Raw genomic sequence first — 112917 nt, 5'->3', positions numbered from 1 at the left:
ACGCGAATCGACCACATCGGGATCGCCTGTTTCGACCTCGACAGGACTGTCGAGTTCTACCGTGCGACGTACGGCTTCGAAGTCTTCCACTCCGAGGTGAACGAAGAGCAGGGCGTGCGCGAGGCCATGCTCAAGATCAACGAGACGTCCGACGGCGGCGCCTCCTACCTCCAGCTGCTCGAACCCACCCGCGAGGACTCCGCCGTGGGCAAGTGGCTGGCCAAGAACGGCGAGGGCGTGCACCACATCGCCTTCGGCACGGCGGACGTCGACGCCGACGCGGCGGACATCAGGGACAAGGGCGTGCGGGTCCTCTACGACGAGCCCCGGATCGGGTCCATGGGCTCCCGGATCACCTTCCTCCACCCCAAGGATTGCCATGGCGTGCTGACAGAACTGGTCACTTCGGCGGCTGTTGAGTCACCTGAGCACTGACCTCCGTATATCTGGGCCGGTAGGGTTGGGGACGGCCGCCGCCACTTCGGGGCGGCCCGGGGCCTGTCGTTGGGCCGGCCCCGGGGTTCTGTCTGCGACAGGACCGAGGGCCGGGGTCCAGGTTTCGGGGGGCGAGCGTCGGGGCAGCAGCCCATGCTCCGCCGTTGATCTGACACCATTCCCCGGGGGCCCCGTTCGGCGGACGGACGGAGCTCGTTCGGAAAGACTTGCGACCAGGGGACGGATGGGACCGCGCAGTGCGGGGCTACGAACGCCAGGAGCGAGAGCCGGCGGCTGACGTCGACCACCTCTCTCGGTTCGAGGCCGAGATGGAGCGGCTGAAGACCGAGCGGGAGAAGGCCGTCCAGCACGCCGAGGACCTCGGCTATCAGGTCGAGGTGCTGCGCGCCAAGCTGCACGAGGCGCGCCGCAGTCTGGCGACCCGTCCTGCCTACGACGGCGCGGACATCGGCTACCAGGCCGAGCAGCTGCTCCGCAACGCCCAGATCCAGGCCGACCAGCTGCGCTCGGACGCCGAGCGGGAGCTGAGCCAGGCCCGCGCGCAGACGCAGCGCATCCTGCAGGAGCACGCCGAGCAGGCCGCCCGTCTCCAGGCGGAACTGCACCAGGAGGCGGTCACCCGCCGCCAGCAGCTCGACCAGGAGCTGGCCGAGCGCCGGCAGACCGTCGAGTCGCACGTCAACGAGAACGTGGCCTGGGCCGAGCAGTTGCGGGCCCGCACCGAGCAGCAGGCCCGCCGGCTCCTGGAGGAGTCGCGTGCGGAGGCCGACCAGGCGCTGGCCGCGGCCCGTGCCGAGGCCGAGCGGATCGCCGCCGAGGCCCGCCAGCGGCTCACGAACGACGCCGAGGCGGCCCGCGCGGAGGCCGAGCAGCTGCTGCGCCGGGCCCGTACGGACGCCGAGCGCCTGCTGAACGCCGCGTCGACGCAGGCGCAGGAGGCCACCGAGCACGCCGAGCAGCTCCGCAGTTCCACGGCGACGGAGTCGGACGCCGCCCGCCGCCAGGCCACCGAGCTGAGCCGGACCGCCGAGCAGCGCATGGCGGAGGCCGAGACGGCGCTGCGCGAGGCGCGCGCCGAGGCGGACAAGCTCGTCGCCGAGGCGAAGGAGGCCGCCGCCAAGGCGCTGTCCAGCGCGGAGTCGGCGAACGAGCAGCGCACGCGGACCGCGAAGGAGCAGGTCGCCCGGCTGGTCAGCGAGGCCACCAAGGAGGCCGAGACCACCAAGGCGGACGCCGAGCAGCTCGTCGCGGACGCCAAGGCGGCGGCCGAGAAGATCGTCGCGGAGGCCGAGGAGAACGCGCGCAGCCTCACCGCCGAGGAGACCGCCTCGCAGCTCGCCAAGGCGGCGCGGACGGCCGAGGAGGTCCTCGACAAGGCTTCCGAGGACGCCAAGAAGACCACCAGGGCGGCGACCGAGGAGGCCGAGCGGATCCGCTCCGAGGCGGAGGCCGAGGCGGACCGGCTCCGGGCGCAGGCGCACGACATCGCCGAGGAGCTCAAGGGCGCGGCGAAGGACGACACCAAGGAGTACCGCGCCAAGACGGTCGAGCTGCAGGAGGAGGCGCGCAGGCTGCGCGGCGACGCCGAGCAGCTGCGTGCCGACGCGGTCTCCGAGGGCGAGCGGATCCGCAGCGAGGCCCGGCGCGAGGCCGTCCAGCAGATCGAGGAGGCGGCGAGGACCGCCGAGGAGCTGCTCGCCAAGGCGAAGGCGGACGCGGACGAGCTGCGGACGACCGCCACGGCGGACAGCGAGCGGGTGCGCACCGAGGCCATCGAGCGGGCGACGACGCTGCGCCGGCAGGCCGAGGAGACGCTGGAGCGCACGCGCGCCGAGGCGGAGCGGTACCGGGCGGAGGCCGTCGAGCGGTCCGAGGGCATCACGGCGGATGCCGAGCGGGCCGCGCAGGAGCTGCGCGAGGAGACCGAGCGGGCCGTGACGGCCCGGCGGGCCGACGCCGCCGAGGAGCTGAACCGGCTGCGCACGGAGGCCGAGGAGCGGCTCACCGCGGCCGAGCAGGCCCTGACGGACGCGCGCGCGGAGGCCGAGCGGATCCGCCGCGAGGCCGCCGACGAGGCGGAGCGGCTGCGCACCGAGGCCGCCGAGCGGATCCGTACGCTGCAGGCGCAGGCCGAGGCGGAGGCGGAGCGGCTGCGCACCGAGGCGGCGGCGGACGCGTCCGCGTCGCGGGCCGAGGCGGAGAACATCGCCGTACGGCTGCGTTCGGAGGCCGCGGCGGAGGCCGAGCGGCTGAAGGCGGAGGCCCAGGACACCGCCGATCGGGTACGGGCGGAGGCGCAGGCCGCCGCGGAGCGGCTGGCGAGCGAGGGCGCCGAAACGCTGGCCGCCGCGCAGGAGGAGGCCGCCCGGCGCCGTCGCGAGGCCGAGGAACTCCTCGGCTCGGCGCGTCAGGAGGCCGACCAGGAGCGCGAGCGGGCCCGCGAGCAGAGCGAGGAGCTGCTGGCGTCGGCGCGCACCCGGGTGGACGAGGCCCAGGCCGAGGCCGTCCGGCTGGTCGAGGAGGCCGACCGGCGTGCGACCGAGATGGTCACGAGCGCCGAGCAGACCGCGCAGCAGGTCCGCGACTCCGTGGCCGGGCTGCACGAGCAGGCGCAGGACGAGATCGCCGGGCTGCGGTCGGCGGCCGAGCACGTGGCGGACCGTACGCGGAGCGAGGCGCAGGAGGAGGCGGACCGGGTCCGCGCCGACGCGTACGCCGAGCGGGAGCGCGCGTCCGAGGACGCGACGCGCATCCGGCGGGAGGCGTCCGAGGAGTCGGAGGCCGCCAAGTCCCTTGCGGAGCGCACCGTTGCGGAGGCGATCGCCGAGTCCGAGCGGCTGCGCTCGGATGCCGCGGAGCACGCCCAGCGGGTCCGCACGGAGGCGTCCGACACGATCGCGAACGCCGATCAGGACGCGTCGCGGACCCGTGCGGAGGCGCGTGAGGACGCGAACCGGATCCGTTCGGACGCGGCGACGCAGGCGGACACCCTCATCGGCGAGGCGCGGTCCGAGGCGGAGCGGCTGGCGGCGGAGACGGCCGCGGAGGCCGAGCGGGTGCGGACGGAGTCCGTCTCGAAGGCCGAGAAGCTCATCTCGGACGCGACCGGTGACGCGGAGCGGCTGCGCGCCGAGGCCGCCGAGACGGTCGGCTCCGCGCAGCAGCACGCGGAGCGGATCCGCTCCGAGGCGGAGCGGGTCAAGGCGGAGGCGGCTGCGGAGGCCGAGCGGGTCACGACGGTCGCGCGCGAGAAGGCGGAGCGGACGCTGGACGAGGCCCGCAAGGAGGCCAACAAGCGGCGTTCGGAGGCGGCCGAGCAGGTCGACACGCTGATCTCGGAGACGGCCGCGGAGGCGGACAAGCTCCTGGCGGAGGCGCAGCAGACCGCGCAGAAGACCACGGCGGACGCCGAGGGCCAGGCCGACACGATGGTGGGCGCGGCCCGCAACGAGGCCGAGCGGCTGGTGTCCGAGGCGACGGTCGAGGGCAACTCGCTGGTGGAGCGGGCCCGTACGGACGCCGACGAGCTGCTGGTCGGCGCGCGCCGGGACGCCACGGCCATAAGGGAGCGCGCGGAGGAGCTGCGGGACCGCATCACCTCCGAGATCGAGGAGCTGCACGACCGGGCGCGCCGGGAGTCGGCGGAGACGATGAAGACGGCGGGCGAGCGCTGCGACGCGCTGGTGAAGGCCGCCGAGGACCAGCTCTCCGAGGCCGAGGCGAAGGCGAAGGACCTGGTCGCGGAGGCCAACTCCGAGGCGAGCAAGGTGCGGATCGCCGCCGTGAAGAAGGCGGAGGGGCTCCTCAAGGAGGCCGAGCAGAAGAAGAACTCGCTCGTCGCCGAGGCCACGAAGATCAAGGCCGATGCCGAGCTGGAGGCGCGGCGGATGGTCGAGGAGGGCAAGCGCGAGCTCGACGTGCTGGTCCGTCGGCGCGAGGACATCAACGCCGAGATCTCCCGTGTCCAGGACGTCCTGGAGGCGTTGGAATCCTTCGAGGCCCCGTCCGCCGGCAAGGACGGCGGGGTCAAGGCGGGCGCCGCCGTCGGGGCGCCCAGATCGGGTGGCAAGACGTCAGAGGGCTAGCGGACGGCAGCCGTTCCGCGCTTGGCCAGGACCTTTGGGACGGCGGCTGGCAAGCTCTCCGACGGTCAGCCACCCGAAAGGAGTGTCATTCTCCAGATCAAACACGTATCCGCTCGATGACTCACCGCTTTGGCCCCTAGGATTCCCTCTATCACCTCACCGGTCTCATTCGACAGGAACCCCATGAGCGACACTTCCCCCTACGGCTTCGAGCTTGTGCGGCGTGGGTACGACCGCGCTCAGGTGGACGAACGCATTTCGAAGCTCGTCTCCGACCGTGACAGCGCTCTGGCCCGTATCACTGCTCTCGAAAAGCGCATCGAGGAACTCCACCTCGAGACGCAGAACGCCCAGGCCCAGGTCAGCGACGCGGAGCCGTCGTACGCGGGTCTCGGCGCGCGCGTCGAGAAGATCCTCCGTCTCGCCGAGGAGGAGGCGAAGGACCTGCGCGAGGAGGCCCGTCGCGCGTCCGAGCAGCACCGCGAGCTCGCCGAGTCGGCGGCCCAGCAGGTGCGCAACGACGCAGAATCGTTCGCTGCGGACCGCAAGGCCAAGGCGGAGGACGAGGGCGTCCGGATCGTCGAGAAGGCCAAGAGCGACGCCTCCCAGCTGCGTTCCGAGGCGCAGAAGGACGCGCAGTCGAAGCGTGAGGAGGCGGACGCCCTCTTCGAGGAGACCCGTGCCAAGGCCGCGCAGGCGGCGGCGGACTTCGAGACGAACCTGGCGAAGCGCCGCGAGCAGTCGGAGCGCGACCTCGCGTCCCGTCAGGCGAAGGCCGAGAAGCGTCTCGCGGAGATCGAGCACCGCGCCGAGCAGCTGCGCCTGGAGGCCGAGAAGCTGCGGACGGACGCGGAGCGCCGTGCCCGCCAGACGGTGGAGACCGCTCAGCGCCAGGCCGAGGACATCGTGGCGGACGCGAACGCGAAGGCGGACCGGATCCGTTCGGAGTCCGAGCGCGAGCTGGCGGCGCTCACCAACCGCCGCGACTCCATCAACGCGCAGCTCACGAACGTCCGCGAGATGCTCGCGACGCTCACGGGTGCCGCGGTGGCCGCGGCCGGCACGCCCGCCGAGGACGAGCCGATCTCGCGTGGGGTTCCCGCGCAGCAGTCCCGCTAGCCGGTAGCGGAGCACAGCGACAGCACGGGCCCGTGCCTCCTTTCGGGGGCGCGGGCCTTCGTCGTACCGGCTTCTCGCTGCGGTGGCAGGGCCCTGGGGCCCGTTCTAACGTGGCCGCATGATCGAGCTCGAGGGGCTGACCAAGCGGTACGGCGAGAAGGTGGCGGTCAACAACCTGACGTTCGCCGTCAGACCGGGCATCGTCACCGGTTTCCTCGGGCCCAACGGGGCGGGGAAGTCGACCACGATGCGGATGATGCTCGGGCTCGACCGTCCGACGTCGGGCGATGTCCGGATCGACGGTCAGCATTACGACCGGCTCAAGGATCCGCTGCGGTACATCGGGGCGCTGCTGGACGCCAAGGCGATGCACGGCGGCCGCAGCGCCTTCAACCACCTGCTGTGTCTGGCGCAGAGCAACGGCATTCCGCGGGCGCGGGTCGACGAGGTCCTCGACACGGTGGGGCTCACCTCGGTCGCCCGGAAGAAGGCGAAGGGGTTCTCCCTCGGCATGGGCCAGCGGCTGGGGATCGCGGGCGCGCTGCTGGGCGATCCGCGGATCCTGATGTTCGACGAGCCGGTCAACGGGCTCGACCCCGAGGGCATCCACTGGATCCGCACGCTGATGAAGTCCCTTGCCGCGCAGGGCCGTACGGTCTTCGTCTCGTCGCACCTGATGAGCGAGATGGCGCTCACCGCCGATCACCTCGTCGTCATCGGCCGGGGCCGACTGCTCGCGGACACGTCCATGGCGGACTTCATCGCGCAGAACTCGCGCTCGTACGTGCGGGTGCGCTCGCCCCAGCGCGAGGCGCTGCTCGACGTGCTGCACCGGGCGGGGGTCACGGTTCTGGAGGTGGGCGACGGGACGCTGGAGGCGGACGGGGTGGGGCCGGAGGAGATCGGTGAGCTGGCCGCGCGGCACCAACTCGTGCTGCACGAGCTGAGCCCGCAGCGGGCGTCACTGGAGGAGGCCTTCATGCAGCTGACGGCGGAGACGGTGGAGTACCACGCGCACACCGGGCCCCCGCTCGCCGGGAGCGAGGAGCCGCCGCAGGCCGTGCCGTCGGGACGGCAGCAGTGGGGCAGCGACTGGAAGAGGGGCTGACGATGGCGGCGACGCAGGTCATCAGGTCCGAGTGGACCAAGATCCGTTCGGTGGCGTCCACGGTCTGGACGCTGAGTCTCGCCCTGGTCGTCACGGTCGCGCTCGGCATCCTGATCTCGCTGCTGTCCAAGAACGAGTTCGACGACATGAGCGAGCGGGACCGGCTGTCCTTCGACCCGACGTTCATCAGCTTCGCCGGGATGAGCCTCGGTCAGCTGGCGATGATCGTGTTCGGGGTGCTGGTCGTCTCGAACGAGTACAGCACCGGCATGATCCGCACCTCGCTCGCGGCGGTGCCGCAGCGCGGCTCGTTCCTCTTCAGCAAGATCGCCGTGGCGACCGGTCTCGCCCTGGTGGTCGGCCTCGTCACCAGTTTCGTCGCGTTCTCCCTCGGCCAGGCGGTGCTGGGTTCGCACCGGGCGTCGATCGGCGACCCGGGCGTCCTGCGGGCAGTGATCGGCGGGGGCCTCTACATGACGCTCATCGCCGTGTTCTCGATGGGCGTCGCGACGATGCTCCGCAGCCCGATGCTCTCCCTGGGCATCCTGATGCCGTTCTTCTTCCTGATCTCGGCGATCCTCGGCAACGTCTCCGCCACCAAGAAGGTCGGCCGCTGGCTCCCGGACCAGGCGGGGAGCCGGATCCTGCAGGTGGTGACGCCGCTGGACGACGACACCCCGTACGGCCCGTGGGGCGGCCTGGGCATCATGGTGCTGTGGGTGGCGGCGGCGCTGATCGGCGGGTACGTGCTGCTGAGGAAGCGGGACGCGTAGGGGTGTGGTGACGGCGACGAAGCGGACGCTCCTATTCCGTATCTCGTCTGACCAGCCGCGACACGTACCTGACAAAGAAGGCCACGCAGCGCCCACCTGAACCCTCGTGACCTGCGCGGTTTTACTCAGTCTTGAGTGGAACCGTCAGCGCCCGGATATCCTCCTAACCCTTACGGGGGCGTGTGCCCCGTCGTCCTGAACCTTTCGATGGGTGCGGAGCATGATCGAGGCAGTCGGCCTGACGAAGCGCTATGGCGCCAAGACGGCCGTGTACAACCTTTCCTTCCAGGTGCGGCCGGGTGCCGTCACCGGCTTCCTCGGGCCCAACGGCTCGGGCAAGTCGACGACGATGCGCATGATCCTCGGCCTGGACAACCCCACCTCGGGGCAGGTGACGATCGGCGGCTTCCCGTACCGCAAGCTGCCCAACGCCCCCCGCCAGGTCGGTGCGCTGCTGGACGCCAAGGCGGTGCACGGCGGCCGGCACGCCCGCAACCACCTGCTCTGCCTCGCGCAGCTGTCGGGCATCCCCGCCCGCCGCGTGGACGAGGTCCTCGGCGTGGTCGGCCTGCAGGACGTCGCCAAGAAGCGCTCCAAGGGCTTCTCCCTCGGCATGGGCCAGCGGCTCGGCATCGCCGCCGCCCTCCTCGGCGATCCCCAGGTGCTGCTCTTCGACGAGCCGGTCAACGGCCTCGATCCCGAGGGCATCCTCTGGGTGCGCAACCTGATGAAGTCGCTCGCCGCCGAGGGGCGCACGGTCTTCGTCTCGTCCCACCTGATGAGCGAGATGGCGCTCACCGCCGACCACCTCATCGTGATCGGCCGGGGCCAGCTGCTCGCCGACTCCAACATCCGCGACTTCATCTCGCACAACTCGGCCGACTTCGCCCGGGTCCGCACCCCGGACACCGAGCCGCAGCTGCGGGAGAAGCTGACGGCCGCGCTGACCGAGGCCGGCGGCCAGGTGCTGCCCGAACAGGACGGCGCGCTGCGCGTGATGGGCCTGCCGCTTCCCCGCATCAGCGACCTCGCCCACTCCGCGGACGTACGCCTGTGGGAGCTGTCGCCGCACCAGGCGTCGCTGGAGGAGGCGTACATGCGGATGACGCAGGGCGCCGTCGACTACCGCTCGACCATCGACCAGAAGGCCGGGCTCCAGCAGGAGCTGCCGCCGGGTGCGATGCCCCCGGGTGTCATGGCGCCGCAGATGCCGGTACCGGGCCAGGGCCAGCCGGGCTGGTACGCCCCGCCGCCGCCCCAGCAGGGCGGCCAGCCGTTCGCGATGCCGCAGGGCCAGCCTGCGGCGGGCCCGTACGGCGCCCCCGCGGCCCCCGCCGCCGGTCAGCCCAACCCCTATGCCCAGGCCGCGCCCCAGGCCCCCGCAGGGCCCTCCGCGGCGCCCGCCGCGCCCTCTGCCGCTCCCGACCTGAACAAGCGCGACAGCGAGGACCCCCGATGAGCACGCCCCAGCCCCCGATGCCGCAGCAGACCGCGCCCGCTCCCCACTGGCAGGCGCCCGGCGGTTCGTACACCTCGCCGATCCCGGTCACCCGTACCCACCTCGGGCACGCGCTGGCCTCCGAGTGGACGAAGATCAAGTCGGTGCGCTCCACGATGTGGACGCTCGGCGTGTTCCTGCTCCTGGTGGTCGGCATCGGCTTCCTGGTCGCCGTCCAGACGGAGGACGTGGACTACTCCGACGTCCCGTACACGATCCCGGCGTTCTTCGGCCTGATCCTCGGGCAGATCTGCCTGATCACCTTGGGCGTCCTGGTGGTCTCCTCGGAGTACGGCACGGGCATGATCCGTACGACGTTCACGGCCTCGCCGCAGCGTCACCGGGTGCTCGCCGCGAAGCTCCTGATCTTCTTCGCGGTCGCGTTCGCCGTGTCCGCCTTCGCCATCGGCCTGGTCGGCCTGATGACGTCGGGCCTGCACGGCGGTTCCTCGGACAACGAGTGGGGCGGCACGGTGCTCAAGGGCGCCCTGTACGTCTCGCTGCTCGGGGTGCTGGCCCTCGCCGTCGGCTCGATGCTGCGGCACTCGGCCGGTGCGATCACCACGATGCTGGGTGTCGTGCTGGTGCCCGCGATCATGCCCGCGTTCCTGATGATGTCCGAGAGCATGCGCAGCATCGGCGAGAAGATGATGGACTACAACGCGCCCAACTCCCTCGCCAAGATCTTCGAGTTGGACAACGAGAGCGGTGGCGGCACCGCTCAACTCGGCCTGCTGGCCGGGGTGACGGCCGCGGCGATCGCCGGCGCCTTCGTCCTGCTGGAGCGACGGGACGTCTGAGACGCCCGGCCGCCGCCCGCGCCCGTGACCGCCGGTGGGCGGTACGGGGTTCAGAATCTCGGCGCGTTACGGGACCGCTGCACCCGCGAGGTGCGGCGGTCCTTCGCGTTCCAGCAGGCCTTGTGCCAGTGGCGCCGCTCGTCCACCCCGGAGTGCTCGGGCCACGCCACGACATGCGGGACACCCGAGGGAATCAGCTGGTCGCAGCCCGGGCAGCGGTACGTCTTGCCCTGGGCGCTCGCGCCCGCCACGTGGCGCACGCTCCACTCCTCGCCCCGCCAGCTCTCCGTGGACTGCCAGCCCCCGTAGCGCCCGGAGCGCTCGTCCTGGTCCGCGGACCCGCTCGGGCCGGACGAGCCGGCGCCCTTCGGACGGTTGCGACGCGGGGACACAGGACACCTCACGGAGCTATACAGGGAGCAGGAGCCGCGTCCAGCCTACGCGGCGGCCACCCGGGTACGCGTACTCCACCAACCCCCTCCGACCCCCACCGACCGGCTCATTCTGCAGACAATCCGGAAATCTCCCCGGCAACCCGTGTCCTCGGCACGTGTCAGGGGGTTATGCCGGTGGGGAAGCTCCGCGTCGGTGCCAAGGAGGCAGGAGTGCGATGCGCGTAGGAAGTTTTGTACTGGCGGCCCAGTTCCCGGGCCAGGGCCAGGGGGAGGCCCTGCACCGTGCGGTGCGGTCGGCCGAAGTGGCGGAGGAGGCGGGGCTCGACTCGGTGTGGCTGGCCGAGCACCACTTCGTGCCGTACGGCACGTGCCCGTCGGCCGTCACCCTGGCCGCGCTGCTGCTGGGCCGCACGCGGCGGATCCGGGTCGGTACGGCGGTGAGCGTACTGCCGACCGTCCATCCCGTGGCACTCGGCGAACAGGCCGCCCTGCTGCACGTGACATCCGGCGGGCGGTTCTCGCTGGGCGTGGGCCGCGGCGGCCCCTGGGTGGACCTGGAGGTCTTCGGCTCGGGTCTGGAGGCATACGAGAAGGGCTTCCCGGAATCACTCGATCTGCTGGTGCGCTGGCTGCGCGAACCGTCCGTCGCGGGCACCGGGGAGCGGTTCGCCTTCCGGGAAGTCCCGGTCGTGCCGCGGCCGTCGGAGGCGCTGGACTGTGTGGCGGGCCCCGAGGTGGTCGTCGCCTGCACCTCGCCCGCCAGTGTCCGGCTGGCCGCCGAGCGCGGGCTGCCGATGCTCCTGGGGATGCACGTCGGCGACGAGGAGAAGGCCGAAATGGTGGCGTTCTGGCGGCGGCACGCCCGTGCCGCGGGCCGGCCGGGCGACGAGATCCTGACCGCCGGTCATGTCTCGGCGGGTGTCTGCCAGATCGCCGACCGCCGCACGGACGCGGCGGAGACCCTGCTGAAGGCGATGCCCGGCTGGCTGAAGCAGGGGCTGGACGCCCATGTGACCGTGGACGGCCGCGCCCGCAGCATGCGGGACCCCTGGGCGTACACCGAACTGCTCTGCGGGCTGCACCCCGTGGGGACTCCGAGGCTGTGCGCCGACCGCCTCGCGGCGACGTCGGAGCGCACCGGCATCTCCCGCTTCGCCCTGCTGGTCGAGGGCTCGGGGGATCTCGCGACGACCGAGGAGAACGTACGCCGGCTCGGCGCCGAGGTGCTCCCCCACCTCGGCTGAGCCCACCGGCCCTCGCTCGGCGGCCGGCCCCTCGCGGGGCCCGCCGGTTCGCCGAGCCGACCGGCCCTTCGGGGAGCTTGCCGCCCCAGTACAGATGCACCTCCCGCGTACGGAGCGGCAAGCAGTGCGGCTCGGTGCGTCAGCAGTCCCGGAACTCCGGCGACTGGTTCAGCAACTGGCTGCGGACCGACGTGAAGCGTGCCAGCGTGTCGTCCACCGTGGCGTCCAACGGGAACACCGCGACCCGGTGGCAGTTCTGGAAGGCCAGCCGCACTCCGAAGTGCCGCTGCAGCGCGCCGCGTATCGCGTCACTCGCGAGCGCACGCAGCAGCTGGCCACGTGCCTGCTCGTCCGGCGGCGGCGTCTGGTTGTCGGCGAAGTTGCCGCCGTCCACCTTCAGCTGGGCCGCCAGGGAGCTGATCATCTCCCACGCATAGGGCAGGGAGGTCCGGACGCAGTCGACGAAGTCAGCTTCGTCGACCTCGCCTCGCTCGGCCTGTTCGAGTAGGGCCGGTGAGACGTCGAGCGACATGGGTACTCCTCTCGCACCCCCAGAGGAACGGGGGTTGACGGACAGGGCGGAAGACCGCGACATCAGACACGCTGCGTACACGCATCGCGACCTCCCGTTTATACGGTAGGCAACGGACGATGGCGGCACCAGGAGAATGCCCACACAGCGAACAACCGGTAGGCACACAATCGGCCAGTACCGAACACGGGTGATCCAGGGCAAAGGGACGTGTTCGAAAGGCCTCGCGGTGCGTGCGGGGCCGGGGAGACGCGGGCGAATCGCGTGCAGAGGTGGGCTTCGAGTAGCGTTGCCGACCATGCGTCTCGTCATCGCCCGGTGCTCCGTCGACTACGCGGGCCGGCTCACCGCCCATCTCCCGTCCGCCCCCCGCCTCATCCTCGTGAAGGCGGACGGCAGCGTCTCCATCCATGCGGACGACCGGGCCTACAAGCCCCTCAACTGGATGTCGCCGCCCTGCACGCTGAAGGAGGGGTCCGGCGACGAGGAAGGCGTGTGGACCGTCGTCAACAAGGCCGGCGAGAAGCTCATCATCACGATGGAGGAGGTCCTCCACGACTCCTCGCACGAGCTGGGCGTGGACCCGGGCCTGATCAAGGACGGCGTGGAAGCGCACCTTCAGGAGCTGCTCGCGGACCGCATCGAGACGCTCGGCGAGGGCTACTCGCTCATCCGCCGCGAGTACATGACGGCCATCGGCCCCGTCGACATCCTCTGCCGCGACGCCGAGGGGCAGACCGTGGCCATCGAGATCAAGCGGCGCGGCGAGATCGACGGCGTGGAGCAACTCACGCGCTATCTGGAGCTGTTGAACCGCGACCCGCATCTCGCGCCGGTGCGCGGCATCTTCGCCGCCCAGGAGATCAAGCCGCAGGCCCGCGTCCTCGCCACGGACCGCGGGATCGGCTGCACGGTCCTGGACTACAACGCGCTGCGCGGCATCGAGGACGACAAGCTGCGGCTGTTCTGAGTCCCGGCCGCGCGCCCGTACGGAGGGCGGCGACGGCGGGAGGGCCGGGTCCGTCTTCTCGGACCCGGCCCTCCCGCCGTTCCGCTCACATCACCGGCGTGCCGTCAAAGGACCCGGCCGGGCCGCTGGCGGAGCTGGTCGCCGGCCCGCTGGCGGAGTCCGAGGTGGACGGGGTCGACGGCGTGCCGCTCGGCGAGGTGGACGGCGAGGGCGACGGCGAGTGACTCGTCGGCGGCTTGCTGGTCGGCGGCTTCGGCGACGAGGGCTTCGGTGAGGACGGAGGCTTGGTGGTGGGCGACTTGGAGGGCGACTTCGTCGGATCCGCCCTCTTCGTCCCGCTCGGGTCGTCCGACGGCTCCCCGCCGGCGGACGGCGTCGGGTCGTCCGAGGTCCCGTAGGTGCCGTCCGGACCCGGGTCCGTGGGCTCGGCCGACGCCCCCGCGTCCCCGGTGTCCTTGTCCGTCTCGTCGGCGCCGAGGCCGTCGTCGGTGCCCTGGCTGACCGAGGGATTGACGCCGACCTGCTCGGACGGGTTGTCGTTGTTGTCGGAGGTCATGCCGAGCGTGACCACCGTGCCGAGGACCGCCGCCAGCAGCGCACCGGAGCCCGCGGCGACCAGATTGCGGCGGGTCCCGCCGACCAGGCCCTTGATGCCGCCGGCCCGCGGCGCGGGCGCCGGACCGGTGGGCCGCTGGGTGACGAGCGTCGACGCCTCGGGCGCGGCGGGCAGGGCGAACGCGGCGGGTACGCCGGAGGGCGGCGACGCGGGCTCCTCGCCGCGCGCGTCCGGCACCTCCTCCCCGGACACGGTTCCGGCACCGGGCTGCACGGCCCCGGAGCGGTCCGCGACCAGCGCGAGGGCGCGGCGGCCGGCGACGGTGCCGCGCTTGTCGGCGAGGGCGCCGCGGAGCCCGATGGAGGCCTCCAGCTCGGCGCGGGAGCGGTCCAGCTGGCCGCCGCAGAGCGCGAGGATGCCCAACTCGTGATGGAAGTAGGCCTGATCCGGAACCTCGCCGGCGAGCCGGGACGCCTCCGCACCGGCGCGCAGCGTCCGTTCCCAGGCGCTCCAGTGCAGACCGGCGGCGAGCGCGGGCGCCGCCGTGCGGGCGAGCTGTACGGAGATGCTCTCCTCGTCGTCGAGCGGAGCCGTGGTGAGGGGCACCAGCAGGGTCAGGGCGGCGAGGATCGCGTCCGCCTCCGCGCAGACCCGTTCGGGGGTGACGGAGGGGTGCCCGGCCCACCAGGTGTAGTGGCGGGCGGCGGTGAGCGCGTGCTCCTCGATGTCGTCCGTGTACCCGGCGGCCTCCAGCTGGGCCTGCACGCCGGCCGCGAGGCGGTAGCGCGACCCGACCGGGGAGACCAGGGCGCAGCTCGCGAGTTCGGCGAGGGCGGCGTCGGCGTGGGTGTCGCCCACGAGGGCGGGCAGGTGGGCCTGGTGGGGCACCTCGCCGCCGAGCGCGACCGCGAAGCGCAGGGTGGCGCGCGCCGACTCGCTGAGCCGGGAGGCGAGCAGCGCGGCGGGCGCGGCGCCCTCGGCGAGCGAGGGCAGCGGGACGACGGGGGCGTCCTCGACTGCGGAGGGCGCGTCGGCGGGCTGGTCCTCGTAGTACCCGAACGCGTCGGGGGCCTGCGGGTCGGACAACTGGTCGCGCTGCCGCAGCAGGGCGCCGGCCTGGACGAAGCGCAGGGGCAGGCCCTCTGACTCGAACCAGAGGTCGCCCGCCCAGTTCGACTCGTCCTCGGTCAGGACGCGGCCGACGGCCCGCTCCAGGAGTTCGAGGCCGCCGCTGCGGTCGAGGCCGCCGAGGAACACCTCTTCGAGGAGGGAGTCGGCGGACGGCGCGGGGACGTCGGGCGTCGCGGCGACGACGAAGGCGCACTCGGGGGTGGCGTCGAGCAGTTCGTCGAGGGAGCTGCCGCCGAACTCCAGGTCGTCGAGGACGACGACGGCGCCGATCTCGTGGACGAGCCCGAGCAGCTCCTCCCGTTCGGGCCGGTGCCGGGGCGCGTCGTAGACGGCGGCGAACAGGTCGTGGAGTACGTCGCTCGCGGTGCGCCGGTAGCCGGTGAGGCGCACGACGCCGTCGGGCGCGAGGTCGGCGCAGTCGTCGGCGACGGCGTCCAGGAGTGCGGTGCGGCCGGAGCCCGCGGGGCCGGTGAGGCGTACCGAGCGGCCGCGGGCGAGCAGTCGGACGAGGCGCTCGCGCTCCTCCTGGCGTTCCAGGAGCGGCAGCCGGGCCTGGGCGGGGCCCGCCGGCACCGGCGGCTGGGCGGAGCGGGCCCGTTCGGCGCGCTCGGCGGCGCCGAGTTTCGCCGGCCGGGTGCGGCGCTCGCCCGGCGGGCAGTTCTCTATCTCGCTGCCGTCGACGGGGTTGACGGTGAGCAGGAAGTCGCCGGAGACGACCTGGACGGTGCGGGCGAGTGCCGGTGTGGGCTGGCCGAAGTCCGAGGTGAGTGCCTCGCGCGGCGGACGCTGCCGAGGCGCCCGGCCGTCGTCGTCATGACCGTACTCTGCGGATTCCCGGTGGTTCGGGTCCATGATGTCCTGCCCCCCAAAAGCGTCGGGTGCCGAGCCCCTCCCGGCCTTGCTGCACACCGCGCTGTCGCTTCTGGTCCGGTGCCCGCTCCAGGGGTTCAGACGGCGGGCACGCGAACCCTAAACCTTCGCTCAGTATCAGGGAACAGCCGGGGTACCGCGCCGCCCGAGACGTCACAGCTTCGTGAGGATTGCGCCGGGTACGCCGCGTGCGTGGGGTCAGACCCGGGGCAGGGACTCGACCCCGATACCGCCCTCGATCGCCAGGATGCGGTGCAGTCGGGTGGCCACCAGGAGGCGCTGCATCTGTGGCGGTACGCCGCGCAGCACGAGCCGCCGGCCGCACCGCCCGGCCCGTCGGTGGGCTCCCATGATGACGCCGAGTCCGGTGGCGTCCCAGGAGTCCAGCTCGGACAGGTCGAGCACCAGGTCGCCGACTCCGTCGTCGACGGCCGAGTGCAGGACCGTACGGGCGTCCGCCGCGCTGCGGACGTCGAGGCGGCCCCCGACGACCAGCTCGGCGTGGTCGCCCCTGATGTACATATGCGCTCCCCGAGAGTGCGTTTCGTACTCCGCGTCTGTCTGTCTGCGTATGACTGTGTGCACCGTCTGACTGCCCTGAGGGCGCAGAGGTTGCCGTCTGTAAGCGAACCGATACCGAATTCACCCTGGGGGGTGATGGCCGGAAGGGCCGTACGGATTCAGTGCTTGTAGAAGCCCTGCCCGCTCTTGCGTCCGATGTCACCGGCGTCAACCATCCGGCGCATCAGCTCCGGCGGCGCGAACTTCTCGTCCTGCGACTCCGTGTAGATGTTGCCGGTCGCGTGGAGCAGGATGTCGACGCCCGTGAGGTCGGCCGTGGCCAGGGGTCCCATGGCGTGCCCGAAGCCCAGCTTGCAGGCGAGGTCGATGTCCTCGGCGGTCGCCACGCCCGACTCGTACAGCTTGGCCGCCTCGACGACGAGCGCCGAGATGAGTCGGGTGGTCACGAAGCCGGCGACGTCACGGTTGACGACGATGCAGGTCTTGCCGACGGACTCGGCGAACTCCCGCGTGATGGCGAGGGTTTCGTCGCTCGTCTTGTAGCCGCGCACCAGCTCGCACAGCTGCATCATCGGGACCGGCGAGAAGAAGTGGGCGCCGACCACGCGCTCCGGCCGCTCCGTCACCGCCGCGATCTTGGTGATCGGGATGGCGGACGTGTTGGAGGCGAGGACCGTGTCGTCGCGGACGAGCTTGTCCAGCGTCCGGAAGATCTCGTGCTTGACCTCGAGCTTCTCGAACACGGCCTCCACGACGATGTCGGCGTCGGCGGCCGCGTCGAGGTCGGTGCTGGTGGTGATGCGCCCGAGCGCGGCTTCGGCGTCCTCCGCCGACAGCTTGCCCTTGCTCACGAACTTGTCGTACGACGCCTTGATGCCGTCGGTGCCACGGGTCAGCGCCTCGTCGGTGACGTCACGCAGAACGACGTCCCAGCCCGCCTGTGCGGATACCTGGGCGATACCGGACCCCATGAGTCCGGCTCCGATGACGGCGAGCTTCCGTGCCACTCCGACTCCCCTTAACACGCTGTTTATGTAGCCTCTCCGGCGGACCCTAGCGCTCGTGAGGGCCGCTGTGACCGGTAAGTAATGCGCGTCACGTCTCATCTGACGGACATCACACCGGCATGGGTCATCCGGGTGCACGGACGGCGTAGTTGAGCACCTTCTCGCTCAGCAGGTCCTCCATCTCGTCCAGGAGCACCAGCGTCTCGCGGGACACTTCGCCCGGATCGCGCCCCTGCACCATCTCCCGCCCGATGGACCCCATGACCGTGTGGTGCAGCCAGTTGAGCTGACCCGCCATCAGGGCCGGCAGGGTGTCGTCGGCGTCCGCGCCGGTCTCCTCGCGCAGGGTCGCCTCCAGGCTGTCCTGGACCTCCTGCTGGATGCTCCACAACCGGGACCGCAGCGGCGGCGCCTCCTGGATGACCTTCATGAAGCGGGCGTAGCCCTTCATCAGGCCGACCCGGGGGGAGACCGCCTCGACCTCCCCGCGCAGCTCCCGCAGCACGGCCGCGGCGGCCGACTCCCCGACGTCCCGGCCGCGCACCCAGCGCGAGAGGCGGTCGACCACTCCCTGGCTGCGGTCGAGGAAGAGGTCCTCCTTCGTCGCGAAGTAGTTGTAGACCGTGTTCACGGAGACGTCGGCGGCCTCCGCGACGTCGGCGATCGTGACGGTCAGGAAGCCGCGCTCCAGGAACAGCCCCGTGGCGATGTCCGAGATCCGCTGCTTCGTCTCGCGCTTCTTCCGCTCCCTGAGCCCCTCAGCCATGTCCTGATCGTAGCGCTCACTGGAGTCTCTGTAATTTTGGGGCCATTGCAAAATTGCAGCGACTCTGTTTTTCTGAGGTCATGGCAATCATCAGTACGGCCGGACTGGCCCGTACCTTCCGGACGAAACAGGGCCCCGTGGAGGCTGTGCGCGGGATCGACCTGACCGTCCGGGAGGGCGAGATCCTCGGCTTCCTCGGGCCGAACGGCGCCGGCAAGACGACCACGCTGCGCATGCTCACCACGCTGCTGCGGCCGACCGGCGGCGCCGCCACCGTCGCCGGGCACGACCTGGCCGCCGACCCCGCGGGAGTGCGGCGGGCCTGCGGTTACGTGGCGCAGTCCGGCGGGATCGATCCGCAGATCAGCGTGCGCGAGGAGCTGGTCACCCAGGGCCGCCTCTACCGGCTGCCGAAGAGCCGGGCCATCGCGCGCGCCGAGGAGCTGGCGGACGACCTCGGCCTCACCGGACTGCTCGGCCGCAGGGCGGGTGCGCTCTCCGGCGGGCAGCGGCGCCGCCTGGACATCGCGATGGCGCTCACCCACCGCCCGAAGCTGCTGTTCCTGGACGAGCCGACGACGGGGCTCGACCCGGGCAGCCGGGCCGACCTGTGGAACCTGATCCGCCGGTTGCGCGACGAGCACGGCACGACCGTGTTCCTGACCACGCACTACCTCGACGAGGCCGACGCCCTGTCCGACCGGCTGGTCGTGGTCGACACAGGGGTCGTGGTCGCCGAAGGGACGCCGAGCGCGCTGAAGCTGCGCCACGGCGGATCGGTCGACGCGACCCTCCAGGACACGTTTCTCGCCATCACCGGCCGTGGTCCGGCACCGGCCGACGCCGCCCCCGTAGCCGTTTAGGAACCCTCGAAGATGCTGCTCCACGACACGGCCCTCATCTACGGCCGCTACCTCCGCCAGTCCCTGCGCTCGCGGTTCGCCCTGCTCTTCGGCGTACTGATGCCGCTCCTCTACCTCCTCTTCTTCGGCCCGCTGCTGACGCACCTTCCACTCGGCGGGCCGGGCAGCTCCTGGCAGGTGCTGGTTCCCGGCCTGCTCATGCAACTCGGCCTGTTCGGCGCCCTGTTCGCCGGCTTCGCGATCATCATCGAGAACGGTCAGGGCGTCGTCGAGCGGATGCGGGTGACCCCGGTGAGCCGGCTCGCCCTGCTGCTCGGCCGGGTCCTGCGGGAGGCCACGGTGTTCGTCTTCCAGGCCGTCCTGCTGGTGCTGGCCGCGCTGGTGATGGGCCTGCGCGCGCCGCTCGCCGGCGTCCTGATCGGCTTCGTGTTCGTCGCCCTGCTCACGGTGTCGCTGGCCTCGCTGTCGTACGCGGTGGCGCTGCGGGTCCGCACCCCGCAGGAGTTCGGGCCGCTGATCAACGCCGTGTCCATGCCGTCGATGCTGCTGTCCGGCCTGATGCTGCCGATGACCCTGGCGCCGGGCTGGCTCGACGTGCTCTCCCACTTCATGCCGTTCCGCTACCTGGTGGACGCGATGCGGGACGCGTACGTCGGCTCGTACACGACGGCGCACATGCTGTACGGCGTCCTGACGGCCCTCGGGCTGACCGCGCTCGCCGTGACGGTGGGCACACGTGTCTTCCGGAAGGCCGGAGCGTAACTACGCTGGCCGTATGGTCAATCTGACGCGCATCTACACCAGGACCGGCGACCAGGGCACCACCGCCCTCGGCGACATGAGCCGGGTCGCCAAGACCGATCCGCGGATCTCCGCGTACGCGGACACCAACGAGGCGAACGCGGCGCTGGGCACGGCGATCGCCCTCGGCGGGCTCGACGAGGAGATCGTCGCGGTCCTCACCCGCGTCCAGAACGACCTGTTCGACGTGGGCGCGGACCTGTCGACGCCGGTCGCCGAGAACCCCGAGTTCCCGCCGCTGCGGGTCGAGCAGTTCTACATCGACCGTCTGGAGGCCGACTGCGACCGCTTCAACGAACGGCTGGAGAAGCTGCGCTCCTTCATCCTGCCCGGCGGGACGCCCGGTGCGGCGCTGCTGCACCAGGCGTGCACGGTCGTCCGCCGGGCCGAGCGTTCGACCTGGGCCGCCCTCGACGTGCACGGCGAGGTGATGAACCCGCTGACCGCCACCTACCTCAACCGGCTATCGGACCTGCTGTTCATCCTGGCCCGGACGGCCAACAAGGCGGTCGGGGACGTGCTGTGGGTCCCGGGCGGGGAGCGCTGACGCCGGGCGCCGTTTCGGCCACACCAGGTAGGTGAGCGCGATCAGGCCGTGGATGCCGGCCGCCCGCAGGGCCACCCCCTGGTAATTGCGCAGGGACGCGGCGCCGGCTTCCCCCACGTACACGACCGCGCCCTGCAGGAGGGCGCAGGCGACCGCCGTCCCCAGCAGCGTACGGAGCCAGAGTCCGCCCTCGTGGCGGGCCCGGGCCAGGCCGTACCGGGGCGGTTTCGGCGGGGGCGGCCCGCCGGCGAGGCGGTGGGCCGCGTGAGCGTCGAGCCACCGGACGGTGCGGTGCCCGTAGGCGACGGTGAACCCGATGTAGAGCGCGGCCAGGCCGTGCTCCCAGCCCGGCTCGGCGCCCCGCCTGAGGTCGACGGCCGTCACCGCGAACAGCACCAGTTCCAGCAGCGGCTCGCAGAGCAGCAGGGCCAGGCCGGTGCGGCGCAGGCCCAGCAGGTAGCGGGCCGCGAGACCGGCCGCCAGCAGCACCCAGAAGCCGGCCTCGCAGGCGATGATCAGTCCGACGACCACGGTCGCTCCTCTCTCCGACAGCTCCTCCAGCCTCCCGCCCGCGACCGGCCGGGGCGTCGTCGTCGCTGACGAGACGGGACTGCATCCTTCGATGTAGTCGGGGACCGTCCCCGGGGAGCACGCCTGCGGGGCGCCCGCCGTGTTGGATGGAGTCATGGCCGCCCCGCTCCCCCGCCCGCACCGCTTCGACGTCCACGTCGCGGTGGCCGGGCTGCTCAGCGGCGTCCTCGTCTGGGCGTTCGGCCTGTACGCGAACTCCGGCCGGCCGCTCGCCGGACCCTGGACGCTCGTGCCGCTCACCGTGATGGCGGGGCTGGAGCTGCTGCGCCGCAGCAGGCCCCAGGCCGCCGTGCTGGCCGGCACCCTGGCGCTGGTCGCCGACCAGTTCACCCGGGGCAGCATCGTGACGGTCCTGATGTACACGGATCTCATGTACGCGGCCGCGCTGTACGGCACCCCGGCCGCCGCGCGCCGCCTCCCCGTCACCACCGGGCTGGTCACCGTCGGAATGACGGTCGGCTTCCTGGCCTGGTGGCGGACGCCGGAGGCGTTGCTCGTCGGCTTCCTGACCGGCCTCGTCTCCTTCGGCCCGGCCGTCACCGGTGCGGTGGTCCGCAACCACCGGGACGCCGCCGAGTCGGCCCGGCTGCGGGCCGAACAGACCGCGCTGCTCGCCGAGATGGACCGTGTGCAGGCGGTCACCGCGGAGCGGGCGCGGATGGCACGCGAACTGCACGACATGGTCGCCAACCATCTGTCGGCGATCGCCATCCACTCCACGGCCGCGCTCTCCCTGGACGACCCGCGCACCACGCGGGACGCCCTGGCCGTCATCCGCGAGAACAGCGTCGACGGACTCGCCGAGATGCGGCGGCTCATCGGCATCCTGCGCCACGACAGCGGCGACCGGGGACCGTCCGCGGCGCCGACCCTCGACGGCATCGGCGCACTCGTGACAGGCGCCCGCACCAACGGCCTCGACGTCGTGCTCGACGCGGCACACGACGACGGTCTGCCCGCGCCGGTGGGGCTCGCCGCCTACCGCATCGTCCAGGAGTCCCTGACCAACGCCCTCAAGCACGCCTCCGCCGGCCGGGTCACCGTCGTGCTGGCCCAGCGGGACGGGCTGCTCACCGTGCGGGTGACCAGCCCGTACGGCGACCGGGGCGGGCCGCGGGCGCCCGGCTCCGGTGCCGGTCTGATCGGCATGCGGGAGCGCGCCGCCCTGCTCCGCGGCACCTTCGACGCCGGGCCCGAGGAGTCGCCCGGCTCTCCCACCGGCACGGTCTGGACCGTGCGCGCCACACTGCCGCTCAGCCAGGGAGGAACCGGATGATCCGCGTGCTCGTCGCCGAGGACCAGGCAGCCGTGCGGGCCGGGCTCGTCCTCATCCTGCGCAGCGCGCCCGACATCGAGGTGGTCGGCGAGGCCGCGGACGGCGAGCGGGCGGTGGCACTCGCCCGTGAACTGCGGCCGGATCTCGTCCTGATGGACATCCAGATGCCGCTGCTCGACGGGGTCGCGGCCACCCGCAGGGTCGTCGCCGAGGGCCTGGCCGACGTGCTCGTGCTCACCACCTTCGACCTCGACGAGTACGTCTTCGGGGCGCTGCGCGCGGGTGCCGCCGGGTTCCTGCTGAAGAACACGGACGCCAAGGACCTGCTGTCGGCCGTACGGACGGTGGCGGGCGGGGAGGGGCTGATCGCCCCGGCCGTCACCCGGCGTCTGATCGCCGAGTTCGGAGCCGGAGCGGCGCGCGAGCCGGCGGCCGATCCGTCCGTCCTCGACGTCCTCACCCGCCGGGAGCGCGAGGTCCTGTCCTGCCTCGGTCGGGGACTGTCGAACGCGGAGATCGCCGTCCGTCTCGACATGGCCGAGGCCACCGTGAAGACGCACGTCAGCCGCCTGCTGGGGAAGCTGGAGCTGCGCAGCCGGGTCCAAGCCGCCGTACTGGCGCAGGAGTTGGGCGTCTAGATCGCCCGCAACCTCACTGGTCCAGACCTATTGACCTGTGGTCCAGACCTTTCTATTCTCACCGCACCGCGCTTAGCCATGCCCACGACACCCCCGCCACCGGCTGCAGCGGCCCCGGCGGCGAACAGACGAAGAGGAGAGGCATCATGCGCTTCAGGCAGAGAGCCAGACTCAGAGCCGTCGCAGGTCTCACCACCCTGCTGCTCCCGTTCGCCGCCCTGGTCGGGCTCGCGAGCCCCGCCGCGGCGGCCGGCTCCGCGACCGCCACGTACTCCAAGACCCAGGACTGGGGCTCGGGCTTCGAGGGCAAGTGGACCGTCAAGAACACCGGCACCACCAGCATCAGTTCGTGGACGATCGAGTGGGACTTCCCCTCCGGCACGTCCGTCACCTCGGCCTGGGACGCGGACGTCACCAGCTCCGGCACCCACTGGACCGCGAAGAACAAGGCCTGGAACGGCACGCTCGCCGCCGGCGCCTCCGTCTCCTTCGGCTTCAACGGCTCCGGCTCCGGCTCGCCCTCCAACTGCAAGCTGAACGGCGACAGCTGCGACGGGGCCACGGTTCCCGGTGACGCCGCCCCCTCGGCGCCCGGCACCCCGACCGCGTCCGGCATCACCGACACCTCGGTGAAGATCTCCTGGAGCGCCGCCACCGACGACAAGGGCGTCAAGAACTACGACGTCCTGCGCGACGGCGCCAAGGTCGCCACCGTCACCACCACCTCGTACTCGGACACCGGCCTGAGCGCCGGCACCGACTACTCCTACACCGTCCAGGCCCGTGACACCGCGGACCAGACCGGCCCCGCGAGCGGCGCGGTCAAGGTGCACACCACGGGCGGCGGCACCAACCCGGGCCCGGGCACCGGCAACAAGGTCAAGCTCGGCTACTTCACCGAGTGGGGCATCTACGGCCGCAACTACAACGTCAAGAACCTGGTGACGTCGGGCTCGGCCTCGAAGATCACGCACATCAACTACGCCTTCGGCAACGTCACCGGCGGCAAGTGCGCAATCGGCGACTCCTACGCCGACTACGACAAGGCCTTCACCGCCGACCAGTCGGTCAGCGGCGTCGCCGACACCTGGGACCAGCCGCTGCGCGGCAACTTCAACCAGCTGCGCCAGCTGAAGGCCAAGTACCCGAACATCAAGGTGCTGTGGTCCTTCGGCGGCTGGACCTGGTCCGGCGGCTTCGCCGACGCGGCGAAGAACCCGGCGGCCTTCGCCCAGTCCTGCTACGACCTGGTCGAGGACCCGCGCTGGGCCGACGTCTTCGACGGCATCGACATCGACTGGGAGTACCCGAACGCCTGCGGTCTGACCTGTGACACCAGCGGTGCCGCGGCCTACAAGAACCTGATGCAGGCCCTGCGCGCCAAGTTCGGCACGAACAACCTGGTCACCGCGGCCACCACCGCCGACGGTTCCACCGGCGGCAAGATCGACGCGGCCGACTACGCGGGCGCCGCCCAGTACGTCGACTGGTACAACGTGATGACGTACGACTTCTTCGGCGCCTGGGAGGCCAAGGGCCCGACCGCCCCGCACTCCCCGCTCACCTCGTACAGCGGCATCCCGCAGGCCGGCTTCACCACCGCCGACGCGATGGCCAAGTTCAAGGCGAAGGGCGTGCCCGCGAGCAAGCTGCTGATCGGCATCGGCTTCTACGGCCGCGGCTGGACCGGCGTCACCCAGGACGCGCCGGGCGGCACGGCCACCGGCCCCGCGGCGGGCACCTACGAGCAGGGCATCGAGGACTACAAGGTCCTCAAGTCGTCCTGCCCGGCCACCGGCACCATCGCCGGCACGGCGTACGCGCACTGCGGCACCAACTGGTGGAGCTACGACACCCCGGCCACCATCGGCTCGAAGATGACCTGGGCCAAGAACCAGGGTCTGGGCGGTGCGTTCTTCTGGGAGTTCAGCGGTGACACCAGCAACGGAGAGCTGGTGAGCGCGATCAACAGCGGGCTCAACTGACCCGCGACCCCTCGCCCACCGTCGCGCCGCGGCCGGACCTCCGGGTCCGTCCGCGGCGCACTCCGTTCGCCTCCCGGCCGGCCATCACGCCACGTTCACGCGCTGGCCGGGCGGGGCCGCCTCCAGCCAGGCGAGGAAACCGGTCAGCGCGTCCTCGCTCATGGCGAGCTCCAGCCGCGTGCCCCGGTGCAGACAGGTGAGGATGACCGCGTCGGAGAGCAGCGCCAGCTCCTCCTCGCCCTCGGGGGCGCGGCGGCCCGCCACCTCGATCGCCGAGCGCTCCAGGGTGCGGCGCGGCCGGGGGGCGTAGGAGAAGACGCGGTACCACTCGATGCGGTCGCCGTTGTAGCGGGCGACCCCGTAGCTCCAGCCCTTGCCGTTGGTGTCGCTCTTCTCGGGGACGTCCCAGCGCAGACTGCAGTCGAACGTTCCGCCGGAACGCTGGATCAGCCGGCGGCGGAGACCGAAGACGAACAGCCCCACCACCACGAGCGCCACTACCAACCCGCACACAGTCAGAGCGAGGACCATCGACACCGACCTCCTCGTCTCCTAGGTAAAGCAGGTAACGGAACGGAAAAAAGCACCCGCATCGCCTCAGCCGCGGCCCGGTCTGGATTGCTCCAGTCCCGGCCGCGGCTGAGTCACGTCATTACGTGCGTGCTGGGGTCAGCGAGCCGACACCGCACGCAGTCGGACGTCCGCGCGACGCTCGGCGGACGCGTCCGCGTCCGACTTCGCGCGCTCGAGCGCCCGCTCCGCACGCTGGACATCGATCTCGTCCGACAGCTCGGCGATCTCGGCCAGCAGCGAGAGCTTGTTGTCCGCGAACGAGATGAAACCGCCGTGCACAGCGGCCACGACCGTCGCACCGTCGTTCGTACGGATGGTCACCGGGCCCGACTCCAGCACACCGAGCAGCGGCTGGTGACCGGGCATGACGCCGATGTCGCCGGACGTGGTACGCGCGACGACCAGGGTGGCCTCGCCGGACCAGACACTGCGGTCCGCGGCGACGAGCTCGACGTGCAGCTCAGCAGCCAAGGTGGGCTCCTCGGGTCACCACCCGGCGTTGCTGCCGGGTGTTGGGTCAAAGTCTAGTAGGCGTACGAGAGGGGGCGGGACGCACCCGCCCCCTCTCGCCACGATTGCGGGACCGGCGTCAGGAGACGCCGAGCTCCTTGGCGTTGGCCTTGAGGTCCTCGATGCCACCGCACAGGAAGAACGCCTGCTCCGGGAAGTGGTCGTACTCGCCGTCGATGATCGCGTTGAACGCGGTGATCGACTCGTCCAGCGGAACGTCCGACCCGTCGACGCCGGTGAACTGCTTGGCGACGTGGGTGTTCTGGGACAGGAAGCGCTCCACGCGACGGGCGCGGTGGACGACGAGCTTGTCCTCTTCGCCCAGCTCGTCGATACCGAGGATCGCGATGATGTCCTGAAGGTCCTTGTACTTCTGCAGGACCGTCTTGACGCGCATCGCGGTGTTGTAGTGGTCCGCCGCGATGTAGCGGGGGTCCAGGATGCGGGACGTGGAGTCCAGCGGGTCCACGGCCGGGTAGATGCCCTTCTCGGAGATCGGACGGGAGAGAACCGTCGTCGCGTCGAGGTGGGCGAACGTGGTGGCCGGGGCCGGGTCGGTCAGGTCGTCCGCGGGGACGTAGATCGCCTGCATCGAGGTGATCGAGTGACCACGGGTCGAGGTGATGCGCTCCTGGAGGAGACCCATCTCGTCGGCCAGGTTCGGCTGGTAACCCACCGCGGAGGGCATACGGCCGAGCAGGGTCGAGACCTCGGAACCGGCCTGCGTGAAGCGGAAGATGTTGTCGATGAAGAACAGCACGTCCTGCTTCTGCACATCGCGGAAGTACTCCGCCATGGTCAGACCGGCCAGGGCCACGCGCAGACGGGTGCCCGGGGGCTCGTCCATCTGACCGAAGACCAGCGCGGTCTTGTCGATGACGCCCGACTCCGCCATCTCCTCGATGAGGTCGTTGCCCTCACGCGTGCGCTCGCCGACACCGGCGAACACGGAGACACCGTCGTGGTTGTTGGCGACGCGGTAGATCATCTCCTGGATGAGCACCGTCTTGCCGACGCCGGCACCACCGAACAGACCGATCTTTCCACCCTTGACGTACGGGGTGAGAAGGTCGATGACCTTGACGCCGGTCTCGAACATCTCGGTCTTCGACTCGAGCTCGTCGAAGTTCGGGGCCTTGCGGTGGATGGACCAGCGCTCGCCCGTGTACTGCTCGTCGACGTTCAGCACCTCACCGAGGGTGTTGAACACCTTGCCCTTGGTGAAGTCGCCGACCGGGACGCTGATGCCCGTGCCCGTGTCGGTCACCGGGGCCTGGCGGACCAGACCGTCGGTGGGCTGCATCGAGATGGTGCGGACCAGGCCGTCACCCAGGTGCTGGGCGACCTCCAGGGTCAGCGTCTTGAGCTCGCCCTCCTGCGCCGGGTCGGCGACCTGGACGTGCAGGGCGTTGTAGATCTCCGGCATCGCGTCGACGGGGAACTCCACGTCGACGACCGGGCCGATGACCCGGGCGACGCGGCCCGTGGCAACGGCCGTCTCAACAGTGGTCGTCATTACTTGTCACTCCCCGCGGTCGCGTCGGCGAGGGCTGCGGAGCCACCGACGATCTCGCTGATTTCCTGGGTGATTTCGGCCTGGCGGGCCGCGTTGGCAAGTCGGGAGAGCGTGGTGATCAGGTCTCCCGCGTTGTCGGTGGCCGACTTCATCGCGCGGCGCGTGGCGGCGTGCTTGGAAGCAGCCGACTGGAGCAGCGCGTTGTAGATACGGCTTTCGACGTACCGGGGCAGCAGGGCGTCGAGGACGTCCTCCGCCGACGGCTCGAAGTCGTACAGCGGAAGGATCTCGCCCTTGGTGGACGTCTCCTCCGCGACCTCTTCGAGGCTGAGGGGAAGCAACCGGCTGTCGATCGCCGTCTGCGTCATCATCGAGACGAACTCGGTGTAGACGATGTGGAGTTCGTCCACGCCGCCTTCAGCCGTGTCCTGCTCGATGGCCTCGATCAGCGGACCCGCAACCTTCTTCGCGTCCGCGTACGTGGGCTCGTCGGTGAAACCCGACCACGACTCCGCGACCTTGCGCTCGCGGAAGTTGTAGTGGGCCAGACCGCGGCGGCCGACGATGTACGTGTCGACCTCCTTGCCCTCGGCCTCGAGACGTGCGGTCAGCTGCTCCGCGGCCTTGATGGCGTTGGAGTTGAAGGCGCCGGCCAGTCCGCGGTCGCTCGTGAGGAGCAGCACCGCGGAACGGGTCGCCGTCTCCGCCTCCGTGGTCAGCGGGTGCTTGGTGTTCGACCCGGTACCGACCGCCGTGACCGCGCGGGTGAGCTCGGTCGCGTACGGCGCGGAGGCCGCCACCTTGCGCTGCGCCTTGACGACGCGCGAGGCGGCGATCATCTCCATCGCCTTGGTGATCTTCTTGGTCGCGGTGACGGATCGGATGCGACGCTTGTAGACCCGGAGCTGGGCTCCCATGAGTCAGGTCCCTTCCTTACGTCACTTGGCGGCGGCCGGAGCGTCCTCGCCGAGAAGCTTCCCGTCCGAGGTCTCGAACTGCTTCTTGAACTCCGTGATGGCGTCCGCGACGGCGGTCAGCGTGTCGTCCGACATCTTGCCGCCCTCCTTGATGGAGGTCATGAGGCCCTGCTCCTTGCGGTGCAGGAACTCCAGGAGCTCCTTCTCGAAGCGGCGGATGTCGTCGACCGGGACGTCGTCCATCTTGCCGGTGGTACCGGCCCACACGGAGACGACCTGGTCCTCGGTCGGCATCGGCTGGTACTGGGGCTGCTTGAGCAGCTCCACCAGACGCTGACCGCGCTCCAGCTGGGACTTCGACGCGGCGTCCAGGTCGGAACCGAAGGCGGCGAACGCCTCCAGCTCACGGTACTGGGCGAGGTCCAGACGAAGTCGGCCGGAAACCTGCTTCATCGCCTTGTGCTGCGCGGAACCACCGACTCGGGAGACGGAGATACCGACGTTCAGCGCGGGGCGCTGACCGGCGTTGAACAGGTCCGACTCCAGGAAGCACTGGCCGTCGGTGATGGAGATGACGTTGGTCGGGATGAACGCCGAGACGTCGTTGGCCTTCGTCTCGACGATCGGCAGACCGGTCATCGAGCCCGCGCCCATCTCGTCGGAGAGCTTCGCGCAGCGCTCCAGGAGGCGGGAGTGCAGGTAGAAGACGTCACCCGGGTAGGCCTCGCGCCCCGGCGGGCGACGGAGCAGCAGGGACACGGCGCGGTAGGCGTCGGCCTGCTTCGAGAGGTCGTCGAAGATGATGAGGACGTGCTTGCCCTCGTACATCCACTGCTGGCCGATGGCCGAGCCGGTGTACGGCGCCAGGTACTTGAAGCCGGCCGGGTCGGACGCCGGGGCGGCGACGATGGTCGTGTACTCCAGCGCGCCGGCGTCCTCGAGGGCGCCACGCACGGAGGCGATGGTCGAGCCCTTCTGGCCGATGGCGACGTAGACGCAGCGGACCTGCTTCTTCGGGTCGCCGGTGCGCCAGTTGTCGCGCTGGTTGATGATCGTGTCGACGGCCAGGGCGGTCTTGCCGGTCTGGCGGTCACCGATGATCAGCTGACGCTGGCCACGGCCGATCGGGGTCATCGCGTCGACGGCCTTGTAGCCGGTCTCCATCGGCTCGTGCACCGACTTACGGGCCATGACGCCCGGGGCCTGCAGCTCGAGGGCGCGGCGACCGCTGGTCTCGATCTCGCCGAGGCCGTCGATCGGGTTGCCGAGCGGGTCGACGACGCGGCCGAGGTAGCCCTCGCCCACGGCGACCGACAGCACCTCGCCGGTACGGGTGACCGGCTGGCCCTCCTCGATGCCGCTGAACTCGCCGAGGACGACGCAGCCGATCTCGCGCTCCTCGAGGTTGAGGGCAAGACCGAGGGTGCCGTCCTCGAACTTCAGCAGTTCGTTGGCCATGGCCGAGGGGAGGCCCTCGACCTTCGCGATGCCGTCGCCGGCAAGGGTGACCGTACCGACCTCCTCGCGCGAGGCCGCGTCCGGCTTGTACGACTGGACAAAGTTCTCCAGCGCGTCCCGGATCTCCTCCGGCCGGATCGTGAGCTCCGCCATCTGGGTTCCCTGCTCTCCTTGTTGGGCCCGAAGTTTCACTTTGGGGGTCTGGGGGCGACCCCCAGGAATCCTCTGCAACGGCCCAACGAGGGCCGTAACTGCGTTCTTGCGTATGAAGTTGCTGCTAGCTCGCCATGCGGCGGGCGGCCTCTTCGAGCCGGTCCGCGATGGAGCCGTTGATGACCTCGTCACCGACCTGCACCCGGATCCCGCCGAGGACCTCGGGGTCCACGTCGAGGTTGAGGTGCATCCGGCGCCCGTAGAGCTTCGCCAGAGCGTCGCCGAGGCGCCGCTTCTGTCCGTCACTCAGCGGTACCGCCGAGGTGACGACGGCGACCATGCGGTCCCGGCGCGCGGCGGCGAGCTTGGACAGGGACTCCAGTCCCGCTTCCAGGCTACGTCCACGCGGCACGGTCACGAGGCGCGTCATCAGTCGCTCGGTCACCGGGTTGGCCCGGCCGCCGAGCAGGCTGCGCAGCAGCTCGCCCTTGGCGGCCTTGCCGGCGGCGCGGTTGGTCAGCGCGGCGCGCAGCTCGGTGCTCGAGGAGACGATCCGGCCGAACCGGAACAGCTCGTCCTCGACGTCGTCGAGCGCGCCGGCCCGCTGGGCCACCGTGAGCTCGGCGACATTCGCCAGCTCCTCCAGCGCGTCCACCAGGTCGCGCGGCTGTGACCAGCGGGAACGCACCAGACCGGCCACCAGGTCGGCGGTCACGCCGCTGACCTGGCTGCCGAGGAGGCGCTGGGCCAGTTCGGCCTTGGCCTCGCCGGACTGCGCCGGGTCGGTCAGGACCCGACGCAGCGACACCTCGCGGTCGAGCAGCGCGGTGACGGCGGCCAGCTCGTCGGCGAGCTGCGCCGCGTCCACGGACGTCGAGTCCGTCAGCGCGTCGAGACGCTCACGTGCGGCTGCCAGGGCCTCGCGGCTCGCTCCGTTCATCGCGCGGCCTCGGCCTTCTCCTCGAGCTCGTCGAGGAAGCGGTCGATGGTCCGGCTCTGCCGGGCGTGGTCCTCGAGGGACTCACCGACGAGCTTGCCGGCCAGGTCGGTGGCGAGCTTGCCCACGTCCTGGCGCAGGGCCTGCGCGGCGGACTTGCGGTCGGCCGCGATCTGGGAGTGACCGGCGGCGATGATTTCCTCACGCTGCCGCTGGCCTTCCGCGCGCATCTCCGCGATGAGCGTGGCGCCCTGCTCCTGTGCCTCCTGGCGCAGGCGCGCGGCCTCGTGACGGGCCTCGGCGAGCTGAGCCTTGTACTGCTCAAGAACGCTCTGGGCCTCGGTCTGAGCGGCCTCGGCCTTTTCGATACCGCCCTCGATGGCCTCGCGACGCTGCTCCAGAACCTTGTTGATGTTCGGGAGGAGCTTCCAGGCCAGGAAGCCGAAGACGATGACGAAGGCGATCAGGCCGATGACGAGCTCGGGAATCGGCGGGACGAGGGGGTTTTCCTTCTCCTCGGCCGCCAGAATGAGCAGGTGGCTCATGTCAGTGCCTTTCGTCTAGTGGGCTGTCGCTGATCGGGGGGATCAGGGGCCGTAGACGAACGGCATGACCAGACCGATGAGGGCGAGCGCCTCACAGAAGGCGAAGCCGAGGATCTGGTTGGCGCGGATCAGACCGGCGGCCTCGGGCTGACGGGCCAGGGCCTGGGTGCCGTTACCGAAGATGATGCCGACGCCGACGCCGGGACCGATCGCGGCGAGACCGTAGCCAATGGAACCGAGCGAGCCGGTGACCTCGGCAGCGAGGTTCATCATGTCTGCATTCCTTTGCTGTGAACTGGCCGGTGGGGGTTGGCCACCGAACAACTAGGGGGTCTTGGGGTGGGTCGCTCAGTGGTGCTCGGCGAGCGCGCCCTGGATGAAGGTGCAGGTCAGAAGCACGAAGACGTACGCCTGCAGGGCCTGGATGAACAGCTCGAAGGCCGTCATGACGAGGACCATGATGAACGAGACGCCCGAGTAGACGATCCCGAAGCCGTTGAGCAGGTACCAGCTGGCGATCGTGAACAGCAGCAGCAGGGTGTGACCCGCGAACATGTTCGCGAAGAGTCGCACCGCGTGCGTGAACGGCCGGACGAGCATGTTCGACAGGAGCTCGATGAACATGGCCAGGGGCAGAACCGGGCCCAGCGACTTGTCGTAGCCGGTGATGTTCTTCCACGCACCGACGAATCCGTGCCGCTTGAACGTCAGCGAGACCCAGACGATGTAGACGATCAGTGCGAGAACCGCGGGGTACGCGATGATCGCGGTGACCGGGAACTGGGCGACCGGGATGATCGACCAGAGGTTCATCATCCAGACGAAGAAGAACAGCGAGACGACGAGCGGGACGTACTTCTCGCCTTCCTTCTTGCCGATCGTCTCGTAGACGACACCGCGGCGGATGAAGTCGTATCCCGCCTCGGCGACCATCTGCAGCTTGCCGGGGACGACCTTCGGCTTGCGGAAGGCGGCCCAGAAGAAGGCCACGACGATGACGGAGCCGAGCAGCGCCAGCAGCATCGTCTTGTTGAAGTAGACGTTGCTGTCACCGTCGCCCCAGAGGGGCTCGAACAGGAACGAGTGCAGGCCGGGAGCCGGGAATCCACAGCCGTCGAAGATGTGGCAATCGGTCTCGAAGGCGAGCACCTGCGTCGGGTCAGCACTCACCGCGGGCTCCTTCAGCGTGGCGCATAGGTACGGCAACCTCGTTGTGTCGGCGCGGCGCGCAGCCGCGGTTCGGCACTGGACTGGTGTTACGGATGTGGGGGCGGCTGTGGGGCATCAAGCCTCGCGATTGAGCAGGCGTCAGCTCAGATGCCCGCGCCCGCGATGCCGCAGTTGGCACCGGACGATAGCAGGATCTCCCACGCGCCTTTATCCCGGCCCTACCCCTCACGACGAGTGCCCCGAGTTCTCGGGCTTGTCGTCCTTCGAGGAGTCGGGCTCGACGTAGAGGATCTTGGCCTTCATGTGGGCACGCGCCTGCGCGCCGATCCACGTGAGCGTGGCGGCGACGAGCGTGATCGCGAAGGCCTTGGGGTTGAACAGCGTCGTGTTCTTGAACACGGCGACGAAGATGAAGAGCAGCAGGATCTGCGCCGTGTAGAGCAGCAGGCCCATCGCCTGGAAGAGATGCGGGAGCGATGCGGCGACGCGCTGCAGCACGTAGAGCCCGAGACCCATGAAGAGGATCACCACCAGCGTCGCGACGATCGCCCCGACAGCTCCCTTGCCGCCGGCGACCACACCACTGACGACGGCGGCAATCGCGCCGACGGCAGCTGTGGGCACAGCGGCCTGAAGGAGAATCCGGGCGTCATTGGACGGCATGGCGGCAACTCCGCTTGCTAAGGGGGGCGTGTCGTCATGGACGAGCGTAGTCCCGGGCCGAGTGCGTTCCTCACGCCAAGAGGCCGTCGCATCACGGCCCTTCGGCTCTATCCCGGGTTCTCGTGAACCGTATCACAAACTATTTGATGAGGTCTTTACCTGGTTGGTGTGCTCGCTGTCACACATGAGAGTTAATCCGCGCGTCTGTGCAGAATCGGCGCCAACTTGTCTGGTATCGAGCCGCTTTGCGAGCGCCGCTCTTGCAGGATTCTTACCTGGCGTCAGCGCGAGGACCCGGCCCCGCGCCGGTCCAGCCGGCGCTCCCGGACACCAACTGCGGTGGCCCCGTTGACTCCTGAGACGCCTGTGACGACCGGGGTGCGGGGCTCCTCCTCGTCCTGCGCGTGCGCGGCCGACGGGGCGCCCTCCCCCGCCACGGGGGCGACCGCTCCCCGGCGGCGGTAGCGCGGCGGCACGAAGCGCTCGGCCCAGCGCGGGATGCGCGGGGTGAAGCGCGGCAGCAGGAGCAGCACGAGTCCGACCGCGCTGAACAGCATGACGCCGAGCACGATCCACATCGACGCCGAGTTCACCGAGTACGCGAGGGCGCCGAAGGCGATCACCGCCGACCAGAAGTACATGATCAGGACGGCCCGGCTGTGCGAGTGGCCGACCTCCAGCAGTCGGTGGTGCAGGTGCCCGCGGTCGGCGGCGAAGGGCGACTGGCCCCGCCAGGTGCGCCGCACGATCGCGAGCACCAGGTCGGCGGCCGGCACGGCGATGATCGTCAGCGGCAGCAGCAGCGGGATGTAGACGGGCACCGTCTGATGCACGGTGTTGCGCTCCGAGCCGGAGAACAGGTTCATCGCGTCGGGGTCGATCTGCCCCGTGATGGAGATCGCACCGGCGGCGAGCACCAGCCCGATGAGCATCGACCCGGAGTCGCCCATGAAGATCCGCGCGGGGTGCATGTTGTGCGGCAGGAAGCCCAGGCACATGCCCATGAGGATCGCCGCGAACAGCGTCGCCGGGGCGGCGGCCTCGATGCCGTAGCTGTACCAGATGCGGTACGCGTACAGGAAGAACGCCGCCGAGGCGATGCACACCATGCCGGCGGCGAGCCCGTCGAGGCCGTCCACGAAGTTGACGGCGTTGATGGTGATCACCACCAGGGCGACGGTCAGCAGCGTGCCCTGCCACTGGGTGAGCGCGACGAGACCGACACCCGGGATGGGCAGCCAGAGGATCGTCAGACCCTGCATGACCATGACGCCCGCGGCGATCATCTGGCCGCCCAGCTTGATCAGGGCGTCGATCTCGAACTTGTCGTCCAGGACGCCGATCAGCCAGATCAGCGCGGCGCCCGACAGCAGCGCCCGCGGTTCGTTGGAGCTGGCGAAGACCCCGTTCAGGTTCTCCAGGTGGTCCGCCACCAGCAGCCCGGCGCACAGTCCGAAGAACATCGCGATCCCGCCGAGCCGCGGAGTGGGCTCCCGGTGCACGTCACGTGCCCGGATCTCCGGCATGGCTCCGGCCACGATCGCGAACTTCCGTACCGGCCCTGTCAGCAGATACGTCACCGCGGCCGTGATGCAGAGCGTCAGCAGGTATTCACGCACGGGCTTCCCCACAGGTCTCGCTGGCCATCACAGCCCCACACCCTAGCTTCGCGCGCATATGAGTGAGGACTTCCGGGTAGCGACGATGGTTGCACGAGTGCCTGTGCCCGCAGAGCCGCCCACCCGTCGCTAGCCGGGATACGGGGGAAATCTTCCGGTCAGCTCCCGTACTTCTTCACGTGCGGCTCCGCTCGCGGCGTCCTCCCGCAGCACACTCCCGAACAGTACGGCGATCTGCACCATCTCCGCCTCGCCCATGCCCTGCGTGGTGACCGCCGCGGTGCCGATCCGCAGCCCGCGCGCGTCCCCGTGCGGCAGCGCGCAGGTGTCCAGGACCAGACCCGCCGCGGCGAGCCGGCCGCGCGCGGTGCGCCCCTCGACACCGAGCGGCGCCGGATCGACGGTCAGCAGGTGGGTGTCGGTGCCCCCGGTCGTGATCGCGAGGCCCTGGGCCTCCAGCGCCGCGGCCAGCACGCGCGCGTTCGCGACCACCTGATGGGCGTACGCCGAGAAGCCCGGTGTTGCCGCCTCGCCGAACGCGACGGCCTTGGCGGCGATCGCATTCATCTGCGCACCGCCCTGGGTGAACGGGAACACCGCCCGGTCCAGGCGCTCGGCCAGCTCGCCGCCGCACAGCAGCATCCCGCCGCGCGGACCCCGCAGCACCTTGTGCGTGGTGGCGCACACGACGTCGGCGTACGGCACGGGACTCGGCGCCGCTCCCCCGGCGACGAGCCCCATGGGGTGCGCGGCGTCCGCGATCAGGTAGGCGCCCACCTCGTCGGCGATCTCCCGGAAGGCGGCGTAGTCGATGTGCCGCGGATAGGAGATGGAACCGCACACGATCGCCTTCGGGCGGTGCGTGCGGGCCAGGCCGCGCACCTGCTCGTGATCGATCAGCCCGCTCTCCGCGTCCACGCCGTACCCGACGAAGTCGAACCAGCGGCCGGAGAAGTTCGAGGGCGAACCGTGGGTGAGGTGGCCGCCGAACGGCAGGCCCATCGCCAGCACGGTGTCGCCCGGTCGCAGCAGCGCGGCGTACGCGGCGAGCACCGCCGAGGACCCCGAGTGGGACTGCACGTTGGCGTGCTCGGCACCGAACAGGGCCTTGGCACGGTCGACCGCGAGGCGCTCGGCGAGGTCGACGATCTCGCAGCCGCCGTGGTGGCGGGCGCCGGGATAGCCCTCGGCGTACTTGTTGGCGAGCGGCGACCCGAGCGCGGCCAGCACGGCGGGCGAGGTGAAGTTCTCGGCGGCGATGAGCTGCAGGGTGGCCGACTGCCGGTCGCGCTCCCCGAGCAGGATGTCGGCGAGCTCCGGGTCCTGCCGGCGCAGGACGTCCGCTTCGAGCATGGGTGTGACCGGCATGGTGGACTCCGGACCTCGGCGGGGCGTGGCTACGTCCAATGTAGAACCGGGACCGGTGGCACGCCCGGTGTCAGGTCCGGGCGGGCACACCCGTCAGCGCCGTGACGACCGGATCCAGCGCCTCGTTGATCTCGTCGCCGATCGAGCGGAAGAACGGCAGCGGGGCGCCGTACGGGTCGTACACCTCGTCCGCCTCCGCCGTCGGGGCGAGGAGCCACCCGCGTAGCGCGGCCGCGGCCCTCACCAGAGCGCGGGCGCGGGCGACCACGCCGTCGTCCAGCGGGGGCAGGGTCGCCGGGTCTATGGCGCGCACCAGCCGGGTGAACTCCTTGAGGGTGAAGGTGCGCAGACCCGCCGAGTGGCCCATGGAGATGACCTGGGCGCGGTGGTCGCGGGTGGCCGTCAGCACCAGGTCGGCCCGGATGACGTGGTCGTCGAGGAGTTCACGCCCGACGAAGCCGGAGGCGTCCGCGCCGAAGTCGGCCAGCACGGCCTCGGCGTTGGCCTCCATGGGTGCGCCCTCGTGGCCCCAGGTGCCCGCGCTCTCCACGATCAGACCGCCCCACAGGGGGTCACCGAGGCGGTCCGCCAGGGCATGGCGGGTCAGCCGCTCGGTGATCGGCGAGCGGCACACGTTGCCGGTGCTGACGTGGAGGATGCGGAAGGACCCCTGGGGGGACCCGTTGGCCTCCGTGATCCCCGTGCCTATGCCACGCATGGGGGTGCTCCCTGGTCGAGCGGAGTCGAGAGCCGGGGGGAGTCAGGGGCTGTCAATTCGCCACCTCGAGGTCGGGTACGACCTTGCGCAGCTCTCCGGCGGACAGTGCCCCCTCGCGCAGCAGAACGGGCACCTTGCCGGTCACGTCGACGATCGAGGAGGGGACGATGCCCGGGGTCGGGCCGCCGTCCAGGTAGACCGAGATCGAGTCGCCGAGCATCTCCTGCGCGGCGTCGCAGTCCTCCGGAGAGGGGTGGCCGGTGAGGTTGGCGGAGGAGACGGCCATCGGGCCGACCTCGGTGAGCAGCTCGATGGCGACCGGGTGCAGCGGCATGCGCACGGCGACGGTGCCCCGGGTGTCGCCCAGGTCCCACTGCAGGGACGGCTGGTGCCTGGCGACGAGCGTGAGGGCGCCGGGCCAGAACGCGTCGACGAGCTCCCAGGCCATCTCGGAGAAGTCCGTGACGAGCCCGTGCAGGGTGTTCGGGGAGCCGATGAGGACGGGGGTGGGCATGTTGCGGCCCCGGCCCTTGGCCTCCAGCAGGTCGGCGACGGCCTCGGAGCTGAACGCGTCGGCCCCGACGCCGTACACGGTGTCGGTCGGCAGCACCACGAGCTCGCCACGGCGGACGGCGGACGCGGCCTCGCGCAGCCCGGTCGCGCGGTCGGTCGCGTCGTTGGTGTCGTATCGCCGTGCCATTTAGCGGGCCTCCTCGTACACGTACAGCTGGCTGGGAGAAACGGTGGGCGTGCTCACGGCATCGCCTTGCGGGCGGTCGCGAACCGCGGCCGGTTGTTGAGGTCCGGGTGGTCGGCCGCGTCGGCCCAGCCCCGCTCCTCGGTGAAGATCCACGGGACCTGGCCGCCCTGCGTGTCGGCGTGCTCGATCACGACGACCCCGCCGGGCCGCAGCAGCCGGTGCGCGGTGCGTTCGATGCCGCGGATGAGGTCCAGCCCGTCCTCGCCGGAGAACAGGGCGAGTTCGGGATCGTAGTCGCGGGCCTCCGGGGCGACGTACTCCCATTCCGTGAGAGGGATGTACGGCGGGTTGGAGATGACCAGGTCCACCTGGCCGTCGAGGTCCGGGAAGGCCTCCAGGGCGTCTCCCTGGCGCAGGTCGACCCTGGACCCCTCGACGTTCTTGCGCGTCCACCTCAGGGCGTCCTCGGACAGCTCCACGGCGTGCACGCGCGAGCGCGGGACCTCCTGGGCGAGGGCCAGCGCGATGGCGCCCGAGCCGGTGCACAGGTCGACGATCAGCGGCTCCACGACGTCCATGGCGCGCACCGCGTCTATGGCCCAGCCGACGACCGACTCGGTCTCGGGCCTGGGCACGAAGACGCCGGGACCGACCTGCAGCTCCAGGTAGCGGAAGTAGGCGTGGCCGGTGATGTGCTGGAGCGGCTCGCGCGCCTCGCGGCGCGCGATCACCTCCCAGTAGCGGGCGTCGAAGTCGGTGTTCTTGACGGAGTGCAGCTCGCCCCGCTTCACGCCGTGCACGAAGGCGGCGAGCTCCTCCGCGTCGTTGCGCGGCGAGGGCACGCCGGCGTCGGCCAGCCGCTGGGTGGCCTGGGCCACTTCCGCGAGCAGCAGGTTCACGCTGGTCCTCCGGGACTGAGCTGTTCTCGTGTGCGGGAGCGTGCGGGGGTGGCTCAGGCGGCGGCGAGCTTGGCCGCCGAGTCGGCGTCCACGCACGCCTGGATCACGGCATCGAGGTCACCGTCGAGCACCTGGTCCAAGTTGTACGCCTTGAAGCCGACGCGGTGGTCCGAGATGCGGTTCTCCGGGAAGTTGTACGTGCGGATCTTCTCGGAGCGGTCGACGGTGCGGACCTGGCTGCGGCGGGCGTCCGCGGCCTCCCGCTCCGCTTCCTCCTGGGCCGCCGCGAGGAGCCTGGAGCGCAGGATACGCATCGCCTGCTCCTTGTTCTGCAGCTGGCTCTTCTCGTTCTGGCAGGAGGCGACGACTCCGGTGGGAAGGTGCGTGATGCGCACCGCGGAGTCGGTGGTGTTCACCGACTGCCCGCCGGGTCCGGACGAGCGGTAGACGTCGATCCGCAGGTCGTTCGCGTGGATCTCGACGTCGACCTCCTCGGCCTCGGGCGTGACGAGCACACCGGCGGCGGAGGTGTGGATGCGGCCCTGCGACTCGGTCGAGGGCACCCGCTGCACGCGGTGCACGCCGCCCTCGTACTTCAGGCGGGCCCAGACGCCCTGGCCGGGCTCGGTCGCGCCGTTGCCGCCCTTGGTCTTCACGGCGACCTGGACGTCCTTGTAGCCGCCGAGCTCGGACTCGGTGGCGTCGATGATCTCGGTCTTCCAGCCGACGCGCTCGGCGTAGCGCAGGTACATGCGCAGCAGGTCGCCGGCGAACAGGGCCGACTCGTCGCCGCCCGCGCCCGCCTTGACCTCCAGGATCACGTCCTTGTCGTCGCTGGGGTCGCGCGGGACCAGCAGCAGACGGAGCTTCTCGGTGAGCTCCTCGCGCTGCTTCTCCAGTTCCTTCACCTCGGCGGCGAAGTCGGGGTCGTCGACGGCGAACTCCTTCGCCGTGCCGATGTCGTCCCCGGTCTGCTTCCAGGAGCGGTACGTCGCGACGATCGGGGTCAGCTCGGCGTAGCGCTTGTTGAGCTTGCGCGCGTTGGCCTGGTCGGCGTGGACCGACGGGTCAGCGAGCTTCTTCTCCAGATCGGCGTGCTCGCCGATCAGTTCCTCGACCGCCTCGAACATCTCCGGCTCCAATGGGCTGTCCCCGCTCGGACACGAGCGTGGGGGACGTAGGTACGACGAATGGGGGCTGCACCGCAAAGCGCCGGTCCCGGCGTCCCCTGCGCGGGGACACCGGAGACCGGCGCTGTGGGCTCGCTACTTCTTGGCAGCTGCAGCCTTGCCGAAGCGGGCCTCGAAGCGGGCCACACGGCCACCGGTGTCGAGGATCTTCTGCTTGCCCGTGTAGAACGGGTGGCACTCGGAGCAGACCTCGGCGCGGACGGTGCCGCTGGAGATCGTGCTGCGGGTGGTGAACGACGCGCCACAGGTGCAGCTGACCTGCGTCTCGACGTACTCGGGGTGGATGTCGCGCTTCAAGGGTGTCTCCTAGTTTCGGGAGGGCGCCGGGTCGCCGCCGCGGGATGCGGGTGCGTGAACCGGAGCCGACGTACCAGTCTGCCAGGACTGGGCGCATCCCCCAAAACCGGGGTGGGGGACGTTCTATTCCCCGGGGCCTTCCCGACCCCGTCCCGAGGGTGTCCCGGACGGCCCCGGACGGTCAGCCGGAGCTGACGACGCCCTTGGCCTCGCCGGTCGCCGTGCCCTCGGTGGCCGACTCGGGAATCGCCCGGTCGGCCTTCAGCGCCTTCCAGACCTGCCCGGCCTTGGTCTTCTCGACCAGGACCCGGTTGGCGTCCGCGCTGTCGTACCGGACCGGCATGGTCACCATGGTCATCTTCGAGGCGCTGATGCCCTTGAATCCGCCGGCGAAGGACGCGAGGTCCTTGACGGAGGCCAGGTCCGAGTCCGTGGTCACGGTCTTCGTGGCGGTGTCGGCGACGTCGTAGAGCTTCTTCGGACTGGTCAGGACGCCCAGCTCCTTGACCTGCTCGACCAGTGCCTTGATGAACGCCTGCTGGAGCTGGATGCGGCCGAGGTCGGAGCCGTCGCCGACGCCGTGCCGGGTGCGGACCAGGCCGAGCGCCTGCTCGCCGTCGAGGGTGTGGCTCCCGGCCTTCAGCTTCAGGTGGCTGTCCGGGTCGGAGATGTCCTCGGTGGTGGTGATGTCCACCCCGCCGAGGTCGTCGACGAGCTTCTCGAAGCCGCTGAAGTCGACCTCGACGTAGTGGTCCATGCGGATACCGCTGAGCGACTCGACGGTCTTGACGGCGCAGGCGGCGCCGCCGGTGGAGTACGCGGAGTTGAACATGACCTGCGACGCGGCGTCGTGGGTCACGCCCTTGCCGTCGGTGCAGCTGGGCCGGTCGACGAGGGTGTCGCGGGGTATCGAGACGACGCTGGCCTTCTTGTGGCCCTTGTAGACGTGCACGACCATCGCCGTGTCCGAGCGGGCCGAGCCGTCGTCGGTGCCGCCGCCCAGCTTCTTGTTGGTGCCCGAGCGGGTGTCCGAGCCGAGGACGAGGATGTCCTGCGAGCCGTTGTCGACGTCCAGCGGCCGGTCGCTGCCGAGGGCCTGGTTGATGTCGACGCTCTTGATGTTGCCGTTGAGCTTGAAGTACAGGTACCCGAGCCCGGTGCCGCCCAGGGCGACGATGCCCGCGGCGGCCCAGGCCGTGACGAGCAGGCCCTTGCGGCGGTTGCCGCGGGGGGCGCTGCGGCGGCCCGGGGCGCGGTGGCGGGGGCCGTTCGGGCCGGGTTCCGGAGGTGTGCCGGGTACCGGCGTGCTCTCGGCAGACATGTGCTCCTCAGTCCTTGTTTCGGTCGGTTACCCCCTGGTTTCAGGGCTAGGCCCGGTCTGTCACGACGCGTACCGGTCCATGGTCACTCCGTACGGTCAGACGGGGAAACCCGGGAAAGGGTTGCACAACGCAGTGTGCCCACCGCGTGGAGCGATGGGCACACTGCGTGACCGGCGAGCTGCGGCGGATCCGCGCTCACCTGCGATTTCAGCCGAAGATGTCGTACTGCTGGTAGCCCGTGCCGATCGAGATCCTTGTGGCAAAGATCTCCGACGTGGCCTTGCCCGTGCCCTTGTACAGGTAGAGCGTGCCGCCGGGGGTGCGGGCCAGGAAGTCGGCCCTGCCGTCGCCGGTCACGTCACCGGGGGCGTCGAAGGCGTTGTAGCCGCTCCAGGTGCGCACCTTGATGCGGGAGGAGAACGCTCCGGTGCCGGCCTTGCCGGTGCCCTTGTACAGGTAGACGTACGAGCCGCTCTTGCTGCGGGTGATCAGGTCGGCCTTGCCGTCACCGGTGAAGTCGCCGTGGCCGCGCACCGAGTTGTACTGGTTCCAGCCGGTGCCCACCTGGACGCGGGTCGAGAAGGAGCCGGTGCCCTTGCCGGGGTAGATCCACAGGGCGCCGGCCGAGTCGACCGAGAGCAGGTCGGGCAGGGCGTCCCCGGTGACGTCGCCGGGGGCGACGATGCGGGTGCGGGTCTTCCAGTTGTCGAAGATCTGCTTGGTGCCCCAGGTGCCGGTGGCCGGCACGTAGTGCAGCCAGAAGACGTCGCCGTCGGCGCTGCGGCGGATCACCAGGTCCTGGTAGCCGTCCCGGTCGAGATCGGCCTGCAGGATGACGTTGACGCCGCTCCAGTCGCCCCACGACTCGCGCGCCGCGAACGACGTGCCCTTGGAGTCCTTCTCGAAGCCCTCCTCGGAGGAGTCCTCGCGCAGGAACAGGTCGGCCTTGTCGTCGCCGCTGAGGTTGGTGTCCTCGACGCGCGGATAGGCGGCGCCCGCGTAGGTGCTGACCTTGGAGAAGACGCTGTACGCGCCTTCCTCGACGCAGTCCTTCACGCCCCAGGAGACGACGCCGACGATGCGGCCGTTCACGACGAGCGGGCCGCCGGAGTCACCGTTGCAGGCGGAGGTGGTGCCGGTGTCGCTGCCGGTCGCCGGCTTGCCCGCGCAGACCATGTGGCCCTTGACGAAGTCGCTGCCGTAGTAGCCGGCGCAGGTGCTGTCCGACTGGATCGGCAGCTGCGCCGTCTTCAGCGTCTCGGAGATGTCCTCGGTGGTGGAGGTGGTGCGGCCCCAGCCGTAGAGGGTGGCCTCGGTGCCGGCCGCGTACGACGCGGTGTCACCGGACGTCGTCATCCTGATCGGCTTGGCCGCGATCGGGTTCGGCAGCGTCAGGACCGCGATGTCGTTGTCGATGGTCGCGTCGCTGTACGAGGGGTGGTCCCACTGGCGCCAGACGCCGGAGACGGTGCCGCCGTGCAGGTCGGTGTCGTCCGCCTCGTCCGTCGTCGGCAGCTGCGAGGTGCCGGTGATGACGGCGCCGTTGGCGTGCCAGTCGTAGCCGTCGACGCAGTGCGCGGCGGTGAGGATCTTCGTCGGCGAGATCACGGCGCCGCCGCAGAAGAAGCCGAGGTCGTCGCTCTCGCTCGATGTGCCCTGGTCGTCGTAGTACCAGAGCTGCGCCATCCACGGAGCGGACGTGATGGTGGTCTCGGTGCCACCGATGATCTTCGGGTCGATGCCCGAGGCGGTGGTGCCGGCGCTGAGCGAGGCCTTCTTCGGCGTCTCGCCGGCCGTGTCGTCACCGGCGACCGCGCCGGCCACCCGCTCCGTCAGCTCGGCGAGCGTCGCCGAGCTGGTGGCGGGCTTGACGGTCGGCTTCGGCAGCGCGGTGGCGGCGTCGGCGGACGACATCAGCATCGCTCCGGCGACGACGGCGGCCAGCGAGGCAGCCGCCACGGGCACGGCTATGCGGATCCGGCGTCTGTGACGCCCGGCTCCGGACAGGGTGGTGCTCACTCAAGTCCCCCCACAGAGTCAAGAGTTGAGAGGCCGAAGCGTCGTCGAACAATAATCGAAGACTTCTTCGACTCAAGATGAAGTCGCGATCGTACCCCGGCCCCCGGCACCACAGAGGGCCGCCCCCGTCACTTGCGTGACGGGGGCGGCCCTCGGCGTTCGTGCGGCTGACGTCAGTCGTTGCCGTTGCCCGGCGACGGCGTCGTCTTCTGGATCTGCAGCAGGAACTCGGCGTTCGACTTCGTCTGCTTCATCTTGTCGAGAAGCAGCTCGATCGCCTGCTGCTGGTCGAGCGCGTGCAGCACCCGGCGCAGCTTCCAGGTGATGGCGAGCTCGTCGCTGCCGAGCAGGATCTCTTCCTTACGGGTGCCGGACGCGTCCACGTCCACCGCCGGGAAGATGCGCTTGTCGGCGAGCTTGCGGTCGAGCTTGAGCTCGGCGTTGCCGGTGCCCTTGAACTCCTCGAAGATCACCTCGTCCATGCGCGAGCCGGTGTCGACCAGCGCGGTGGCCAGGATGGTCAGCGAGCCGCCGTCCTCGATGTTGCGCGCCGCACCGAAGAAGCGCTTCGGCGGGTAGAGCGCGGTCGAGTCGACACCACCGGACAGGATGCGGCCGGAGGCGGGCGCCGCGAGGTTGTACGCACGGCCCAGACGCGTGATCGAGTCGAGCAGGACGACGACGTCGTGACCCAGCTCCACCAGGCGCTTGGCACGCTCGATGGCGAGCTCGGCGACCGTGGTGTGGTCCTCGGCCGGACGGTCGAAGGTCGAGGAGATGACCTCGCCCTTGACCGACCGCTGCATGTCGGTGACCTCTTCCGGACGCTCGTCGACCAGGACGACCATCAGGTGGCACTCGGGGTTGTTGTGCGTGATCGCGTTGGCGATCGCCTGCATGATCATGGTCTTGCCGGTCTTCGGCGGGGCCACGATCAGACCGCGCTGGCCCTTGCCGATCGGCGCGACGAGGTCGATGATCCGGGTCGTCAGCACGCCCGGGTCCGTCTCCAGGCGGAGGCGGTCCTGCGGGTACAGCGGCGTCAGCTTGTTGAACTCCGGTCGGCCGCGGCCGTGTTCGGGCGCCATGCCGTTGACGGAGTCGAGGCGGACGAGCGCGTTGAACTTCTCGCGACGCTCCCCCTCCTTCGGCTGACGGACCGCGCCGGTGATGTGGTCACCCTTGCGCAGGCCGTTCTTGCGGACCTGGGCGAGCGAGACGTACACGTCGTTCGGCCCGGGCAGGTAGCCCGAGGTGCGGATGAACGCGTAGTTGTCGAGGATGTCCAGGATGCCCGCGACGGGGATCAGGACGTCGTCGTCGGCGACCTGCGGCTCGTTGGCGCCGAACTCGTCACGGCCACGACGGCCGCGGCGGTCGCGGTAACGCCCCCGGCGGCCGCGGCGGCCACCCTCGAAGTCGTCGTCGTCCTGGGGGCCGTTGTCCCGCTGCTGCCGGTCCTGGCGGCCGCCGCCCTGCTGCTGGCGGTCCTGCCGGTCCTGGCGCTGCTGACCGCCGCCGCCCTGGCCGCCGCCCTGCTGCTGGTCGTCGCCCTTGCCCCGGCCACGGTCGCGGCCACCGCGGTCCCCACGCTCACCGCGGTCGCCCCGGTCCCGGTCGCGATCGCGGCGGTCACGGCGGCCCTGACGGCCCTCGGCGCCCTCGCCGTCGACGGAGGCCTCGGCCTTGGGCTCGCTCTTCGCCTCGGCGGCGACCGTCTCGGGGGCACCCGCCTCGGCGGTGGCCCGGCGCCGGCGGCGCTCGCCCGCGGGGGCCTCGTCTCCCCCGCGCTCGGCTTCGCCCGCACGGGAGGGGCCGCCGGCCGGCTGGCCGGGGATCTCGATCTGCTGCTGGGCCACGGCCTTCTCGGCGGCCTTCTCGGCCTTCTCCGCCGACTTGTCGGCGGTCTTCGCGGCGGGCGCGGACTCGTCACCCGTGCGCGCCTTGGACGTGGCGCGGCGCTTCGGCTTGGTCTCGGCGGTGTCGGCGGTCTTCGCCGCGCCTCCCCCGGCCTGCGCCTCCTTGATGACCTCGATCAGCTGGCTCTTGCGCATACGCGCGGTGCCCCTGATGCCGAGGCCGGATGCGACCTGCTGCAGCTCGGCCAGCACCATGCCGTCGAGGCCGGTGCCACGGCGCCGCCGGGAGCCGGCACCGGTGGCAGGCGCGGAGGCGTCCGTGGCGGGCGCGGCAGCGGTCTCCTCGACACGTGCGCCCATCAGATCGGTGGTGTCGCTCACGAAGGGTCCTTCCCTGGAGCGGACGTCGGCCTGTCTGGCTCGGCGACCGGTTGTGCTGTCCGGCTTTGGTCCTGTCTCTGTGGACCGTGCCGGGGCGGTGGTCCGCCAAAGCGGCGGAAGAGATATCTGGTGATGACGATTCCCGGAGCCGTGGCACTCGGTGCCTGTGTCAGGCGGCTCGGTCACGCCGGTTCCGGAGCGTGCTCGGCAAACCGCTCAGTGTCCTCGTACGAGGTACGAAACACGGTGCGGCTTGGGAGGCTCCCGGAAGAATGGTTGTCCCGAACGGGGACACGAAGCACCTCGCCATGGCTGGGTCGGGTGCAGACTTGAGGTTAACACTACCGGATCCAACAAACATTCCCCCTCTCGAAATCCGGCAACCGTGACTCCTAATGGGCGCCGGTGGGTGCGAGCGGCAGCACGCTCGCCCCCTGTGCGTCGAGGTCCAGCCGGTTCGCGGCCCAGCCCTCGCCCGCCAGATGGGCGACCTTGTCCGCGCTCGCCTCGTCCGCCAGCGCCAGGACCGTGGGCCCCGCGCCGGAGATCACCGCGGGCACGCCGTCGGCCCGCAGCCGCTCCACCAGGGCGGCGCTCTCCGGCATGGCCGGGGCGCGGTACTCCTGGTGCAGCCGGTCCTCGGTGGCGGGCAGCAGCAGCTCCGGGCGCCTGGTCAGCGCCTCGACGAGCAGTGCGGCGCGGCCCGCGTTGGTGGCGGCGTCGACGTGCGGCACGCTGCGCGGCAGCAGTCCGCGCGCGGTCTCGGTGAGGACCGCCTTGCCGGGCACGAAGACCACCGGAACGACGGAAGGGGCGGGATCCATCCTGATCGCCCGGGCGGCGCCGCTCTCCATCCAGGACAGGGTGAAGCCGCCGAGGAGACAGGCCGCGACGTTGTCGGGGTGGCCCTCGATCTCGGTGGCGAGTTCGAGCAGCGCCGTGTCGTCGAGCCGGGTGTCGCCGCCTATGGTCACGGCACGCGCGGCGACGATGCCCGCGCAGATGGCGGCCGACGAGGAGCCGAGGCCGCGGCCGTGCGGAATGCGGTTGGCGCAGACGATCTCAAGGCCGCGGGGCTGCCCGCCCAGCAGGTCGAAGGCGGTGCGCAGGGAGCGTACGAGCAGGTGGTTCTCGTCGCGCGGAAGCGTTTCGCTTCCCTCGCCCGCGATGTCGACGTGCAGCCCGGAGTCGGCCACCCGGACGACCACGTCGTCGTACAGCCCCAGTGACAGGCCGAGGGCGTCGAAGCCCGGGCCGAGGTTGGCACTGGTGGCGGGGACGCGCACCCGGACGGCGGCGGCGCGGAAGGCTGGACCGGCCATCGCTCGATGACTCTCCTTGAGCTGCGTGATGTACGAGATGTCGATGAACTGCGATACGTGCGCAGGACCCCAGGGCCGCGGGCGCGGCGCGGCTCCGCGGCATATGCGGCGGGCGGGTTCGGTACAGCCTATCGAAGGAAGGTTCTGTGGCGACATAGGGCGCACGGGAGGCGCACGATGCGTGTCGTGAGCCCTGCGTGCACCCGCAGTCGGGTGCCCCCGCATCCCGCCCTCCGAGGCCGGTGGGAGACCGGGAGGCGACCGGCGCCGAGGCCGTTGGGAGTACCCGGACGCGACCGGCGCCGAGGCCGGTGGGAGACCCGGAGGCGACCGGCGCCGAGACCATCGGAAAGCCCGGAGGCGATCGGCGCCGACGTGGGTGGGTCGTCCGGCCGGGAGCATCCCCCGTGTACCCGCAGGGGTCCCGCCCGCGCCGGCGCCATACGAGCGGGAGGCGCTTCACCTGCACCGGTGGCAGCACCTCCCGGGGCGGGGGGAGAGTCGGCTTCCGCCGGCCCTCCCCGTCGTCCCGCACATCCGCTCCGGACGGGGCGGCCCGCCCGGACATCGGGGCCGGAGTGCCGGACCCGCGTCCTACGCGAGGCCGAGCCGCTCGGCGGCCGTGACCGCGTCCACCGGAACGGTGACCGGCTGCGGGGCACCCGCGACGGCCCAGTCCGGGTCCTTGAGCCCGTTCCCGGTCACCGTGCAGACGATCCGCTGGCCCGGGTCGACCAGACCCTGCTCGGCTGCCTTCAGCAGACCGGCGACGGACGCGGCGGAGGCGGGCTCGACGAAGACGCCCTCCTGCGCGGCCAACAGCCGGTAGGCGCGCAGGATCTCACGGTCCGTCACCTCGTCGATGAGGCCGCCCGACTCGTCCCGCGCGGCCAGCGCGAACTGCCACGAGGCCGGGTTGCCGATACGGATCGCGGTGGCGATGGTCGACGGGTCCTTGACCACCTCGCCGCGCACGATGGGCGCGGAGCCGGAGGCCTGGAAACCCCACATGCGGGGAGTCCGCGAGGCGATCCCGTCACCGGCGTACTCGCGATAGCCCTTCCAGTACGCCGTGATGTTGCCCGCGTTGCCCACCGGGAGGACGTGGATGTCGGGCGCGTCACCGAGCATGTCGACGATCTCGAACGCGGCGGTCTTCTGACCCTCGATACGCACCGGGTTGACCGAATTGACCAGCGCCACCGGGTAGTTGTCCGAGAGCGAGCGGGCCAGCGTCAGGCAGTCGTCGAAGTTCCCGTCGACCTGGAGGATCTTGGCGCCGTGCACGAGGGCCTGGCCCATCTTGCCGAGCGCGATCTTGCCCTGCGGGACGAGAACGGCGGAGACCATCCCGGCCCGTACGGCATAGGCGGCCGCCGAGGCCGACGTGTTGCCGGTGGAGGCGCAGATGACCGCCTTCGCGCCCTCCTCCTTGGCCCGCGTGATGGCCATGGTCATGCCGCGGTCCTTGAAGGACCCCGTCGGGTTCGCGCCCTCCACCTTGAGGTGGACCTCGCAGCCCGTGCGCTCGGAGAGCACCTGCGCCGGGACGAGCGGCGTACCGCCCTCCCGGAGCGTCACGACCTCAGTGCTGTCGGAAACCGGCAGCCGGTCCCGGTACTCCTCGATGATTCCGCGCCACTGGTGGGTCATTGCTGGTTACTCTCCTTCAACCCGCATGATGCTGGCGACACCCCGCACGGTGTCGAGGCTGCGCAACGCCTCGACGGTCCCGTTCAGGGACGCGTCGGACGCGCGGTGGGTGACCACGACGAGAGAGGCATCGCCGCCTCCGTCTTGTCGGCCCTGCTGGCGCACGGTGTCGATGGAGACCCCGTGCTCGGCGAAGACGGTCGCGACCTGGGCGAGCACGCCCGGTTTGTCCGCCACGTCGAGACTGATGTGGTAGCGCGTGACGACCTCGCCCATCGGCGAGACCGGCAGCTGGGTGTACGCGGAGTCCCCGGGCCCGGTCGCCCCGCCGAGCCTGTTGCGGCACACCGCCACGAGGTCGCCGAGCACGGCGGACGCGGTCGGCGCACCGCCCGCTCCGGGCCCGTAGAACATCAGCTGGCCCGCGGCGTCCGACTCCACGAAGACGGCGTTGTACGCGCCGCGCACCGAGGCCAGCGGGTGGCTCAGGGGGATCATCGCGGGGTGCACTCGCGCCGTGACGGACCCGCCGTCGGCCGCCCGCTCGCAGATGGCGAGCAGTTTGATGGTGCAGCCCATCCGCCGCGCCGAGGCGAAGTCGGCGGCGGTCACCTCGGTCATGCCCTCGCGGTACACGTCGTCGAGGCGCACGCGCGTGTGGAAGGCGATTCCGGCGAGGATCGCGGCCTTGGCGGCGGCGTCGAAGCCCTCGACGTCGGCGGTGGGGTCCGCTTCGGCGTAGCCCAGGGCGGTGGCCTCGTCGAGGGCCTCCTGGTAGCCGGCTCCCGTCGAGTCCATCTTGTCGAGGATGAAGTTGGTGGTGCCGTTGACGATGCCGAGCACCCGGTTGACCTTGTCGCCGGCGAGCGACTCGCGCAGCGGCCGGATCAGCGGGATGGCACCCGCGACGGCTGCCTCGTAGTAGAGGTCCCGGCCGTGCTGCTCGGCAGCGGCGTGCAGGGCGGCGCCGTCCTGGGCGAGCAGGGCCTTGTTGGCCGAGACGACCGACGCGCCGTGCTCGAAGGCGGTGGTGATGAGCGTGCGGGCCGGCTCGATGCCGCCGATGACCTCGACGACGACGTCGATGTCCCCGCGCTTGACCAGTGCGGTGGCGTCGGTGGTGACCAGGGCCGGGTCGATGCCCTCGCGCACCTTGGAGGGCCGCCGCACGGCGACACCGGCCAGCTCCACGGGGGCGCCGATGCGCGCGGTGAGGTCGTCCGCGTGCGTCGTCATGATGCGCGCCACCTCTGAGCCGACAACCCCACAGCCCAGCAGCGCCACCTTCAGCGGACGCGTACGCATCATCCGACCTCGTTTCCTCATACCGTCACGGTGGGACCAGTCTCACTCACCGGACGGGGGTTTCTATCCGTCGTCCGGATCGTGAGATGTCTATTTCATTTTCCTGGGCGGCGGACGCAGGAGATCTTGCGCCCGCCCGCGGGCCTCCCAGGAGGGGTCAGCCGACGTCGAGACGCAGCAGGTCCTCCTCCGTCTCCCGGCGGACGATCACCCGCGCCTCGCCGTCCTGCACCGCCACGACCGGCGGCCGCAGCGCGTGGTTGTAGTTGCTCGCCATCGAACGGCAGTAGGCGCCGGTGGCCGGCACCGCGATGAGATCACCGGGCGCGAGGTCGGCGGGCAGGAACGCGTCGCGGACCACGATGTCGCCACTCTCACAGTGCTTGCCCACGACGCGGACGAGCATCGGCTCGGCGTCACTCGTGCGCGACACGAGCGAGACGCTGTATTCCGCGTCGTAGAGCGCGGTCCTGATGTTGTCGGACATGCCCCCGTCGACGGAGACGTACGTCCGCAGGCCCTCCAGCGGCTTGATGGTGCCGACCTCGTACAGCGTGAAGGCCGTCGGCCCGGCGATGGCGCGGCCCGGCTCGACCGAGATGCGCGGCGTCCGCAGCCCGGCCGCCTCGCACTCCCGCGTGACGATCTCGCCGAGCGCCTTGGCGATCTCGTGCGGCTCGCGGGGGTCGTCGTCGCTGGTGTACGCGATGCCGAGGCCGCCGCCGAGGTCGATCTCGGGCAACTCGATCCCGTGCTCGTCCCGCACGGCGGCCAGCAGGGCGACCACCCTGCGGGCGGCGACCTCGAAGCCGGCCATGTCGAAGATCTGCGAGCCGATGTGCGAGTGGATCCCGACCAGTTCGAGCCCGTCGAGGGTGAGCGCGCGCCGTACGGCCTCGGCGGCCTGCCCGTCCGCGAGCGCGATCCCGAACTTCTGGTCCTCGTGCGCCGTGGCGATGAACTCGTGCGTGTGGGCCTCGACGCCGACGGTCACGCGGATCTGCACCCGCTGCCGCTTGCCGAGGCTGTCGGCGATGTGCGCGACCCGGACGATCTCCTGGAAGGAGTCGAGCACGATGCGCCCGACGCCGCTCTCGATGGCGGCGGTGATCTCGCCGACCGACTTGTTGTTGCCGTGGAAGGCGATCCGGTCGGCGGGCATCCCGGCGGACAGCGCGGTGGCGAGCTCTCCGCCGGAGCAGACGTCGAGGTTCAGCCCCTCCTCGTGCAGCCAGCGGACCACGGCACGCGACAGGAAGGCCTTGCCGGCGTAGAAGACGTCGGCGTCGTGCCCGAAGGCCGACCGCCAGGCACGCGCCCGCGCCCGGAAGTCGGACTCGTCGACGATGTAGGCGGGCGTGCCGAACTCCTCGGCGAGCGTCTTGACGTCGATACCGCCGACGCTGAGGGCACCGTCCGTCGTACGCGTCACGGTCTGCGCCCACACCTTGGGGTCGAGCGCGTTGAGGTCGGTCGGCGGGGCGCTGTAGTGGCCCTCGGGAAGCACATCGGCGTGACGGGGCCCGGCGGGGTGTGCGGAACGGCTCATTCTTCTCTCACAGGTAGTCAGGGGCACTGATGCCGAGCAGGGACAGGCCGCCGGCCAGCACCGACCCGGCGGCTTCGGCGAGCGCGAGCCGGGCACGGTGGGCGGCCGAGGGTTTCTCGTCCCCCAGCGGCAGCACGGTGTGCTGACAACCGAGAACGGCGTCGGCGACGACGACGAGATGCCGGGCGAGCCGGTCGGGCGCGTACTGGACGGCGGCGGCGCGCAGAGCCGGGGGGTGGTCGGCGAGGGCGCGCACGAGCGGGGCGGTGGCGTGCGCCGCCTGCGGGTCACCCGGATCACCGGCAAAGCCCAGGCGGGCGGCGTTGCGGGTGAGCGCCCGGGTGCGGGCGTGGGCGTAGTGGACACGGAAGAGGGGATTGGCCGCGTGCTGCACGAGATGGTCGGCGCTGACCCGGGGCCGGTCGTGCCCGGCCGGATGAAGCAGCGCCCATCGCGCGGCGTCGGCACCGAGGGGGGTGGGGTCCTCGGGGGCGGGAACGGGGCGGAGATCGACCAGGATCGGACCGACGGGGGCGTCGCTGGCGGGGGCTTCGCTGGCGGGGCAGGCGCTGTCTCCGGGGCGGGCGCCGTTGCCGGCGGGGGCGTCGCTGGTGGGGGCTTCGCTGGCGGGGCGGGCTACGTCGCCGGCGGGGGCTTCGTCACCGGTGCGGGGAGCGTCCGGGGCGGGCGCGCGGTGCAGTACCTCGGCACGGCCGCCCTGGGTGGCGACGATCCGGACGAGGGTGTCGGCGACGACCTCCGCACGGATGTCGTACGGGATCCGGAACCGCAGGACCTGCCCGGCGAGGGCGTCCCCGTGGCCGTACTCACCGCTCCGGATCTCCCGTACGAGGGCGGCGACGGGGTCGGCGGCCCGGTCGAGGCGGATGTTCAGGAACCCCGGCCCGGTGATCTCGACGCCGGCGACACCGTCGGTACGGGTGAGGTGGGCCCGCAGGATCTCGGCCACCTGCCGGGGCGGCCGGCCGGCGGGGCGCGCCAGCTGCAAGGCGATGTTGGTGGCGTAGTCCCCGCATCCGCCGGGGCCGGGCACGGTCACGACCGCCCGCGCGGGCACGTCCACCCTCAGCTCCCCCACGTCCACAGCACGACGCACCGCGCGCAGCACGGTACGGGAGAGCTCGACGGGGGTCACGGGACAAGCGTAGGGGAGGAGGGGGGTACGGAAGCGAGCCGGTTTACCGAAGGGTCCGGGATGTGGACGGGGTGGGGTGGGAGGGGGCGGTTGCGCGGGCCCGGGGTGGGGTGCCCGGGCCGGGGGCTTGAACCGGCGAGGTGGTGGCGGCCGGGGACCGGGCCGTCCCGGGCTGTCGGTGTGCGGCCCTCGGCGATCGTCAACGACGGACGGTCGACGGACCACGGACAGCTGACGGCTGACGGCTGACGGCTGACGGCTGACGGCTGACGGCGGGAACCGTGAATCACCCGGCTGAGGTCCCCCACCGCCAGCCGACTGAAGCCCTACGGGCTGCGGGCTGCGGGCTGCGGGCTGCGGGGGGCTACGGGCTACGGGCTACGGGCTACGGCTGACGATCGACGAATAGGAGGGACGGCTCGACGGCTAGGTGCCGGTGCGGCCGGCGCGCTCGGGGTCGCCGGTGCCGCCCTGGGCACTGCCGAAGGGGGCGGAGTGGGGGCCGACGGGGCTGCCGGCCTCGACCGCACGGTCCATCAACTGCCTTACGACCCGAACGAGTTCGGCAGGCTCGAAGGGCTTGGCGAGGAAGGCGTCGACACCGACATCGAGTCCGGTCTCGACCTCGTGGTGAGTGCAGGCGCTGACGATGGCGAGGGGCAGATTGCGGGTCCGGGGATCGGCACGGAGCCGGGCGGCTGTCCGCAACCCGTCGAGGCGGGGCATGACCACGTCGAGGGTGACGACGTCGGGGCGCACTTGGTGCACGACGTCCAGGCATTCGGCACCGTCGGCAGCGGTCACGACCTCGATGCCCTCCAGCTCGAGGTTGACCCTGATCAGCTGCCGGATGACCTTGTTGTCGTCCACGACAAGGACCCGACCGGACGCGCCTGGCACAACTCGAGAGTAGGTCGGCGCCCACCGCCGCGTCCGGGTTTTCCCGACTTCCACCCCCTGAGGGTGGCCGCGCCCAGTTCAGGGCCCCGACTCCCCGCGGAAACCTGTTCATGGCACCCCCTACCGAGCTGGTAGGGTTCTACCCGTCGCCGCACACACCGCGGCCGACACGCCCCCGTAGCTCAGGGGATAGAGCAACGGCCTCCGGAGCCGTGTGCGCAGGTTCGAATCCTGCCGGGGGCACCCCTCATGAGGTGCCCAAAGACCCCGTCACCAGCGGAAACGCTGAGGCCGGGGTCTTCGCGTTTCTACGGCCCTGCGCAGCCGTATGCCGCCCTGAGCGGCCCTATGTCGGCGTCTGTGGACTATTCGTGGACAGGATCTTGGAGCGTTTTCCCTGGTCAGTCCCCACAAACGACGAAGGCCCCCGGAAAGGTCCAGGGGCCCAGCGTAGGAGGCGACGCGCGCATCGTTCAGACGTACTCGTTCAGCAGGTCCTCGATACGGCGGTTGGCCACCTCCTGACGCCCGTCCAGACACTTCGCGTAGCGGCCGAGCAGGACCTCAACACTGTTGCCCGCCCGTTCGGCGACCTCGGTGGGGTCGACTCCGGCGTTGAGCCACGTCGACAGAGCGGAGTGGCGAAGGTCGTACGGCCGCCGTGCCAGAGGGGAGGCCACCGCGGCCGGCGGAAGCGCCAGCGTCCGGGCTTTCTGCCAGGCCCGCCAGTACGTGGAGGAGGCGACCACTCCCCCGCCCTCGCTGTAGAAGAGGCGGCCGTCAGCGGCGATTCCGAAAGCGTCGAGGTGCTCGCGGAGTATCGCGACGAGCTGGGGCGGGAGTGGGACGCGACGCACGTCCTCGGCCGGTCGGTTCTTTAGCCCGCGGTCGTCATGGCTGTCGCCGGAATCCGTCCACTGTTTGCCGACGCTCGGACGCGTGCGGTGTAGGAGGGCAGTCCCCCAGCTCTGCTCAGGCAGCGTGAGGTCAGCTTCGGCTAGACCGACCGCTTCGGCAGGCCGCAGGCCGGCGAAGTACATGCAGGCGAAGAGTCCGACCAGGCGGCGCCCCCGGGCCCTGCGATAGCCGCCGACGTAGGACACGGCGTGGAGCAGTGAGACGGCCTGCTGGGGATTCACCACAACGCGGGGATCCACTTCGCTGGACACCTTGGGTTTCTGCCAACGCACGGCGGTGAGCGGATTCTCCCGGAATTCACCGAGGTCAACTGCGTAGTGCAGGGCGTTGACGAAGGTGCGCCGCTTGCGGCGTACTGTCTCGGCCGCAGCAGATTTCCCATCAAGACGAATCTTGAACGAGTCGAGCACCTCACGCGCCGTCACGGGATCGGCCAAGTCATTCAACGGCCGCGACGCCTTGGCGATCCAATGCAGAGTGTTCGCGACCTCCGTAGGCACCTCCCGCTCAGCCGGCGCGGGGAGGACAAACGCCCAGTTCCGTAGGGCGGCCCTGATCAGAGGGGCACTCGGCCGTCCCGGGCGATCGTCGAGAAGCGCGATCGTCACCGCGGTCAGCGATTCATTGATCCCGTCGCGGGTGTTGGGCGCGGCATGCGGCCATTTCATCGCCAGGTACCTCCGGGCGAAGTCGTACCAGGTCAACTCAGCTTTTGCCTCGGTCATCGAGTCCGGAAGGCCCGTACCGTCGTCGAATTCCTGGCCCTCCCGGGCGGCGTGCATGAGCTTGGTGCGGTAGTGATCCGCCAGCGCCTTGGTCCGGAAGGTCTCCGAGAAAACTGAGCCGCCAACGGACCATCGGACGTTATAGGAAGGCCGTTTCGAGGCGCGCTTGCGGACTCCCCAGATCTTCACGTCGAGAGACTTCACGCGGCTTCCTCCCGCTCGCGCAACCACGCGGTGAAGTCGCTTCGCCAGATCCTCAGTTCACCGTTGGGCAGCTTAAGCGCTTTCGGGGCTTGGCCTAGTTCCCGCCAGCGGTAGAAGGTGCGCCGGGAGACTCTCCCCAACTCGTTGAGGATCTCGGGAACGGTCATCAGTTCGTCCCTCATTGGTGCGCTCCTTCCACGACTAGCTGGTCTTGCAGGGCTTCGCGTGCGGTCTCGCGGTTGAGTTGGATGTCGCGGCGGATGCTGGCGGCGAGCCAGGATTCGCCGGGGGTGTAGCCGTGGCCGGCGTAGGTCCAGTGCGCGAGCACGAGGGTGGTCGCCTCGGGGTTGTCGTCGGGGTCGGGCAGGCCGAGGGCTTGGCGTTGCAGGGCTGCGCGGTAGTCGGCGCGGACCTGGCGGAGGGCGCTGAGGGTGGTGGAGTAGCGGCGGGATTTTGTGGAGAAGTGGCCGCGGAAGCCGAGCATGTGGGCCCACTCCCGCAACTTCCGGTCCGGGTAGAGGGCGTGGAGGTCGAGGCAGGCTTCGATCAGCCGGCGGGGATGCTCGGGCACGTCGAGGAGCACGAGGGCTTCCTTGTTGCCGATCCGGCGGTCTACGGTGCCGGTCGTCTCAGCGGCTTTCGTCGCGTATTTGGCCACGTAGGACGCCACGGCAAGTTCGGTGATCTCTTCGCCCTGGCCGAAGGCGCCGATCGGCTGGACGTCGAGTTGCGTGCCCCAGCGCAGGGTGCGGGCCGGCTCGTCACCGGCGGGAGGTACGTCAACGGCGACGCGGGCAGCAGCGGCATGGATGGCGTCCGTGAGCAGGGCCAGCGTCGCCCAGGCCGGCGGCGGGGTGTCGGGTCCCTCGGGTCCGTCGAAGCGGATCACGGCATGGAAGTGCACGGCGCCACGCTTTTGATATTCGGCGACCTTGCCGAAGGACAGCCTGGACTGTTCCCGGGCATCTTTCTGCGTGAGGCCGGCGCGCTTGGCGATCTCGCGACGGAGGTAGATCGTGAAGTAGCGCCACAGGTCGGAGGCGTGGTTGTTCCACAGCACCGCGCCCGCGTAGTCGTAGCGGTCCGGGTCGAGCGGGGTGCCCAGTTCCGGTGCGTCCTCACCGTGGCGGATACCGCAGCGGCAGGGCCGGGTGCCGGGCCGGTTGTGGACGGGACCGAAGCTCGGGGCGGTGAGGGTGGCGAACACGCGCGGGTGGTCGCGGATGGTATAGGGCGTGCCCTTATCGGGGTCTCCAGTGAGGCCGGCGCGGATCAAGTGGTAGGTGTCGCCGGCGTAGGTCCAGGCACACGAGGGGCAGCGCGAGGCACGACGGTTACCGCACGCGATGCGGAGCATGCCGCCAGGCTCTTCATCGGTGTTGTAGTAGTGCAGGACGGTCTGGGTCGTGGGGTCGATGGTCTTGGTTCCACCGGTCAGGCGAATGGGGTCGGAGCATCCTCCGGTGCGGCGGATCTGTTCCTGCCAGCGGTCGAAGTCGGCGGAGCCGGCCACCCTCAGCACGTCGGCGAGGGTGGCCGTGTCCAGGCCCGCCATGGTGGCGGTGTCGGTCACGCGGGAGCTCCCGTCTGTGCGGGGAGTCCGGCTAGGACGCGGGTGCGCCAGCCCAGGGCGTAGTCGAGGCAGTTAGCACAGTTCTTGTGGGTGTGGCCGGGCAGGGGCGGGCGGCGGCGGGCGTGATAGCTCCAGGCCGCGCTGTCAGAGGAGGCCAGCAGGTGGCCGACCTTGCTTAGACCCAGGGTCTTGAAGCCGAAGCCGTGCAGGTTGTTGAGGCCGTGTGCAGCCACGACGGTGACGATTTCAGCGCCCTCGCGGGTGGACTGGCGGCGGCAGACGGAGCCCAAGCCGACGACCGGTTCGGTGGCAAGGTTGACTCCAGCGCGGTCGTAGAGGGTCAGGCAGTGCTCGTAGTCGGCAACGGTCTTGCCCTGCACGACGGGGGCAATCCGTAGGTCAGGGGCAAGCGAGCGCAGTTCGAGGAAGTTCGCGACCGTGCGCCGCTGGTGTTCACGCACGCTGAGGTGGGTGCCAGCGAAAGTGAGCGGGCCAGCCGTCCCGCCGTGGACGATGAGGTCCTCACACATCCAGTCCTGCGGGGCAGCCCAGTCGTAGGGGCCTACGTGCTCCCAGATGCGCCGCAGGTCCTGCACGTACTGGCGTGGGGTGCGGGTCCAGCGGCCGTAGCGCTGGAGCTCCGTGAAGCCGCCGGAATCGATCGCGTACCGGCCAAGCGCGGGGTGCAGTTTTACGGCGCTGGTGAAGTGCTCGGACTTCAAGAACAGCGGCACCTGCGTGAGCCGGACCCAGTGACGCTTGTGGGTTGTCAGGTAGAACCTCACTGGTCCTCCCCCTTCACCGGGTGCCGGTCGATCCACTCCTCCGCGCACACCTTGTGGACGGGCTTGCCGTTGTCCGAGCGGAGCGGGGTGGGCTTGGTGCAGATCACGCACGGCTGGTCGCCGCTGTGGTCGAAGTGCTCCGGGGAGCGCCAGTCGAGGAGAGCCACGGCGATCACCGCCCCGCTCGGGTGAGGGCAAGGCCGGAGATGGTGTGGCCGGTGCCCTTGCATGTCGGGCAGGCGACGGGAACTGTCTCGCGGGAGTCGTCCGGGTGACGCTGGCCGGTGGTGATGGCCACAACGGGGAAGCCGTCGCAGTCCCGGCAGACGGGCACGTTCGGAGGGTGCTGAGGCATGATGAGAGAGCCCTTTCGGGTCGAAAGATCGGGAAGAGGTCAGGCCGTCCGGGGCGGGCGATACTTGGCGGTTGAGACCGCCCCGGAGGGCTTCATGAACGTTTGCTGCGGCCGAGCGTGTAGCTGAGTCCGCCGGTGGCGGACAGGACCGCGACGGCCGCGCCGGCGACGACGTGGGCGACGAAGGCGATCACCAGCAGGACCGTCACCGTTCCGGCGGTGACCAGCAGGGTGAGCACGATCGGGCCTTTGTAGGAGCGCGGGGCTTCCTGCACGATCACGACCTTGCGCAGGTCCGTACCGGGCGGGATCTGCCGGTAGAGGTCGGCGGGGATGTGACCGGCGCGGAACTGTTCGTCAGGCAGTTGCACGGGTCGGCCCTCCTCAGGTCGCGCAGCGGTGGGTGCGGGCGGCGAGTTCAGCGGCCGAGCGGTCGCCGTGCTCGGTGGAGAAGCCGCAGTTCGGGGCGGTGCACGCGGCCGTGTGCTTGGTCTGGCCGCGTCCGTTGTTGAAGGTGCCGACCTTGACGGGGCCGATGCGGATCACGTCGTAGAAGCGGTTCGGGCGCACGGGATCTACCTCCTTGTCTGTCAGGCGAGTTGGGCGACGATCGCGCCGGCCAAGTCATTCGTGATGCCGAGTCGGGCGCGCAGGGTGGCGGTGTCGATCTCCGTGCCGGTGCGGGCGCGGTGCTCGGCCGCGATCTTCCGGGCGTGATCCACCAGAGCCGGGGGAACAGCCGGAAGGCTCGCTTTCGGCAGCGCGGGCACCGGGGCAGGCTCGGGGATCTCGGGAACCGAGTCGGGCACCTCGGAGCGTTCGACCACAGGACCCGGCACGGGCACCGGCCGGGGATCAGGCTCCGAGACGGGCACTGGACGGGCGGGCGTGTGGGCGAGGAGCGTGCCGCCGAGGAAGGCCAGCGCGGGCCAGCCGGCCACCAGGATGCGCAGCCAGTCCGGCACGTGCTCCAGGTCCAGGAGCCCGGCGGTGGCGATGTTCGCGCCGAGCGAGGCGACCAGCGCGACGAGGAACCACAGCCAGGCCAGGGCGGAGCGTTCGGTGCGTAGCCGGCGCCACACGGCGACGAGCAGCAGGTCTACCGAGATCGGGTAGGCCCAGGCTTTCCAGCCGTCCTGTCCGGCAGCGGCAGCAAGGTCGTGCAGGTGGGCGAAGGACAGCGCACCGGCAATCACGGCCTGAACGAGAACGGCATCGGGGCGGATCGAGCGGAACACGGATCTTCACCTCCTTCGCGGGGATCAGGCCGGGGCGGGGCGGGGAAGCGTGTCCGGCCGCCCGGCCCTGGCGGGTTCAGTCGTCGGCGGGTGCTTCGCCAGAGCCCCAGCACGTGAGGCACACGGCGGCTTGCCGGTGGTCGGTGGCGCGACCCTTGCGGGCACCGACGCGCACGGTTTCGGTGATCTCGCCCTTGCCGTCGCAGTCCGGGCACTTCACCGTCTGCGGCTTGGCGGACTTGCGTGCCATGAGCGGTCTCCCTTTCGGTTTTCGGCATGGGCCGGGTAGGGACCTGGCGCGAGACGGTCACGCCGACCGAGGGTGCGAGAGGGTGCTAGTCCGTGACCGGGCGGGGCCGCACGAGCGGCGGCGCAGCGGGGATCGGCGGGACGATCTGAGCGACCGGGCGGAACGGCGCCAGGAACGGCAGCTCCGGAGTCAGGTGCGCGAACTCACGGCACACAGCCGCCGCCTCATCCGCCGTGATGGCCGGGGTGCGGATGCGGGACCAACCACCGGACGTGTCGCCGGCCACCGCGACACCGGGACGGTTCGCCGGAATCATCGTGGCCGCGAGAACCGCCTCGGGAGAGATGTCGGACAGGCCCATGTCCGCGCTGGCCTTGTCGTTGACGCGGTGCACCACACGGCCCGTGAGCTGGGCCCGCAACGCGGTTGCACCCTTGCCCTGGTCGGAGCCGAAGCGCTGCCCGCACACCTCCAGATAGATGCCGATCGCACGAGCCATCTGCCCCAGCCGCACGAGCTGCATGACCACCCGGTCCCGCTCCGCCTCATCCTTCTTGGAGATCACGAAGAACAGCTCCGCCACCTCATCGATCAGCACCACCAAAGGCACCGGACGAACGTGCTCAGGCAACTCCCACAGGTCCGAGACGCCGTAGAGGGAGAGCAGGTCGAAGCGCTCTTCCATCTCCGTGACCAGGGCGTCGATCAGGCGGCCGGCTGAGACGAGATCAGTGGCCAACGCCGACAGGCGGGGCGCGTAGCGGCCGTGCTCGACACCGCGCTTGCAGTCGATACCGACCAGGCCGACCGGGAGCTGTGCCAGCTCTTTGATCAGGTTGCGCTGATACATGGACTTGCCGGACTGGTTCGCGCCGAGGGTCAGCGCGTGCGGGACCTCGCGGTAGTTCCGCTCGAACACCCCGCCGTCCTCGCGCATCGCTACCGGGACGACCAGGCCGTGAGGCTTGGCCTTACGGGGCATCTGAACCCGGTTGAGGACGTCATAACCCGTCATCCGGAGCTCCACGAAGCCGGGCTTGGTCTCCCTCACCATCACCGAGCGGACTCCCCAGGCGTGGCGAAGACGCTCGGAGGACGCGGCGATATCGGCGGGCTCCAAGCCGGCGGGCAGGCGCAGCGTGACCCGCAGACCCGTGGACGTTCCCCGCACTCGGCGGACCTTGGGCGCCACCGGCCGCACCTCACGGCGAACCACATTGCGGGCGACGAAAGCACGTAACCGGGACGGCTGAACCGTCAGACCGCACACGTCCATCGTGGACCGATAGGTCCAGGTGAACCGACCCCAGGTGACCGGCAGGCCGACCAGCGACCAGTACACCCGCGGAGCGTTGTACTTCGCGTAGCCGAGCCCACCGGCACCAGCAGCGGCGCCGCCCAGTTCGAACCAGGTAGCGATGTCGTTCATGGTCAGGCCGCCGGGGTGATCGCGACCGCGCGGAACGAGATCCCGTGCCGCTTCTGGCCGTTGAACTCGTTCTCCCAGTCCCGCGCCTTCAGGCCGTGCACCTTGACGGGCGTACCCGGCACGAGGTTCTCCGGGTAGCCGTTCTCCGGGACGGTCACCTGATAGAGGTTGCCCTCCCCCTCGTCCGAGACCAGCAGGCCCACCGTGGACAGCCCCAGGCTCGGGTTGTCCCGGTCCATGGCCCGCTCACCAGTCTTCTTGTTCGCCATCTTCGGTTCCGGCGCGGTCGCCACGAACACAATGGCGGTCGAAAGGTCAATCTTGAATGACGGCATGAGCACTCCCTGTTTGCAGCTTTTGGAGCAGCCCAAAGAAGGCCATTCCTTCCAGCTGTCCTAGGACTGCGGTGGGCTTGGTGCGACTCTGGCACGCAGTCCCAGGACTGTCAACAGTCCTGGGACTGTGCTTGACTAGACGGGTTGAAAGGAGTCATGCAATGGCGCCCAAGTGGCGGGAGCTGGCGGACAAGCTGGCTGAACAGATCAAGAGGGGTGAGTACGCCCCCGGCCAGCAGCTCCCGCAGATCAGGGAGCTGGTCGCAGCGGGCGAGGGCAGCAAGTCCACCGTCCATCAGGCCTACAAGGCGCTTGAGGCCGAAGGGCTAGTGACGTCATCTCGCGGTCACGGAACCGTGGTGCGTGAGCGAGTGCCTCTTAAGCGACTCGGCATCGCCAGGTACGACAAGGCCAAGTGGCGGGACGGTGACGAGGTCGCTTTCATCGCGGACCGTGTGGCTTCCGGACGGGCATACCGCCGGAACGAGCAGACCCAGACGGTCAGCCGCGTCGTAGCGCCCCCGGAGGTAGCAGCTGCCCATGGCCTGCCGGAAGGTGCCGAGGTATACGCCCGCGCACGGTTGGTCAAGGAAGGCGATCAGCCGACGCACACGTTGACCAGCTACTACCGGCCTGAGCACGTTGAAGGCACGCGACTGGTGGATCCCACGCCCGGGCCCGCCGGCCGAGGCGGCGGATTTCGTGTGCTGTACGACGCGGGTTACGAGATCGATCACATGAGGGAGCGACTGTTCGCCCGTGCCGCCACGCCGGATGAGGTGAAGCAGCTCCAGCTGCCGCCGGGCGAACCGGTGGTCGAGTTGCATCGGACGACTTTTACGACCGCGGGCATCGTCGTGGAATTCGCCATCGGGGTGCACGCGGCATCACGCTTCGCGTGGGAGTACGACTTCAAGGTGCCCGACTCAGCGAAGGGCAGTGAGGGGTAGCAGTGATCGCGACACAGGATTGGGCAGACGCCCGGCGCGTATGGGACTACCACCAGATGGGTCACTCACCCCGGCCGTGCTCGGTTGCCATCGGGCTCGGCAGCCACGACCTGGGAGTGGCCGACACGGCAGTGGACCTGTACAAGCGCGGCATGGCTCCCCTACTCCTGTTCACCGGTGCCACCAGCCCCACGACACGGGAACGCATGCCCCGCGGTGAAGCGGTCCACTACCGCGAGCGTGCATTGGAACTCGGTGTCCCCAGTACGGCCGTTCTCGTGGAGCCTCGCGCTCGCAACACGGGTGAGAACATCCGCTTCTCGCGAGAGCTCTTGGAAGAGGCCGGCATCGAGGTGTCCTCGGTGCTCATGATCAGCAAGCCGTACGAGGAGCGGCGGGCGTACGCCACCGCACGCAAGCTCTGGCCCGAAGTCGATATCGTCAGCGCTTCCACTCCGATGACGCTCGACCAGTACGTCGACTCCATCGGCGACGCCCGCCTAGTGATCGACATGCTGGTCGGTGCCCTTCAGCGCCTGATGATCTATCCGGAGCAGGGCTTCATGATCAGTCAACCGGTCCCCGCCGACGTGGCTGATGCGTACGAGCGCCTGTGCCGAGCCGGATTCACGAGCCGACTCATGGCCACCGACGCGCCTTCGGCTTGATCCGAGCAAGAGCGAGAGCTGTTACAGGTTTCTCTACCTCATCAAGGCTCGCTGCGCTCGCTGGTCCGGCGACCCTCAGCGCTCGTTGATCATCGCCAACCCGACCGCCGACCCACTGCCCGAGCGCATCAATGGCCGCGCCAGGCCCTCACGCCGCTGCCACCACGATCCGGCCTCACGAGGCGAAAGCCCCAACGGCAACTCGTACCCAAGAGCCCGCTACCGGGACCACCTCGCACCCCTTTCCACCCGGTTGCCTACTTCCTGTAGGTCGGATCAAGACCCGAGGGCCGCCTCACCTGTCTTCGCCACCGGCCGCACGTCGCCGCCCGTCCGTCGCCGCACGCAGCGGCCACATTCCAACACGGGCACGGGGACGGAGGGTGAGCCAGCAGCGGTGCAGGTCAAAGACACCTTGTGTTACTGCAAGAGGCCGGATCGCGGTGACACCGGCATGCGGGCCAGCGCCTGCCAGATGCGCGGGCGTTCGTACGGCCCGCTGATCCCGCACCAGGCCACCGACCATACGGCAGGCGCGGCCCTGAGAGGGGATAACCCTGCCGTGGCTGCACCGCATAGGTCAGCCGTTGGGTTCAAGACGATGCCTCCGGCGGGGGATCGGCCGGCACCGGGATGGAGGGGGCGCCGTTCCCGGCCGCGGGCGTGTAGTGGCGTGCGCGGGGTGCTCCCATCCCGTCCACCGTCGACCCAGGCAGAGCCGAGCAGACGCGGCCCAGGGCGTCCAGGTCGTTCGTACAGTGGCGCGCTCCACCTGGACGCCCTGAACCACGCCCGCTCCACGGTGTGTGGGTCGACGGCGGACGGGATGGGAGCCGGGGAGGGTTGTGGTGCAGCGGACGCGGCTGACGTCGCCGCTTCAGTTCTCAGACGAGTCTGCTTCGGCGTGCTCGGCAAAGACCTCGCGTGCCACGGCGTAGCTGTCAAACGCGCGAGCCACACCCGCGTAGACGGCCATCTGGATGAAGGCTTCGACGATCTCCTCTTTGGTCACGCCATTGTGCAGAGCGATACGCAGCTGGCCCCGGAGCGGCTCGAGGATGCCCAGGCTCGCCGTAATGGTGACCGAGATGAGTGCGCGGGTGCGGAGGTCGAGATGCTCGCTGCGAGTCCATGCGTCATTGAAGGCGTGTTCGGTCGCGATCCGTGTGAAGTCGTAGGCGTTGTCAGGTTCCGTCGGCCTAGGATCGACATACGGCGCCAGGCTGAAACCAAGGATCTTTTCGGCGTTGTTCAGAGCGCGCGTGTAGTCAGCGTCGTGTTCCGTCATGGCGCCATTCTGCGCGCTGCCGACCCAAGGGCATTGGACCGGCACGACGCTCGAATTAGTCCACTATGTTGGATTTGTCAAGAGCGCCCCTTTTCGCTGACACCAGTACCTGACACCAACGAGGCTGGACAGCAACGGACACCGCCGAACCTCGACGGACAGCTAGTCAAGGCGGGAGATGAGTTGGCCGACGTTCAGGGGCGCCATGATCGACCTGATATGGATGAGGCCAGACCTCAACGCCTGCATCCAGCGCGGACGCTGTGCTCACTGGTGGCTGGTGCCCGTCGGCTTAACTCAGCCATTGAGACTCCACCGACCCCATTCCATGCGGGCCCAGCCGGTGATACAAGGGAGCCTCCGTTGTGGCTATCAGCCGTAGGGGTTAGGGGGCAGCATGAAGTGTCAGTGCAGCCAAGGTCATCGAGGTCGCAAAACGCATCGGTGTGAGGGAGACGGCGCCAGCCGCATCGCAGGGAAGTGGTGGTGCCTTTCGTGTCTGAAGGCCGTAAAACCCCAACCGCCTCGCGATCCGACACCGCCGAGTCAGGCCAGGCGTCGAAAGCGCCGGGTACCGATTGGAAAGCCCCCGGTCTCATCGGTCGGCACACTCTGGGCCCACGACGTCACGTCGAAGTCTTCGAGGACTGCGAAGCGCCGGCGCCGCAAGCCGCAGGCGTGAGCAAGCAAAGGACAGGCCGAAGGCGTGGCCGTTGCAGTACAGCAGCGGAGTACAGCAACCACGCCGACCAGCATCGACTATCGGCGCCCCTCACAGGCTTCCCGGCCAGCCCAGGAGACCTCAGCATCCTTCGGCCAAACAGGGGTGTAGGACGAGAAGGGGGACCGCAGTGTGAGAACGGCCTCGCGTAATCTACCTATTCAGACCTCGAAGACCTTCATTACTTCGTCCCCGTAGTCATTAATGACCTTGACGGCAATCTTACCGGTCTCCGGCTTGGCGAATGGGCGAGATACCGTGGAATATAGGGACGCCCATGCATCACCAGCGATTTCAGCCTTGAGTGCGGTCTTGAGCCGCTTGTACGGGTCTCCACCACCGGTGAAGTAGCAGTGCCGTACGAAGAAGCTATCGCCGTTGTAATTACTGTCGATCATCCACAGCGCGATCTGACCTGTGTCGTTGCTGCGCACCTCTCCGGTAGTCGGATCATAAACGTCAACGCCTCTGAGTTCGACCACAACGTCACCAGCCTCGGCGCGTACGTCGATATCTGGCTCTCCGAAGACGGTGAACAGGTTGCCGGCACCGGTCTTCTTCAAGTCCTCCCCCATGAGTAGGTCGACATTCATCCGGACCATCAGCAACTTGATCCTACCGAAGGACCGTTCCACCTCAACCTGCGCGAAGCCCTCAACTGAAGTATCGACAGTCACGCCGTCAGCCTCCGTGACCTCTCCGGTCGAAGCATCGAAAGCGAAACCAAGTAGGCACAGCAAGTCGATGTCGCCAGCCGAGATCGCCTCCTTCACGGCATCACGAGCGAAACGCTGACTCACAGTGCCATATTGAGGACCGATTGCAATTCCGATCCTCGCTTCACCTTCACCGGACAGACTCATCGAAGTGGCGACTGCCTGGATAAACGTACCCGGGTAGGAATCAATCGAGGAAAACTCGATCCGCTCGCCACGACGCCCGTTCTGGACGCCTGCACGGCCGAGGTTTTCAAGAATCGATTGCTCAAAGTTAGGTCCGTCCGGTTGCTCCGAACCAGCCATCTCGCTAATCGACTCGCGGTTGGCAGGATCTGGGCCGCCCGCAAAGGCAAGCGAGCGGTGCGGGCTCAGGGACTCGACCGTGAACGGGCCCGCTACCCGGACCGTGGTCTTATCCTCGTACGGACGGTCATAGAGCAACTCGAAGTCCGCATGCCGCTTGATGACGTCGTCAATTTCGCCTCTCGTCATTCCCTCCCGGATCTCTGGGTTATTGGCGATTGACTTGAGCGTGACGTGTTGGACTCGCTGGTAAACGAACCCGTGTCGAATATCGTTGGCGACCCGGGCCGGCGGAAGAGCCGTACCGCTCGCTCTCCCCTCAGCCGCTCTACCCTTCTCGGAGTCGGTCAACAAGAAGAAGGGGTACTTTGCCCCCATCAGACGCTGACGCGCTAGTGCAAGCGCCACGCGGGATGTGTCAATCGTGATCCAACGACGTCCCCACTGCTCAGCCACGTACGCTGTGGTGCCGCTGCCGCACGTTGGGTCGAGGACCATGTCGCCCGGGTCGCTACACATGAGCATGCAGCGCTCAATCACCTTCGTGTTCGTTTGAACAACGTAAAGCTTGTCCTCCGTGAAGGACCCGGTTCCGGTATCCGTCCACGTATTCGCGACTGCCATGGCTGGGAAGTCGTCAAGATAGCGCACATACTGAATTGAGTTGCCTCGCGTAGGACGCAATCTCCCGGCAAGCGCCAACCTCGCCATGCCTGATGGAGAGGTCTTCCAATACCCCTTGCCCGGGGTGAAGGTTCGACCGTCAACCACGACTGGAAAGCTTCCGGGCGGACGCTGGCTGGTCACGTTATCGGGCCGGAACAGTCGGGCCCCTTCGGGGAGTGGCGTGATGCCGGCGAGCTCTTCCTGAGTCGCACGACGTTCTGACCCATCGGCGAGGCGCAGCTGGCGATATAGATCTGCTCCGGCACCGTTAGCCTTCAGGGTATACAGTTGCCTGTACTTCAGCCTTTCGTGCTCCCGCGCATACCAGAGGATGTAGTCATTTGTGCTCGGCAGATATTGCGCTGTGGCGCTCGAGGTTGTCCGGACGGAGATCTGACTGACAAAATTCTCCGACCCAAAAACCTCGTCCATGAGCGACCGCACAAGGTGCACGTTCTCGTCGCCGATCTGCACGAAGCACGAGCCTGACTCCGTAAGCAGCTCACGCCCCACAAGGAGCCGGTCCCGCAGGTACGTCAGGTAGGAGTGGATACCCAGCTCCCACGTATCCCGAAAAGCCTTGATCTGCTCAGCCTCACGGGCAGCATCCTCAATCTTGCCGTCCTTAACCTCCCGCTTCCGGGCCGATGCCTGCCAATTAGAGCCGAACTTGATGCCGTAAGGCGGGTCGATGTAGATCATCTGGACTTGGCCGCGGAGCTCCTCACGCTCAGCCAACGAGCCCATCACTTGAAGGGAGTCGCCAAGTATCATCCGATTCGACCAATTTGCCTGGTGCCCATAGAAGTCGACCAAGTCGAGTTCATCCAGGCCGTCAAAGGTATCGAAGAGAGTGAGTTCCGGCCGATCCTCGGGCCGGGCCGCTGTGCGCCGCAAATTCTCGACCAGGACTCGCGGATCGATCTTTTCCTGAATGTAGATCGGCGGTGCATCCGAAACTAGCTCTGCAGTTGCTGTAATAGCCTCTGCGGACTCGTCTCCGTACTTTCCCTTCCACACCAACTGCGGGTCGAGACTCGGGTCGCGATCAACGACTATCTTGCGGGCCTCTTCGATACCGGGCGTGATGAATTCCTGAGCATCGGCAGTGGGCAAGTTGGTCCGCTTGTCGCCGTGAGTGATCGACTCGACCGGAGTTGGGCCAGTCTGCATGTTACGGGGCGGCAACAGAGGTCCTCTCGTGGAAGTCGGCTCGATTAGGATCGCCGGTAATCGCGTCTTCGTCGGCATAAAGGCGGCGGATGGCGTCGTCGAGCACCGGCTCGGCAGTAGTTGGGTCGATGATCTCGAGGTACCCCCAGCGGCCGAACCCACCGTGGTTGTTAACAGCTACACACCAGGTGTCGCGTGCCGCCACCACTTTCATGTCGGTTAGTCCAGGAAGATGCAACCGCTTCTGGCCACCAGACACCTCGACGATGAGTGTGCGCTCGACATCGCCAGGCGCCGTCCGTAGCTTAATTAGGAAATCCGGCACATAGTCGTGTCGTGTGCCCTCATGGACGTAGGGGATCTCGAAGCCGAGATGGTCGTTCTTGGCGTAAGCCAACACGTCACGGTGCTTCTCGGCGTAGGCCATCAGAAGCTGTTCCCAGGTGTTACCTACGGATCCATCGAGGACGACGTGACTGATTTCGCAACGGTCTGGATCCGCAACGAGGGCAACCTTACGCGTGTGGAACGCCACCTTTTCGGTCGAGCCGACAGGATCGAAGGGACGCAGGATCGGTCGCAAACGGGCCCTACGGTCATCCTCCTGTCTCATCACCGCGGCGTAGACCGCGTCCGCAGCTCGCGCCTGCCACTGGACGTAGCGAATCAGAAAGCCGAGGTCGAAGCCGTCTTCGACCATCACCGCCCGTTCAATCCAGTCCCTGCACACTCGTGCTAGTTCAGGGAACAACCATGGCCTAGTGTCGCCAGCGTCTCTTTCCGTCCGGAAATGAGTAGTGAGCAGCCGCTTAGCTAGCCAGTACGCAACGGTCTGCGGCCGTTCGGATTTCGGCGCGTCTTCAATTACTTCACTCTCCCCCACTATCGGCGCGGCCTCAGTCCAAGTTGGAATGGTGCCGGGACCAATCACGAACGGCTCGAGATCGTCGGCCAGAGAGAAACCAGCATCAGGAACCTCTAGCCGGTAGCCGCTGAGTTTGGGAAACCTAATGCGCAGATGGGCACGGTCCTCAACTGTGCGGACCAGCGTCGTCGGCCGCGGAGGCTTGGGGGCGGCCTGAGGGCGATCGGTGGGGATGAAAGCGAATGGCACGCCATAGACCGACGCATATTCCGGCTCGAAGAAGCCGTCCTCGTTGGCGTCATAAGAACGACGCCTCAGACCGCGGCCGACGACCTGCTCGCAGAGCAGCTGGCTACGGAACGCGCGAATGCCGAGAATGTGAGTGACCGTGTTGGCGTCCCAGCCCTCAGTGAGCATGGCGACGGACACGACGCATCGCACCTGCTCACCCAGCCGTCCAGGCTTTCCGACGGTGTTCATAACCTCGCGGAGCAGATCTTCATCAGTTACGTCGACATCCGCCCCTGGGTTGCGCAGCCGGAGCTCTGCTTTGAAGGCCTCAATCTCGGGTGCGGCCGCATCCTTGAAGTCTTTCTTCATGGCTTCACCAGACTCCAACTGGGCGGAGTCCACGAGGATGGTACGCGGGCGGGCCAACGGTTGACTGTCGACCACGTTACTGAACAACGGTAGGTTGCCAGGTGTGCGCTCCCAGCCGGCAATCCAGTCATGGACCAATTTGGAGACCGCGGTATTGGGACAGACGACGATGAAGACTGGCGGTGTCTCACCAAGAGGTCGCAGCTCGCTCTCCCAATGCGCGAAAGCCCTTTCATAGGACCCGTAGAGACTATGCAGGGCACCAACCAGCTCATCCGGGGGAACCCAGTCGCCTGGGTCTTGGTTTTTGCGTCCACGCTTGGGCAGTACTTTACCGACCGATTCCCAAAGGTTCAGATAGGTGACCGCTTCGTGAGCCGCATCGTCGTCGACAGGGATCCGCGGCACCTTGACGATACCGCTTTCGATGGCATCCATTAGCGAAAAATCGCTAACCACCCAAGGGAAGATAAAGCCTTCCTTGTATCCGGACCCAGAGAGATAGAAAGGCGTAGCCGATAGATCGTAAATGGCTTTGATGCCGACCTTGCGAGCGATTGCCTGCAACCCTTTGAACCAGACACGGGCATCGGCGTTGCGGTCCTTTGCCTCTGCGTCTAGCTCCTCACCCTCAATGGTGATGGGCTTATCTTGATAGCAGTGGTGCGCTTCGTCATTAATGACGAGAATATCGCTCTGCTTCTTGGCGCTGCCAACGCCCCAGCCGCGCAGGACACGGGAAACCATTGCATCCTCGGTCTCCTTGAACGGGTCCTCTTTTTTCCCAGCAAGCAGGATTTGGCGCGTACTCCTTGAGACGCCTTTGATCTCCCGAGCGTCCTTGCGCAGGAAAGCGTGGTAGTTCGTCACGAGGATCTGCGCCTTACCGAGCTGACCTTTGAGGTCGGCCGGCACCAGGTCGCGCAGGTCGTAGTAGTTGCCCGGGTCGTTGGGCTGCAGCACCCGAAGCCGATCGCGAATGGTAATACCGGGCGTGATGATGAGAAATCGCTTCACGAAGCGCGGATCTCGCGGGCTCGTGACCTTATTGAGGGTATGCCAGGCGATCAACATCGCCATCACAACGGTCTTGCCCGCGCCAGTGGCCATCTTCAGGGCGACCCGAGGAAGGCGAGCGTTGTTTTCTTCGTTGCGCTCCGCCAGCTCGCCGCGCCAGTCGCGGACTGTGCCGTAAGCAGTCTTTCGGCCACTCACCTCTGCTAGGAAGATCGCGGTCTCAGCGGCCTCTCGTTGAGCAAAAAGGACCCGATTATCCCGGTTCGGATCTGCCCAATGCAGGAGCAACTTTCGCGTCGTCGGAGTGACGCCGTCGTAGTTACGGGCCCGCCAAAGCGCGACCTCACTGCGCAACTGGTCGATCAGCGTGTTACGAACGACCTGCTCTTGAGTAAGCGCAAACGCTTCTTGGAATCCGTTGTCGCTGCCCTTCTTGCGCCCCTTACGTACTGGGGCAACTGGGATAAACGACTCACTTGGACGACGGTGCTCCAAGATCGCACCCGTGGGCCCCTTGGGCCCGAGCTCGAAGTGCCTACTCGGAACCTCATATGGTGAGTTGATGATCGGGTTAGCCAGCGCCTCGACAGATCCGCCGGCCATCTCCGTCATCGACTCTCCCCCTCGGTACAGCGCCTGATCCTACTGGGGTCCGATCATAGTGAGGGGGCACACGTCAAAGCTAACGCCCGAGACGTCCGTTCCGTCTCACGTGCCCGGCCAGCACCGAGCCACCAAACCGGCCATCTGCGGGACATCTATCCAGGGCGTTCCTGAGCGGCCGTCCCGCCTGCGCGGTCCGGGGCTGGCGAATCCGGTCTGCGTGGACTATCTGTGGACGCGTGAACCTGCGGCCGGTCGACGCGGAGCTGTGACCTGCGCACGAGCACCAAGCAAAAGCGCCCTCCGGAGCCGTGTGCGCAGGTGCAAAACCTGCCGGGGGCTGCCCCTGGAGCAGGGTGATCAGCTTGTGAGTCAGCCGAAGTGTGCGATACCGGGGGTTGGACTCGGCCCCCCTACCCCCGTTGCCCGTGTACGCAGTGATTGCGACGAGCAGCGCCGGGTCTGCAGTGGCGGGTGGGAGGTGTAGGGTGGGTGTTTCGCTCCACACCTGCCCATGGGAACGTCAGATTGCTTCGGTTTGACGGGCGCTGGCGTTTCGTCAGTCTGGGTCCGGGGTGCCCGCGTTCAAGCACGGGCCCGGAACTGTGGCTTCCGTCATGGCGGGGGTGATCTTGGGCTGATGTGATCAGCGGATGCTCGGTTTCCTTCTCCGTCTCCTGCCCTTCTGGGTTCGTGAGCCGTTGCTCATCGCAGGCGGGTCTGTTCTCGGCGTGCGGCTCGTGTATCTCGCCGTCCGCGATCCCGACCTGGCCACGGCCGGTTTCGGGGCGCTGTTCCTCGTGTTCACCGCCGTACGCGTCCACACGGTGGTCCGCGCCCTGCGCGCACGACGGAACCCGGGTTTGGCAGCCGCCGCGGATGGGGCGGCAGTCGATGCGCCCGCCCAGGCCCAGCCGCAGGGGCAGGGGCAGGTCCAGCCGCAGGTCCAGCCGCCGCCCCAGGCCCCCGTCCCGGCCCCCGCCGCGACGCTTCCCGGTCCGGTCTCGCCTGAGAAGGACCACAACGCGTGGGGCCAGGCCGTCGCCGCCGTGGCCGTGTTCGGGGCTCTCGCGGTCGCCGTGTGGGCCGGCCCGCGCTTCATGCCGGCCAATGACAACACCCCGCAGCCCGCCTCGTGTTCGGACGGGGAAAAGGAGAAGCTCCCGAAGGCCTTCACGCGGACGCCCAAGCCCGTGACCGGTGACGAGCTGTGCGAGGCGCTCAACCGTCCCGGCCTGGCCAAGGCCCTCGGGACGCCCGGAGAGATCGCCACCAGTGCCTCCGGCACCAACAACACCGCTCCCCTGACCGACGGGAAGGTCGCCCTCCCGGAGGCCGAGGTCACGTTCGACACGTACACCGTGAACGTCTCCGCCACGTACAACCATCTGACGATCGACCAATACGTGAAGCTGATGAAGTACGGGTCGGAGACGGACATCAAGTCGCTCGACGTTCTCGGTCGGCCCGCGGTCCTCTCCTCGGACCACACCATGAAGATCGAGATCGATCTCGGGAGTGGCGGGTCCGGCGGACCGGTCGAGCAGGGTCCCCTGGCCAGGACGCTGACGGTCGCTCTGGACCGCAAGGACCGGGGCGGCTACTGCGACATCTCCGTCTACAGCACGTCCGGAGCCCTCCCGGACGACAGCGTCCTGCTCACCCTCGCCGAGAGGGTTCTTCCGAAGATCCCCGAGCCAACTGCCCGACAACACGCCTGAACCCTGCAGCTCGCGCCTCAGGCTGACGCGCGTTTGCGGGGGGCTGCCGTCTTTTTCGGCGCGGCCTTCGCAGTCGTCTTGCCGGTGGTCTTCGCCGTGGTGCCGGAGGACGTCTTCTTGGCGGTCGTCTTCCGGCCGCCCGCCGCCTTCTTCTCGGTCGCCTTCTCCGTCGCCTTCTTCGTGGCGGTCGTCTTCTTGGCCGCGGTCTTCTTCGCGGTGGACGTGGACTTCTTCCCGCCGACGTCCTTCGGGGCGGCGGCCGACTTCCGGGACGGCTGCTTGCGGCCCGTGAGGTGCGTGACCTCCGCCTCCTCCGCGCGCGCGTCCTCGCCGCGCGACTCCTTGGCCGCGCGCACGCTGTTCTCCAGCGCGGCCATCAGGTCGAGCACCTTGCCGCCGGTCCCCTCCTTCGCGGGCGGGCCGGCCACCTCCTCGCCGGAGGCCTTGGTGGCGATGAGTTCCTCCACGGCCTCGCGGTAGTCGTCGTGCAGGTCCTCCAGGTCGACCTCGCCGAGGGTGTCCATCAGGGCGTCGGCCAGGTCCAGTTCCTGGTCGCGGACGGTGACGCCGGTGTCGGGGGCGACGCCCTCGGGTGCGCGGATCTCGTCCGGCCAGAGCAGGCCGTGCATGGCGATGACGTCGTCGACGACGCGGAGCATGCCGAGCCGTTCCCGCCCGCGCAGGGCGAACTTGGCGATGGCGACCTTGTTGCTGCGCTTGAGTGCCTCGCGCAGCAGGGTGTACGGCTTGGCGGCGGGGACGCCGTTCGCGGAGAGGTAGTACGCGGTGTCCATCTGGAGCGGGTCGATCCGGTCGGCCGGCACGAAGGCGACGATCTCGATGGTCCGGGCCGTGGGGATCGGGAGCTGGGCCAGGTCGTCGTCCGTGATCGGGATGATCGTGCCGTCGGCGTCCTGGTAGCCCTTGCCGATCTCCCCCGTGGTGACCTCGCGGTCCTCCAGCTCGCAGACCTTGCGGTAGCGGATACGGCCGCCGTCCTCCAGGTGGATCTGGCGGAAGGAGATCGAGTGGCTCTCCGTGGCGTTCACCAGCTTGATCGGGATGCTGACCAGGCCGAAGGAGATGGCGCCGTTCCAGATGGATCGCACGTGCCGCACCTTTCCGGTCGATATCACCTGGTTTCGTGGGATTCTCATCGTATGACGCCGATTACCGAGGTGGAGGGGCGACGGCTCGCGCTGAGCAACCTGGAGAAGGTCCTGTATCCGGCGACCGGCTTCACCAAGGGCGAGCTGCTGCACTACTACGCGACGAACGCGGACGCCCTGCTGGCACACCTCCACGCGCGGCCCCTGTCCTTCCTGCGCTACCCGGACGGCCCGGACGGTCAGGTCTTCTTCGCCAAGAACGTGCCGCCCGGTACGCCCGACTGGGTCACGACGGCCGAGGTCCCCCGCTCGGAGGGGCCCGCCCGGATGGTCCTCGTCCAGGACCTGGCCAGCCTGATGTGGGCGGCGAATCTCGTGACGGAGTTCCACACGCACCAGTGGCGGATCGAGACGCCGGGCCTCGCCGACCGGATGGTCTTCGACCTCGACCCGGGGGCGCCCGCGACCGTCGTCGAGTGCTGCGAGGTCGCCCTGTGGCTGCGGGAGCGGCTGGCGGCGGACGGCATCGAGGCGTACGCGAAGACGTCCGGGTCCAAGGGCCTGCACCTGTTGGCGGGGATCGAGCCGACGCCCTCCGAGGACGTGTCGGCGTACGCCAAGAAGCTCGCCGTGGAGGCCGAGGGGGCGCTGGCCGGCCGGGTCACCCACCGGATGACGCGCAGCCTGCGGCCGGGGAAGGTGTTCGTCGACTTCAGCCAGAACGCGGCGCGGAAGACCACGGCGACGGCGTACACCTTGCGGGCCCGCGCCGAGCCGAGCGTCTCCGCGCCGGTGACCTGGGACGAGGTCGCCGACTGCACCGACCCCGGCCACCTGGTCTTCCTGGCCGCGGACATCGAGCCCCGTCTCGCGCGGCACGGGGATCTGCTGGCGCCGCTGCTGGATCCGGACCACGCGAGGCCGCTCCCGGGGTGAGGTTCCGGCCCGCTGCTCCGGTGCGCCCGCGGGCAGTCGTGGCCGCCGGTGCCGCTAGCGGCGTGACGCGTGCTTGCTCTGGAGGCGTCCCAGTGGGTGCCCGTCCGCCTCCAGCGCGGAGCTCGCCGTCTGCCAGCCGTCGTCCCCGGGGCACAGGGCCGAACGCAGGTAGGCCGAGGTGAGCCGCTGGATGAGGGCGACGCGTTCGGGGCTCGCGTCGGTCGTCTCCGCGGCGTCGTGGCCGGGGATGCCGCCGAGCGAGTGTTCGGCGCCGAAGAGGGTGAGCAGGCTCTTGTCGCCCGGGCTGAGGTGGTAGGGGTCGGCGAACCAGTCGGGGCCGCGGGTCGTCAGCGCGGACCGGTCCTGGTCGCCGGCGACGACGAGAGCCGGGGTCGCCATCCGGTCGAAGGACGGGTTCATGAACGGGAAGTGCTCGGCCGCGAAGGGGGACAGGTCCTCGCCGCCCCGGCCGGTCAGCGCGAGCAGTACGCCCGCCCCGACCCGGGGGTCGGAGAAGTCCTCACCGGGGACGCCCTCCGCGTCCAGGACGCGTGCGCCCAGCAGTGTGCTCACCGTCTGGGCACCCCACGAGTGGCCGGCGACGGCGATGCGGCCGCGGTCGACGCGTTTCGCCAGTCCGGGTACAGCGGCCGTCAGGACGTCGAGCCCGTCCAGGACGCGCCGGACGTCGTCGATCCGGATACGCCAGATGCGCGGCGTACGCGGGTCGTCGGCAGGAACGGCGAGCGTCCGTGAGTCGAGGTGGGTGGGCTGCAGTACGACGAAGCCGTGGGCGGCCCAGAAGTCCGTGAGCGGCGCATAGCCGTCCATGGACTGACCGTAGCCGTGGGAGAAGACGACGACGGGCAGGCCGGCGCCGGTCGCGGGGGCGGTGACGCGGACCTGGAGGTCCTCGCCGCGGCCGGGGGCCGGCAGGACGACCGGCTTCGCGGACAGGACGGCGGCTGGGGCACCCGTGGCCTGCGGCGGGGTGGCGGTGCTGGTGTCGGACATGGCCGTACTTCCGTTCGTTGACTGAGTCGAGCCGGGCCGGACAGGGCTTGGTCGCACGGCCCGCGCTCTGACATCATGAGCAAGCGGAACCTTGTTCCGGAAACGATACGGAACAGTGTTCCGTTTTAGCAAGAGCGAGGGCACAGGGAGCTGCGCGATGAACGACGTCGACGAGGGTGCGGGGCGGCCGGTCCGGTCCAAGCGGAGGGATGCCCGGCGCAACGAGGGGACGCTGCTCGACGCGGCTGCCGCGGTGTTCGTGCGGTCCGGCGTGGAGGCGCCCGTGCGGGACATCGCGGCCGAGGCGGGGGTGGGGCTGGGCACGATCTATCGCCACTTCCCGACGCGGGCGGATCTGATCATCGCCGTCTACCGGCACCAGGTCGACGCCTGTGCCGAGGCGGGGCCCGCGTTGCTGGCGGGCAGCACGAGCGCGTATGCCGCGCTGGGGCAGTGGATCGACGCCTTCGTGGACTTCCTGGTCACCAAGCACGGGCTCGCCGCGGTGCTGCAGTCGGACAACGCCGGGTTCGAGGCGCTGCACGCCTACTTCCTCGATCGGCTCGTGCCGGTGTGCGGGGAGTTGCTCGCGGCCGCGGGTGAGGCGGGGGAGATCCGGTCGAACGTGGGAGCGCTCGAGTTGATGCGGGGGGTGGGGAATCTCTGTATCGGTGCGGACGGTGATCCTCGCTATGACGCGCGGCGGTTGGTGGGGCTGCTCATCGCGGGTCTGCGGTCGGCGGCTTGACGTTTCCCCGGCGGGGGCGCCTCGGGGGGCCCGCCGCTTCTCGTACTCCCGTACCGGGGCGCGGCGCGAGCCCGGCGGTTACCGGTGCCGCCGGAGGGCTCACTCCCCTACGTACATCAGCACCCTTGGTCCCAGCTTGCACCGGGGTGCGTCGGCGAACTCGGTGCCTCAGAGTGCCGCCCAGGTGGGCCCAATTCCCCTCGTACATCAGCCCCCCTGGTCCCGGCCGGCGCCGGGTGGGGCGGCGAACCCGGCGCCTGCGGGGTGCCGCCTGCGCCCACCCGTGCCGCCCCTTGCGGCACGCCTGCCCGCAGCTGCGGCCGACCGAGCCCCCCCTGCGCCGCATGCCCGCAGCCAGGGCGGCCGACCGGGCGCCGCCCCACTCCCGGCACGCCTCCCCGCAGCCAAGGCCGACTGGGCACCCCCGCGCCGCCTGCCCGCAGCTGAAGCCGCGCGCGCCTGCAGCTAGAGCCGGCCGGGCGCCACGCCACTCCGCTCACGTCTGCCCGCGGTTGGAGCGAACGACCGACCGGCGCCCCACTCCGCGCCCGCCCGCCTACCCGCAGCTGATGACGTGCCGCCTGCACGCCGCGCAACCCGTACGCACCCGCAGCCGCCAGTGCACGGAAGGGGCCGTGCCGGTACATCACATGCCCGTCGAGACGGGGCCACACCCCACCGAGGAACGCTGGTGACGGACCTCAGTGCCCGACCAGCGACGGGCGGATGTACCGGCACGGCCCCGACCCCCACCCCACCGACAGCGACAGCGACAGCGACAGCGCGTCAGACGCGCGTCCACGTCCGGCGGTCTCGGGCCATCGCGTGCAGTGCCTCCACGTCCGCCGGCTTCAGGATGCCGCCCAGCCGGGCCAGCGACGGCAGGTCCGTGTCCCGGAGGATGCGGACCGCCCGCGGCGGCGCGGTGACCGACACACCGGAGGGCCCGGCCAGCACCAGCACGGGATGCACCTCCGCCGTCAGCGCGTACGACGCACGGTCCGCCTCCGCCCGCACCGTCCGTAACAGCGGATACGGCTCCCGGCGCCCCACCGTCACCATCGGATCGGCGACGAGAACGCGCAGCTTGCGGGCGTACAGCGTCCGCACGGAGAACAGCCCGCCGGGACCGATGACGAGGTGGTGGAGCCGGTCGTCGCCGGGGAGCGGCACCGAGTGCAGCGTGTGCCACCCCGCCCCCTCCAGCCCGTCGAGCGCCTCCCCCACCGCCTGCTCGGTGGCCAGCGCCCGCCGCCGCGGATCGGGCCGCAGCCGGTGCGCGGGCCCCGGATCGCGGTCGAGGGCGATCAGCAGCGCCTCCCCCGGCCGGTTGGGGGCCAGGTCGTCGTCGGGGTGCAGGGTGAGTCGGGCGAGTTCGGCGGGCGTCGGAACGGGGGGCGGCCCCACCGTCACCGGCCCGGTGAGGAAGGGCCCGAGCGCGTCCAGCACGTCCTCGCGCCGGTCCTCGCTGAGCAGGCTGACCCGGGCCGCCTCACGGTCGTACCAGGCGACGTTCCTCCCGTCCGTGCGACAGACGTACAGCCGCTCCTGGCCGTGCCGCCAGGTCGGTATGACGCGCAGTCCGTTCATGCACCATCACCCCATGACCATGGGAACAGGAGGGGTGCTCCAGGGGCAAGAACCCGGCTACCTTTGGGAGGAGTTGGCAGGGCCTGACGCCGGTGACGGCCGTAGGGGGAGGCACCGTTGCGGACCCGCGGGAAACAACCCGACGTACCGGTTCCGGACAGCCCGTGGAGCGAGATCGTGCCCGGCCTGTGGATGGGCGGCCACGAGTTCCGGGCGGCTTCGGGACAGCACGAGTTCGCCGTGGTGCACGACGAATTCGACCTGGTCCTGACGCTGCTGCGACTGCCGGGGCACGGCCCGGACCCGGATGTGGAGCACCACGTGTGGCCGATCCCGGACGGCCCTCTGGACGGTACGCAGCTGACGGGCGTGATGCGCCTCGCGCGGGCCGCGGACGACGCGGTCGGCGGAGGACGGAAGGTGCTCGTCCGCTGCTACCACGGCTACAACCGGTCGGGCCTCGTCGTCGCGCACGCCCTCGTCCGCGCGGGCCGCGCCCCCGAGGACGCGATCCGGCTCATCCGGGCCCGCCGCTCGCCGTGGGCCCTGCACAACGAGCTGTTCGTGGACTACCTGCGGGCGGGCCTCGCGACGGCCCGGCTCCTGGAGGAACTCACCGAGTAGCCCGGCCGCGGATCGGGACGGGACGGGACGGGCAACAGTGCTTCCCCGGGAACGCCCCGCACCACGCGGAGGAAGACCTCGCACAACGCGCATATGGTGTGACGGGACGTCGGTGGCAGGAGCCCGCCGTCCGCGTCCCGTCGACCCCGAGGACCTCGCGCGCCCGGCGCCCCCGAGGCCGCCCCGGCCGCAGGAGCCCCGTGACCCCCGACCGCCGCCCCCACCCCGGCCCCGGCCACTCCCGCGACTTCCGCCGTCTCCACGGCCCTCGCCGCCCCGGCGCCACCCTCACCGCACTCACCGCACTCGCCGTGTTCCTCCTGACGGCTGTCACGGCCTGCGGCGACCCCGGGGACCTGCGGCCGGCCGGCTCCACCCCGACGGCCGTGGGCCCGATGCGGCTGTGGCCCGAGGTGCCGCCCGCGTCGACGCCCGCGCTCGACTACGGCGAGGCGGACACCGAGAAGGTCAAGGGCGTCCGGGCGCCCGGCGACGACATCCACCGGGTGGACCCGCTCGACGTGGTGCGCGCCGAGGTGGCCGCCCATCCGGGCGAGTACAGCGGCCCGCACGCGCTGTACGCGCAGACGGCGGAACGGCTGCGGGACTGCGGCGCGAGGGGCGCGCGCGGGCGGAAGTGCCCGGTGCTCCAGGCGTACTACCGGGACCTCACCGGCGACGGGAGGGACGACATGGTGCTCGGCATCCGTTTCCCCGGGAACCAGCTGGCGGTGCGGGTGTACACGTTCATGAGGCACGAACTGATCCAGATCATGGCCACCTCCGACAGCACGGCCGGTGTGGAGCTGGCGGGCCGGGCCGTGATCATCCGCTCGCCCTCGACGCTGCCGGGCTACGAGTACCGGACGGTGTGGACGTGGGACCGGCACCAGCACGCGATGCTGGCGACGCGCGACGAGATCCTGCGGGTGGGCACCCCGTCGCCGAGCGCGTCGCCGGAGCCGTCGAGGAGCCGGCCGCCCGTGCCGGCGCCGAGCCGCACGCCGGTGTTGCCGTCGGAGAGCGGCTCGTGAGTCCGGGCCTGCCGCGGTGGACCGCGACGCTCACCTGGAAGGCAGCGGCCTTCATCACGGTGATGTGCTGTGCGCTGGCCGCGCTGCTCGGTCTGCTCGTGCACGTCTCGGTGACCAACCACACCGTCGGTGAGGCCCGGGAGCAGGCCCTCGACCGGCTCACCGGGGTGACGGAGTCGTACGAGGCCGGGGACCGGCTCCCGCCGGGCGCCGGGGTCGACCTCCCGGGGCTGCCCGCGCCGCTGAGGGCGCTCGCGGCCGGTGGGAAGCGCGGCACGATGGTCGGCCGGCACGATCCGCGCCCGACGATGTGGGCGGCGGGGCCGGCCGACGACGGACACGCGCTGGCCGTGCGGGTCGACTACGCGCAGGGCGCCCACACCATCGACGCGCTCGACCGCGCGATCGTCTGGTCCTCGGCGCTGGCCATCGGCGCGACGCTGCTGGTGGGGGCGTTCGCGGTGACGCGGGTGACCCGGCGGCTGCACGCGACGGCGCAGGTGGCCCGGCGGATCAGCGCGGGCGATCTGGACGCGCGGGTCGAGGACCCCCGCACGCGGAATCCGACGCGCCGGCAGGACGAGGTGGCGGCGGTCGCCGGGGCGTTGGACACCATGGCGGCGACCCTGCAGGGCAAGCTGCTGAGCGAGCAGCGGTTCACCGCTGACGTGGCGCACGAGCTGCGCACCCCGCTGACCGGGCTGCACGCGGCGGCCGAGCTGCTGCCGCCGGGCCGGCCGACGGAGCTGGTCCGCGACCGGGTGGCCGCGCTGCGCACGCTCACCGAGGACCTGCTGGAGATCTCCCGGCTCGACACCGGGGGCGAGCGGCTGGATCTCGACGCGATGTGGCTGGCACCGCTCGCCGAACGAGTGGCGCGGGGGCCGGGGACCGAGGTGGTGGTCGTACGGGACGTGTGGATGGAGACCGACCGCCGCCGGCTCGAACGGGTGCTCGGCAATCTGGTGGCGAACGCGCACAAGCACGGCCGGACGCCGGTGGTGCTGACCGTCGACGGACCGGTGGTGACCGTGCGGGACCACGGCGGCGGTTTTCCGGAGTATCTGGTGGCGCACGGACCGCAGCGGTTCCGCACGGAGGGCGGTGCCCGGGGGCACGGGCTGGGGCTGACCATCGCGCTGGGACAGGCGGAGGCGCTGGGCGCGCGGCTCACCTTCGCCAATGCCCCGGACGGCGGTGCCGTGGCGACGCTGGCCCTCCCCCGGGCCGAGGCGGACCCCCCGGCGCCAGACCCACCGCCGCCGGACCCGCCCCCCGCGCCCCCGGACCGCGCGAGCGGTTAGTCGAGCGAGAGTTCGAGTCGGCCGCCGGCGTCCGCCGCTCGACGACCACCTGCCGGGCGCCCCGGCACCCCGCCGCCCCATCGATCACGGAGCCCGGCCGCTCCCCCGAACGCGGGGCCCCGGCCGCCCGTCGCCCACGGACGCGGCACCCGGGGCACCCGCCGCACCCGCCGCACCCGCCGCACCCGCCGCACCCGCCGCACCCGCCGCACCCGCCGCACCCGCCGCACCCGCCGCACGAACGCGGCCGCCGACCCGCGAACACGGCACCCCGGCCGCCCACCTCCCCACACACGGCCGACACCGCCCTGAAAGCGCCCCTACGCCCCGGACATCCCCGATGGCGCAGTGTGACGGGCGTCCGGCCGCACCCCCTCCTAACGTGGCGAACAGACAGCTTCGCCCCGTTACTGGAGGAGCCACCATGATCCTGAGGTCCACGCTCACCCGCCTCGGTATAGCCGCCGCCGGCGGTGCGCTCGCCACCCTGGCCGCCACGACCTCCCCGGCCGTCGCGGACGAGTGGGACACCGGAGCAGGCGAGAACCAGCTCAGCAGCCAGGACTACAACGGTGCCCAGGGCTCGACCGAGGGCGTCCAGGGCTGGAACAACGCCGGCCGCGACTGGAGCCACGACGCCAACCACACCCCCCGCCTCTACGAGGGCCGGGTCACCGCCCGCGGCGGACTGGTGCTGCGCGACGCCCCGACCCGCGGCAGCGCGGTCATCCGCGTCGAGCCCTACGGCGCGATCGTCCACATCTTCTGCAAGACGAGCGGCGAGTCGGTCGGCAGCAACAACCTCTGGTACCTCCTGACGGACGGCACCTGGGCCTGGGGCTCGGCGAAGTACATCGACAACATCGGCGCGGCCCCCCGCTGGTGCTGACCGTGCACCGGGGCGTCCCCCACCCCGAGGTCCACCACATTGGCCCGATTCTCGCGACATAACGGGACATCAGGCCCCTTGCTTGCTACGTTCCGGTCATGATCGAGGCCGGAACCACCGTGGCAGCGGATCCGCCCACCTCCGCCGTACGCCTGCCCCGGCGCCGTGGCGTCGAGTTCACCCTGATCGTGGTCGCCGTCCTGCTCTCGGTGTACGGCTACTGCGCCGTCGGTCTCGCGCAGCACGGCACCGTCCCGCCCGGCGCCGCCGGTTACGGCGCCGGGCTCGGCGTGCTCGCGCTGCTGGCCCACGTCGCGGTGCGGCTGCGGGCGCCGTACGCCGATCCGGTGCTGCTGCCGATCGCCGTCCTGCTCAACGGTCTGGGCCTGGTGCTGATCTACCGGCTCGATCTGGAGACGCCGCGCGACCAGGCGGCCACCACCCAGCTCGTCTGGTCGACGCTCGGCGTCGCGTTCTTCATCGTGGCGGTGCTGCTGCTCCGCGACCACCGGGTCCTCCAGCGCTACACCTACGTCTGCGTGGTGGCCGCGCTCGCCCTGCTCACCCTGCCGATCTTCTTCCCGTCCGTGAACGGCGCCCGGATCTGGATCAGGATCGCGGGTTTCTCCTTCCAGCCGGGCGAGTTCGCGAAGGTACTGCTGGCCGTCTTCTTCGCCGGGTATCTGGCGGCCAACCGGCACGCGCTCGCGTACTCGGGCCGGCAGATCTGGCGGTTCAGCCGTCTCCAGCTGCCCACGGGACGGGTGCTCGGACCGATCGTCGCGATCTGGCTGCTGAGCGTGGGCGTCCTGGTCCTGGAGCGGGACCTCGGCACGTCGCTGCTCTTCTTCGGCCTCTTCGTGATCCTGCTGTACGTCGCCACGGGCCGCACCGGGTGGATCGCGGTGGGATTGCTGCTCGCGGTGGTCGGCGCGGTCGCGGTCGGACGGCTGGAACCGCACGTGCACAGCAGGGTCGAGGACTGGCTGCACCCCTTCGCCTCGATCGACGCGGGCCTGGGACCCAACCAACTCGCCCAGTCGCTCTTCGCGTTCGCCGCGGGCGGCACGACGGGTACGGGCCTCGGGCTCGGCCACTCGATCCTCATCGGGTTCGCCGCCAAGTCGGACTTCATCCTGGCGACCGCCGGCGAGGAACTGGGCCTGGTCGGTCTTTCGGGGATCTTCCTGCTGTACGCACTGCTGGTGGAGCGCGGCTACCGGGCGGGCCTCGCCCTGCGGGACCCCTTCGGCCGGCTGCTGGCGATCGGGCTGGCCTCCATCCTGGCGCTGCAGGTGTTCGTCATCGCGGGCGGGGTGACGGGGCTGATCCCGCTCACCGGCATGGCGATGCCCTTCCTCGCCCAGGGCGGCTCCTCGGTGGTCACCAATTGGATCATCGTGGCGCTGCTCATCCGGATCAGCGACTCGGCCCGCAGCCAGTACGACGGGACGGAGGCGCCGTGAGCCGCTACATCCGCAGAGCGGCGGCCCTGTGCGCCGTGCTGTTCGTCGCCCTGGTGGTGAACGCCATACGCGTCCAGCTCGTCCAGGCCCCCGCGTACGACGACAACCCCGCCAACCGGCGTCCGACGATCGCCCGTTACGGCCAGCCCCGCGGGGACATCGTGGTCGGCGGCAGGGCGGTCACCGGGTCCAAGGACACCGGCGAGCAGCTCCGCTACGAACGGACGTACCGGGACGGGCCGCTGTACGCGCCGGTGACCGGGTTCGCCTCGCAGCTGTACGGGACCTCGCTGCTGGAGAACACGGAGGACGGTGTCCTGTCGGGCGACGACCCCGTGCTGGCTCCGCTGCCGCTGTGGAACGACTTCACGCGGGCCCGCAGTCCCGGCGGTGAGGTGGTCACCACCATCGACGCGGGGGCGCAGCGGGCGGCGTTCGACGGGCTGGGGGCCCGCCGGGGCGCGGTGGCCGCGATCGAGCCGTCCACGGGGCGGATCCTCGCGCTGGTCTCGGCGCCGTCGTACGACCCGGGGCGGCTGTCCGGCACGGGTGCGGCGGTGAAGCGGGCCTGGGCCCGGCTGAACGGCGACGAGGCCCGGCCGATGCTCAACCGGGCCATCCGGCAGACCTATCCGCCGGGTTCGACGTTCAAGGTGGTGACGGCGGCGGCGGCGCTGGACTCGGGCACGGTGACCGACTTGGACGCGCGGACGAGGTCCCCGGACCCGTACACGCTGCCGGGGACGACGACCCGGCTGACGAACGAGGTGGAGGGCTGCAAGGACGCCTCGCTGCGCTACGCCTTCGAGTGGTCCTGCAACACGGTCTTCGCGAAGCTCGGCGTGGACGTGGGACTGGCCGACATGACGAAGTCGGTGACCGGCTTCGGCTTCAACGACCGGGCGCTGCGGATTCCGTTCCCCGTCGCGCCGAGCAACTTCGACACGGAGCTGGACCGGGCGCAGCTGGCGCTGTCGTCGATCGGCCAGTTCGACACCCGGGCCACTCCCCTGCAGATGGCGATGATCGCGGCGGCGGTGGCGGGGGGCGGCTCGGTCAAGGCGCCGTACCTGGTGGAGCGGACGACGACCGAGGCCGGCACGACGGTGCGGACGAAGGGGACGCGGACGCTGCACCAGGCGATGCGGCCGTCGACCGCCGTGAAGCTGCGGCAGATGATGACGGACGTGGTGAGGAAGGGCACCGGTGCGAACGCCGCCATTCCGGGGGCCACGGTCGGCGGCAAGACCGGTACGGCCCAGCACGGCCTCGGCAACTCCGGTACGCCGTACGCCTGGTTCGTCTCCTGGGCACAGGCGGACGACGCGATGCAGCCCGCGGTGGCGGTCGCGGTGGTGGTGGAGGACGCGGCGGCCCGGCGCGGGGACATCAGCGGCGGCGGGGACGCGGCGCCGATCGCCAAGGCGGTGATGGAGGCCGTGCTCGGCTCGTGAACGCGGCTCCGCCCAGTGCGTGAGACGGGTCTGGAAAGACCCCGGGCCACCGACCTAACGTTCGGTCCATGACCGCATCAGCCGCGTACGACGCCGTGCACGCACCCGCCCACGAACTGGCACAGGTCAACATCGCCCGCCTCAAGGCCCCACTGGACTCACCGCAGTTGAAGGATTTCGTGGACGCCCTCGACCCGGTGAACGCCGCCGCGGACGCGGCGGACGGATTCGTCTGGCGCCTGCAGAGCGACTCGGGCAACGCGACGGACGTCCCTGTCCTCGGCGACGACTGGCTCATCGTCAACCTGACCACGTGGCGTGACGCCGAAGCCCTGACCGCCTTCATGTACGAGGGGCGGCACCGCGAGATGCTGGCCCGCCGGCGCGAGTGGTTCGAGCGGCTGCGGGAGGCGGTCACGGCCCTGTGGTGGGTTCCCGCGGGTCACCGCCCGACCGTGCGGGAGGCGGAGACCCGCCTCCTGCACCTGCGGGAACACGGCCCCACGGCCTACGCGTTCACTCTGCGGACGTCGTTCCCCGCGGGGCCGGCCGAGCCGGCCGGGGTGCGGGCCCCCTCGGCCGTGCCGGCCCCGTGACGGGGAACGGTCCTAGCCGATCGGCTTCCTGATCTCCGAGCGCACCTTCAGCGCCGTCTTGGCGGCCGCCTCCAGGTCCACGTCGGACGGGTCCTTCTTCATGGTCGCGAGGGTGATCTCGGCGACGGAGGCCCCGGTGTTGCCGTCCACCCAGCCGCACATGGGGATGGTCATCGACGTGCCCAGCTGGTCCTTGGTCAGCACCTGGCAGGTGATGGTGGTGTCCGCGCCGGAGGGCTTGAAGTCCTTCGGCGGTACGGCCACCTTGGCGCCGTCGGACTCGGCGGCGCCCTCCATCATCTTGTCGCGGGCGGTGGCGGTGTTCTTGAACCGGCCGTACATGCCGGAGATCACGAGGTTGCCCTTGGTGGTGTCGCCGCCCAGGGTGTACTGGCCGACGACGGCGGTGACGTCCCGGGCGTCCCAGGCGCCGTCCGCCTCGCCCTCGACCTTCGAGCCCTCGGAGTCGGAGAGGTCCTGGGCGAGTTCGTAGCGCTCGTCGAGCAGGGCCTTGGGCAGGGTGAGCTTGTACTCGGCGTCGGGGAAGCCGCTGTCGGTCGTCGTGCCGATCACCGCGAGCCCGACGACGATCACGACGACGAGGGCGACGACTCCGCCCACGATCCCGAGGACGAGTCCGAGCCGGCGCTTCTTGGGCGGCGGCGGGGCCATCGGGGGCGCGCCCCAGCCGAGGGGCTGCCGGCCGGCCTCGCCGGGGCCGGGTTGGCCGTACGGGGCTCCGTAGGGCGCGGCCTGCTGCCCGTACGGGTCCGGAGGCGGCTGTTGACCGTAGCCGGGCTGCTGCTGACCGTAGGCCGGCGGCTGCTGCTGACCGTAAGCCGGCGGCTGCTGCCCGTAAGGGCCCTGGGGCTGCTGCCCGTACGGGTTCTGCGGATGCTGGGGCGGTGGAGGCGTGGACACGCCAGAACCGTACTCCAGACGGGTGAGGCGCACGGCCTCGACCGCCGTCCCGGCCGCGCCCCGCCGTCCCGGCTCCGGAGCGTCAGGCCTCGGCCGCGCCCGCCTCGATCGCCTCCTGCACCTCCGCCACCCGCTCGTGCTCCTCGGCCGCGAACCGCTCCGCGTCCAGCTTCTCCGCGATCTCCTCGTCCTGGGCCATCAGGAGGTCGAGGTTGGAGTTGCCCATCTCGAAGACGCCCATGTCGACATAGGCCTGCTGGAGCCGCTTGCCCCACAGGCCGATGTCCTTGACGCACGGGACGATGCGGCTGAACAGCAACTGCCGGAAGAGGTGCAGGAATTCGGACTGCTCGCTGTACTCCTCGGCCTCGGCCCTGGGGATGCCGAAGTTCTCCAGGACCTCGACCCCGCGCAGCCGGTCGCGCATCAGGTAGCAGCCCTCGATGACGAACTCCTCGCGCTCGCGCAGTTCGGCGTCGGTGAGCTGCTTGTAGTAGTCGCGCAGCGCCATCCGGCCGAAGGCGACGTGCCGGGCCTCGTCCTGCATGACATAGGCGAGGATCTGCTTGGGGAGCGGTTTGTCCGTGGTGTCGCGGATCATGCCGAAGGCGGCGAGCGCGAGGCCCTCGATGAGGACCTGCATCCCGAGGTAGGGCATGTCCCAGCGGGAGTCGCGCAGGGTGTCGCCGAGGAGTGCCTGCAGGTTGTCGTTGATGGGGTAGAGCATCCCGAGCTTCTCGTGCAGGAAGCGCGAGTAGATCTCCGCGTGGCGGGCCTCGTCCATCGTCTGGGTCGCGGAGTAGAGCTTGGCGTCCAGGTCGGGGACGGACTCGACGATCCGGGCCGCGCAGACCATCGCGCCCTGCTCGCCGTGCAGGAACTGGCTGAACTGCCAGGAGGCGTAGTGCTTGCGCAGCTCGCCCTTGTCCCGGTCGGTCATCTTGGCCCAGTACGGCGTCCCGTAGAGGTTCATCGCCTCGTCCGGGGTGCCGAGCGGATCGTGCGGGTCGACCTCCAAGTCCCAGTCGATCCGCTTCTGGCCGTCCCACTGCTTGTCCTTGCCCTTCTGGTAGAGGGCCAGCAGCCGGTCGCGCCCGTCGTCGTACTCCCAGCTGAAGCGTGCCGCTCCACTGGCCGGCACCCCCCACTGGGGGTCTCCCGCGTTCATGGCATAGAGCTCATACGTCGGCATACATCGCAGGCTCACACGAGGTAGACCCGGGGTCAACAAGTCGCGCGCAAGGGATTGACGAGCTTGCTGACAAGCAGTCTCATAAGACGTGACCGCCGGTAACCCTGGTGTGCCCGGCTCCTGTTCATCCGGTACGACGAGGTGGGAACAGTCATGACGACAGTCACGGAAGCCGATGTGCTGCGCGACGCGCTCGGCCTGCTCAAGGACCGGGAGCAGGTGGCCGAGCGCCTGCTCGACTCTTCCGCCAAGCACTCCTTCGACCCGGACAAGGAGCTGGACTGGGACGCTCCGTTCGAGCCGGGCAAGTGGTACTGGCCCCCGGAGCTGGTGTCGCTGTACGACACCCCGCTGTGGAAGCGGATGAGCGAGGAGCAGCGCATCGCGCTCTCGCAGCACGAGGCCGCCGCCCTCGCCTCGCTCGGCATCTGGTTCGAGATCATCCTGATGCAGCTGCTGGTCCGGCACATCTACGACAAGGCGGCGACGAGCGCCCACGTGCGGTACGCGCTCACCGAGATCGAGGACGAGTGCCGCCACTCGAAGATGTTCGCGCGCCTGATCAGCCGCGGCGGCACGCCGTACTACCCGGTGAGCCGGACGCACCAGAACCTGGGCCGGCTCTTCAAGACCGTCTCGACCACGCCCGGCTCCTTCACGGCCACCCTCCTCGGCGAGGAGGTGCTCGACTGGATGCAGCGCCTCACGTTCCCGGACGAGCGCGTCCAGAGCCTGATCCGCGGCGTCACGCGCATCCACGTCGTGGAGGAGGCCCGCCACGTCCGGTACGCCCGCGAGGAGCTGCGCCGCCAGATGATGACGGCGCCGCGCTGGTCCCAGGAGTTCACCCGGGTCACCTCCGGCGAGTTCGCCCGCGTCTTCTCGCAGGCCTTCATCAACCCCGAGGTCTACACGAACGTGGGCCTCGACCGGCGTGAGGCCGTCGCCCAGGTGCAGGCCAGCGGCCACCGCCGCGAGGTCATGCAGACCGGCTCCAAGCGCCTGACCGACTTCCTGGACGACATAGGCGTGCTGCGCGGAGTCGGACGGCGGCTGTGGAAGTCCTCGGGGCTACTGGCCTAGGGGCGGCCTTCGGATCAGCCCGGATCAGGCCGCGGCGCATGGTGCGGCGGGCCCGCGGTGGCGGCGTGCCCGTGCGCGAACACGGTTACGCTGCCCGACATGACCCCGCAGGCTCCCACCCCCGCCTACCGCCGGCTGAGCGTCGAGGAGCGGCGCAGTCAGCTGCTCGACGCGGCACTGTCCCTCTTCGCGCACCGCGCGCCCGAGGAGGTCTCGCTCGACGACGTCGCGGAGGCGGCGGGGGTCTCCCGGCCGCTGGTGTACCGGTACTTCCCCGGAGGCAAGCAGCAGTTGTACGAGGCCGCGCTGCGGTCGGCCGCCGAGGAACTGGAGCAGTGCTTCGCGGAGCCGCCGGAGGGACCGCTCACCCGGCGGCTGTCGCGGGCCCTCGACCGCTACCTCGCCTTTGTCGACCAGCACGACGCCGGGTTCAGCGCCCTGCTGCAGGGCGGCAGTGTCGTCGAGACCTCGCGGACGACGGCCATCGTGGACGGGGTGCGGCGGGCCGCCGCCGAGCACATCCTGAACCACCTGGAGGTGGCGGATCCGGGGCCCCGGCTGCGCATGACCGTACGGATGTGGATCACCTCGGTGGAGGCGGCGTCGCTGATCTGGCTCGACGAGGACAAGGAGCCGCCCCTCGACGAGCTGCGCGACTGGCTCGTCGAGCAGTTCGTGGCGGTGCTCGCGGCGACGGCGGGCCGGGACCCGCAGGCCGCAGCCGTGGTGCGGGCGGCGCTCGCCCTGGAGCCGGCGGACGGGCCCGTGGGCACGCTGCTCCGGCGGGTGCTGCCCGTGGTCGGCGACGCCGCGCACCTGCTGTGACACTGGGGACGTGAAGAGCGAAGACACCCCCTTCGAGGGCGGCCCGCTGGACGGCCGCGTCCTGCCCGTCCTGCTCGGAATGACCGGACACCCGCCGAAGGTGTACCGGGTCCCGGTGCCGGACGCCGCGGGCGGCCCCCCGACCGTCCTGGTCTACCGCCGGGTCCAGCGCGCGCACGGCGGGCGGTTCGGCCTGCACCCGGGGTGGAAGTACACGTACGACCCGACGGGCGGGAAGGGCGGTGGCCCGAGGTGGCCCTGGTCCCGGCCGGACGCCCGGACGGGCCCGGGCAACGGGACGGACCCGAGCACCAAGCCGGACCCGGGCACCGGGACGGGCCGGGAGCACGGAGCCACGCCGACCGGCAAGCCGGACGACGCCGACGAGTGACGTCGTTGGGCCGAACCGCCCACCTTCCGCGCGCGGTCCGCGCGCAGGCATCTGATCCTCACGGTGCGGGACGGAGACACCGGCCCCCTCCGGAGGTGATGGCATGTCAGGAAGGCTTCTGCACCTGGTCTGTACGGCGGCGGTGGCGGCCGGCGCGCTGCTCGCCCCCTCCCCCGCCCTGGCCGCTCCCGATCCGGACGCCGGCTCCCCCTCGGCCGCGACCGCGCCCGACGGCCGCTCCCTCGGCACCCTGTTGACGGACCTTCAGAAGCTGTACCGGCAGGCCGAACAGGCCACCGAGGCGTACAACGCGACCGAGGAGCGGCTGAAGGAGAAGCGGGCCGAGACGGAACGGCTGGAGAGACGACTGGCCGCGGCGCGGCTCTCGCTGCACGACAGCAGGGGCGACGCGGGACGGCTGGCCCGCCAGCAGTACCAGAACAGCAGCGAGCTCTCCCCCTACGTGCGGCTGCTGCTCGCCCGGGATCCGCAGCACGCGCTCGACGAGGGGCATGTGATCGGCCAGGTGGCGCGGGACCGGGCGGAGACCGTCGAACGGCTCACCGGTGACGAGAAGCGGACGGACGGCCTGGCGCGGGCGGCGCGCAAGGCCCTGGACGCCCAACTCACCCTCGCCGAGCGGCGGAAGAGGGACCGCGACGAGGTCAGGAGGAAACTGGCGGAGGTCGAGGAGCTGCTCGCCACGCTCAGCGCCGGACAGCTGGCGCGGCTGGCCGAGCTGGAGCAGGCGGGGACGGCGAAGGCCCAGCGGACGTTCATGGCGTCGGGCGCGCTCAGCAGCCGGCGCACCCCGTCCCGGGAGGGCGGCAGGGCGCTCCGGTACGCCGTGGAGCAGCTGGGCAAGCCCTATGAGTGGGGTGCGGAGGGTCCGGATGCCTACGACTGCTCGGGGCTGACCTCCCGGGCGTGGGAGGACGCGGGGCGGCCCATTCCGCGCACCAGCCAGGAGCAGTGGGCGGAGCTGGAGCGGATCCCGGTGGGCGAGCTGCGCCCGGGTGACCTGGTGGTCTACTTCCCCGAGGCCACGCATGTCGCCCTCTACCTGGGCGACGGCATGGTGGTGCAGGCCCCCCGGCCCGGCGCACGGATCAAGGTGTCGCCGATCGCGGCCAACCCGGTGGTGGGCGCCGTCCGGCCGGACCCGGACGGGGAGCCCCTGCGGCGCTATACGCCGCCGAAGCTCCCCCGGGGCGCCAGGGACGGGTCGGACGAGGGCTACTCCGCCGCCGCGCCCGTCACGGAGGCGAGGTAGGCCTCGGTCTTCTCGGGCTCGAAGAAGAAGTTCTCGAAGTCCGCCGGATCGTTGAAGCCGTTGGCGAAGCGGTCGGCGACGGGCTGGAGCTGACCGGCGGCGCCGATCAGGTTCAGCACGTGCTCCGGCGGGACGCCGAGCATCGCGTTGGTCCACTTGGTGACGTGCTGGGCGGTGTCCCAGTAGCGGTCGAAGGTGGCCTGCATCCAGGTCTCGTCGAACGGCTTGTCGCCCTGCTCCAGGATCGACGCGAGGTACGCGGCGGCGCACTTGGAGGCGGAGTTGGAGCCCTGTCCGGTGATCGGGTCGTTGGCGACGACGACGTCGGCGACGCCGAGCACCAGGCCGCCGCCGGGGAGCCGGCCGATCGGGTTGCGGACGGTGGGGGCGTAGCGGCCGGAGAGGGTGCCGCCGGCGTCGGTCAGCTCGACCCTGGTGGCCCGCGCGTACTCCCAGGGCGTGAACCGCTCCATGAGTTCCAGGGTCAGGGAGAGGTGCTCCGCGGGGTCCTTGACGCCGTTGAAGACGTCCAGCGGGCCGCCGGGTATGCCCTCCCAGAACAGGATGTCGGCCCGGCCCGAGGTGGTGAACGTCGGCATGACGAAGAGCTCGCCGACTCCGGGGACCAGGTTGCAGCGGACCGCGTCGTAGTCGGGGTGCTCCGGGCGCGGGCCCAGGCCGTGGACGTAGGAGACGGCGAGCGCGCGCTGCGGCTCGGCGTACGGCGAACGCGAGGCGTCGCGGCCGAACATGGAGACCAGCTCGCCCTTGCCTGCGGAGACCAGCACCAGGTCGTAGGTGCGGGAGAAGTAGTCGAGGTCGGAGACCGCCGCGCCGTGTATGACCAGCTGGCCGCCGCGCTGGGCGAACGTCTCCATCCAGCCGGCCATCTTCACGCGCTGGTCGACGGACTGCGCGTACCCGTCGAGCCTGCCCACCCAGTCGATCGCGCGCTGGGTCGGCCCCGGGTCGTGCGAGCCGGGTACCGCGACGGAGACGCCGAGCCCCTCGATCTTCGGGGCCTGGGACTCCCAGAAGTTCAGCTGGAGGTCGCGCTCGTGCTGGAGCGCGGTGTCGAACATGCACTGCGTCGACATGACCCGGCCGGACCGGATCTCGTCCGCCGTCCGGTTGGACATCAGGGTGACCTCGTACCCGTGCGACTGGAGGCCGAGGGCGAGCTGGAGTCCGGACTGGCCGGCTCCGACGACGAGTATCTTCCGCATGCGGGTCCTTAACTGTGCAGGGCGTACGACTTATTCGGGAGTGACGTCGAGTGCGTGGCCGACCAGGGCCAGCAGGGTCTCCACGACCGAGATCCGGCGCCGCGCGTCCATGATCATGACAGGTATGTGCGCGGGCACGGTGAGGGCCTCGCGCACGTCCTCCGGCTCGAACCGCTCACTGCCGTCGAAGTGGTTGACCGCGACGACGTACGGCAGTCCGCAGCTCTCGAAGTAGTCGAGTGCCGGGAAGCAGTCCGTCAGGCGGCGGGTGTCGGCGAGGACCACCGCACCGATCGCCCCGCGCACCAGGTCGTCCCACATGAACCAGAAGCGCTGCTGCCCCGGCGTGCCGAAGAGGTAGAGCACCAGGTCGTCGTCGAGCGTGATGCGGCCGAAGTCCATGGCCACCGTGGTGGTCAGCTTCTCCGGCGTCGCGCTCAGGTCGTCGGTGTCCTCGCTGGCCTGCGTCATCAGCGCCTCCGTCTGGAGGGGCGTGATCTCGGAGACCGCGGTGACGAGCGTGGTCTTGCCGACGCCGAAGCCGCCCGCCACCACGATCTTCGTGGCGATCGGAGCGCGCGTCCGGTCGGTCTGCCAGGCCTGAAGCTGCTCGTCGGGTTCGACGAGGGGGGAGACGTCGCTCCCGACGTCCGGGGAGACACCTGTGACGGTGTCAGAGACGGCGGAGTCCACTCAGCACCCTTTCCAGCAGAGCGCGGTCCGGCTGTCCCGGGCCGTGACCGGTTCCGTACACACGGATCTTTCCCTGGTCCGCCAGGTCGCTGAGCAGCACGCGGACCACGCCGAGCGGCATCTTCAGCAGCGCGGCGATCTCGGCCACCGTACGCATCCGGCGGCAGAGTTCGACGATGGCCCGCATCTCGGGCATCACCCGGGTGGCGAGGGAGCCGTTCGTCAGTTCCCGGCGCTCCTCGGGGGCGTCCAGGGCCGCCACGAACGTCTCGACGAGCAGCACGTGCCCGAAGCGGGTACGGCCGCCGGTGAGCGAGTAGGGGCGCACACGGGCGGGTTTGCGGTCGCCGCCGCGGACGGGGAGCCTGGACGCGGTCATCGGGCACTCCCCATCGACTCGGTCTCCAGCGATCTGCGCAGCTCGCTGCGGAGTTCGGGGGTCAGCACGTGTCCGGCCCGGCCGACGAAGAGCGCCATGTGGTACGCCACCACGCTCATGTCGCAGTCCGGGGAGCCGTGCACACCGAGCAGCGAGCCGTCGCTGATCGACATGACGAAGAGGCTGCCCTCGTCCATGGCGACCATCGTCTGCTTGACCCCGCCGCCGTCCATCAGCTTGGCGGCGCCGACGGTGAGGCTGCCGATGCCGGAGACGATGGTGGCCAGGTCGGCGGCGGACCCCTTGGGGCCGGCGTTGCGCTGCTCGGCCGCCGTCCGTGCCTCCGCGTTCCTCCCGGGGTCGGAGGAGAGCAGGAGCAGGCCGTCGGAGGAGACGACCGCGACCGACAGCAGGCCCGGCACCTCCTCGACGAGATTCGTCAGCAGCCAGTGCAGGTTGCGGGCCTCACTGCTCAGTCCGAAGGTACTGGGCGCGGTCAACTGCTTGCCTCCTCGACTGTGCCCCCCGTGGCTGATACGTCGTGTGCCGTGGATACGGCGTCCGCCGCGGGCGTCCTCGTCTGCGACGTCTCCTCGGCGATCTCCGCCTCGACGTCGCGGCGGCCTTCCTGCGCACCCCGGTGGAATCCGCCGAGCCTGCGGCGCAGGGCCTCGGCGTCCACCCCTCCGGTGCGCTGCCTCGGGGCCGGCGCGGGTGCCGAGATCTTCGGCGTGCGCTTGGGCAGACCCTTGGCGGTGACCCGCTGCGGCTCGTCCTCGGCGCGCTCGTGGGCGTCGGGGCCGATGGCGTAGGGGTCGGTGGTGGTCTGGGCGGGGAGGCCGACGTCCGTGGGGGGCTCGGAGTCGGCTCCGGATGGGGTCTCGGGCTCCGCCGTGGAGGCGGGGGTCTCGTCCGCCGGGAGCTCGGGGGCCAGCAGCTCCATGGTCGTCTCGGCGGGCCGCTCGGGGCCGGAGCCGGTTTCGTCCCGGTCCGGGGCCTCGTCGGCGAAGGTCTCCGCAGCCGTCTCCCCGGCTGCCGGGTGTGCCGCGGCCGGGTCGGCGGGGGGCTCCTCCACGCCGCCGTCGTGCGCGGCGTGGGTCCGTACCGCTTCCTCGGCCGCCGCTATCAGCGGGTCCCCGACCGGGCCGGCCGGCTCCGGGGAACCGGCCTCGGCGGACCGGGCCGTGATCGAACGGCCGCGCAGGACGTTGGAGTTGGCCTCGGCGTCCACGCCCGGCAGGGACAGCGCGGGGGCGCTTCCGGGGACGGGTGCGGCCTGCGTCCCGGCGGGCGCGGCGGCGGCCGGAGCGGCGGCCAGCAGCGCCTTGGGCAGGACGACGACCGCGGCGACACCGCCCTGCTTCTGCTCGCGCAACTGCACGCGCACGCCGTGGCGGTGGGCGAGCCGCGCCACCACGTAGAGGCCGAGTCCGAGGCCCTCGCCGCTCTCCTCGTCGTAGGCGTCGTCCGGGTCGAAGTCGGCGAGCCGGGAGTTGAGCTGGGTCATGCGCTCCGAGGTCATGCCGATGCCCTCGTCCTGCACGGAGAGCATCACCTCGCCGCTCTCCAGGAGCCACCCGGAGACCTCGACGGTCATGTCGGGCGGGGAGAACGAGGTGGCGTTCTCCAGCAGTTCGGCCACCAGGTGGCTCAGGTCGTCGGCGGCGAAGCCGGCGAGGTGCGCGTGCGGCGGCAGCGCGGCGATCCGCACCCGCTCGTACCGCTCGATCTCGCTGACCGCGGCCCGTACGACGTCGACCAGCGGGACCGGGCCCGCGTGCTGCTGGACGTGCTCGGCACCGGCGAGGACCAGCAGGTTCTCGCTGTGCCGCCGCATCACGGTGGCGAAGTGGTCGAGCTTGAAGAGGGTGGCGAGGCGCTCGGGGTCCTGCTCGCGCTCCTCCAGGTTCTCGATGACGGCGAGCTGCCGCTCGACGAGGCCGAGTGAGCGCAGCGCCAGGTTGACGAAGGTGCCGTGAATGCTGTGCCGCACCTGCTCCAGGTGGGCGGTGGCCGAAGCGAGTTCGGTGCGCAGCCGGTCGCGCTCGTCGGCCATCGTCTGGCGCTTGCCGATCAGGTGCTTGCGGTCGGCCTCCAGGGTGGCCTGCCGTTCGTGCAGCGCTGCGGCGTGCGCGCGCAGCGCGTTGACGGACCGGACGACCTGCGCGAACTCGTCGTTGCGGCCGGTGAACTTGACCGGTTCCTCGGTGGCCGGGTCGGCGGCCACCCGGGCCGAGCCGATCCGCAGGACGGCCAGCGGGCGGGTGAGGGTGCGGGCCATCGCCGTGGCGACGCCGACGGCGAGCAGCAGCAGCGCGCCGAGGAGGGCGACGCGCAGTTCGAGGCCGGTCACGTCGTCGTCGCGCAGGTGCGCGAGGTCCTTGGTGCGGCGGTCGTTGAGCGAGGCCTCGACGCCGCGCATCAGGTCGATGCGGGCGGACAGGGCCGCGTCCAGCTTCTTGACGCCGGTGCCGAGTTCGGCGTCGGAGAGCGTCGGCTGGTCCGTGAGGGTCGCCAGGTACTTGTCGGCCGAGGTGACGTCGGGCCCGTTGACCGTGGAGTCGTACGAGTTCCGGGCGGTCTTGGGCGCGGTGTCGTGGAAGTCGGCCAGGGCCGAGTCGGAGCGCAGGCGGGCCTGCTGGGCGGCGGCGCTGAGGGCGTCGCGCTGCTTGGTGTCGGCGTCCGACGAACTCTCCGTGGTGGTCGGCAGACCGGTGACCGGGTCGATCGAGGTCCGCTCGGAGCGCGGGACGTTGAGCGCCGCGAGGAGCAGCCCGCGGGCGGCGGCGGCCTGCTGGACGGCGGTGTCGAGTTCGGCGAGGGCGTACGCGCCGGAGCCCGCGCGGGGCGGCAGCAGCTCCGCCAGTTCCTCGGCCAGGCCGTGCAGTTCGGTGATGGCCTCGGAGTACGCCTGGTGCGCTTCGAGAGCGGTGCTCTTGCCGGTCAGCGCGGCTCTGCGCACGGTCGCGACGGCGTCCAGGTCCTCGCGCAGCGAGGCGGGGGCGTCGGTGTCCGCGCGCAGTTCCTCGACCTGCCGGTCCACCCGTGCGCTGCGCTGCTCGGAGGGCGCCTTGGTCTTGGGGCGGCCGGCCGCGATGTACGAGGTGACCTCGTCGCGCTCGTCGGCCAGCGAGTGGGCGAGGGTGAGCGCCTCCTGGGTCTGCCGGGCGAGCGTCACCAGATCCTGGGAGTCGCTCAGTTGCCCCGAGGCGGCGAGGACGGTCGGGGCGCCCGCTCCCGCGATGGCCGCCGCGACGACCGCCACGGCGACGATGAGCCGGTTGCGTACGTGGGCGGGACGGCCCCTGCCCGCGGAGTCGGCGGCGGCGTCGCCGGTCGCACCCTCCTTGGAGGCCGTCTGCTTGCCTGTGCGCCGAGGCCGCATTTTCTGCACCGGTGCTCGCATTCCTGACTCGTGTACCCATGGGCCCGGGTGACGTTCCGTCAACTGGGGCGTCCGCCGCCCGGTACGGCTCCCGACCCTCCCAGTGCCGGTGGGCAGTGGTCCCGCATCGTCCGAGCCGCCACCCGAAGGAGTGAACCTCGGCGAGGAGTTGGCGGGCAAGTTCCCGCGGCGCGTGCCGCGGGCCCGCGCGGCGGGCCGGTTGGACGTCGGCGGCGCGCTTTGGCAGTATTCGCCGCCACGCGTCACCGGAGTCGATCATTCCATGCCAAACCAGGCGTCTGACCTGGCGGTCGGCGCCGTCCGGCGGCCGGCGCCGGTCTTCGGTCAATGGTGTGAAGGCCTCGTGCAGACTGGCCGGATGCGCACTGAACTCGTCACGCGGCCCGGTGACCCGGACCGCCCCAATGAGGACTTCGCCGCGGTCGGACTTCCGGCCTCAGGACAGGGCGGCGCCCTGGTCGTGCTGGACGGCGTGACGCCCCCGAAGGGGGACGCCGGCTGTCGGCATTCGGTCCCCTGGTTCACCGCGCGACTGGGCGGGGCGCTGACCGAACTATCCGTTTCGCAACCGGATGTGACGCTGCCGGAGGTGCTCACGCACGCGATCCGGCGGACGGCCGCGGCACACGCCGACACGTGTGACCTTTCTCACCCGCGCACGCCCCAGGCAACCGTCGTCCTCGCGCGCTGGTCCGCCCACACGGTCGAATACCTGGTGCTGTCGGACTCCGCGCTGCTGCTCCAGGCCCCCACCGGCGAGGTGACCGCGGTGCTGGACGACCGCCTCTCCCGCATCCCGATGGCCTCCCTGGCCACGGACGCCGTCGCGGACGCGACCGTCCGCAACAAGGAGGGCGGCTTCTTCACCGCGGCGGCCGACGTCTCGGTGGCCCGGCGGGCGGTGACCGGGACCCTGCCCCGGCGGGACGTCCGCGCCCTGGCCGCCCTGACGGACGGGGCGGCCCGCTGGACGGAGAAGTTCCATCAGGGCGGCTGGACGGACCTGTTCACCCTCGTCCGCAAGGAGGGTGCGGAGTCGCTCGTCGAGCGCACCCGGGCGCTGGAGACGGCGGACGCCGAGAACCGGACGCATCCGCGCCGCGGCAAGACCCACGACGACGCGACGGTGGTGTTCGTGGAGCTGTGAGCCCCCGGGAAGGGGCCGCCGGCGGTCCGGCCCCGGACGGCGCCCCTACGCGCCTTCCACTCCCCGGTTCAACTGATGCAGCAGCCGCGCCAGTTCCGCGACCTCGCGCGGGTCCCAGCCGGCGAGCTGGCGGACGTAGCGCGCGCGGCGCGCCTCCCGTACCGCCCGGAAGCGCACCCGTCCCTCCTCCGTGAGGTGGACGAGCCAGGCGCGGCCGTCCGCCGGGTCGGGCTCGCGGGCGACGAGGCCGAGTTCCTCCAGGGCGCGCAGCTGGCGGGACATGGTCGCCTTCCCCACCCCGATGTACGCGGCGAGTTCGGTGGCCCGCTGGCGGCCGCACTCCTCCAGCCGGACCAGGAGCCCGTAGGCGGAGGACTCCAGGTCGGGGTGGACCTCCCGGGCCATCTCGCCGGAGGAGGCGCGGGCGCGTCGCAGAAACACGGTCAACTCGCGTTCCAGCGCGGGGAATTCCTGGTCCACACCATTCCCCGCCGTGGTGGATTCGACGTGATGCCCGTCGTCCGTCGCGTGCTCGTGCACGTCAGCACCCCTGACCCGGTTTCCCGATCCTGAAAGTTTCCGCCAAAAGTGGCCGTTGCCGCAGCTCCGTCAGTATTTCGCAGGAGTAGACCAACGGCAGCCTCCGGCCCCTCTTCCCACCCCCTCTTCTACGTGCGTAGCTTCTTCAGCAGGCAAAGACTGGCATGCCCACGCCATCGACCGGTCGAGGACGACCCGTCTCCCCAGGAGCGCGTGCGGCTGCCCGTGGTTCTCCCGCTCTCCCCCCACCGAGCATCACCGCGCACCACCGAACCCCTCGGAGGCACGCCATGCCCGTGCACAGATGCGGAACCGCCCGCCCCCCGCGCTTCGCCCAGCCTCTCCCCAGGGCCGGCGTCCTGCTCGCCGCGCTCGCCCTCCTGCTCACCCTTCCGGCGACGCTCGCCGAGGCCGCAGACACGCCCGCCCGCGGCTCCGCCCACATGGGGATGGGCGTCCTCGCGCACGACGGCCGGGACGGGACGCCGTCCACCGGTGACGCCGCCCAGACGGAGGGCGTCGACGTCAGCAGCCACCAGGGCAACGTCGCCTGGTCGACCCTGTGGAACAGCGGGGTCAGGTGGGCCTACGTCAAGGCGACGGAGGGGACGTACTACACGAGCCCCTACTTCGCCCAGCAGTACAACGGCTCCTACAACGTGGGCATGATCCGCGGCTCGTACCACTTCGCGACCCCCGACACGACCGGCGGGGCCACCCAGGCGAACTACTTCGTGGACCACGGCGGCGGCTGGTCGCGGGACGGCAGGACCCTGCCGGGCGCCCTCGACATCGAATGGAACCCGTACGGAGCCGCCTGCTACGGCAAGACCCAGAGCGCGATGGTCACCTGGATCCGCGACTTCCTGAACCAGTACAAGGCGCGCACCGGCCGGGACGCCGTCCTCTACACGGCCACCACCTGGTGGACCCAGTGCACCGGCAACTACGGCGGTTTCGCCACGGCCAACCCGCTGTGGATCGCCCGTTACGCCGCCGACCCGGGCACGCTGCCCGCCGGCTGGGGCTTCTACACGATGTGGCAGTACACGTCCTCGGGCCCGACGGTCGGCGACCACGACAAGTTCAACGGCGCCCTCGACCGCGTGGCCGCCCTCGCCAACGGCTAGGGGCCGTCCGGCACGACGGCGCGGGAAGGCCCGGACCCCGCAGGGGCCCGGGCCTCCCCGACCGGTGGGCGTCCCTCACGCCGCCACCGGCACCTCCGCCTCCGCGCCGTTCGTCGCCGGGGCGAGCGCCAGCTCCAGTACCTGGCGGACGTCCGTGACCGCGTGCACGTCGAGCTTCTCCAGCACCTCGGCCGGGACGTCGTCCAGGTCGGCCTCGTTGCGCTTGGGGATGACGACCGTGGTCACACCCGCCCGGTGGGCGGCCAGCAGCTTCTGCTTGACGCCGCCGATGGGCAGCACCCGTCCGGTCAGGGACACCTCACCGGTCATCGCCACGTCCGTGCGGACCAGTCGGCCGCTGAGCAGCGACGCCAGGGCCGTCGTCATCGTGACGCCCGCGCTCGGTCCGTCCTTCGGGACGGCGCCCGCCGGGAAGTGGATGTGCACACCCCGGTCCTTCAGGTCGCCGACCGGCAGCTCCAGTTCGGCTCCGCGGGAGCGCAGGAAGCTCAGCGCGATCTGCGCGGACTCCTTCATCACGTCGCCGAGCTGGCCCGTCAGGGTCAGACCCGCCGCGCCCGTCTCCGGGTCGGCCAGCGACGCCTCCACGTAGAGGACGTCGCCGCCCGCGCCGGTGACCGCGAGGCCGGTCGCGACCCCGGGCACCGCCGTACGGCGCTCGGCCGGGTCCTGGGCGGACTCCGGCACGTGGTGCGGCCGCCCGATGAGACCGCGCAGATCCGCGTCGGTCACCGTGAACGGCAGCTCCCGATCGCCCAGTTCGTGCTGGGCCGCGACCTTGCGCAGCAGCCGGGCCACCGACCGCTCCAGGTTCCGCACACCCGCCTCCCGGGTGTACTCGCCGGCGAGCTTGCGCAGCGCGCTCTCGTCGAGCGCGACCTCGTCCTTCTCCAGACCGGCCCGCTCCAGCTGACGCGGGAGCAGGTGGTCGCGGGCGATGACGACCTTCTCGTCCTCGGTGTAGCCGTCCAGGCGGACCAGCTCCATCCGGTCGAGCAGCGCCTCCGGGATGGCTTCGAGCACGTTGGCCGTGGCCAGGAACACCACGTCCGAGAGGTCCAGTTCGACCTCCAGGTAGTGGTCGCGGAAGGTGTGGTTCTGCGCCGGGTCGAGCACTTCGAGCAGCGCCGCGGCAGGGTCCCCGCGGAAGTCGGAACCGACCTTGTCGATCTCGTCGAGCAGCACGACCGGGTTCATCGACCCGGCTTCCTTGATCGCGCGGACGATCCGGCCGGGCAGCGCGCCGACATAGGTGCGGCGGTGGCCCCGGATCTCCGCCTCGTCCCGCACACCGCCGAGGGCGACACGGACGAACTTGCGGCCCATGGCGTGCGCGACGGACTCGCCGAGCGAGGTCTTGCCGACGCCGGGCGGTCCGACGAGCGCGAGCACGGCACCGCCGCGCCGGCCGCCGACCACGCCCAGGCCCCGGTCGCCGCGCCGCTTGCGCACCGCCAGGTACTCCGTGATGCGCTCCTTCACGTCCTGCAGGCCCGCGTGCTCGGCGTCCAGTACGCGCTGGGCGCCCCGGATGTCGTACGCGTCCTCGGTGCGCTCGTTCCACGGGAGTTCGAGCACGGTGTCGAGCCAGGTGCGGATCCAGGAGCCCTCGGGCGACTGGTCGCTCGCGCGCTCCAGCTTCTCGACCTCCTTGAGAGCGGCCTCACGGACCTTCTCGGGGAGATCGGCGGCCTCCACGCGCGCCCGGTAGTCGTCGGACTCCTCGCCGTCCTGGGAATCCCCGTTCAGCTCGCGCAGTTCCTTGCGTACGGCTTCGAGCTGGCGGCGCAGCAGGAACTCGCGCTGCTGCTTGTCGACGCCTTCCTGGACGTCCTTGGCGATGGACTCGGCGACGTCCTGCTCGGCGAGGTGCTCGCGGAGCTGCTCGGTGGCCAGCTTCAGCCGGGCGACCGGGTCGGCGGTCTCCAGCAGCGCCACCTTCTGCTCCGTGGAGAGGAAGGGCGAGTAACCGGAATTGTCGGCGAGGGCGGAGACGTCCTCGATGGCCTGCACCCGGTCCACGACCTGCCAGGCGCCGCGCTTGCGCAGCCAGCTGGTGGCGAGGGCCTTGTACTCCTTGACGAGGTCCGCCACCTGGCCGGGCAGCGGGTCGGGCACGGTCTCGTCGATTCGCGTGCCCTCGACCCACAGGGCGGCACCGGGGCCGGTGGTGCCCGCGCCGATCTTCACGCGCCCCCGCCCGCGGATCAGGGCGCCCGGGTCGCCGTCGGCCAGGCGGCCGACCTGCTCGACGGTGCCGAGCACGCCCGTGCCCGGGTACGCCCCGTCGACGCGGGGCACCAGCAGCACCTTCGGTTTGCCGGGTTCGGACCGCGCGGCGGCCTGGGCGGCCTCCACCGCGGCGCGGACGTCGGCGTCGTTCAGGTCCAGCGGAACCACCATTCCGGGCAGCACGACCTCGTCGTCGAGCGGCAGCACGGGCAGGATGAGCGGTGTGAACGCCGTGGACTCAGTAGCCATGATCTCCCCTTCGGCAGTCAAGTTGAGCTATGCCGACTCAATGCACGTGAGCCTCCGATTGTTCCCCTCGCCGCGTTCGCTCTGAGCGATCACTTCCACGGACCGCCATCTCGACCCGCGCAGGCAGGTTGGGTAATACTCCAAATACGTCATTGCCTATTACGGAGGTTGCGGTGGGCGGGATCGTGCGGGCGTGGGTGGACGGGTGGGTGGTGTCCCGGGGAGCGGCACCGCCCGTGACGGAGCGCTGGGGGTACACGATCGACGTGGGGCAGGCGGAGCACGTCACACGGCACGTGTTCGACGCGACCGGGGACGCCGTCGAGGAGGCGGCCGTGCGGAAGGTCGCGGACGCGGTGACCGGGACCGGCGTGTGGCTCAAGGTCTTCGCGGAGCCGTCGGCCGTCGGGCCCTCACTGGGCGCGGGCTGGTGGGTGGACCCGGAGCCGGGTTTCCTCATGACGGCCGGGCTGACCGGCTCCGGCACGACGTCCGGCGACGGCGGCGGGCCTCCGCAGGGGTACCGGCTGCGCAGCTGGTCGCGGGGCGGGGTGGGCCACGCCCTCGTCGTCGCGCCGGACGGCTCCTGGGCGGCCCACGGCCAGGTCGCACCGACCGGCGCGACCGCGGTCCTCGACCGGATCGAGACCGCCCCGGAGCACCGCCGCAGAGGCCTGGGCCGGCTGGTCGTCCGCACCCTCGTCCACACGGCGGTCGCGCAGGGCGCCGTGACGGGAGTCCTGGCCGGCACACCGGACGGCCGGGCCCTGTACGAGTCCCTGGGGTGGCGGGTGGAGGCGCCGCTGACGAGCGCGCGCCACACGGCGGGCTGAGAGGGGCGCCGGGCGGCGAAACCCGACGAGGGCACCGGCCCCGGCTCGGGGGCGCGGTGGCCCCGGCCGGGGCGGACTCCCACCGCTGCGGCCCCCGGCGCACGAGCCCCGGGGGCGGCCGGGGCGGTCGAGCCCGGGAACGCCCGGGCGGTCGCGGGGCGGCCGGGGCGGTCGAGCCCCGAGGTCGCCCGGGCGGTCGGAAAATCCCGCCGGGACCTGCCGCGCAACTGCCAGGATGGGCGCCATGACTGCCACGTACGACACCCCTGTGGTCATCGATCGCCGGGAGGGCCCGTACGGCGAGGTCGTGCTGCGGCGCCACGGCGGGCTGCTGCAGATCATCGCCAACGGATGCTTCCTGATGGACACCTCCGACGGCCGCTCGGAGCGGCTGCTCGTCGACGCCGCGTACGACGCCCTGGACGGGCGCGCGGCGCCGAGCGTGCTGATCGGCGGCCTCGGCGTCGGCTTCTCGCTCGCACACGCCGCCGCGGATCCGCGCTGGGGCCGCATCACCGTCGTCGAGCGCGAGTCGGCCGTCATCGGCTGGCACCGCGACGGACCGCTCTCCGCGCTGTCCTCCGAGGCGCTCGCCGATCCGCGGACGGAAATCCTGGAGGCCGATCTCGTCGCGCACGTCAATGAGATCTCCGCCACGTACGACGCCCTGTGCCTGGACATCGACAACGGACCCGGCTGGACGGTCACCGAGGGCAACGACAGCCTGTACGCCGAGGCCGGACTGGCAAGCTGCGCACGGGCGTTGAGGCCCGGCGGCGTGCTCGCGGTGTGGTCCGCGCAACCCTCTCCGGAATTTGAAGGAACCTTGCGGAATGCCGGATTCCAACGGGTGCGTACCGAAGAGATCCCCGTTGCCCGGGGCGTTCCCGACGTGGTGCACCTCGCGGTAAGGCCTGGATAGCCGAGCCGCGGTGACTGCCCGTACTCTGCTTCCCTGACGCGGATCATTCAAGCGTCAAGCGCAGTCATGGGATCACCCCACGGATTCCGGAAAGCACACTTCAGGGGCGGGCGATGGAGCAGACACACACCTCCCACAACGGCACGGCGGCGACGCCCGGCGCTCAGCGGCGGGTGCTGGTGGTCGAGGACGACCCGACGATCGTCGACGCCATCGCGGCCCGTCTGCGAGCCGAGGGATTCCTGGTGCAGACGGCGGGCGACGGCCCGGCCGCGGTCGACACCGCCGAGGCCTGGCAGCCCGACCTGCTGATCCTCGACATCATGCTGCCCGGCTTCGACGGCCTGGAGGTCTGCCGCCGCGTGCAGGCCCAGCGCCCGGTACCCGTCCTCATGCTCACGGCCCGCGACGACGAGACGGACATGCTGGTCGGCCTCGGCGTCGGTGCCGACGACTACATGACGAAGCCGTTCTCGATGCGCGAGCTGGCCGCCCGGGTGCACGTCCTGCTGCGCCGCGTGGAGCGTGCCGTGGTGGCCGCGTCGACGCCGCGCAGCGGCATCCTGCGCCTCGGCGAGCTGGAGATCGACCACGCCCAGCGCCGGGTCCGGGTCCGCTCCGAGGACGTGCACCTGACGCCCACCGAGTTCGACCTGCTGGTCTGCCTGGCGAACACCCCGCGCGCGGTGCTGTCCCGCGAGCAGCTGCTCGCCGAGGTCTGGGACTGGGCGGACGCCTCCGGGACGCGCACCGTCGACAGCCACATCAAGGCCCTGCGCCGGAAGATCGGCGCCGAGCGCATCCGCACGGTCCACGGCGTGGGCTACGCGCTGGAGACCCCGACTCCCTGAGCCGGGCCGCTGTTCGGGACCTCTTGAGGGGGCGGATGTGATGAGCGGGTTCGGGGCGCGCAAGGGTGCAGGCCCCTGGGGAGGCGTACGGCCCTTCTCGATCAAGACGAAGCTCGGCACGCTGGTCGTGGTCTCCGTCCTCATCACCACCGGCCTGCTCATGATCGCGGTGCGCACCGAGACCGAGCTGCGCTTCATCACCGTCTTCTCGATGATCGCCACCCTGCTGATCACGCAGTTCGTGGCGCATTCGCTCACCGCCCCGCTGGACGAGATGAACACGGTCGCCCGGTCCATCTCGCACGGCGACTACACGCGCCGGGTGAGCGACGGCCGCCGGGACGAGCTGGGCGACCTGGCCCAGACGATCAACCTCATGGCGGACGAGCTGGAGGCCCAGGACCGCCAGCGCAAGGAACTCGTGGCCAATGTCTCCCACGAGCTGCGCACCCCCATCGCCGGCCTGCGCGCGGTCCTGGAGAACGTGGTCGACGGCGTCTCGGCCGCCGACCCCGAGACGATGCGCACGGCCCTGAAGCAGACCGAGCGCCTCGGCCGCCTGGTGGAGACCCTGCTCGACCTCTCCCGGCTCGACAACGGCGTCGTGCCGCTGAAGAAGCGCCGCTTCGAGGTCTGGCCGTACCTGTCCGGCGTCCTCAAGGAGGCCAACATGGTAGCCTCCGCGCGCGCGGGCATCGCCTCCGGCTCCGGCAGCCACACCCGCACGGACGTCCACCTGCACCTGGACGTGTCCCCGCCCGAGCTGACCGCCCACGCGGACCCCGAGCGGATCCACCAGGTCGTCGCCAACCTCATCGACAACGCGGTCAAGCACAGCCCGCCGCACGGCCGGGTGACGGTGAAGGCCCGCCGGGGCGTCTCCCCCGAGTCGCTGGACCTGGAGGTCCTCGACGAGGGCCCCGGCATCCCGAAGTCGGAGTGGCACCGGGTCTTCGAGCGGTTCAACCGCGGTGGCGTCCCCTCGCCGCACGGCCCGGGCAGCGACGGCGGTACGGGCCTGGGGCTCGCCATCGCCCGCTGGGCGGTCGATCTGCACGGCGGCCGGATCGGAGTGGCCGAATCCCAGCGGGGCTGCCGGATCCAGGTCACCCTTCCGGGCCTGTCTTCACTGCCGAGTTGACGTAGGGTTCGAACCGGAGCCACAAGATCCACCTCTGTCCGCACTGGCGGACACGTGTGAGCAGGCAGGGGCCCGCGTCCGCAAGGCCGTGCGGCCGGGCCGACGTACCCGCTCCGAAGCGGAACCACGCTTGTTTCCCGCCATTTCCAGCCCCGAAACACGCTTTCCGATGTGACTTACGCGACGATGACCAGCCCGGCCTGACCTTCTCGGCCGGGGAGGCGTAGCCTTTATTCCCGCTGTCCATCACCTTGTGAAGCGGAAGAGGGCGGTTGCCGCCGTGTCGCCACAGTCCCCCAGTAACTCGAGCATCTCGACCGACGACCAAGCCGGGAAGAACCCGGCTGCGGCGTTCGGTCCCAATGAGTGGCTCGTCGACGAGATCTATCAGCAGTACCTCCAGGACCCGAACTCGGTAGACCGAGCCTGGTGGGACTTCTTCGCCGATTACAAGCCGGGCGGCGCGACCGCCACGGCTGCGGCGGGTACTGCGGCCACGGGGGCCGCAGGCACCAGCGCATCGGCTCCGGCCGCGCCTGCCGCCCCGGCGCAGGCCGCGCCCGCGGCACCCGCGGCTCCGGCCCAGGCCGCACCGGCCCAGGCCGCCCCTGCGGCCCCCGCCGCAGCTCCGGCCGCTCCGGCGGCCCCGAAGCCCGCTGCCGCCGCCCCGGCTCCCGCCAAGGCCGCTCCGGCCGCCGCGAAGCCGAAGGCCGCACCGGCCACCGAGGCCCCCGAAGGCCCCGAGTACGTGACGCTGCGCGGCCCCGCCGGCGCCGTCGCGAAGAACATGAACGCCTCCCTGGAGCTGCCCACGGCCACGTCCGTGCGCGCGGTCCCGGTGAAGCTGCTGTTCGACAACCGCATCGTCATCAACAACCACCTGAAGCGCGCCCGGGGCGGGAAGATCTCCTTCACCCACCTCATCGGCTACGCGATGGTGCAGGCCATCAAGGCCATGCCGTCGATGAACTGGCACTACACGGAGAAGGACGGGAAGCCCACCCTCGTCAAGCCGCCGCACGTCAACTTCGGCCTCGCCATCGACCTGGTGAAGCCCAACGGCGACCGCCAGCTGGTCGTCGCGGGCATCAAGAAGGCCGAGACGCTGAACTTCTTCGAGTTCTGGCAGGCCTACGAGGACATCGTCCGCCGCGCCCGCGACGGCAAGCTGACGATGGACGACTTCACCGGGGTCACGGTCTCGCTGACCAACCCCGGCGGCCTCGGCACCGTCCACTCGGTCCCGCGCCTGATGCCCGGACAGTCGGTCATCATGGGCGTCGGCTCCATGGACTACCCCGCGGAGTTCCAGGGCACCTCCCAGGACACCCTGAACAAGCTCGGCATCTCGAAGGTCATGACGCTCACGTCGACCTACGACCACCGGGTCATCCAGGGCGCCGCCTCCGGCGAGTTCCTGCGGATCGTCGCGAACCTGCTGCTCGGCGAGAACGGCTTCTTCGACGAGATCTTCGAGGCGCTGCGCATCCCCTACGAGCCGGTCCGCTGGCTCAAGGACATCGACGCCTCGCACGACGACGACGTCACCAAGGCGGCGCGGGTCTTCGAGCTGATCCACTCCTACCGGGTCCGCGGCCACGTCATGGCCGACACCGACCCGCTGGAGTACCGCCAGCGCAAGCACCCCGACCTGGACATCACCGAGCACGGCCTCACGCTCTGGGACCTGGAGCGCGAGTTCGCCGTCGGCGGCTTCGCCGGCAAGTCCCTGATGAAGCTGCGCGACATCCTCGGCGTGCTGCGCGACTCGTACTGCCGCACCACCGGTGTCGAGTTCATGCACATCCAGGACCCCAAGCAGCGCAGGTGGATCCAGGACCGCATCGAGCGCTCGCACACCAAGCCGGAGCGCGAGGAGCAGCTGCGCATCCTGCGCCGGCTGAACGCGGCGGAGGCCTTCGAGACCTTCCTGCAGACGAAGTACGTCGGCCAGAAGCGCTTCTCCCTGGAGGGCGGCGAGTCCGTCATCCCGCTGCTCGACGCGGTGCTCGACTCGGCCGCCGAGTCGCGCCTGGACGAGGTCGTCATCGGCATGGCCCACCGCGGCCGGCTGAACGTCCTCGCCAACATCGTCGGCAAGTCGTACGCGCAGATCTTCCGCGAGTTCGAGGGCAACCTCGACCCGAAGTCGATGCACGGCTCCGGCGACGTGAAGTACCACCTGGGCGCCGAGGGCACCTTCACCGGCCTCGACGGCGAGCAGATCAAGGTCTCGCTGGCCGCGAACCCCTCGCACCTGGAGGCGGTCGACCCGATCCTCGAGGGCATCGCCCGCGCCAAGCAGGACATCATCAACAAGGGCGGCACGGACTTCACGGTCCTGCCGGTCGCCCTGCACGGTGACGCGGCCTTCGCCGGCCAGGGCGTCGTGGCCGAGACGCTCAACATGTCCCAGCTGCGCGGCTACCGCACCGGCGGCACGGTTCACGTCGTCATCAACAACCAGGTCGGCTTCACCGCCGCCCCGGAGTCCTCGCGCTCCTCGATGTACGCCACCGACGTGGCCCGCATGATCGAGGCGCCGATCTTCCACGTGAACGGCGACGACCCCGAGGCCGTCGTCCGCGTCGCTCGCCTGGCCTTCGAGTTCCGCCAGGCGTTCAACAAGGACGTCGTCATCGACCTCATCTGCTACCGCCGCCGCGGTCACAACGAGTCGGACAACCCGGCCTTCACCCAGCCGCTGATGTACGACCTGATCGACAAGAAGCGCTCGGTGCGCAAGCTCTACACCGAGTCCCTCATCGGTCGCGGGGACATCACCCTGGAGGAGGCCGAGCAGGCGCTGCAGGACTACCAGGGCCAGCTGGAGAAGGTCTTCACGGAGGTCCGTGAGGCCACGTCGCAGCCGGGCGAGGCGCCCGTCTCCGACCCGCAGGCCCAGTTCCCGGTCGCCGTGAACACCGCGGTCTCCGCGGAGGTCGTCAAGCGGATCGCCGAGTCCCAGGTCAACATCCCCGACCGCGTCACCGTCCACCCGCGTCTGCTGCCCCAGCTGCAGCGCCGCGCGTCGATGGTCGAGGACGGCACGATCGACTGGGGCATGGGCGAGACGCTCGCGATCGGCTCCCTGCTCCTGGAGGGCACCCCGGTCCGCCTCTCCGGCCAGGACTCCCGCCGCGGCACCTTCGGCCAGCGCCACGCGGTCCTCATCGACCGCGAGACGGGCGAGGACTTCACGCCGCTGCTGTACCTGTCCGAGGACCAGGCCCGCTACAACGTCTACGACTCGCTGCTCAGCGAGTACGCGGCGATGGGCTTCGAGTACGGCTACTCGCTGGCCCGCCCCGAGGCGCTGGTGATGTGGGAGGCGCAGTTCGGCGACTTCGTCAACGGCGCGCAGACGGTCGTGGACGAGTTCATCTCGTCGGCGGAGCAGAAGTGGGCCCAGACGTCGGGCGTCACCCTGCTCCTCCCGCACGGTTACGAGGGCCAGGGCCCGGACCACTCGTCCGCCCGCCCGGAGCGCTTCCTCCAGATGTGCGCGCAGAACAACATGACGGTCGCCATGCCGACGCTCCCGTCGAACTACTTCCACCTCCTGCGGTGGCAGGTGCACAACCCGCACCACAAGCCGCTGGTGGTCTTCACGCCGAAGTCGATGCTGCGCCTGAAGGCGGCGGCGTCGAAGGCGGAGGAGTTCACGACGGGCCAGTTCCGTCCGGTCATCGGCGACGCGTCCGTGGACCCGGCCTCGGTCCGCAAGGTCGTCTTCTGCGCCGGAAAGGTCTACTACGACCTGGAGGCGGAGCGCACCAAGCGCGGTGTCACGGACACGGCCATCATCCGCATCGAGCGCCTGTACCCGCTGCCGGGTGCCGAGCTCCAGGCGGAGATCGCCAAGTACCCGAACGCCGAGAAGTACCTGTGGGCCCAGGAGGAGCCGGCGAACCAGGGCGCATGGCCCTTCATCGCCCTCAACCTGATCGACCACCTGGACCTGGCGGTCGGCGCGGACGTCCCGCACGGCGAGCGGCTGCGGCGCATCTCGCGTCCGCACTCGTCCTCCCCGGCGGTGGGTTCGGCCAAGCGCCACCAGGCGGAGCAGGAGCAGCTGGTGCGCGAGGTGTTCGAGGCGTGAGCCGCTGAGCACCCCCGAGCGACCGAGGACCGGCCCCACCGCCCTGCCAGGCGGTGGGGCCGGTCCCGTTCGCCGGGGCGTCCGACGCGGTACGGGACGGCCGTCGCGGGCCGCATAACCTTGAGGGGTACGGCCCCCGGCCGGCCGCGGCCGGCCCCGTCCCAGGAGAGCATCCGTGTACTTCACCGACCGTGGCATCGAGGAACTGGAGAAGCGGCGCGGCGAGGAGGAGGTCACCTTCGAGTGGCTCGCCGAGCAGCTGCGTACGTTCGTCGATCTCAACCCGGACTTCGAGGTGCCGGTCGAGCGGCTCGCCACGTGGCTGGCGCGGCTGGACGACGAGGACGACGAGGAGTAGGCCCGGGAAGGCCGCCGGCCGGCGGGCGGGTCAGGCGCGGGCGCGGACGCGGTCGTAGACGAGGCCCAGGGCGCCGCGGACCAGCAGCAGGGTGCCCGACACCGTCCAGCCGCCGCTGCGGCGCCGGAGGCCGTAGGCGGTCAGCGGCAGGCCCACGGCCAGTTGCAGGACGGCGAGGGCGCGGGCCCGCGGGCCCCGGATCCAGGGGCCCAGGCCGGTGTCCTCGACGACGTCGAGTTCCGCGTGGACGGCCTCGCGCCAGCCGGACCAGGTGACCGGTCGGGCGCCCGGCAGCGCCCCGGCGGCCTCCTTCAGCCGGTGGGCGGGGGCACCGGGGACCAGCCCGTCCGGCAGGGAGACCCCGGCGCTCATCAGGACGGCGAGCAGACCGCGCACGCGTGCCCCGGCGTCGGCCACCGGGTCGGGCCGCGTCAGCCGTTCGAGAGCCTGCATGTCGAGGACCGGGTCGAGGCCGAGGCGCGCGGCGAAGGTCCGCATCGCCTCGTCCTCGCCGACCGGGGTGCCGTTCGCCAGCCACTCGTAGCCGACGGGGCGGCGGAATCCCGAGGCCAGGGTGTATCCGCTGCGGTCGGTGTCCCACCAGAGGGCGAGTACGGGCCACGGCGCGCCGACGGCGAGGGCCGCGGCCCATCCGGTGACCACTCGGTCGACGGGCTCCGTGCCGTCGGCCCAGGGGCTGCCCTCGGGGACCAGCGCGCTCCATTCGCGGCCCGCCGCGACGACCTCCATCCGCTCCCGCAGCAGCTGTGCGGCGGGGCCGACGGTGCCGGGGTCGGCCCGGCAGAGCAGCAGGGCACCGGCGGACGCGGCCGTGGGCTCGTCGGGAGTGGTCGGCATGGACATACGTTAGAGCGATTTACCCCCCGCCTGCCCCTTTTGTTCCTTCCGTCGCTCTCGACACGGGTGTCTTGACTTTCCGTATCCGCGATATATCGTGTTGTGCGGAAGACGCGATATGGCGTGTCGTGTCCCGACCGGCCGAGGAGGTCGCACCATGCCCGAGTGGTCCGTCGCAGAGCCGAGGAAGCTCACGTTCGACGACCCCGTGACGGAGCTCCACGTGCGCATCGTCAACGGAACGGTGAACGTCGTGGGCACCGACGAGGGTTCCGCCCGGCTGGAGGTCTCCGAGCTGACGGGCCCGCCCCTCGTGGTGACCCGGACGGGCGGCACCCTGACGGTCGCGTACGAGGACCTTCCCTGGAAGGGCTTCCTCAAGTGGCTCGACGGCAAGGGCTGGCGCCGGGACGCGGTCGTCTCGCTGGCCGTGCCGGCCGGCACCCGGATCGAGGTGGGCGTGGTGGGCGCCGCCGCCGTGGTCTCCGGCACGGAGGGCAGGGTCGAGGTCAGGGGCGTCTCCGGCGACACGACACTCGTCGGTGTCTCGGGCCCCGTCCGCGTCAGCACCGTCTCCGGGAACCTGGAGGCGCAGGCCGTCACGGGCGACCTGCGCTACAACTCCGTCTCCGGCGACCTGACGGTCGTGGAGGGCGCCGGCTCGTGCGTGCGGGCGGAGTCCGTGAGCGGCTCGATGATCGTGGACCTGGACGCCACGGGCACGGCGACGGACGTCCACCTGTCGAACGTCTCGGGTGAGATAGCCATCCGGCTTCCGCACCCGGCGGACGCGGAGGTGGAGGCGAACACCGCGAGCGGCACGGTCTCCAACGCCTTCGAGGACCTGCGGGTCAGCGGGCAGTGGGGCGCCAAGAAGATCACCGGCAGGCTGGGCGCGGGCAACGGCAGGCTGCGGGCGGTGACCGCCTCCGGCTCCATCGCCCTGCTGAGGCGGCCTCCGGCGGAGGACGAGCCGCCGACCGACGGACCGACCGACAAGAAGGTGCTCTGAGATGCCCCCCGTCTTCGCTCACGGCCGCCTGCGGCTCTACCTGCTCAAGCTGCTGGACGAGGCCCCCCGCCACGGGTACGAGGTGATCCGCCTCCTCGAAGAGCGCTTCCAGGGTCTGTACGCGCCGTCGGCCGGCACCGTCTATCCGCGGCTGGCCAAACTGGAGGCCGAGGGACTCGTCACCCACACCACCGAGGGCGGCCGCAAGGTGTACGCGATCACGGACGCGGGCCGCGCCGAACTGGCCGACCGCAGCGGCGAGCTGGCCGACCTGGAGCTGGAGATCCGCGAGTCGGTCGCCGAGCTCGCGGCCGAGATCCGTGCCGACGTGCGGGGTGCCGCGGGTGATCTGCGGCGCGAGATGCGGGCGGCGGCCAAGGAGGCCCGGAGCCGGCCCCGGGGCGACTCCGCAGCGGGCGAACAGCACGGCCACGCGGGCGGCTTCGGGACCACGGGTGCCTCCGGGGACTTCGGCGAGAAGGAGGCGTGGCGGCTCGCGAAGGAGGAGATGCGGCGGGTCAAGCAGGAGTGGAAGGAGCAGGCCCGGCGCGCGAAGGACGAGAGCCGGCGCGCCCGCGACGAGGCCCAGCGGGCCCGACGCCAGGCCAAGGAGGCGCAGGAGAAGGTCCGCGCCCAGGCGCAGGAGGAGATGCAGCGCATGGCCAGGCGGGTCCAGGAGCAGGTCCAGGACCACTTCGCCCGCGGCGACTGGCCCACCGGTGTGCGCGAGGGGCTCAGCGAACTGGCCAAGGAGTTCGGCGACTTCGGCAAGGACTTCGGCAAGGGCGCCCCCGGCAGGGAGCACGGCTTCGGCCGCGCGGGCACGGCGCCCGCCTCCGGACCGGAGCCCGAGTACACGGTCACGCGGGACGACTTCCCCGCCGGGTACGAACCGTCCTGGACCCACGAGGACTCCACGGGTGACCCCGCCCGCGACCTCGACCGCCTCCTGGACCGCTTCCGCGACGACATCCGCGACGCGGCCCGCGACCACGGGGTGACCGAGGATCAGCTCCGCCAGGCGCGCCAC

101 protein-coding genes and 1 tRNA gene (2 of these 102 running past the window's edge) are annotated in these 112917 nt (G+C 70.4%); 42 read left to right on the top strand and 60 right to left on the bottom strand.

All coding sequences use genetic code 11. The annotated features are described in order from the left end of the window. The 7 genes from mce to ACZ4NT_RS10580 form a co-directional block, all read left to right on the top strand. Nucleotides 1-435, top strand: the 3' portion of a protein-coding gene (gene mce / locus ACZ4NT_RS10610) for a methylmalonyl-CoA epimerase (RefSeq protein WP_121406022.1). It extends 6 nt beyond the left edge of the window; the window shows 435 of its 441 coding nt (coding positions 7-441); its start codon lies off the left edge, out of view; it ends in the stop codon at nt 433-435. A gap of 257 nt (nt 436-692) precedes the next feature. Continuing rightward, nucleotides 693-4541 carry a polarized growth protein Scy gene (gene scy, locus ACZ4NT_RS10605; protein ID WP_467724698.1) on the top strand — a complete coding sequence of 1283 codons (3849 nt, stop codon included), beginning with the start codon at nt 693-695 and terminating at the stop codon, nt 4539-4541. Between the two features lie 183 nt (nt 4542-4724). Beyond that, nucleotides 4725-5660: a coiled-coil domain-containing protein gene (locus tag ACZ4NT_RS10600; RefSeq protein WP_121406020.1), complete on the top strand. Its 936-nt coding sequence runs from the start codon at nt 4725-4727 to the stop codon at nt 5658-5660. A gap of 118 nt (nt 5661-5778) precedes the next feature. Further along, nucleotides 5779-6768 (top strand): ABC transporter ATP-binding protein, encoded by a 990-nt coding sequence (locus ACZ4NT_RS10595; RefSeq protein ID WP_467724696.1) that lies wholly within the window; start codon nt 5779-5781, stop codon nt 6766-6768. Nucleotides 6769-6770: 2 nt separating this feature from the next. Then, entirely contained in the window at nt 6771-7541 is a 771-nt protein-coding gene (locus tag ACZ4NT_RS10590; RefSeq protein ID WP_121406018.1) for an ABC transporter permease, read from the top strand. A 220-nt stretch (nt 7542-7761) separates the two neighbouring features. Next, nucleotides 7762-9000, top strand: a complete 1239-nt coding sequence (locus ACZ4NT_RS10585; protein WP_121406017.1) for an ABC transporter ATP-binding protein — start codon at nt 7762-7764, stop codon at nt 8998-9000. Beyond that, on the top strand, nt 8997-9839 hold the full coding sequence (locus ACZ4NT_RS10580; RefSeq protein ID WP_121406016.1) for an ABC transporter permease subunit: 843 nt from the start codon (nt 8997-8999) through the stop codon (nt 9837-9839). Before ACZ4NT_RS10585 ends, ACZ4NT_RS10580 begins: the two co-directional genes overlap by 4 nt. A gap of 50 nt (nt 9840-9889) precedes the next feature. Here ACZ4NT_RS10580 and ACZ4NT_RS10575 read toward each other — a convergent pair whose 3' ends face one another. After that, a complete protein-coding gene (locus tag ACZ4NT_RS10575; RefSeq protein WP_121406015.1) occupies nt 9890-10231 on the bottom strand; it encodes an ATP/GTP-binding protein in 342 nt (113 codons plus the stop codon). A gap of 218 nt (nt 10232-10449) precedes the next feature. On the opposite strand from ACZ4NT_RS10575, the gene ACZ4NT_RS10570 reads away from it, so the two are divergent. After that, nucleotides 10450-11478 (top strand): LLM class flavin-dependent oxidoreductase, encoded by a 1029-nt coding sequence (locus tag ACZ4NT_RS10570; RefSeq protein ID WP_121406014.1) that lies wholly within the window; start codon nt 10450-10452, stop codon nt 11476-11478. A 139-nt stretch (nt 11479-11617) separates the two neighbouring features. On the opposite strand, the gene ACZ4NT_RS10565 is transcribed toward ACZ4NT_RS10570, so the two are convergent. Next, nucleotides 11618-12010: an SCO5389 family protein gene (locus ACZ4NT_RS10565; RefSeq protein ID WP_121406013.1), complete on the bottom strand. Its 393-nt coding sequence runs from the start codon at nt 12008-12010 to the stop codon at nt 11618-11620. Between the two features lie 298 nt (nt 12011-12308). On the opposite strand from ACZ4NT_RS10565, the gene nucS reads away from it, so the two are divergent. Beyond that, nucleotides 12309-12980 (top strand): endonuclease NucS, encoded by a 672-nt coding sequence (gene nucS, locus ACZ4NT_RS10560; RefSeq protein ID WP_121406012.1) that lies wholly within the window; start codon nt 12309-12311, stop codon nt 12978-12980. Between the two features lie 85 nt (nt 12981-13065). On the opposite strand, the gene ACZ4NT_RS10555 is transcribed toward nucS, so the two are convergent. The 4 genes from ACZ4NT_RS10555 to ACZ4NT_RS10540 all read right to left on the bottom strand — a co-directional run bounded on the left by ACZ4NT_RS10555 (nt 13066) and on the right by ACZ4NT_RS10540 (nt 17832). Next, nucleotides 13066-15519 carry a P-loop NTPase family protein gene (locus ACZ4NT_RS10555; RefSeq protein ID WP_467724693.1) on the bottom strand — a complete coding sequence of 818 codons (2454 nt, stop codon included), beginning with the start codon at nt 15517-15519 and terminating at the stop codon, nt 13066-13068. 216 nt (nt 15520-15735) lie between these two features. Next, nucleotides 15736-16059, bottom strand: coding sequence for an STAS domain-containing protein (locus ACZ4NT_RS10550; RefSeq protein WP_030672301.1), 324 nt, complete (start codon nt 16057-16059; stop codon nt 15736-15738). A 158-nt stretch (nt 16060-16217) separates the two neighbouring features. Beyond that, nucleotides 16218-17066, bottom strand: a complete 849-nt coding sequence (locus ACZ4NT_RS10545) for a 3-hydroxyacyl-CoA dehydrogenase family protein (RefSeq protein WP_121406010.1) — start codon at nt 17064-17066, stop codon at nt 16218-16220. A gap of 124 nt (nt 17067-17190) precedes the next feature. Further along, complete coding sequence (locus ACZ4NT_RS10540) at nt 17191-17832, bottom strand: TetR/AcrR family transcriptional regulator (protein WP_121406009.1); 642 nt, start codon at nt 17830-17832, stop codon at nt 17191-17193. A gap of 80 nt (nt 17833-17912) precedes the next feature. On the opposite strand from ACZ4NT_RS10540, the gene ACZ4NT_RS10535 reads away from it, so the two are divergent. Genes ACZ4NT_RS10535 through ACZ4NT_RS10525 form a run of 3 tightly spaced genes read left to right on the top strand, consistent with a single transcriptional unit; the run spans nt 17913 to nt 20043 of the window. Continuing rightward, nucleotides 17913-18695 carry an ABC transporter ATP-binding protein gene (locus ACZ4NT_RS10535; protein ID WP_467724689.1) on the top strand — a complete coding sequence of 261 codons (783 nt, stop codon included), beginning with the start codon at nt 17913-17915 and terminating at the stop codon, nt 18693-18695. 12 nt (nt 18696-18707) lie between these two features. Next, nucleotides 18708-19457 (top strand): ABC transporter permease, encoded by a 750-nt coding sequence (locus ACZ4NT_RS10530; RefSeq protein ID WP_121406007.1) that lies wholly within the window; start codon nt 18708-18710, stop codon nt 19455-19457. A gap of 13 nt (nt 19458-19470) precedes the next feature. Beyond that, nucleotides 19471-20043: a cob(I)yrinic acid a,c-diamide adenosyltransferase gene (locus ACZ4NT_RS10525; protein ID WP_121406006.1), complete on the top strand. Its 573-nt coding sequence runs from the start codon at nt 19471-19473 to the stop codon at nt 20041-20043. On the opposite strand, the gene ACZ4NT_RS10520 is transcribed toward ACZ4NT_RS10525, so the two are convergent. Continuing rightward, complete coding sequence (locus tag ACZ4NT_RS10520) at nt 19960-20574, bottom strand: hypothetical protein (RefSeq protein ID WP_467724838.1); 615 nt, start codon at nt 20572-20574, stop codon at nt 19960-19962. The genes ACZ4NT_RS10525 and ACZ4NT_RS10520 overlap by 84 nt on opposite strands. A 154-nt stretch (nt 20575-20728) precedes the next feature. On the opposite strand from ACZ4NT_RS10520, the gene ACZ4NT_RS10515 reads away from it, so the two are divergent. The 3 genes from ACZ4NT_RS10515 (at nt 20729) to ACZ4NT_RS10505 (ending at nt 24533) form a co-directional block, all read left to right on the top strand. Continuing rightward, nucleotides 20729-21910 carry a histidine kinase gene (locus ACZ4NT_RS10515; RefSeq protein WP_121406004.1) on the top strand — a complete coding sequence of 394 codons (1182 nt, stop codon included), beginning with the start codon at nt 20729-20731 and terminating at the stop codon, nt 21908-21910. Then, nucleotides 21907-22548 (top strand): response regulator, encoded by a 642-nt coding sequence (locus ACZ4NT_RS10510; protein ID WP_467724686.1) that lies wholly within the window; start codon nt 21907-21909, stop codon nt 22546-22548. The genes ACZ4NT_RS10515 and ACZ4NT_RS10510 overlap by 4 nt, the downstream gene beginning before the upstream one ends. Before the next feature lie 146 nt (nt 22549-22694). Further along, entirely contained in the window at nt 22695-24533 is a 1839-nt protein-coding gene (locus ACZ4NT_RS10505) for a glycosyl hydrolase family 18 protein (protein ID WP_467724684.1), read from the top strand. 84 nt (nt 24534-24617) lie between these two features. Here the strand turns inward: ACZ4NT_RS10505 and ACZ4NT_RS10500 are convergent, their stop codons facing one another. The 26 genes from ACZ4NT_RS10500 to ACZ4NT_RS10375 all read right to left on the bottom strand — a co-directional run bounded on the left by ACZ4NT_RS10500 (nt 24618) and on the right by ACZ4NT_RS10375 (nt 53286). Continuing rightward, on the bottom strand, nt 24618-25064 hold the full coding sequence (locus ACZ4NT_RS10500) for a DUF2550 domain-containing protein (RefSeq protein ID WP_121406001.1): 447 nt from the start codon (nt 25062-25064) through the stop codon (nt 24618-24620). Between the two features lie 138 nt (nt 25065-25202). Continuing rightward, nucleotides 25203-25577 carry a F0F1 ATP synthase subunit epsilon gene (locus ACZ4NT_RS10495; RefSeq protein WP_121406000.1) on the bottom strand — a complete coding sequence of 125 codons (375 nt, stop codon included), beginning with the start codon at nt 25575-25577 and terminating at the stop codon, nt 25203-25205. A gap of 118 nt (nt 25578-25695) precedes the next feature. Further along, the gene (atpD, locus tag ACZ4NT_RS10490; RefSeq protein ID WP_121405999.1) at nt 25696-27132 is read right to left on the bottom strand and encodes a F0F1 ATP synthase subunit beta; all 1437 of its coding nucleotides are present in this window, start codon (nt 27130-27132) and stop codon (nt 25696-25698) included. After that, nucleotides 27132-28049, bottom strand: coding sequence for a F0F1 ATP synthase subunit gamma (locus ACZ4NT_RS10485; RefSeq protein WP_121405998.1), 918 nt, complete (start codon nt 28047-28049; stop codon nt 27132-27134). The genes atpD and ACZ4NT_RS10485 overlap by 1 nt, the downstream gene beginning before the upstream one ends. A 21-nt stretch (nt 28050-28070) precedes the next feature. Further along, entirely contained in the window at nt 28071-29660 is a 1590-nt protein-coding gene (gene atpA / locus ACZ4NT_RS10480; RefSeq protein ID WP_121405997.1) for a F0F1 ATP synthase subunit alpha, read from the bottom strand. Nucleotides 29661-29784: 124 nt separating this feature from the next. Continuing rightward, on the bottom strand, nt 29785-30600 hold the full coding sequence (locus ACZ4NT_RS10475) for a F0F1 ATP synthase subunit delta (protein WP_121405996.1): 816 nt from the start codon (nt 30598-30600) through the stop codon (nt 29785-29787). After that, on the bottom strand, nt 30597-31142 hold the full coding sequence (locus ACZ4NT_RS10470) for a F0F1 ATP synthase subunit B (RefSeq protein WP_121405995.1): 546 nt from the start codon (nt 31140-31142) through the stop codon (nt 30597-30599). Before ACZ4NT_RS10470 ends, ACZ4NT_RS10475 begins: the two co-directional genes overlap by 4 nt. Nucleotides 31143-31184: 42 nt before the next feature. Continuing rightward, nucleotides 31185-31415 carry an ATP synthase F0 subunit C gene (gene atpE, locus ACZ4NT_RS10465; RefSeq protein WP_121405994.1) on the bottom strand — a complete coding sequence of 77 codons (231 nt, stop codon included), beginning with the start codon at nt 31413-31415 and terminating at the stop codon, nt 31185-31187. A 75-nt stretch (nt 31416-31490) separates the two neighbouring features. Further along, nucleotides 31491-32312 carry a F0F1 ATP synthase subunit A gene (atpB, locus tag ACZ4NT_RS10460; protein ID WP_121405993.1) on the bottom strand — a complete coding sequence of 274 codons (822 nt, stop codon included), beginning with the start codon at nt 32310-32312 and terminating at the stop codon, nt 31491-31493. A 225-nt stretch (nt 32313-32537) separates the two neighbouring features. Next, complete coding sequence (locus tag ACZ4NT_RS10455; RefSeq protein WP_121405992.1) at nt 32538-32975, bottom strand: hypothetical protein; 438 nt, start codon at nt 32973-32975, stop codon at nt 32538-32540. Nucleotides 32976-33256: 281 nt separating this feature from the next. Then, on the bottom strand, nt 33257-34594 hold the full coding sequence (locus tag ACZ4NT_RS10450; protein ID WP_121405991.1) for an MraY family glycosyltransferase: 1338 nt from the start codon (nt 34592-34594) through the stop codon (nt 33257-33259). 129 nt (nt 34595-34723) lie between these two features. Next, entirely contained in the window at nt 34724-35962 is a 1239-nt protein-coding gene (locus tag ACZ4NT_RS10445; RefSeq protein ID WP_467724680.1) for a serine hydroxymethyltransferase, read from the bottom strand. A gap of 70 nt (nt 35963-36032) precedes the next feature. After that, nucleotides 36033-36680, bottom strand: a complete 648-nt coding sequence (locus ACZ4NT_RS10440; protein ID WP_121405989.1) for an arsenate reductase/protein-tyrosine-phosphatase family protein — start codon at nt 36678-36680, stop codon at nt 36033-36035. Nucleotides 36681-36732: 52 nt separating this feature from the next. Further along, nucleotides 36733-37380 carry an L-threonylcarbamoyladenylate synthase gene (locus tag ACZ4NT_RS10435; RefSeq protein ID WP_121405988.1) on the bottom strand — a complete coding sequence of 216 codons (648 nt, stop codon included), beginning with the start codon at nt 37378-37380 and terminating at the stop codon, nt 36733-36735. A 53-nt stretch (nt 37381-37433) separates the two neighbouring features. Further along, on the bottom strand, nt 37434-38279 hold the full coding sequence (gene prmC / locus ACZ4NT_RS10430) for a peptide chain release factor N(5)-glutamine methyltransferase (RefSeq protein WP_467724678.1): 846 nt from the start codon (nt 38277-38279) through the stop codon (nt 37434-37436). A gap of 53 nt (nt 38280-38332) precedes the next feature. After that, nucleotides 38333-39409, bottom strand: a complete 1077-nt coding sequence (prfA, locus tag ACZ4NT_RS10425; RefSeq protein WP_121405986.1) for a peptide chain release factor 1 — start codon at nt 39407-39409, stop codon at nt 38333-38335. Between the two features lie 135 nt (nt 39410-39544). Further along, nucleotides 39545-39766, bottom strand: coding sequence for a 50S ribosomal protein L31 (gene rpmE, locus ACZ4NT_RS10420; protein ID WP_010984345.1), 222 nt, complete (start codon nt 39764-39766; stop codon nt 39545-39547). A gap of 181 nt (nt 39767-39947) precedes the next feature. Continuing rightward, nucleotides 39948-41087: an LCP family protein gene (locus ACZ4NT_RS10415; RefSeq protein ID WP_467724676.1), complete on the bottom strand. Its 1140-nt coding sequence runs from the start codon at nt 41085-41087 to the stop codon at nt 39948-39950. Between the two features lie 208 nt (nt 41088-41295). Further along, nucleotides 41296-43107 carry a trypsin-like serine protease gene (locus ACZ4NT_RS10410; protein ID WP_467724674.1) on the bottom strand — a complete coding sequence of 604 codons (1812 nt, stop codon included), beginning with the start codon at nt 43105-43107 and terminating at the stop codon, nt 41296-41298. Between the two features lie 173 nt (nt 43108-43280). After that, nucleotides 43281-45347, bottom strand: a complete 2067-nt coding sequence (rho, locus tag ACZ4NT_RS10405) for a transcription termination factor Rho (protein ID WP_467724672.1) — start codon at nt 45345-45347, stop codon at nt 43281-43283. A 392-nt stretch (nt 45348-45739) separates the two neighbouring features. Further along, nucleotides 45740-46669 carry a homoserine kinase gene (gene thrB, locus ACZ4NT_RS10400; RefSeq protein WP_121405983.1) on the bottom strand — a complete coding sequence of 310 codons (930 nt, stop codon included), beginning with the start codon at nt 46667-46669 and terminating at the stop codon, nt 45740-45742. Nucleotides 46670-47263: 594 nt separating this feature from the next. Continuing rightward, complete coding sequence (thrC, locus tag ACZ4NT_RS10395) at nt 47264-48322, bottom strand: threonine synthase (protein WP_121405982.1); 1059 nt, start codon at nt 48320-48322, stop codon at nt 47264-47266. Nucleotides 48323-48328: 6 nt separating this feature from the next. Further along, nucleotides 48329-49627: a homoserine dehydrogenase gene (locus ACZ4NT_RS10390; RefSeq protein WP_121406443.1), complete on the bottom strand. Its 1299-nt coding sequence runs from the start codon at nt 49625-49627 to the stop codon at nt 48329-48331. Nucleotides 49628-49784: 157 nt separating this feature from the next. Continuing rightward, complete coding sequence (lysA, locus tag ACZ4NT_RS10385) at nt 49785-51176, bottom strand: diaminopimelate decarboxylase (RefSeq protein WP_467724670.1); 1392 nt, start codon at nt 51174-51176, stop codon at nt 49785-49787. Between the two features lie 7 nt (nt 51177-51183). Further along, nucleotides 51184-52332 (bottom strand): ArgS-related anticodon-binding protein NrtL, encoded by a 1149-nt coding sequence (nrtL, locus tag ACZ4NT_RS10380; protein WP_467724669.1) that lies wholly within the window; start codon nt 52330-52332, stop codon nt 51184-51186. Nucleotides 52333-52758: 426 nt separating this feature from the next. Beyond that, nucleotides 52759-53286: a response regulator gene (locus ACZ4NT_RS10375; protein WP_467724667.1), complete on the bottom strand. Its 528-nt coding sequence runs from the start codon at nt 53284-53286 to the stop codon at nt 52759-52761. 117 nt (nt 53287-53403) lie between these two features. On the opposite strand from ACZ4NT_RS10375, the gene ACZ4NT_RS10370 reads away from it, so the two are divergent. Further along, nucleotides 53404-53475, top strand: a tRNA-Arg gene (locus ACZ4NT_RS10370). Nucleotides 53476-53705: 230 nt separating this feature from the next. On the opposite strand, the gene ACZ4NT_RS10365 is transcribed toward ACZ4NT_RS10370, so the two are convergent. From ACZ4NT_RS10365 to ACZ4NT_RS10315, 11 genes are all read right to left on the bottom strand, one after another. Beyond that, nucleotides 53706-55079 (bottom strand): tyrosine-type recombinase/integrase, encoded by a 1374-nt coding sequence (locus ACZ4NT_RS10365; RefSeq protein WP_467724665.1) that lies wholly within the window; start codon nt 55077-55079, stop codon nt 53706-53708. Continuing rightward, a complete protein-coding gene (locus ACZ4NT_RS10360) occupies nt 55076-55261 on the bottom strand; it encodes a helix-turn-helix transcriptional regulator (RefSeq protein ID WP_467724664.1) in 186 nt (61 codons plus the stop codon). Before ACZ4NT_RS10360 ends, ACZ4NT_RS10365 begins: the two co-directional genes overlap by 4 nt. Beyond that, entirely contained in the window at nt 55258-56652 is a 1395-nt protein-coding gene (gene repSA / locus ACZ4NT_RS10355) for a replication initiator protein RepSA (RefSeq protein ID WP_467724663.1), read from the bottom strand. The genes ACZ4NT_RS10360 and repSA overlap by 4 nt, the downstream gene beginning before the upstream one ends. After that, complete coding sequence (locus tag ACZ4NT_RS10350; RefSeq protein WP_467724661.1) at nt 56649-57437, bottom strand: deazapurine DNA modification protein DpdA family protein; 789 nt, start codon at nt 57435-57437, stop codon at nt 56649-56651. Before ACZ4NT_RS10350 ends, repSA begins: the two co-directional genes overlap by 4 nt. Beyond that, nucleotides 57434-57604, bottom strand: coding sequence for a hypothetical protein (locus ACZ4NT_RS10345; RefSeq protein ID WP_467724659.1), 171 nt, complete (start codon nt 57602-57604; stop codon nt 57434-57436). The genes ACZ4NT_RS10350 and ACZ4NT_RS10345 overlap by 4 nt, the downstream gene beginning before the upstream one ends. Nucleotides 57605-57884: 280 nt before the next feature. Next, on the bottom strand, nt 57885-58163 hold the full coding sequence (locus ACZ4NT_RS10340; RefSeq protein WP_467724658.1) for a hypothetical protein: 279 nt from the start codon (nt 58161-58163) through the stop codon (nt 57885-57887). A 13-nt stretch (nt 58164-58176) separates the two neighbouring features. Beyond that, nucleotides 58177-58362: a mobile element transfer protein gene (locus tag ACZ4NT_RS10335; protein WP_467724657.1), complete on the bottom strand. Its 186-nt coding sequence runs from the start codon at nt 58360-58362 to the stop codon at nt 58177-58179. Between the two features lie 20 nt (nt 58363-58382). Then, nucleotides 58383-59030 carry a DUF2637 domain-containing protein gene (locus ACZ4NT_RS10330; protein ID WP_467724655.1) on the bottom strand — a complete coding sequence of 216 codons (648 nt, stop codon included), beginning with the start codon at nt 59028-59030 and terminating at the stop codon, nt 58383-58385. 76 nt (nt 59031-59106) lie between these two features. Further along, the gene (locus ACZ4NT_RS10325; RefSeq protein ID WP_467724653.1) at nt 59107-59280 is read right to left on the bottom strand and encodes a hypothetical protein; all 174 of its coding nucleotides are present in this window, start codon (nt 59278-59280) and stop codon (nt 59107-59109) included. Nucleotides 59281-59365: 85 nt separating this feature from the next. Next, a complete protein-coding gene (locus tag ACZ4NT_RS10320; protein WP_467724651.1) occupies nt 59366-60709 on the bottom strand; it encodes an FtsK/SpoIIIE domain-containing protein in 1344 nt (447 codons plus the stop codon). Between the two features lie 2 nt (nt 60710-60711). Further along, entirely contained in the window at nt 60712-61044 is a 333-nt protein-coding gene (locus ACZ4NT_RS10315) for an SCO3933 family regulatory protein (protein ID WP_467724650.1), read from the bottom strand. A 161-nt stretch (nt 61045-61205) separates the two neighbouring features. Between ACZ4NT_RS10315 and ACZ4NT_RS10310 the strand changes: the two genes are divergently transcribed. Next, nucleotides 61206-61994, top strand: coding sequence for a GntR family transcriptional regulator (locus tag ACZ4NT_RS10310; RefSeq protein ID WP_467724648.1), 789 nt, complete (start codon nt 61206-61208; stop codon nt 61992-61994). A gap of 2 nt (nt 61995-61996) precedes the next feature. Next, nucleotides 61997-62662, top strand: coding sequence for a YdcF family protein (locus ACZ4NT_RS10305; protein ID WP_467724646.1), 666 nt, complete (start codon nt 61997-61999; stop codon nt 62660-62662). Nucleotides 62663-63539: 877 nt separating this feature from the next. Here the strand turns inward: ACZ4NT_RS10305 and ACZ4NT_RS10300 are convergent. The 3 genes from ACZ4NT_RS10300 to ACZ4NT_RS10290 form a co-directional block, all read right to left on the bottom strand. After that, nucleotides 63540-63950, bottom strand: coding sequence for a carboxymuconolactone decarboxylase family protein (locus ACZ4NT_RS10300; RefSeq protein ID WP_003975062.1), 411 nt, complete (start codon nt 63948-63950; stop codon nt 63540-63542). An 882-nt stretch (nt 63951-64832) separates the two neighbouring features. Continuing rightward, nucleotides 64833-67532: a site-specific DNA-methyltransferase gene (locus ACZ4NT_RS10295; RefSeq protein WP_467724645.1), complete on the bottom strand. Its 2700-nt coding sequence runs from the start codon at nt 67530-67532 to the stop codon at nt 64833-64835. A gap of 1 nt (nt 67533) precedes the next feature. Beyond that, nucleotides 67534-70626 carry a BPTD_3080 family restriction endonuclease gene (locus tag ACZ4NT_RS10290; RefSeq protein ID WP_467724643.1) on the bottom strand — a complete coding sequence of 1031 codons (3093 nt, stop codon included), beginning with the start codon at nt 70624-70626 and terminating at the stop codon, nt 67534-67536. 644 nt (nt 70627-71270) lie between these two features. Between ACZ4NT_RS10290 and ACZ4NT_RS10285 the strand changes: the two genes are divergently transcribed. Next, nucleotides 71271-72338, top strand: coding sequence for a DUF6215 domain-containing protein (locus ACZ4NT_RS10285; RefSeq protein ID WP_467724642.1), 1068 nt, complete (start codon nt 71271-71273; stop codon nt 72336-72338). Between the two features lie 17 nt (nt 72339-72355). Here the strand turns inward: ACZ4NT_RS10285 and ku are convergent, their stop codons facing one another. Continuing rightward, nucleotides 72356-73447, bottom strand: coding sequence for a non-homologous end joining protein Ku (gene ku / locus ACZ4NT_RS10280; protein ID WP_467724641.1), 1092 nt, complete (start codon nt 73445-73447; stop codon nt 72356-72358). Nucleotides 73448-73498: 51 nt separating this feature from the next. Here ku and ligD point away from each other — a divergent pair, with 51 nt between their 5' ends. After that, complete coding sequence (ligD, locus tag ACZ4NT_RS10275; RefSeq protein ID WP_121405962.1) at nt 73499-74383, top strand: non-homologous end-joining DNA ligase; 885 nt, start codon at nt 73499-73501, stop codon at nt 74381-74383. A 54-nt stretch (nt 74384-74437) separates the two neighbouring features. On the opposite strand, the gene ACZ4NT_RS10270 is transcribed toward ligD, so the two are convergent. Then, on the bottom strand, nt 74438-75397 hold the full coding sequence (locus ACZ4NT_RS10270) for an alpha/beta hydrolase family protein (RefSeq protein ID WP_467724639.1): 960 nt from the start codon (nt 75395-75397) through the stop codon (nt 74438-74440). Between the two features lie 157 nt (nt 75398-75554). Here ACZ4NT_RS10270 and ACZ4NT_RS10265 point away from each other — a divergent pair, with 157 nt between their 5' ends. Then, nucleotides 75555-76145, top strand: coding sequence for a TetR/AcrR family transcriptional regulator (locus tag ACZ4NT_RS10265; RefSeq protein WP_467724637.1), 591 nt, complete (start codon nt 75555-75557; stop codon nt 76143-76145). 786 nt (nt 76146-76931) lie between these two features. Here ACZ4NT_RS10265 and ACZ4NT_RS10260 read toward each other — a convergent pair. Further along, nucleotides 76932-77735 carry a nuclease-related domain-containing protein gene (locus ACZ4NT_RS10260; RefSeq protein ID WP_467724635.1) on the bottom strand — a complete coding sequence of 268 codons (804 nt, stop codon included), beginning with the start codon at nt 77733-77735 and terminating at the stop codon, nt 76932-76934. 117 nt (nt 77736-77852) lie between these two features. Between ACZ4NT_RS10260 and ACZ4NT_RS10255 the strand changes: the two genes are divergently transcribed. The 7 genes from ACZ4NT_RS10255 (at nt 77853) to ACZ4NT_RS10225 (ending at nt 85102) form a co-directional block, all read left to right on the top strand. Further along, entirely contained in the window at nt 77853-78359 is a 507-nt protein-coding gene (locus tag ACZ4NT_RS10255; RefSeq protein ID WP_183117003.1) for a dual specificity protein phosphatase family protein, read from the top strand. Nucleotides 78360-78559: 200 nt separating this feature from the next. Further along, entirely contained in the window at nt 78560-79393 is an 834-nt protein-coding gene (locus ACZ4NT_RS10250) for a hypothetical protein (protein ID WP_467724634.1), read from the top strand. Nucleotides 79394-79455: 62 nt separating this feature from the next. Then, entirely contained in the window at nt 79456-80697 is a 1242-nt protein-coding gene (locus tag ACZ4NT_RS10245; RefSeq protein WP_467724836.1) for an ATP-binding protein, read from the top strand. A 424-nt stretch (nt 80698-81121) separates the two neighbouring features. Continuing rightward, nucleotides 81122-81586 carry an SH3 domain-containing protein gene (locus tag ACZ4NT_RS10240; protein WP_467724632.1) on the top strand — a complete coding sequence of 155 codons (465 nt, stop codon included), beginning with the start codon at nt 81122-81124 and terminating at the stop codon, nt 81584-81586. A 98-nt stretch (nt 81587-81684) separates the two neighbouring features. Continuing rightward, a complete protein-coding gene (locus tag ACZ4NT_RS10235; RefSeq protein ID WP_121405956.1) occupies nt 81685-83052 on the top strand; it encodes an FtsW/RodA/SpoVE family cell cycle protein in 1368 nt (455 codons plus the stop codon). Beyond that, nucleotides 83049-84506: a penicillin-binding transpeptidase domain-containing protein gene (locus tag ACZ4NT_RS10230; protein WP_467724629.1), complete on the top strand. Its 1458-nt coding sequence runs from the start codon at nt 83049-83051 to the stop codon at nt 84504-84506. Before ACZ4NT_RS10235 ends, ACZ4NT_RS10230 begins: the two co-directional genes overlap by 4 nt. Before the next feature lie 68 nt (nt 84507-84574). Continuing rightward, nucleotides 84575-85102: a DUF3291 domain-containing protein gene (locus ACZ4NT_RS10225; protein ID WP_467724628.1), complete on the top strand. Its 528-nt coding sequence runs from the start codon at nt 84575-84577 to the stop codon at nt 85100-85102. Nucleotides 85103-85114: 12 nt separating this feature from the next. Here ACZ4NT_RS10225 and ACZ4NT_RS10220 read toward each other — a convergent pair whose 3' ends face one another. Together ACZ4NT_RS10220 and ACZ4NT_RS10215 are read right to left on the bottom strand one after the other, a co-directional pair. Next, nucleotides 85115-86023 (bottom strand): hypothetical protein, encoded by a 909-nt coding sequence (locus ACZ4NT_RS10220; RefSeq protein WP_467724627.1) that lies wholly within the window; start codon nt 86021-86023, stop codon nt 85115-85117. Nucleotides 86024-86105: 82 nt separating this feature from the next. Then, on the bottom strand, nt 86106-87215 hold the full coding sequence (locus tag ACZ4NT_RS10215) for a ferritin-like domain-containing protein (RefSeq protein WP_121405952.1): 1110 nt from the start codon (nt 87213-87215) through the stop codon (nt 86106-86108). A 153-nt stretch (nt 87216-87368) separates the two neighbouring features. On the opposite strand from ACZ4NT_RS10215, the gene ACZ4NT_RS10210 reads away from it, so the two are divergent. From ACZ4NT_RS10210 to ACZ4NT_RS10195, 4 genes are all read left to right on the top strand, one after another. Continuing rightward, nucleotides 87369-88298 (top strand): AurF N-oxygenase family protein, encoded by a 930-nt coding sequence (locus ACZ4NT_RS10210; protein ID WP_121405951.1) that lies wholly within the window; start codon nt 87369-87371, stop codon nt 88296-88298. A gap of 99 nt (nt 88299-88397) precedes the next feature. Continuing rightward, entirely contained in the window at nt 88398-89123 is a 726-nt protein-coding gene (locus tag ACZ4NT_RS10205) for a TetR/AcrR family transcriptional regulator (protein WP_121405950.1), read from the top strand. A 10-nt stretch (nt 89124-89133) separates the two neighbouring features. After that, nucleotides 89134-89514, top strand: a complete 381-nt coding sequence (locus ACZ4NT_RS10200; protein ID WP_121405949.1) for a hypothetical protein — start codon at nt 89134-89136, stop codon at nt 89512-89514. Between the two features lie 103 nt (nt 89515-89617). Further along, a complete protein-coding gene (locus ACZ4NT_RS10195) occupies nt 89618-90787 on the top strand; it encodes a C40 family peptidase (protein ID WP_467724624.1) in 1170 nt (389 codons plus the stop codon). On the opposite strand, the gene ACZ4NT_RS10190 is transcribed toward ACZ4NT_RS10195, so the two are convergent. From ACZ4NT_RS10190 to ACZ4NT_RS10170, 5 genes are read right to left on the bottom strand one after another with little or no spacing between them, the layout of a single operon-like run. After that, nucleotides 90751-92013, bottom strand: coding sequence for a styrene monooxygenase/indole monooxygenase family protein (locus tag ACZ4NT_RS10190; protein ID WP_121405947.1), 1263 nt, complete (start codon nt 92011-92013; stop codon nt 90751-90753). The two genes, ACZ4NT_RS10195 and ACZ4NT_RS10190, sit on opposite strands and share 37 nt — an antisense overlap. A gap of 30 nt (nt 92014-92043) precedes the next feature. Then, on the bottom strand, nt 92044-92706 hold the full coding sequence (locus ACZ4NT_RS10185) for a GTP-binding protein (protein WP_467724622.1): 663 nt from the start codon (nt 92704-92706) through the stop codon (nt 92044-92046). Next, complete coding sequence (locus ACZ4NT_RS10180; RefSeq protein ID WP_121405945.1) at nt 92687-93085, bottom strand: DUF742 domain-containing protein; 399 nt, start codon at nt 93083-93085, stop codon at nt 92687-92689. The genes ACZ4NT_RS10185 and ACZ4NT_RS10180 overlap by 20 nt, the downstream gene beginning before the upstream one ends. Then, complete coding sequence (locus tag ACZ4NT_RS10175) at nt 93082-93585, bottom strand: roadblock/LC7 domain-containing protein (protein WP_121405944.1); 504 nt, start codon at nt 93583-93585, stop codon at nt 93082-93084. The genes ACZ4NT_RS10180 and ACZ4NT_RS10175 overlap by 4 nt, the downstream gene beginning before the upstream one ends. Then, nucleotides 93582-96479 (bottom strand): sensor histidine kinase, encoded by a 2898-nt coding sequence (locus ACZ4NT_RS10170; protein ID WP_467724619.1) that lies wholly within the window; start codon nt 96477-96479, stop codon nt 93582-93584. The genes ACZ4NT_RS10175 and ACZ4NT_RS10170 overlap by 4 nt, the downstream gene beginning before the upstream one ends. A gap of 370 nt (nt 96480-96849) precedes the next feature. Between ACZ4NT_RS10170 and ACZ4NT_RS10165 the strand changes: the two genes are divergently transcribed. Further along, on the top strand, nt 96850-97638 hold the full coding sequence (locus ACZ4NT_RS10165; RefSeq protein WP_121405942.1) for a protein phosphatase 2C domain-containing protein: 789 nt from the start codon (nt 96850-96852) through the stop codon (nt 97636-97638). Between the two features lie 45 nt (nt 97639-97683). Here the strand turns inward: ACZ4NT_RS10165 and ACZ4NT_RS10160 are convergent, their stop codons facing one another. After that, nucleotides 97684-98178, bottom strand: a complete 495-nt coding sequence (locus ACZ4NT_RS10160) for a MarR family transcriptional regulator (RefSeq protein WP_121405941.1) — start codon at nt 98176-98178, stop codon at nt 97684-97686. Nucleotides 98179-98468: 290 nt separating this feature from the next. Here ACZ4NT_RS10160 and ACZ4NT_RS10155 point away from each other — a divergent pair, with 290 nt between their 5' ends. Beyond that, a complete protein-coding gene (locus ACZ4NT_RS10155) occupies nt 98469-99308 on the top strand; it encodes a lysozyme (RefSeq protein WP_467724617.1) in 840 nt (279 codons plus the stop codon). A 75-nt stretch (nt 99309-99383) separates the two neighbouring features. Here the strand turns inward: ACZ4NT_RS10155 and lon are convergent, their stop codons facing one another. Beyond that, complete coding sequence (lon, locus tag ACZ4NT_RS10150; RefSeq protein ID WP_467724615.1) at nt 99384-101810, bottom strand: endopeptidase La; 2427 nt, start codon at nt 101808-101810, stop codon at nt 99384-99386. A 173-nt stretch (nt 101811-101983) separates the two neighbouring features. Between lon and ACZ4NT_RS10145 the strand changes: the two genes are divergently transcribed. From ACZ4NT_RS10145 to ACZ4NT_RS10120, 6 genes are all read left to right on the top strand, one after another. Next, the gene (locus ACZ4NT_RS10145; RefSeq protein ID WP_467724613.1) at nt 101984-102643 is read left to right on the top strand and encodes a GNAT family N-acetyltransferase; all 660 of its coding nucleotides are present in this window, start codon (nt 101984-101986) and stop codon (nt 102641-102643) included. Nucleotides 102644-102887: 244 nt separating this feature from the next. After that, nucleotides 102888-103565, top strand: a complete 678-nt coding sequence (locus tag ACZ4NT_RS10140; RefSeq protein WP_467724611.1) for a spermidine synthase family protein — start codon at nt 102888-102890, stop codon at nt 103563-103565. Between the two features lie 113 nt (nt 103566-103678). Further along, entirely contained in the window at nt 103679-104416 is a 738-nt protein-coding gene (locus ACZ4NT_RS10135) for a response regulator transcription factor (protein ID WP_054236710.1), read from the top strand. Between the two features lie 40 nt (nt 104417-104456). Next, nucleotides 104457-105557: a sensor histidine kinase gene (locus tag ACZ4NT_RS10130; protein ID WP_121405936.1), complete on the top strand. Its 1101-nt coding sequence runs from the start codon at nt 104457-104459 to the stop codon at nt 105555-105557. Nucleotides 105558-105837: 280 nt separating this feature from the next. Further along, complete coding sequence (locus ACZ4NT_RS10125) at nt 105838-109659, top strand: multifunctional oxoglutarate decarboxylase/oxoglutarate dehydrogenase thiamine pyrophosphate-binding subunit/dihydrolipoyllysine-residue succinyltransferase subunit (RefSeq protein WP_121405934.1); 3822 nt, start codon at nt 105838-105840, stop codon at nt 109657-109659. 175 nt (nt 109660-109834) lie between these two features. Continuing rightward, nucleotides 109835-110017, top strand: a complete 183-nt coding sequence (locus ACZ4NT_RS10120) for a DUF6104 family protein (protein ID WP_005312030.1) — start codon at nt 109835-109837, stop codon at nt 110015-110017. Nucleotides 110018-110047: 30 nt separating this feature from the next. On the opposite strand, the gene ACZ4NT_RS10115 is transcribed toward ACZ4NT_RS10120, so the two are convergent. Next, entirely contained in the window at nt 110048-110875 is an 828-nt protein-coding gene (locus tag ACZ4NT_RS10115; protein WP_121406435.1) for a hypothetical protein, read from the bottom strand. A 157-nt stretch (nt 110876-111032) separates the two neighbouring features. Between ACZ4NT_RS10115 and ACZ4NT_RS10110 the strand changes: the two genes are divergently transcribed. Further along, on the top strand, nt 111033-111887 hold the full coding sequence (locus ACZ4NT_RS10110; protein WP_467724608.1) for a DUF4097 family beta strand repeat-containing protein: 855 nt from the start codon (nt 111033-111035) through the stop codon (nt 111885-111887). A 1-nt stretch (nt 111888) separates the two neighbouring features. Then, nucleotides 111889-112917: the 5' portion of a PadR family transcriptional regulator gene (locus ACZ4NT_RS10105; protein WP_121405932.1), read on the top strand. Its footprint extends 57 nt past the window's final position; the window shows 1029 of its 1086 coding nt (coding positions 1-1029); it begins with the start codon at nt 111889-111891; the stop codon falls past the right edge of the window.

The sequence above is a fragment of the Streptomyces sp. NPDC026417 genome (assembly GCF_055567695.1).
Note: the sequence above shows the minus strand (reverse complement) of the source record. Positions and strands in the feature narration are given on the sequence as shown.

What these genes read in the sequence shown, in the direction of transcription:
- ACZ4NT_RS10600 (WP_121406020.1), top strand. Translation starts at nt 4,725, where the DNA reads ATGAGCGACACTTCCCCCTACGGCTTCGAGCTTGTGCGGCGTGGGTAC.
- ACZ4NT_RS10595 (WP_467724696.1), top strand. Translation starts at nt 5,779, where the DNA reads ATGATCGAGCTCGAGGGGCTGACCAAGCGGTACGGCGAGAAGGTGGCG.
- ACZ4NT_RS10590 (WP_121406018.1), top strand. Translation starts at nt 6,771, where the DNA reads ATGGCGGCGACGCAGGTCATCAGGTCCGAGTGGACCAAGATCCGTTCG.
- ACZ4NT_RS10585 (WP_121406017.1), top strand. Translation starts at nt 7,762, where the DNA reads ATGATCGAGGCAGTCGGCCTGACGAAGCGCTATGGCGCCAAGACGGCC.
- ACZ4NT_RS10580 (WP_121406016.1), top strand. Translation starts at nt 8,997, where the DNA reads ATGAGCACGCCCCAGCCCCCGATGCCGCAGCAGACCGCGCCCGCTCCC.
- ACZ4NT_RS10570 (WP_121406014.1), top strand. Translation starts at nt 10,450, where the DNA reads ATGCGCGTAGGAAGTTTTGTACTGGCGGCCCAGTTCCCGGGCCAGGGC.
- ACZ4NT_RS10565 (WP_121406013.1), bottom strand. Translation starts at nt 12,010, where the DNA reads ATGTCGCTCGACGTCTCACCGGCCCTACTCGAACAGGCCGAGCGAGGC.
- nucS (WP_121406012.1), top strand. Translation starts at nt 12,309, where the DNA reads ATGCGTCTCGTCATCGCCCGGTGCTCCGTCGACTACGCGGGCCGGCTC.
- ACZ4NT_RS10555 (WP_467724693.1), bottom strand. Translation starts at nt 15,519, where the DNA reads ATGGACCCGAACCACCGGGAATCCGCAGAGTACGGTCATGACGACGAC.
- ACZ4NT_RS10550 (WP_030672301.1), bottom strand. Translation starts at nt 16,059, where the DNA reads ATGTACATCAGGGGCGACCACGCCGAGCTGGTCGTCGGGGGCCGCCTC.
- ACZ4NT_RS10540 (WP_121406009.1), bottom strand. Translation starts at nt 17,832, where the DNA reads ATGGCTGAGGGGCTCAGGGAGCGGAAGAAGCGCGAGACGAAGCAGCGG.
- ACZ4NT_RS10535 (WP_467724689.1), top strand. Translation starts at nt 17,913, where the DNA reads ATGGCAATCATCAGTACGGCCGGACTGGCCCGTACCTTCCGGACGAAA.
- ACZ4NT_RS10530 (WP_121406007.1), top strand. Translation starts at nt 18,708, where the DNA reads ATGCTGCTCCACGACACGGCCCTCATCTACGGCCGCTACCTCCGCCAG.
- ACZ4NT_RS10525 (WP_121406006.1), top strand. Translation starts at nt 19,471, where the DNA reads ATGGTCAATCTGACGCGCATCTACACCAGGACCGGCGACCAGGGCACC.
- ACZ4NT_RS10515 (WP_121406004.1), top strand. Translation starts at nt 20,729, where the DNA reads ATGGCCGCCCCGCTCCCCCGCCCGCACCGCTTCGACGTCCACGTCGCG.
- ACZ4NT_RS10510 (WP_467724686.1), top strand. Translation starts at nt 21,907, where the DNA reads ATGATCCGCGTGCTCGTCGCCGAGGACCAGGCAGCCGTGCGGGCCGGG.
- ACZ4NT_RS10505 (WP_467724684.1), top strand. Translation starts at nt 22,695, where the DNA reads ATGCGCTTCAGGCAGAGAGCCAGACTCAGAGCCGTCGCAGGTCTCACC.
- ACZ4NT_RS10500 (WP_121406001.1), bottom strand. Translation starts at nt 25,064, where the DNA reads ATGGTCCTCGCTCTGACTGTGTGCGGGTTGGTAGTGGCGCTCGTGGTG.
- atpD (WP_121405999.1), bottom strand. Translation starts at nt 27,132, where the DNA reads ATGACGACCACTGTTGAGACGGCCGTTGCCACGGGCCGCGTCGCCCGG.
- ACZ4NT_RS10485 (WP_121405998.1), bottom strand. Translation starts at nt 28,049, where the DNA reads ATGGGAGCCCAGCTCCGGGTCTACAAGCGTCGCATCCGATCCGTCACC.
- atpA (WP_121405997.1), bottom strand. Translation starts at nt 29,660, where the DNA reads ATGGCGGAGCTCACGATCCGGCCGGAGGAGATCCGGGACGCGCTGGAG.
- ACZ4NT_RS10475 (WP_121405996.1), bottom strand. Translation starts at nt 30,600, where the DNA reads ATGAACGGAGCGAGCCGCGAGGCCCTGGCAGCCGCACGTGAGCGTCTC.
- ACZ4NT_RS10470 (WP_121405995.1), bottom strand. Translation starts at nt 31,142, where the DNA reads ATGAGCCACCTGCTCATTCTGGCGGCCGAGGAGAAGGAAAACCCCCTC.
- atpE (WP_121405994.1), bottom strand. Translation starts at nt 31,415, where the DNA reads ATGATGAACCTCGCTGCCGAGGTCACCGGCTCGCTCGGTTCCATTGGC.
- ACZ4NT_RS10455 (WP_121405992.1), bottom strand. Translation starts at nt 32,975, where the DNA reads ATGCCGTCCAATGACGCCCGGATTCTCCTTCAGGCCGCTGTGCCCACA.
- ACZ4NT_RS10445 (WP_467724680.1), bottom strand. Translation starts at nt 35,962, where the DNA reads ATGCCGGTCACACCCATGCTCGAAGCGGACGTCCTGCGCCGGCAGGAC.
- ACZ4NT_RS10440 (WP_121405989.1), bottom strand. Translation starts at nt 36,680, where the DNA reads ATGCGTGGCATAGGCACGGGGATCACGGAGGCCAACGGGTCCCCCCAG.
- ACZ4NT_RS10435 (WP_121405988.1), bottom strand. Translation starts at nt 37,380, where the DNA reads ATGGCACGGCGATACGACACCAACGACGCGACCGACCGCGCGACCGGG.
- prfA (WP_121405986.1), bottom strand. Translation starts at nt 39,409, where the DNA reads ATGTTCGAGGCGGTCGAGGAACTGATCGGCGAGCACGCCGATCTGGAG.
- ACZ4NT_RS10415 (WP_467724676.1), bottom strand. Translation starts at nt 41,087, where the DNA reads ATGTCTGCCGAGAGCACGCCGGTACCCGGCACACCTCCGGAACCCGGC.
- thrB (WP_121405983.1), bottom strand. Translation starts at nt 46,669, where the DNA reads ATGGCCGGTCCAGCCTTCCGCGCCGCCGCCGTCCGGGTGCGCGTCCCC.
- thrC (WP_121405982.1), bottom strand. Translation starts at nt 48,322, where the DNA reads ATGACCCACCAGTGGCGCGGAATCATCGAGGAGTACCGGGACCGGCTG.
- ACZ4NT_RS10390 (WP_121406443.1), bottom strand. Translation starts at nt 49,627, where the DNA reads ATGCGTACGCGTCCGCTGAAGGTGGCGCTGCTGGGCTGTGGGGTTGTC.
- lysA (WP_467724670.1), bottom strand. Translation starts at nt 51,176, where the DNA reads ATGAGCCGTTCCGCACACCCCGCCGGGCCCCGTCACGCCGATGTGCTT.
- ACZ4NT_RS10360 (WP_467724664.1), bottom strand. Translation starts at nt 55,261, where the DNA reads ATGAGGGACGAACTGATGACCGTTCCCGAGATCCTCAACGAGTTGGGG.
- ACZ4NT_RS10325 (WP_467724653.1), bottom strand. Translation starts at nt 59,280, where the DNA reads ATGGCACGCAAGTCCGCCAAGCCGCAGACGGTGAAGTGCCCGGACTGC.
- ACZ4NT_RS10320 (WP_467724651.1), bottom strand. Translation starts at nt 60,709, where the DNA reads ATGAACGACATCGCTACCTGGTTCGAACTGGGCGGCGCCGCTGCTGGT.
- ACZ4NT_RS10315 (WP_467724650.1), bottom strand. Translation starts at nt 61,044, where the DNA reads ATGCCGTCATTCAAGATTGACCTTTCGACCGCCATTGTGTTCGTGGCG.
- ACZ4NT_RS10310 (WP_467724648.1), top strand. Translation starts at nt 61,206, where the DNA reads ATGGCGCCCAAGTGGCGGGAGCTGGCGGACAAGCTGGCTGAACAGATC.
- ACZ4NT_RS10300 (WP_003975062.1), bottom strand. Translation starts at nt 63,950, where the DNA reads ATGACGGAACACGACGCTGACTACACGCGCGCTCTGAACAACGCCGAA.
- ACZ4NT_RS10295 (WP_467724645.1), bottom strand. Translation starts at nt 67,532, where the DNA reads ATGCAGACTGGCCCAACTCCGGTCGAGTCGATCACTCACGGCGACAAG.
- ACZ4NT_RS10290 (WP_467724643.1), bottom strand. Translation starts at nt 70,626, where the DNA reads ATGACGGAGATGGCCGGCGGATCTGTCGAGGCGCTGGCTAACCCGATC.
- ACZ4NT_RS10285 (WP_467724642.1), top strand. Translation starts at nt 71,271, where the DNA reads ATGCTCGGTTTCCTTCTCCGTCTCCTGCCCTTCTGGGTTCGTGAGCCG.
- ligD (WP_121405962.1), top strand. Translation starts at nt 73,499, where the DNA reads ATGACGCCGATTACCGAGGTGGAGGGGCGACGGCTCGCGCTGAGCAAC.
- ACZ4NT_RS10270 (WP_467724639.1), bottom strand. Translation starts at nt 75,397, where the DNA reads ATGTCCGACACCAGCACCGCCACCCCGCCGCAGGCCACGGGTGCCCCA.
- ACZ4NT_RS10265 (WP_467724637.1), top strand. Translation starts at nt 75,555, where the DNA reads ATGAACGACGTCGACGAGGGTGCGGGGCGGCCGGTCCGGTCCAAGCGG.
- ACZ4NT_RS10260 (WP_467724635.1), bottom strand. Translation starts at nt 77,735, where the DNA reads ATGAACGGACTGCGCGTCATACCGACCTGGCGGCACGGCCAGGAGCGG.
- ACZ4NT_RS10245 (WP_467724836.1), top strand. Translation starts at nt 79,456, where the DNA reads ATGTGCTGTGCGCTGGCCGCGCTGCTCGGTCTGCTCGTGCACGTCTCG.
- ACZ4NT_RS10240 (WP_467724632.1), top strand. Translation starts at nt 81,122, where the DNA reads ATGATCCTGAGGTCCACGCTCACCCGCCTCGGTATAGCCGCCGCCGGC.
- ACZ4NT_RS10235 (WP_121405956.1), top strand. Translation starts at nt 81,685, where the DNA reads ATGATCGAGGCCGGAACCACCGTGGCAGCGGATCCGCCCACCTCCGCC.
- ACZ4NT_RS10225 (WP_467724628.1), top strand. Translation starts at nt 84,575, where the DNA reads ATGACCGCATCAGCCGCGTACGACGCCGTGCACGCACCCGCCCACGAA.
- ACZ4NT_RS10215 (WP_121405952.1), bottom strand. Translation starts at nt 87,215, where the DNA reads ATGCCGACGTATGAGCTCTATGCCATGAACGCGGGAGACCCCCAGTGG.
- ACZ4NT_RS10210 (WP_121405951.1), top strand. Translation starts at nt 87,369, where the DNA reads ATGACGACAGTCACGGAAGCCGATGTGCTGCGCGACGCGCTCGGCCTG.
- ACZ4NT_RS10205 (WP_121405950.1), top strand. Translation starts at nt 88,398, where the DNA reads ATGACCCCGCAGGCTCCCACCCCCGCCTACCGCCGGCTGAGCGTCGAG.
- ACZ4NT_RS10195 (WP_467724624.1), top strand. Translation starts at nt 89,618, where the DNA reads ATGTCAGGAAGGCTTCTGCACCTGGTCTGTACGGCGGCGGTGGCGGCC.
- ACZ4NT_RS10190 (WP_121405947.1), bottom strand. Translation starts at nt 92,013, where the DNA reads ATGCGGAAGATACTCGTCGTCGGAGCCGGCCAGTCCGGACTCCAGCTC.
- ACZ4NT_RS10180 (WP_121405945.1), bottom strand. Translation starts at nt 93,085, where the DNA reads ATGACCGCGTCCAGGCTCCCCGTCCGCGGCGGCGACCGCAAACCCGCC.
- ACZ4NT_RS10165 (WP_121405942.1), top strand. Translation starts at nt 96,850, where the DNA reads ATGCGCACTGAACTCGTCACGCGGCCCGGTGACCCGGACCGCCCCAAT.
- ACZ4NT_RS10155 (WP_467724617.1), top strand. Translation starts at nt 98,469, where the DNA reads ATGCCCGTGCACAGATGCGGAACCGCCCGCCCCCCGCGCTTCGCCCAG.
- lon (WP_467724615.1), bottom strand. Translation starts at nt 101,810, where the DNA reads ATGGCTACTGAGTCCACGGCGTTCACACCGCTCATCCTGCCCGTGCTG.
- ACZ4NT_RS10140 (WP_467724611.1), top strand. Translation starts at nt 102,888, where the DNA reads ATGACTGCCACGTACGACACCCCTGTGGTCATCGATCGCCGGGAGGGC.
- ACZ4NT_RS10135 (WP_054236710.1), top strand. Translation starts at nt 103,679, where the DNA reads ATGGAGCAGACACACACCTCCCACAACGGCACGGCGGCGACGCCCGGC.
- ACZ4NT_RS10130 (WP_121405936.1), top strand. Translation starts at nt 104,457, where the DNA reads ATGAGCGGGTTCGGGGCGCGCAAGGGTGCAGGCCCCTGGGGAGGCGTA.
- ACZ4NT_RS10115 (WP_121406435.1), bottom strand. Translation starts at nt 110,875, where the DNA reads ATGCCGACCACTCCCGACGAGCCCACGGCCGCGTCCGCCGGTGCCCTG.
- ACZ4NT_RS10110 (WP_467724608.1), top strand. Translation starts at nt 111,033, where the DNA reads ATGCCCGAGTGGTCCGTCGCAGAGCCGAGGAAGCTCACGTTCGACGAC.